Here is a 114460-nt window from a genome sequence, read left to right as displayed (position 1 = left end):
CAGCAGCGCGGTGCCGATCACCGGGATCAGTTGCGCGGCGCCGATCGGCCCGAAGATGAACATGGTCGCTGACGGTATCAACACCGCCGGTGTCCTACGGTGTTGTCATGCCCGCCGGCCGCTTCGCCCCCTCACCGTCCGGCGACCTGCATGTCGGCAATCTGCGCACCGCGCTGCTGGCCTGGCTCTTCGCCCGGTCGACCGGCCGGGACTTCCTGATCCGGATGGAAGACCTGGACGGCCGGACCCGGCCCGGCGCCGCGCAGCGGCAACTGGCCGACGTCGCCGCGCTCGGGCTGGACTGGTCCGAGCCGGTGGTGGCGCAGTCCGATCGGCTCGGCGTCTACCGGTCGGTGGTGGACGGGCTGGTGGCCGCCGGGGAGACCTTCGAGTGCTTCTGCACACGCCGCGAGATCCAGGACGCGCCGACAGCACCGCACGCCCCGCCCGGCGCCTACCCGGGCACGTGCCGGGATCTGACGCAGGTGCAGCGGGCGCAGCGGCGGCGTGAACGTCCCGCCGCGATCCGCCTCCGTGCGCACCTGCCGCGGTTCACCGTGCACGACACGCTCCACGGCGAGTTCACCGGCGACGTCGACGACTTCGTGCTGCTCCGCGGCGACGGCACCCCCGCGTACAACCTGGCGGTGGTCGTGGACGACGCCGCCTTCGGCATCGACCAGGTGGTGCGCGGCGGCGATCTGCTCTCGTCGGCGCCACGCCAGGCGTACCTCGCGCAACGGCTGGGCTATCCGGTTCCGGAGTACGCCCACGTCCCGATGGTGCTCAGCCCTTCGACAGGCTCAGGGGGCGAACCGGTGCGCCTCTCGAAACGGGATGGCGCGATCACCCTGGCCCAGCTCGCCGAACGCGGCTACGACGCCCCCCGGGTGCTCGGTCTGATGGCGGAGTCGCTGAATCTGGCCGGACCGGGCGAGCCGGTGACCGCCCAACAACTCCTGAAGCGCTTCGATCCGGCGTCGCTCCCCCGAGAGCCCTGGATCTTCACCGGGGTCTGACCCCGGCCGAAGGCTTGGCTTCGACACGCTCCTCGGCCGGTGCCTCGAAACTGCTCGGCCGGCCGCCGACGTGACCGGAGCACGTCGATCCGCCGCCCCGGCGGCGAGAGACCTGAGGTCAGCGGGGCCAGTCGAGGGCGCGCGGCAGCCACGGATCCCCGTAGTGGCCGGGCAGTCGGCCCCAGCACATCAGATCCTCCGCCATGGCGCAGGCGTAGCTCCCATAGCTGTCGACGGCGATGGCCGTCGCCCCGGTGACCCCTTTGACGTCGACCGGCAGCCCCGACCGCGACGTATCACCGGTGCCCAGTTGTCCTTCGCTGTTGTCGCCCGCGCACTTCACGGTGCCCTCGGCCGTGATCGCGCACAGCAACGGCGAACCGACGGTCTCGAAGGTGGTGGTGCCGGGAACCTGGTCACCCTGTACCGATTTCGTGGTGACCGCGAGGTCGGTGATCCGGCCGAACCCGGGGATCTTGGTCGGCCGCGGGTATGACCTGGTCAGGCTCAGCTTGTCGCCGACGAGACCGGCTATGTTCCCCCAGCAGTACGGCTCGGAGTCGCTGACAGCGCAGGTCACTCCGTTTCGGGTCTGGATTCTGGTCACGTTCCCGAGGCCGTCGACCTTGGTGGGCTGGATGCGCGAGTCGCCGCGGGCGTCGCCCGCCTGCCCCTGCTCGTTGCGGCCCCAGCACCAGACGGCGTGATCGGCCAGCGCGCAGCCGGTGTCCCAGCTCGCCGAGAGGTCTGAGACTCCGGACAGCCCCGGAATCTTGGTCGGCTTCGCCCTCTCCAGGCCGCTCAGCGCGGGGGACCAGTCACCGAGATCGCCCCAGCAGTACACCTCCCCGGCATTGATCGCACACGGCGATCCGCCGTTGCCTGCCACCACCGTCGCCTCGTTCATGCCCGGCACGGCCTGCGGCGTGTCGGTCATGGCCTCACTGGTGCTACCCGTCCCGAGCTGGCCTGCCGAGTTGCCACCCCAGCAATAGACCTGCCCGGCGGCCACCGCGCAGGGTGTCGCGGAGGTATCCAGCGAACTCACCGACTTCAGCGATTCCTTCACGACCGGACGGTCGTTGTCGTCGGTGCAGGCCAGCGGGCCGTCCTTGTGCGCAGCGCAGATCGTCGTCAGATCACCGGAGATCACCGCGCGCGACGGGGCCGCCGCGGTGCCAGCGGTGCCGCCGCCGGATCGAGTCAGCACGAAGGCGGTGATACCGACGACCACCAGCACGACGGCGATCAGTGCTCCGACGAGCAGCGGTACCTTGGACCGCCGCCGCGCCTCCGGTGCCGCGGGCGCACCCGGGTGCTGCGCCGGAGTGCCGGGCACCGCGGCAGACACGCCCTCGATCGCGGCCCGCAGCGCCGCCGTGAACGACCTGCTATCCGGAAAACGCTCCGCCGGATTCTTCGCCAACGCGCGGTAGAAGACCGGGTCCGCGGCCGGCGGCAGCTGCGGATTCCGGACGGCGGCCGAGGGGATCGGGTCTTGCCCGTGGGCCAGCACGATCGCCGTCGACGACGACCCCGCATACGGCGGCGTGCCGGTGAGCAGTGCGAACGCGGTGGCGGCCAGCGAATACTGATCCGAGCGCGGATCGAGCGGCCGGCCGCGCAGTTGTTCCGGGGAAGCGAAGACGACGGCGTCCAGCGACCCCTCCGCCGTGTCGGGCGGCGGCGAGACCAGCGCGGCACGACCGGCCGCGTCGACCGTGATGTTCTCCGGCCGCACCGACCGGTAGACCTCCCCGCGCGCCCCGGCGCCGTCGAGCGCCTGGGCGACCTCCCCGAGCATTCGCGCGATCTCGGGCGGCGGCAATGGCTGCGATCGGGCGAGGTCGGCGAGGGTGCGTGGGACGTCTCCGACGGACCCGTCGCCGGACTGAGGGCTGCTCACGCGGGGAATCGTACGCCGAGCGGCGGACGCTATTGCCTGCAAACGACGGGTTGTTCGGCACGGCTTGTTCGGCACAGCGCGCCGCCGTCCGCGCGCAGAGTGCCGAATCAGGCTTCACTGCGAGGCCCGATTCGGCAGTTTGCGGGGCTTCGACGGGGCTCAGCCGGCGGACGGGCTCAGCCGGCGGACGGGCTCGGCCTGGCGAAAGCGGACTCAGTCGTTCCGGCGCGTTCCCGCGTAGTACCGGCGCAAGAACTCGTCGCGGTACTCGAAGTAGGTGCCGTCCTCGATGGCCTGCCGGGCACGGTCGACCAGGGTCACCGTGAAGCTCAGGTTGTGCAGCGTCGCCAGCGTGGACGCCAGCCCCTCCTTCGCCCGGAACAGATGGTGCAGGTAGGCGCGGGTGTACTGAGTCGAGTAGTTGTCGAGTTCGGCGTCGAGCGGCGAGAAGTCGTTGCGGTACTTGGCGTTGGTGATGTTGTAGCGGCCGTCGAAGGAATAGATGGCGCCGTTGCGGGCCACCCGGGTCGGCGAGACGCAGTCGAAGGTGTCGGCGCCGTTCTCGATCGCGGTGAAGATGTCGTCGGGCTCGCTGATGCCGAGGAGGTGGCGCGGGGCGTCGTCGGGCAACTCGTCGGTGACCCAGCCGACGATGGTGCCGAGGTTCGCCTTCTCCAGCGCACCGCCGATGCCGTAGCCGCCGAAGCCCTTGCCGCCGTTGTCGCGGTCGATCCGGGACAGTTCGACGAGGTCGCGCGTCGCCTTGCGGCGCAGATCCTCGTACTGCGCCCCCTGCACGACTCCCCAGAGCGCCTGCTGCGGCCGATGCGAACGCTCGACGGACAGCCGGTTGTGCTCGGCCAGGCAGCGGATCGCCCACTGCCGGGTGCGTTCCAGCGACTCCTCCTGATACCCGCGGGTGTTCATCAGGGTGGTCAGTTCGTCGAACGCGAAGATGATGTCCGCGCCGAGCTGGTGCTGGATCCGCATGGACACCTCGGGGGTGAACCGATGCCGCGACCCGTCCAGGTGTGACTTGAACGTCACTCCGTCGTCGTCGACGTTGGCGAGTCGTTCCTTGCCGGGCGCGATGGCGGCGTCGTCCTGGCTCCCCTCGACGTCCATCGAGATGACCTTCTTGAAGCCGACGCCGAGGCTCATCACCTGGAAGCCGCCGCTGTCGGTGTAGGTGGGGCCCGGCCAGTTCATGAATCGGCCCAGGCCACCGGCCTGATCGATGATCTCCGGCCCCGGCTGCAGGTACAGGTGGTAGGCGTTCGCGAGCACGGCCTGCGCGCCCAGCGCGGCGACCGATTCGGGCGTCACGGTCTTGACGCTGGCCTTGGTGCCGACCGGGATGAACGCCGGCGTGTGGATCTCCCCGTGCGGGGTGACGATGGTGCCGGTCCGTCCCGCGGTCCCGTCGAGAGTGGCGCGCCGGACGAATTCACTGGTGGTCACCCGGGCGATTCTCCCATAGCGTGGAATCCATGACTTCGACCCTGCGACCGATGACGAAGCTGACCGCCGCCGCGATGTTCGCGTGCGCACTGGGCCTGGCGGTGACCGGCTGCGGCGACCAGAAGGAGGCCACCGCCACCTCCGGCACGGTGACCGCTCCGGCCGACAGCAGTATCCCGGTGGTCGGCGGTGTGAGCCCGCAGAGCCAGGCCCCCGCCTCGGAGGACACCTCCGCCGCCGCGGACGAGAAGAACTGCGGCATGACCGGCGGCCCCGACGGCGCCCTCCATGTCCGGCTCGCCGCCGGCGACGTGACCTGCAAGACCGCGATGTCGATCGCGAAGGACTACAGCCCGCTGATCGCCACCGGTAAGCCGCAGACGGTGTCCGGCTGGAACTGCGGTCCGTCGAGCGAGGAGAACGAGCTGGCCCGCTGCACCAAGGACGGGCAGGCGATCGCGTTCACGGTCAACTGACGACGAGAACGGTCCCCGGCCCCGCGGCAGCGGGACCGGGGATCGTCGTCACTTCATTCCGGACAGCGGGAGCGTCGGCCCCCAGCCCGAGCAGGGGGTGTTCCGGTCCATCACCGGAGTCCACTCCCCCGCTCTGCCCTTCGCGATGAGCTCATCCGTCGCGATCTCCTTCGGCAGGATCCCGACGTACAGCGCGTAACTTCCGTCCGCGGCGTTCCGCGTGGTGCACGCGGCGACGATGCGATAGTCGCCGGTGTAGTCGGTGAACTCCGTTCCCCGATCCGGCACCAGCGGCTTCGTCAGATTGAGCTGTTCGGTGGAGAACGCGATGTCGCCGAAATTCCGGACCCTGCCGTCGCCCACTTGAGTCCCTCGGTACTTGTCGGTGAACATCCGCTTGTTCGCCGTGTTCGCGGTGAGACCGACGAGTTCCCGCGGCGGCAGATCATCGAGCGACGTCAGGTAGACACTCCCGTCCGGCACATCCGGTGCAGGCCGCGGCTTGGTCGATGACGCCTGCCGGCCGTCGTCGCCGCCGCCACAGGCGACGAGAGTCGCCATCGAAACGAATGCGATCGTCGCCGCCAGGCCGCGTCGCGCGGGATGCTCTGGCAATGCACTCCCCGTCCTTCCTTGCCCCGCTGTTCAGGTGATCCACCTGACCGCACTGCCGGCCAGGTCCCTGGAACAGTAGGAAGAAGAACGTGCGTGCCGGGCGCCCAACCCGACGGGATCCGGCGTTTCCGCACGTAGATTCGTTGCGCGAGAATTCCGGTCCGGAAACCTCTCACCCGGCGACCTGCGGATACGCCGATCGCCGACGACCCACCCGCACGGGGCGACCGCCGTCAGCCGAGGGCTTGCGCGACCCGTTCGAGCGCGGCCACCCGGCTGCCCTTGACCAGGACGGCGTCGCCCTCGGTGAGGTCGCCCAGCGCGGCGACCGCCGCGTCGACGTCCGCGACGTGCGTCACGCCGTCGCCGTAGGCGGGCTCGTCGACGGCGATCACCGCGACGCCCAGGTCGTGCGCCAGTGCGGCCACCTCGCGATGGGCGGCGGGGCCGTCGTCGCCGAGTTCGGCCATGGTGCCCAGGACGGCGAAGCGCCGTCGTGCGTCGAGGCGCGCCAGCGACCCGAGCGCGGCGGCCATCGACGTCGGGTTGGCGTTGTACGCGTCGTTGATGACGACGACGCCCGCGCCGGTGGTGGCCAGTTCCATGCGCAGACCGGAGAGTCGTGCGCCGGCCAGCCCGGCGGCGATCGCGTCGACCGGTACGCCGAGTCCGCCGCCGGCCGCCGCCGCGGCGAGCGCGTTGGGGACCTGGTGTTCGCCGCGGGCACCGAGGGCGACCGCCGCGGCACCCCACGGGGTGATCAGGTCGAAGCGGGGACGCAGCTGGTCGTCGAGCACGACGTTCTCCGCGCGGACGTCGGCGCCCGGGGCCAGGCCGTAGGTCAGCACGCGCGCCTGGGTGCGTGCGTCCATGGCGGCGACGATCTCGTGGTCGGCGTTGAGGATCGCCAGGCCGTCGGCGGGCAGCGACTCGACCAGCTCGCCCTTCGCCCGGGCGACGTCGTCGAGCGAACCGAACATCTCCAGGTGGACGCCCTCGACGCGGGTGAGGACGCCGACGGTGGGCGACGCGATCTCGCACAGCAGCGCGATGTGCCCCACGCCGCGGGCCCCCATCTCGAGGACGACGGCCTCGGTGTCGTCGGGCGCGCCGAGCAGGGTCAGCGGCAGGCCGAGCTCGTTGTTGAAGCTCTTCTCGCTGGCCGCGGTGCGGTAGGTGGTCTCCAGAACGCCGGCCAGGAGGTCTTTGGTGGAGGTCTTGCCGACCGATCCGGTGACGCCCACCACGCGGTCGGGCAGGCGTCGTCGTGCCTCGCGGCCGAGCGCGGCGAGCGCCGTGAAGGTGTCGTCGACCTGGATCGCGGTGGCCGGCAGCGCGAGATCGGGTGCCCGATCGGTCAGATAGGCGCTCGCCCCGGCCGCGACGGCGGCGGGGATGAAATCGTGTCCGTCGCGCTCGGCGACGATCGGCACGAACAGCTGACCGGCACGCAGCGCCCGCGAGTCGATGCCCGCCGAGTCGACCTGGACGTCGGGACCGTGGAGGGTGCCGCCGGTCGCGGCGGCGATCTGACTGGCGAGAAGGTGCACGCGGCACACGGTACCCGCAGCCACGTATCCTCACACCCATGAGTTCTCCCCTCCTGCGGCTGGTGGTCCTCTACGGCGGCGTCTCCGCCGAGCACGACGTGTCGCGGGTGACCGCGGCGCACGTCCTGGCCGCCGCCGATCGTGGCCGCTACACGCTGGTGCCGGTCGGCATCGCGAAGGACGGCACCTGGCATCGCAACGACTTCGCGGCCGCCGCGCTCGCCGCGGGCGACGACATCGGCAACAGCCTCGACATCGAGGGACCGGTGGTCGATCCGGTCGAGGTCATCACCGGTGCGAGCGACGTGACCACCATCGTCTTCCCGCTGCTGCACGGACCGCACGGCGAGGACGGCACGGTCCAGGGCATGCTCGAACTGCTCAAGGTGCCCTATGTCGGCTGCGGCGTGCTGTCGTCGTCGCTGTGCATGGACAAGGGCATGGCCAAGGAGGTCGCCGCCCGCGCCGGAATCCCGCAGTGCCGGTGGGTGACGCTGCGCCACGGCGTCGACGACCCGCGGGCCGGGGCCGCCCGGGCGATCGACGAACTCGGCCTCCCGGTGTTCGTGAAGCCGGCCAACATGGGTTCATCGGTCGGCGTCTCGCGGGCCGGCACGGCCGACGAGCTGGACCGCGCGATCACCGAGGCGCTGCGATACGACGACGTCGTGGTGATCGAGGAGGCGGTGACCGCCCGGGAGATCGAGGTGGGGGTGCTCGGCAACGGCGTCCCGGAGACCACGCTCCCCGGTGAGATCCGGCCCGGCAGCGACTTCTACGACTACACGGACAAGTACGTGACCGGCGCCGCCCAGCTGATGATCCCCGCTGACCTGCCCGATGCGGCGATCGCGCAGGCCCGCGAGCTGGCCGGGCAGGTCTTCGTCGCGCTGCGCTGTGCGGGTATGGCGCGGGTCGACTTCTTCTACGAGGAGGACGGCCGGGGCTGGCTGCTCAACGAGGTGAACACCATTCCCGGATTCACCCCGGCGTCGATGTATCCGAAGATGTGGGAGGCCACCGGCCTCGCCTACCCGGACCTCATCGACCGCCTGGTCGCACTGGCCCTGGACGTGTACCGCCGACGCAGCAGCTTCTCGATCGAGCACGCCTGAGCCGGGCGGCACCCGCGCTCGACTCCGGCGCCGCGGTCTCGTCCGCCGGCGCATAGCCGGTCACGAAGGACACCGACGCGAGCACGTCGGTCACCCCCGAATGCTGACCCACGAGGGAAGATTCCCCCCGTGCCCTGATATTCGGGGATGGCCGACGCCGCCGCCCGGTAACAGCCGGGCGTTTTGTCGCGATTTTCGAGTTAGGCCGCTACCTCGCGGCCGCTCGACACGAGGAGTCCCGCCATGGCGACCTTCAACGCACTCTCCAACGCTCTCGCCCAGTACATGATGGGCGCCCCGGAACACGTCTGGATGGGCTGGCTGATCGAGGCCGGCCGCACGCTCGGTCTCCCCGTCTGATTGGTAGATGAGTTCCAGTATTGCGGCAACCTAGACCGGCGCCGCCTCCGGATTGAGCGCACACCCAATCCACCAGTAGGTCAGTCGGGAGAGCACCACGCTGACCACCGGAAAGAGGAGAATCTTGACTGACGACACAGACGCCGGATTCGTCAAGCCAATCTCCACCAGAGACGCCATCATCGCCATCGTCAAGAACGCTACCCCGATCCGCCAATACAGTGCGACGCCCTTACGGCAGAGAACCCACGCAGGGGCAAGGCTGCATACAACGCCCAGAGCAGCGAGCACAGGCCAGTAGAGACCGATCGCGATCCAAGCCGCTATCCCGGCTAGAGAAATATCGCTGACCAGCTTGATCGCCGACCAAGCTCGGCTTTGTGGCGGAGGAGTCCGCGCTCGCTCGACCAGCCTGGACCAGGCAGCTCGCGCGACCTCGAGCGCCTCTCCCGCCGAGCAGAAGATGGTAACCATCATCAGGAGCCCCGCGATCCAAGCCGGCCCGAATGCCAACTGGGTCAATGCGAAGCGACGGTCGAAAGGAAGGTCGGCACCCGCCCGCCATGCGACAGTCACCGCCGCAACCACCGGAGTGAGGTACGCAAGGATTCCCAGCCACATACGCGCCGGTTGCAGCCCTGGGACCGGCCGATATCGGCGTGATGCGTGCGGCCACCATCCGTACATGCAGCTAGCATAGGCGCGCGTATCACTCACAAGTCATTATTCATATGTAGACCAACGTGGGCATGTCGCCCAGCTACAGCCGAGGAACGCATTGGAAAAGGCCCCTGACCTGCGCCGCAGATCAGGGGCCTTGCGCGGTGGCGGAGGGATTTGAACCCCCGGTGCGGGGTTACCGCACACAGCATTTCGAGTGCTGCACCTTCGGCCGCTCGGACACGCCACCGCGAGAAACTGTACCCGAGCACCGGCCCCAGGGTGAAATCCCCTGGTCGGACCCTTCGATGGGACGGATCCCGAGCATGCGTGGCGGAGCGTGCGACGACACGCGGCCGAAGGGCAGAGGGCTTAGTTTCCGGAGATCTTGTCCTTCAGCTCCGCGGCCTTCTCGGTGGCGGTGTTGATGGCGCCCTGGACCTGCTCGTTCGCGAGCAGCTCGCTCAGCTTGTCCTGCGCGGTGCTGATGGCGCCCTGCACCTGCTCATTGGCGGCCAGCTCGCCGAGCTTGCTCTTGGCGGTCTCGACGACGGCGTTGATCTGCTCGGAGTCGGCCAGGCCGGCGACCTTCTCGCGCACCGAGTCGACGATCTCGTTGATCTTGTCCAGATTGTCGGACATCTGCTTCCCCTTGTCTTGGTGGCCACTGCGCGATCGCGCTGCGGACTCCAATCTATCCGGAGTCCCCGACAACCCGCCGACCTGCGAAGAAATCCGAGACCAACATCGCACACTCGTCGGCCAGCACTCCCCCGCGCACCTGCGGCCGGTGCAGCTGCCGCTGATCGCGCAGCAGGTCCCATTGGGAGCCGACGGCACCGGTCTTGGGTTCCCACGCCCCGAAGACGACGGCGGAGACGCGCGCCAGCCCGATCGCGCCGGCGCACATCGCGCACGGCTCGACGGTGACCGCGAGGGTGCACCCGGTGAGACGCCAGCCGTCGCCGTGGCGTCGGGCCGCCGCGCGCAGCGCCAGGATCTCGGCGTGCGCCGTGGGGTCGCCGTCGGCCTCCCGGCGGTTCGCGGCGCGGGCCAGTTCGGTGCCGTCCGGCCCGAAGACCACCGCGCCGATCGGCACGTCGCCCTCGGGTGTCGCGCGGGCGGCCTCGATCGCGACGCGGATCTGTGCTTGCGCGTCGTTCAGCGGCGCGTTCACCGGAGCGGCGGGATCAGTCGCCGAGATCGTCGAGCACCTCGGTCAGTTCATCGGCGAACCCGAGACGCGCCGCGATCATGCCGAGTTGTTCGTCCGCGTACAGGTCGGTGTCGCCGACGATGATGCTCATCACGCCGTCGGGCAGGCCCAGGTCGGCGAGCAGACCGAGGTCGCCCTCCTCCCACGGGTCCACCTCGTCGACGTCGTCGGGGTCCAGGTCGGGGACCTCCACGTGGAGCCGGTCGAGCACGTCGGCGGCGATGTCGTAGTCGACGGCGGCGGTCGCATCCGACAGCAGGAGCCGGGGGCCGGTCGGCGTCGGGCGCACGACCACGAAGAATTCGTCGTCGACGTCGAGGAGCCCGAAGACCGCGCCGGACGCCCGCAGCTCGCGCAACTGCAGCTCGGCGTCTTCCAGACTGTCGAGGGCGCTGGGCGCCAGGACACTGACCTTCCAGCCGGTGTCCTCACGCACCACCGCGACCGCATAACCGTCGTATTCGCTGTCCTGCGCCTGCGCGGTGCCCATGCTCGCCACGGTAGCCTGAATCCGTGGATCCCGACAACGCACGACCGGTCTGCATTCTGGGGCTCGGCCTGATCGGCGGCTCCCTGCTTCGGGTCCTCGCCGACGCCGGGCGAGCGGCCTACGGATACAACCGCTCCGCCGCGACCGTCGAACAGGCCACCGCGGCCGGATACGACGCCTCCGCCGACCTCGCCGCCGTCCTGCGCCGCGCCGCCGCGGACGACGCCGTGGTGGTGCTCGCGACCCCGGTTCCGGCGCTCGGCGCGATGGTCGCCGCGGTCGCCGAGCACGCACCCGGCTGCCTGCTCACCGACGTCGTCAGCGTCAAGGAAGAGGTGGCACGAATCGTCGCCGCCGGGCATCCGGGCGCCCGGTACGTCGGCGGCCACCCGATGGCCGGCACCGCCGAATCCGGTTGGGCCGCCACCGATCCCACACTGTTCACCGGCGCGATGTGGATGGTCACCACGCACGACGACACCGACCCGCACGACTGGCTCGCCGTCGCCGGGATCGCCCGTGCCGCGGGGGCCCTGGTGGTGCCCGCCGCCAACGACGCGCACGACCGCGCCGTCGCCGCCATCTCGCACAATCCGCACCTGACGGCCGCGGTGACCGCGACGGTCGGCGCCGGCGAGAGCGCACTGGCGCTGCGGCTGGCCGCGGGCAGTTTTCGCGACGGCACCCGCGTCGCGGGCACCGCGCCGGAGCTGCAGCGCGCCATGCTGGAGGGCAACGCCACGGCGCTGCTGAACACGCTGAGCGAGACCATCGACCGCCTGATCGCCGCCCGCGACGCGCTGCGCGATCACGGCAGCGTGGAGGTGATCGTCGACGACGGCCACCGCGCCCGCGCCCGCTACGAGCAGATCGCGCTGGCGCCGCCGCACCCCATCGAGGGCGTCGTGATCGGCGACGAGGGCTGGGCGCACGAACTACGGCGCCAGGCCCATCTGGCGCGCGTCTGGATGGACTGAGCCGCGCGCGCCGGGCGTCAGATCCGCTCGGCGATCCCGGTGAACGTGGTCACCAGCCCGGCCTCGTCGACCCGCAGATCCCAGGTGCCGCGCGCCGAGGTCAGCGTCGCCGCGCCGGCAGCGGTGCCGAGGCCGTCGAACGTGTACGACTTCTCGATCACATCGACGCTGCACCCGGGCAGGCTGAGCTCCACCACCGGAATGTCGACCACGCTCTGCCCACCGAGCAGGCCGAAGCGGCGGATCACCAGCGACTTGAGGAACGGCGAATGCCACAGGTCGACGGTGTCGGCGCCGCCGAAGTCGCTGTGCACCACGCTGTCCGGCGTCTGCACCATCCAGCGGCCGTCCATGTCCCGGCTGATGTCGAGCTGGGTCTCGCCGCTCGCGCGGAGCATGCGCACCGAGAGTCGCCGGGTGACGCCGCTGTCGTTCGTCACCAACTCGTACGACACCGAATACGCTTCGTGCTCGTCCGTGGCCGCGCTGATGATCCGGCCGTACGCGCGGATCCGCGCGTCGCTGATGTTCATCCGGACCTGCTCGATGCGCTCGGCGTCGGCGCCGCGCCAAGTAAGCATGGTCTTCACATCGTTCGACGGTTCGCGAGAAGTCACGCCTCTACGTTAGCCCCTGTCAGCCCTGACAGACGAGCAACCGCATACCACTGCCCCCGCCGCTGACCTGCTGGCTGGACACCAGCTTCCCGTCGACCGTGATCCGGCACGACGCCGCCTCGCCGTCACCGACGAGCACGGTGACCCGTGCGAGACCGGTCGTGACGGCCTGCACCGACCACGGACCGCCCGGTTTGGTGGTCACCTTGGTGATGTCGCCGTCGCGGTAGAGCACCGTCGACTGCGCCTGCGTGGTGACCTCGTAGAGGGTCGGCAGCGGCGGTCCGGAGGGCTGCGCCGGCGTGGTCCCGCCGGGCACCGGCGGCATCGGGAACGACGGGACGCCGCTCTGGTCGGGGTTCTGGTTGCCGTCGAGGTACGGGTCGTCGAGCGTCTGCGACTGCGGCGGGTCGGAGCGGACGGAGAGGTCGTCGCGGCCGCCGGACGACGCCAGTTTCAGCGCCCCCGCGACGATGAGGACCAGCACCAGCACGCTCGCCACCCCGGCGATGGTCCGCCACGCGGGATCTCGTTTGGGCGGAGGCGGCGGCCCCGGCCGCACCGGCGCCGGTTCCACCGGCACCTGTGCCGCCACCGTCGGCGGGGTGTACCCGTAGCGCGGAGTGCCGTCGTCGGCGAACCCGAGCGGCGGATAGGTCTGCCCGCGGGCGATCGGCTCCCGGTACGGCGGCGCTGAGCGCGGGGCGTGCGGAGACCGGGTCATGGCACCATTGTGCCGGAACCACCCCGCGCGCCATCGGCTGACGACGGCGGTGCCGCGGACGCGCGAGGCGGGTGAGTGAGGAGACGGCGGACATGGCGAGAGCTCGTTCCGGGTCCAAGGGCGTGCCGCGCGCGGAACGCGAGGCGCAGATCCTCGACGCGGCCGCCGCCGAGTTCGCCCGGCGCGGCTACGCCGCGACCACGCTGGCCGAGATCGCCGTTCACGCGGGCATCTCCAAACCGCTCATCCACTCCTACTTCACCTCGAAGCAGGGCCTCTACTGCGCATGCTGCGACCGGGCCGGGCGGGAGCTGACCGAGCGGATCGCCGACGCCCTGGCCCAGGATCATTCGGCGATGGGCCGCGGCGCGGCGGTGCTGAACGCGGTGTTCACCGCGCTGGAGCCACGGCCGCACGACTGGAACGTGCTCTTCGACCGAACGCTGCCCGCCGGGAGCGAGGCGCTCGAGGTGGCCAAGAAGTACCGTCTCCAGCTGCTTCTGCAGGCCGCCGAAGGCATCGCGGCCTCGTTCGCCGACCGCCTGACCGAGCCGGGCGACCTCGACGCGCTGACGCGCGTCTGGTCAGCGGTGGTGTCGGCACTGGTGGACTGGTGGCTGCACAATCCCGGCGAGTCGGCCGCGGACATGGTCGCTCGCGGCGAACGACTTCTCGACGCGCTTTCCATGTGAGCGTCATCACTAAATCCTCCGGCTGACGAGCGCCCCACTCGACCACGAACTCGCATTGACCACCTCGCGGATATGACTTTAGGGTCAATTCAATTCGATGGCGGGCGTCTACCGCGCATCACGGCAAGAGGAGGCAGGCGTGGCCGGAACGGCACAGAGCACGTCCCTGACCCGGTTCGGCGGGTGGGTCCAGCGGCACGCCCGGTGGGTGGTGATCTTCTGGGTCGCCGCTGCGGGCCTGCTCAACGTGGCGGTCCCGCAACTCGAACAGGTGGTCTCCGGCCATTCCGCGGACTTCCTGCCCCGCGATCTACCGGCCAACCAGAACCTGGAACGAATGGCGGACGAGTTCGGGGTGCCCCGGTCCAACGCCGTGAGCAGCGTGGTACTCGCGAATGAGAACGGTTTTAGCGCGGCCGACGAGAAGTACCTCGCGACGCTGACCGGCCGGCTGCTCGACGACCCCGAGAACGTCTCCTACCTGATCGACATGTACGGGAACCCGGTGACCCGCGACATCGCGATCAGCGAAGACGGCAAGGCGGTGACCCTGCTCATCGCCTCGGCGGGTTCGGTCGGCTCCACCAGAGCCCATCACGCGACCCAGGCGATCCGGGCGCAGATCGACGCGATCCCCCGGCCCGACGGGCTCGTGGTCCACTACAGCGGCCCCACCGCGATGCTGTCGGACCTCTTCGAGCAGATCGACGTCTCCCTGCTCATCATCACCGCGGTCTCGATCCTGTTGATCACCGTGCTGCTCTTCGCGGCCTACCGGGTCCTCGCCACCGCGATGATCCCGCTGATCACCATCGGCGTCACGCTGGCCGTGGTGCGGCCGGTGATCGCGCTCCTCGGCCAGTCCGGCACCCTGTCGATCTCCAACTTCACCATCGCGATCATGACCGCGCTGGTGCTCGGCGCCGGTACGGACTACGCCATATTCACCATCGCCGGCTACCACGAGGGGCGCAGGGCCGGACGGTCCGTCGCCGATTCCGTCGCCCGGAGTTCGGGCCGGACCGGGCCCATCCTGGTCGCGTCGGCACTGACCATCGCCGCCGCCTGCGGTTCCATGGTCTTCACCAAGATCGGCATGTTCACCACCGCGGGCCCGCCGACCGCGATCGCCGTACTGATCACCCTCTTCATCAGCCTCACCTTGCCGCTCGCACTGCTCTCCCTCGCCGGCGCGCGCGGCTGGGCCGAGCCCCGGGCCTCCACCGAGCGGCGCTGGCGCCGCCGCGGCGCGCAGGTCATCCGGCACGCCGGGATCTACACCGCCGCAGCCCTGGTGTTCCTGCTCGGCACCGCGGCCATCACCACGACGTTCCGGATGAATTGGGATGAGTCGGCCATGCCGCGCGGCGCCACCGACGCCACCCGCGGCTACGACGTCGTCACCGCTCACTTCGGCCGCAACGAGATCGCGCCCGAGTTCGTCGTGGTGCGTTCCGACCACGATCTGCGCAACACCGCCGACCTGGCCGCACTCGAGGTCGCCTCGATCGCCGTCGCCAACATGCCCGAGGTGGCCGCGGTGTACGGACTCACCCGGCCCGACGGCAGCCCGCTGGCCGAAGCCGCCACCGGCTACCAGACCGGCATCGTGGGCGACGAACTCGCCGGCGCGCATCGGCGGATGGTCGAGGCGACGCCAGAACTGCAGCGACTCGCTTCGGGCGTCGCGCAGTTGAGCGCGGGTGCCGACGAGGCGGTCCGCCGGATGCCCGAGATGGTGTCCGGCACCGAGCAGCTGGCCGCGATGGCCGGCGGCGTCCTCGATCGGCTCGACCGGCTCGATGCGGCCGCGCGTACCGCGACCGGCGGCCGCGGGCTCGCCGACGGCATCCCCGCGCTGCGCCGGACGCTCGGCGAACTCCTGGATTCCGCGGAGACCCTGTCCCAGCAGACCCGGGCACTGACGGCCGTGCAGCAGGCCGACCGGCTCTTCGCTCCGTGGCGCAGTGCCACGCCCAGCGCCGCGTGCCGCGCGGACGCGTCGTGCCTGGCCGCCCGCGAGGCCTGGTCGGCGCTGAACCGGGCGACCGGAGGCAGGGCCGGCGCGGTCTTCGACGACATCGGCGCCCTCACCGCGAACCTGGAGAACGGGCGGCGCGCGCTGGCCGCCGGGATTCCCGCCGTGCGCCAGGCACTACCGCTGCTCGATCTGCTCACGGACGGTTCCACCGACCGTCTGCGTGACGGTCTGACCCGGCTGAAGAGCGGTGTCGACGAGCTCTCCGGCGGGCTGAACGATCTGTCCGACGGCCTGCATCAGGCCCAGGCCGGCACCGACCAAACGGTGGCGATGACCGCCCAGCTCACCGCCGGCCTGCACCGGGCCGCCGATTACCTCCAGACGATGAGCGCGTCGACCAGGTCGGGTCCGGGGGCCGGTTTCTACCTGCCGCCGGAGGCCCTGAACGATCCCCGTTTCGTGGAGGGCGGCCGCCTGCTCATCACGCCGGACGGCAAGACCGCCCGGATGATGGTGATGTGGGGCGTGAACCCGTACAGCCAGGAGGCGATGCGGGCCAGCCGGGAGCTGCCCGGCGTGGTCGAACGCGCGCTGGCACCGACCACCCTGGCCGATGCGACGGCGTCGAACACCGGCCTGGCGTCGCTGTCCGCCGACATGCAGGATCAAGTGCGCCGCGACCTGCTGCTGTTCGGCACCGTGGCCGCGCTCGCCGTCCTGTTGATCCTCATGGTGCTGTTGCGCAGCCTCCTCGCGCCGATCCTGCTGGTCGCGACGGTGCTGCTCTCATTCGCCTCGGCGGTCGGCGTCAGCGTGCTCGTGTGGCAGCACATCATCGGGATCGACCTGGACTGGTCGGTGATCCCGGTGTCGTTCATGGCGGTGATCGCCGTCGGCGCCGACTACTCGATGCTGTTCGCCTCGCGCATCCGGGAAGAGGCGGAGCACAACGGCATGGTGCGCGGCATCCTGCGGGCCTTCGGCAGCACCGGCGGGGTCATCACCACCGCGGGCATCGTCTTCGCGCTGACGATGTTCGCGCTGATGAGCGGTACGGTGCTGAACCTGGTACAGATCGGTTTCACGATCGGTGTCGGCCTGCTGCTCGACATCGTGATCGTGCGGACCGTCCTGGTGCCCGCCATGATGGCGGTCCTCGGTGATCGGATGTGGTGGCCGGCGAAGCCGCGCCACTGATCACCGCGCGGCGCTTCGACAACGCTCGGCCCACCCACCGAGTCGGCCCGTGCACTTCTGTCACCGGGTGAGGATCTCGGCCCCGTCCTCGGTGATGGCGATAGTGTGCTCGCTGTGCGCGGTCCGGCACCCGGTCGCGCTGCGCAAGGTCCATCCGTCCTCGGGGTCGGTGATCAGGCGATCGGTATCCGCCATCACCCAGGGCTCCAACGCCAGCAGCAGCCCCGGGCGGAGCTGGTAACCCCGCCCGGGCCGACCCATGTTGGACACATGCGGATCCTGATGCATGGTCGACCCGATGCCGTGTCCACCGAAGTCGGTGTTGATCCGGTACCCCGCGGCCCGCAGCGTGGAGCCGATCGCAAAAGAGATGTCGCCGAGACGGCCACCCGGACGGGCGGCGGCGATACCCGCCGCCAGTGCCCGGTCGGTCGCGTCGATCATCGCCACGCTCTCGGCCGGGCGCGCGGCACCCACGAGGAAACTGACGGCGGCGTCCGCGGCGACTCCGTCCTTGACCACGGCGAGGTCCAGGGTGAGGAGGTCCCCGTCGGCGAGCGGGTAGTCACGCGGCATCCCGTGGAGTACCGCATCGTTGACCCCTGTACAGATGTAGTGCCCGAACGGCCCGCGGCCGAACGAGGGCGCATAGTCGATATAGCACGACTGCGCGCCGGCGTCGGCGATCATCTCGCCGGCCCACTGATCGATCTCCAGCAGGTTCGTGCCCACCACGCTGCGTGTCCTCAGCGTCTGCAGGATTCGGCCGACCACCGCCCCGGTCTCCCTGGCCCGGGTCAATTCGGATGGGTTCAGAATCTCGATCATCGGAGCGCACTCCATTCGCGTAGCCAATAATTATCCCGGTAATATTATCCCGTACCTAGGATGTCAGGCATGGTGAGATTGCCGAACACGTCCACGGACGTCGAGCGAGGTCGGCGTCTCGGCGCGCTCCTGCGCCGTGCCCGAGGAGAACGCTCGATCCTCGATGTCGCGCTCGACGCACAGGTCTCGCCCGAGACCTTGCGCAAGATCGAGACGGGCAGGGTGGCCACACCCGCATTTCCCACCGTCGCCGCCGTCGCCGCAGTGCTCGGGCTCTCCCTTGACGCCGTATGGGCCGAGATCACCACACCCGAGCACGACCTGGCCCCGACCGGCCCGGCGGAACCCAAGCGCCCACGGGCCGTCTCCTAGGGGCGGCCGGACGCGGCGGCCGGCGGTTCCGACCCGGAATCACGTATCACCGAAGCCGATGGCCGAGCAGAGGTGATACCCCGGCCCCAACCCAGACAGCAGAAACGCCAGGCGAAGCTATCGTTCACCTGGCGTTTCTCTGGTGCGCCCGTAGGGATTCGAACCCCAAACCTTCTGATCCGTAGTCAGATGCTCTATCCGTTGAGCTACGGGCGCTGGTACGCAGAACGACTGTACAGGAAGCACATGTTCCGACGCTATTCGGTTGTCCGGGCGGGCCCGGTCAGCGGAGACGAGAGGATTTGAACCTCCGGTCCCTTTTTCAAGAGACAACTCATTAGCAGTGAGTCCCATTCGGCCGCTCTGGCACGTCTCCCGGTCTCAAGTCCTTGCGAACTCGCCGGAAACAGAGACTACACAGGGCCCGCGCGCGGAGGCAAATCACGACGGCCCGCCGTGATCGGCACGGGCGAAGCGCCTACATTGGAATGTCGTGACACTCCGTATCCGCCCCGATCTCGACTCCCTGCCCGCCTACGTGCCGGGCAAGACTTTCCCGGGCGCGCTGAAGCTCGCGAGCAACGAAGTGACCGAGCCGCCGCTCCCCGCGGTGGCGGCCGCGATCGCCGACGCGGCGGCGGGCGTCAACCGCTATCCGGACAACGGCGCGGTGGCCCTCACCGACGACCTGGCGAAGACGCTCGGGGTGACGCCGGCCGAGGTCATCACCGGCTGCGGCTCGGTCACGCTGTGCCAGAACCTGATCACCATCACCAGCGGGCCGGGCGACGAGGTGCTGTTCGGCTGGCGCAGCTTCGAGACGTACCCGCTGGCCACACGAGTCGCGGGCGCCACGCCCGTCCAGGTGCCGCTGACCGGCGACGCCGTCTACGACCTGGCGGCGATGGCCGCGGCGATCACCGAGCGCACCCGGCTGATCTTCGTCTGCAACCCGAACAACCCGACCGGGACCGTCGTGCGCGCCGACGACCTGCGCACCTTCCTGGAAGCGGTGCCCACCGACCTCATCGTCGCCCTCGACGAGGCCTACATCGAATACACCCGGAACGACGACGCGCACGCCGTCGACGCCCTCGAACTGCGCAGGGAGTTCCCCAATCTGGTGGTGCTGCGCACCTTCTCCAAGGCCTACGGGCTGGCCGGGCTGCGGGTCGGGTACGCCGTCGCCGCGCCGGAGGTGATCACCGCGCTCGGCAAGGTGCACCTGCCGTTCTCGGTGAACAGCATCGCCCAGGCCGCCGCGCGGGCGGCCCTGCGCGCACAGGATCAGCTGCTGGCCCGCACCGATCAGGTGGCCGCCGAACGCGCCCGCGTCACCGCGGCCCTGCGCGACGCCGGCTACCGGGTGCCCGACTCGCAGACCAATTTCGTCTGGCTCGACCTCGGCGACGACGCGGCGCCGTTCGCGGAGGCGGCGACCCGGGCCGGCGTGATCGTGCGGCCGTTCGCCGGCGAGGGCGTCCGCGTCACCGTCACCGTCCCGGCCGAGAACGACGTCTTCCTCGACTTCGCACGCGGGTACCGCGCATGAACCCCGGCCTGGAGGTCCCCGACGCCACGAACAAGCGCCGCCGCGGCAACACCCGCCGGCGCCTGCTCGACGCCGCCTACGAGGTGTACGCCGAGATCGGCTTCGGCCATACGACGGTCGAGAAGGTCGTCGAACGCGCCGGGTTCACCCGCGGCGCCTTCTACTCCAACTTCGACTCGCTGGAAGAACTGTTCCTGGCGATGTGGTCGGAGCGTTCGACGGCGATGATCGCCGACATCCGGGCCGCCCTCGACCGGTTGCAGAACGACGGCGTGGTGGACCTCAGCGCGATCGTGCACGGGATCATCGACGCCCTGCCCCTCGACGCGCGCTGGTGGGGCATCACCGCCGAGGTCAACGCGCACGCCCTGCGCACCCCGGAACTGCGGCAGACCATCGCACTGCGCGAAGCCGCGATCGGCGACATGCTGCTCCCGATCGCCGTCGATCTGCTCGGCAGCATCGGCCGGACCATCCCGGACGCGCCGGCCTTCATCCAGGCGCTGATCGCGGTGTACGACGGCACCGCGATCCAGGTGCTGATCGAGCCCGAGAATCCGGTCGCGCTCGCCCGACGGCAGTTGCTCTTCGAGCAGGTCGTGCGGGCCTACACGGTGCCGGACGACGACGCGGCCCGCGGCGAGTAGTTCGCGGAGGAAGGGGCCGACGGCCACCTTCGGCTCGAGGGCTCCTTCGTCGCCCGCGACTCAGGGACCGATCGGGGGCGGAACCGGCCCGATCGGAAGTCGACCAGCACCGCGAGCGACCCGTTCAGACGTCGACCGGCTCAGCGGTCGACCGGCTCAGGGATCGACCGGCCCAGGGAGAGATCGCGTCGAAGAGGAGAGATCGCGTCGACGAGCGGCGGTCAGGCGATCGACGGGGCCAGCACGGCCCAGGCGTTCGGCAGGTCCTGCTTCCAGTACACCCAGTTGTGGGTGCCGATCAGCCGGAAGCCCGGGGTGAACTGAATCCCCGCCGAACTCAGCTGCGCGGCGAACTCCAGCGAGCAGCGGTAGGCCGCGGCCTCCAGCGCCGAACCGGCGGCGATCTGCGCGTCCTCCGGGCCGTCCTTGGGATCGCGCTTCTGGGTGAGGTCGGCCGGGCCGATGGCTCCCGAGCCGGCGCTGAGGTAGATGGCCTTGCCGCGCAACGCATCCAGGTGCAGCGACGGGTCGTGCGCACGCCACCGCGGGGAGCCGGGGGCGCCCCACATGTTGGAGGCGTCACCGCCGGACTTGGCGACGGTCGTGCGGACGTAGGCCTCGTTGGCCGGGCCGGACACCGGCGGGCAGCCGCTGAGCGAGGCGGCGCCGTTGTACAGCTCGGGGTGGCGGGCGGCGAGCGCGAACGCCGACTGGCCGCCCATCGACAGACCCATGACGGCGTTGCGGCCGTTGGACCCGAACTGCGCGGCGATCACCGGCGGCAGTTCCTCGGTCAGAAAGGTCTCCCACTGCGGCTTGCCGAGCTTGCTGTCCTTGCGGATCCAGTTGGTGTAGAACGACCCGCCGCCACCGGCAGGCAGCACCACGTTGACGTTCCGGCCGGCGAAGAACTGCGCCGCGCCGCCCTTGGTGATCCAGTCGCTGACCTTGGTGCCGGCGTCGGCGCCGTCGAGCATGTAGAGGGTGCCGCGCGGCGCGGAGCCACCGGGCGACAGGACGGTGACCGGCACGCTGGTGCCCATCGCCTTGCTCTTGATGTTCAGGTCGGTCCGATGAATGCTGCGCTGAACCTTCTTGACGACGGTGGCACCGGGCGCCGCACCTGCCGGTGCTTCGACCAACGCGGACGCGGACACGATCAGGAGACTGAGGGCGGCCAGGGTCGAGACGAATCGGCGCGAGGTCATGGTTGCAAACGGTACCGACCAAAAGTTGCGGTTCGGTAACTTCCGCCTGTGAGACCACTGAGGAAACAGTGAAGACCTGGGGTTACACTTCGGCCATGCCCGATGCGCAAAACTCCTACGCGTTCGTCGCGCACATCCCGGTGCGCTGGTCGGACATGGATGCCTTCGGCCACATCAACCACGCCCGGATGGTCACCCTCATGGAGGAGGCGCGCATCCAGTGGCTCCTGTCCGCGGGCGAGGAGTACGCGCCGCTGATCAAGAGCGCGATGATCGTGCACGTCGAGATCCGCTACCGGGCGCAGCTGCGGCACGACGACTCGCCGCTGTCGATCGCCATGTGGATCAAGGGTCACCGCAGCGTCGACTTCACCATCGGCTACGAGATCCGTGGCGCGACCGCCGCGTTCGACGAGAAGCCGGCCTGCGTCGCCAGCACCCAGATGGCCGTCGTCGACATCGAGGCCCACACTCTGCGCCGGCTGACCGACACCGAGAAGGGCTACCTCGCCGCCTGGGGGCGCAACGGGAGCTGACCCGCGAAGCTTAAGGAACGTTGAGACGGATCGGGTATTTCAGCAGGTCAGGGACCTTGTTCCCTGTGACAGTCAGGGCAGGCTTGGTTAACCTGGGGGTATGACTCCCCTGTCCGATGTCGCCGTCGGGGCGACCGCCACAGTCCGTGATTTCAGCGACGACTGCCCCGAACCCGTGCGCCGGCGGCTGGCCAGTCTCGGCTTCGCGGGTGAGACGCCGATCGCCAAGGTGCGCCGCGCACCGCTCGGCGATCCGAGCATCTACCGGGTGATGGGGTACCAGGTCTGCCTGCGCGATCGCGAAGCCCGGTACATCCAGTGCGAGGTGGCCGGCGAATGAGCGACTGCTGCAGCCCGGGCGGCGGCCTGTCCGGAGACGCCGACCCCGGACACGTGCACGACCCGTCGTGCGCCCATCACGGCACCGGTATCCCCGAACCCGGCGCGGACGACACCCGTGCCCGGATAGCGCTGATCGGCAGTCCCAACGCCGGCAAGACCTCGATCTTCAACGCGCTCACCGGCCTGCGCCTCAAGACCGGCAACTACCCGGGCGTCACCGTCACCCGCTCGGTCGGCCGGGTCCGGATTCGCGCCGCCGAGCCGGCCTCCGCCCTCGTCACCGCCGGACCAGCCGCCGCGCCGGTCAAGAAGAAGCACCAGCACGCCTACCTCGAAGACCTGCCCGGCACCTACAGCCTCACCCCGATCTCGCCCGACGAGCAGGTGGTCGCGGATCTGCTGACCGACGGGCTGAAGGGCGTACGACGGCCCGACGCGGCGCTGGTCGTGGTCGACGCCACCGTCCTGGAGCGTTCGCTCGCACTCGTCGCGGAGACACTCAACCTGGGCATTCCGGTGGCCGTGGCGCTGTCCATGTGCGACGAGATGGAGCGGCGCAACGGGCACGTCGACCCGGCCGCGCTGGAAGAGGCGCTCGGTGTCCCGGTCCGCGCCGTCATCGGGACGAAGCCGTCGACGCTCGAGCCGGTGCGCCGGCTGCTCGCCGACCCCGCCGCCTGGCCGCGGCCGGTGGTGCCACCGCCCGCCGAACCCGGACGTGAACGCGCCGACTGGATCGCTTCGGCGCTCGCCGAATCCGGGTACCGGACCCCGCGCGAGCACTCGATCACCACCGCCGTCGACCGCCTGCTGCTGCACCCGGCGTGGGGCACCCTGGTGTTCCTCGCCGTGATGTTCGCCTTCTTCCAGGTGATCTTCACCCTCGCCGCCCCGCTGCAGGACTACATCGAGACGTTCTTCGGCTGGCTCGGCACCCTGGTGACCGACCACGTCTCCCAGCCGTTGCTCGCCGACTTCCTGGGCACCGCGCTGATCGGCGGTGTCGGCGGTGTCCTGGTCTTCGTGCCGCAGATCATGCTGATGTTTCTGCTGATCTCACTGCTGGAGAACGTCGGCTACATGTCGCGGGCGGCGTTCCTCACCGACCGGGTGATGAGCCGAGCCGGGCTGGAGGGCCGCGCCTTCGTGGCGATGCTGAGTTCGTTCGCCTGCGCGGTGCCCGGCATCATGGCCACCCGGACCATTCCGTCATCGCGCGACCGGATCGCGACGACCATCACCGCCCCGCTGATGACCTGCTCGGCACGCATCCCGGTGTTCGTCCTGCTGATCGGCATGTTGATCTCCAAGGACGCGCGGTTCGGGCCGTTCAACGCCCAGGGCACCGCGATGTTCGGGCTGTATCTGCTCGGTGGACTCTCGGCGATGATCGCGGCCGCGATCTTCAAGCGGACCAAGTCGCTGCGCAGCGACCTGATGCCCTTCTACATGGAGATGCCGCCCTACCGTCTGCCCGGCATCCGCACCGTGCTGTTGACCATGTGGGACTCGTCCAAGCAGTTCCTGCAGAAGGTCGGCAAGATCATCCTGGCCACGTCGATCGTGCTGTGGATACTGATGTCGCTGCCCGCCCACACCGAGCAGGCCGATGCCGCCCGCGACACCGCAACGGCCGCGGCGCTGGCGCACGGCGCCACCCCGGACGCCGCGGCCGCGCAAGGCGAGGCGGCGGCCCGCTCGTTCGTCCTCGACCACAGCATCGCCGCGTCGATCGGCAAGGCGGTGGAACCGGTCTTCCGTCCGCTGGGCTTCGACTGGCGCATCGACATCGGCATCCTGGGATCGTTCGCCGCGCGCGAGGTGGTGGTCTCCACCCTCGGGCAGATCGCCGCCGCCGAGGACCCGGAGAATCCGGCGGACGCGCTCAAATCGATGCGGTACACGCACGGCCCGAACAAGGGCGAGATCGTGTTCTCCCCGCCGACCGTCGTCGCCATGCTGCTGTTCTTCGTCTACGCGCTGCAGTGCATGTCGACCCTCGGCGCGATCCGCCGCGAGACCAACTCGTGGAAGTGGCCGGCCATCTCCTGGACGTACATGTTCGTGCTCGCCTGGGTCGCGGCGTATCTGGGGCACACCATCACCGCCGCGGTCACCGGGTGAGCGCGCCCACCCCGGTCCACCTGCATCCGGAGGCCGCCGCCGACGGCGACCCGGCGGTGATCGGCTGGCGGATCGGACCCGGCCTGGTGCGGTTCACCGGCGACGTCCCCGCCGGCGAAGCACCGCCGCCGGTCCGGGCGCTGTTCGACGACGCCGTGCTCACCGCCGTGCACGTGTCGCCGGGCCGGATCGAGACCCGGCTCGCTCCGGACCGAACCGCCGCCGGTGACGGGGCGCGGATCCGCTCCGCCCTGTACACGGTGCTCGCCGCGGAGGGCGGCTGGCGCCGCGACGGCGCCGACGAGGAGGGTCCCGCTATCCGGGCCGCCGCCGACCGGGAGATCGCCGAGCGGGTCCGCGCCGTCCTGGACGGCGACTTCGGCGACTACACCGCGTCGCACGGCGGGAGCGTCGACCTCGTCGGGGTGACCGACGGCGTCGTGAACGTCGTGCTGAACGGCAGCTGTCACGGATGCGCGGCCGCCGACAACACGGTGCGCCAGAACCTCGAGGGCCGGCTTCGGGTGATCCCCGGATTCCGCGGGATCGCGGTCGTCGGTGACCGCGACTGCGCCGCACCGGACAACCGCCGGGTACCACTGAAACTGCGCCGTCGCCGGTAGCGCCGAACCGAAACAGCCGTCAGCGCTCGGGCTCGTAGCGCTCCGGCAGTTCCCGGTACTGCTGGTGCGGCAGGATCCGGGAGATGTTGCCCTGCAACACATCCCGATAGACCCGGAGCTGTTCCTCACCCGCGCGGACCTGTTCGGAAAGGCGGCGGGTGTTATCAGCGGAGAGTTCGCGGTCGCCGGAGCGGGCCAGCAGGTGGTCGATCCGGGCGTCGAGGGTGGAGGCGCGGTCGTATTCGTCGAGGATCCGGAGTTCGACGGCCGCCGACTCCACGGTCTGCGCGATCTCGACCAGGGCCTGCACACGCTCCAGGAGTTCGGTCCAGACCGGCCGGAGAGTGGACTCCCGCTGATCCAGGTGGTCGGCGAAGCCCTGGTCGAAGCCGCCGCTCGCGCGGGCCCGGTCGAGGTCGACACGCAGGCCGCGGAGCGTGACGATGTCGGCGGCGATCTCGGCGAGCTCGGCGTGCAGATTCACCTGGGTGCGCTGCATCTCGAAGAAGTCCGAGCGCCACGCCGGGCTGCGCTGGATGCGGTCGTAGAAATGGCCGGCGATGAACTGCAGCGTCTCGTAGCCGTCGCTGAAGCCGGACCCGCCGCGCCCGGACACCGTCGCGCTGCCCGGCGACGAGCCGAGGGCTTCGTCGATCCACTCCTGGACGCTGCTGGCCGCGCCGCGGCCGGCGAGACCGCCGACGAAGCCGGCGATCCGGTCGACCGCGGCGCTGCCCGCCCGACGCACACCTCCGCCGGACGGCAGATCGGCGGTCGGGGTGACGAGGAGACCGTTGAACAGGCGCTCACGCTCCTCGATCTCCAGGTACAGGTTCTCGCGGCGTTCCCGGCGGATGGCGCGGGTGCTGGTGGCGAACACGCCCTTGCCGATCACCACGACGCGGCGGGCGTCCTCCCGCTTGCGCAGCATCCCGGCGAGCCGGGTGCGCAGCACCGTCGCCACCACGTTCGGCATCACCCCGGTCGACAGCTGCTGCTCGATGTAGGTGATCGAGTGCTGGAGGCGACGCAGGTTGACGTACGGGTACGGCAGGCGCGGCAACGGAAGGCCTGCCGACATGCGGCGCACCATCAGCGCGCGCCCGGCCGGCGAGATGTGTCCGGCGGCGATCAGCAGCGCCGCGTCGTCGGACAGCGGCGGCGGATCGCCGGGGATGCGCGAATCCTGCGTCCACCGCCGCAGATCGGCCGTGGTCACCGGAACGCTCGCAGAGGTCATGAGGTCATTCTACCGGCGGGTCGCGGCGGCGTGGCCAGGAGAAACGGGCCACAGCCGGGCCCGCTGGCGCTGCGCGGGCGTTCCGGTGATCCAGTGCAACAGCCAGGCGACGGGGGTGGCGACGACGACGGTCACCGCGAACGCCGCCGCCGTCGAGCCGGTGAAGGTGCGGAAGCCGAGCCAGCCCATCACGAATTCCAGCACCATCACGTGCACCAGGAAGAACTCGTACGAAATCTCGCCGAACCAGACCACCGGCCTCCACCCGAGGGCGCGGCGCCACGGGTCGGGCGGCACCTCGTCGTCCGTGCCGAGGGGCGCCCGCGGGTCGTGCCCGGCGGCGAGCGGCCCGATCAGCGCGAGCGCGGCCACCAGGTAGAGGAGATGCTTGACGATGGTCTGCCCGGCGTCGTCGGGGATGATGGTCGGCCCGCCCGCGTACGACCCCGCCGACGCGAGGAAGGCGAGAAGTCCGATCGGCACGGAGACCTGCCACGGCCAGCGGGTGACCAGCTCGGTGACGACCGCCAGCGCCATGCCGCCGAGGAACCAGCTCGCGAACGCCGGCGGCCACAGGCGCATGGTCGGGTTGGCGTCGGGCAGGCCGTGGACGACGACGGTGAACACCGGTGAGATCAGCGCGAGGCCGCACAGCCAGACCAGCAGCAGATCCGGGCGCCACCGGCGGTGGCAGACCAGCGCGGCCAGCGGCCACGCGATCAGCGGCAGGACGACGTAGAACGCGACCTCCGCGCACATGCTCCACATCTGGGTGAGCCCGGTGTGCAGGTGCCCGTAGCCGTAGACCTGGGTGAACGTCATGTTCCGCAGGAAGCTCCCCCAGCCGTGCCCGGTGCCCCCGGGGTCGTCGCGCACCAGGTAGATCAGGTAGACCGCGATCACGACCACCCAGTACGGCGGCACCACCCGGCGAAACCGGTGCCACGCGTATCGCGTCACCCCGGTCGAGCGAGACCGTTCACCGGTCCGCAGTTCCCGCACCCACGGCCGGAACAGCAGGTATCCCGACAGCACGAAGAAGATCGCGACGCCGAACTCGAAGCGCGCGAAGAGCCGCCCGACGACGTCGTCGGTGTACCGCCCCGTCCAGAACGCCGCGTGGGTGAGGCAGACCGACAGCGCCGCCACCGCCCGGATGCCGGTCAACGACGCCGAGCGCGATGCAGTCACCCGTCCATCATGACGGGTGCTGTGGGCCGGCACGACCGGCCGCCCGCCGTCAAAGCTCCGATTCGGCGTACGTTCTCACCTGGTCGCGGTCCGGGAGCCGCGTCGGCGGCTCGTCGCCGTACCAGGTCTGCTCCACCAGATCGGCGAACCCGTCGAGCACCCAGAGGATCAATTCCCCGGCCACGTCCCCGGAATCATCGATCACCGGGATGATCACCGGCGCCGGACCGTCGGGAATCGAGGAGCGCGGTGATCCGTCGCGGAGGCGCAAGGTCGCCATCGTCGCCGTTCCGCCGACGGCCTCGAGTCCTGCGATCTGCCGCCGCAGCGGCTCGTCCGCTTGTCGTTCGGCCAGGAAGACCAGGGCGGCTCTCTGGGTAGAACTCAGCACGATGGTCACCTCGCTGCCTCCTGTTCGGCTGGAATCCGTCGCGGATCGTGTCGGTGTGCCATGGATGTCGCGGATTCTGCCGGATCCGTCGGCGAATCCGCGACAGATTTTCGCCGCGGCACGATCCGCGACAGCTCACTCCGGCGCGGTCGGCCCCCCGCGGGTCAGATCCAGCCGCGGTCTTCGGCGATGCGGGCGGCCTCGGCGCGGGTGGTGGCGCCGGTCTTGCCGATCGCCGACGACAGGTGATTGCGCACCGTGCCGCCCGAGAGGTGCACCTCGGCGGCGATCGCGGCGACGGTCGCCCCGGTGCGGGCTACCCGGAGGATGTCGATCTCGCGCGGGGTCAGCGGGTTCTCTCCGCTGGTCAGAGACTCGGTGGCGAGCGTCGGGTCGACGACACGCAGGCCCGCGTGGACCCGGCGGACGGCATCGGCGAGTTGCGCCGCGGGAGTGTCCTTCACGACGAAGCCCGACGCCCCGGCGGCCATCGCGCGCCGCAGGTAGCCGGGCCGGCCGAAGGTGGTCACGATCAGGCTGTGCACCCCGGGCAACTGGTCACGCAGCCGCTCGGCCACCTCGATGCCGTCGGCGCCGGGCATCTCGATGTCGAGCAGGCACACGTCGGCGCCACCGGCGCGGGCCGCGTCGACCACCTCGTCACCCCGGCCCACCTGAGCGACCACCCGCAGGTCCGGCTCCAGGTCGAGCAGCGCCGCCAGAGCGCCCCGGACCAGCGCCTGATCGTCGGCGATCAACAACCGGATCTCGTCCGTCACCGGGTCTCCTCCATGTCGGCGATCAGCGTCGTGCCGTCCGGGCCCGACTCGACGTCGAACCGCCCGCCCGCGTCGCTCACCCGCTCGGCCAGCCCGGACAGCCCGTTGCCGGAGCCACAGCTGAACCCGGATCCGTTGTCGCACACGGTGATCCGGAAGGCGGACAGCCCCACCACGCAGCGCGTGGCACCGCTGTGCCGGACGACGTTGGTCACCGCCTCGCGCACCACCCAGGCGAAGAGACCCGCGATCGCGGGATCGGCGACACCGGGATCGGGCAGCACCGCGTCGATACCGGCGGCGGTGAGGGCGCTCTCGGCGGCGGCCAGCACACTCGGCAACTGCGGCGACCGCAGATCACCGACCGTCGAACGGACCTCGGCGAGCGCCTCCCGCGCCAGGGCGTTCACCTCGGCGAGTTCGGTCTTGGCGCGTTCGGGATCGAGGTCGATCAGCCGGCCCGCCAGTTCGGTCTTCACGCTGATCACGGTGAGCGAGTGACCGAGGATGTCGTGCACGTCGCGCGCGACCCGTTCCCGCTCGGCGATCACCGCCAACTCCGACTGCAGCACCCGCTGCCGCTGTTCGGCGCGCTCCCGCTCGGCCTCACGGGCCCGCATCTCCTGCCCGGCCAGCATCGACAGCCCGATCGCGGCGATGATCGCGATCACCCCGAGATCGACGTGCCACCCCGCCACCTCCGGGATCACCACGGCGGCGGCCAGAATCGCGACCATCGCGACCAGCCGCCAGGGCGATGGGAGACTGAACGCGGCGGCCACGATCAGATACGGCGCCAGCCCGACCGCGTCGGGCCCGAGGATCGGGAGCAGCGCCGCGGTCAGCAGGACCAGGACGGCGGTGGCCGCCAGGGCGGGCCGCCATCCGGGCTCGGTCTGGAACATGGCGTTCCGGCAGAACCACACGTAGACGACGATGAACGCGACCAGCAGCGCCGCACCCGCCAGCCGCTCGGCGAGCGGCATGGGCTCGGTCACCAGGGTGGCGATCGGATAGCCGAGGAACAGCAGCCAGACGGCGCCGAACAGCCAGCGCAGGTCGCGCCGGCTGTTCGGGGTGGCGGTGGTCATCGGTTCCTTCGACTGGAGTCAGCGTCGGGCGGTGCTGCGAGTGTAGAAGAACACGGCTGCGGCGGCGAAGATCGCGGCCCACGCGGCGGTGTTGACCACCGGAATCCACAGGGCGATGTGCTCGCCGTACACGGTGACGCCGCGGTCGAGCGGGTAGCGGGCCAGCGTCGTCACGCCGAACATCGGGGTGAACTGCGCGATCGTCAGCATGGTGCCCTTCAGCGGCACGAAGACGTTGCCCGCGAAGGCCAGCAGTGCCAGCACGCCGCCGAGCACCTGCATGGCGCCCTCCGAGGCGAGGGCGCTGCCGACGGCCAGGCCGAAGGCCGCGAAGATCCCGGCGCCGGCCAGGGCGATCGCCAGGCACGCGATCCAGACCCAGACCGGGGCGTGGGCGCCGGTCGCGATCCCGGCGATCACCAGCACGCCGACCGGCAACGCGGCCATCGTCAGGGCGACGGCCACCTTGGTCGCGACGTACCCGGACGGACGCAGCGGGGTCATCGCCAGGGTGCGTGTCCACCCGGCGAGCTGTTCCAGGGAGATCGCGGCGGCATTCGTGGTCGCCGCGAGCACCGCGCCGTACAGGGCCATGCCGACCAGGACGTAGAACGCGACATTGCCGGAACCGACAGTGCCGGAACGCGATTGGGTCGCGCCGAACACGAGATACAGCAGGGCTGGCATGACGACGGTGAAGATCATGGCGCGCCGGTTCCGGAGGACCCGGCGGACGTCGTATCGGTAGTAGGTGGGTGCGATGGCGGCGATGGTGGTCATGGGGGTGATTCCTCTTCGATGGGGGTGGGCTTCGACACGGTTCGTCACGGAGTTCAACGCACCGGTTCAGCCGGCGGAACAGGGCTCGACCGTCGTGGGTGGGCTCAGCCGGAGTGGGATGACGAAGTCAGGGCGACGAAGGCATCTTCGAGGTTCGCGCCGGCGACCTCGACGTCGTGCGCGTCGGTGCGGGTCAGCAAGTACCGGACCAGCTCGTCGGAGTCGGCGGCGGCCAGGTACAGCCGGCCGCCGCGATGTTCGACGACGTCCACTCCGGGCAGTTCGGCACGCAGCGGCGTGAGCCACTGGTCGCCGACGACGGCGGACACGACGCGCCGCCCGGCCCGGGCGCGGATCTGCGCGGTGCTGCCGTCGGCCACCACCCGCCCACCGGCGATCATCACGATGCGGTCCGCGAACGCGTCGGCCTCCTCCAGGTAGTGGGTGGCGAAGACGACGGTGCGTCCGGCGCCGGCGTCGGCCCGCATGGTGGCCCAGAAGGCGCGCCGGGACTCGACGTCCATGCCGGCGGTCGGCTCGTCGAGCACGATCAGGTCCGGGTCGGGGAGCAGGGCGAGCGCGAACTTGAGGCGCTGCTGCTCGCCGCCGGAGCACCGCGACACCTTGCGGTCGGCGATCTCCACCAGCCCGGCGCGGGCCAGCACGGCGTCGACCTCGTCGTCGCGGCGGTGCAGGGAGGCGATGACGCGGACGGTCTCCAGCACGGTGAAGTCTTCGAGCAGGCCGCCGGTCTGTAGCACCGCGGCGATCCGGCCGGCGCGAGCGGCCCGGCGCGGCGGCAGGCCGAACACCTCCAGGCGACCCGAATCCGGCTGGGAGAGGCCCAGCACCATGTCGAGGGTGGTGGTCTTGCCTGCGCCGTTGGGACCGAGGAAGGCGACCACCTCGCCGGGGGCGACGCGCAGGTCCACGCGGTCGACCGCGGTGACGTCGCCGAAACGCTTGGTGATTCCGTCGAGGCTGAGTGCGAGTGCTGTCTGGTTCATGCCTCTACGATCCCGCCGCGGCGCGAGCCGATCCCAGAGCGGATGTCACCTTTCCGCCGTGACGTCTGTCATGGACTCGCGGGGCGCTGCGGGTCAGAGCCGGGCGTCGGATGCCAGCCCGTCCCACTTCCCGGCGACCATCAGCGCCGCGGCGAGCATCCGGGACTCGCGCGGCTTCGTCGGATCGAGCCCGGTGAGCTCGTGGATCCGCCGCAACCGATAGGTGTACGTGTTCGGGTGCACGTGCACCTGCGCGGCGGCCGACTTGCGGTCCGCACCGAATTGCAGGTGCGAGTGCAGCGCCTCCAGCAGATGCGGCTGGTCGAAGAGCGGTTCCACCCGCTCGGCGAGCCGGTCCCGCGCGGGGCTGGGCCGGGTCACCTGGAACTCCAGCAGCAACTGATCGATGCGGTACGCCCCCGGTCCCCGGTTCAGCCCCTTGGCCAGCCGGCCCAGCTCGGCGGCGTCGACCGCGGCCTTCGGGATCTCGCCGACCGGAACGTCTTCCAGGAACGCCAGGTAGACGCCGACCCCGAATTCTTCGGTGAGGCCGGCCGCCAGCTCCGCACAGCGCGGGCTCGCCGCGTCCGATTCGGCGACCGTTCCGGCGATCAGGGCGACCCCTTCCACCCCGTCGAAACGGGCCGGGGTGATGTCCGTGGTCAGCTCGTCGAGGGCGTTCTGCAACACCCGTTTACGCCGGTGCAGCACCATGTTCGGGGGCGCGACCTCCGGGTCGACGTCGAGCAGCACCGTCACCACCAGGTACCGGTCGGCGACGACGGTGTCGGCGCGCGCCGCCAGGCCCGCGGCGGGCCGGCCGTGGACCAGGGCATCGCACAACTCACGCCGCGCCTCGCGTTCGGAGTCGAGCGGGGAGTCTGCCAGGTAGGCGTCGACGACCACCAGATTGATCGAGGTCAGCACCTGCAGCAGACGCGAGCCGACCGCGACCAGCTCGGACGTCTCGTCCGGACGCGCGGTCGCCGCGGCGTGCGCCAGCAGTACCTGCGCCGAAGCGTGGATCGCGGTCATCAGCACCGGCAGCGGGAGCCGCTCCTCGGCGTGCTGGCGGGCGACCGGTCCGACGAACCCGCGGATCTCGTCGTGACTCGGCACCTGCCCGGCCGCCAGGGCGGTCAGCACGGCGTAGCCGGTACCCGCGATCGCCGGCCGCAACTCGTCGTAGTGGTCGTCCGAAACGCCCGCCGGGGCGTAGGCGCCGAGGCCCTCGGTGAGCAGTTCGCCCGACAGATCCGGCCAATCGGCGAGCAGACGCTGGACCAGATTCGCGTTTGTCTCCGGCGACGAAGGATCCGGCAATTGTTCTCTCCTCAGTAGAGCGACCTGGGCGAATGCCCCTGCCTACGGTGTTCATAGTCGGCCGAACCGGTCGTGTTACCAGTTAGTAACCTACGGCTACGTCGCCGTAGGTCAAGTCCAGGGGAGAAACAGCCTTGCGTCTAGCGCACAGAATCGGCGGCGTACTGCTGACCGCCGCGGCCTTGACCGCCACCGCCGCGAACGCGGACGCCCGGCCCGGCGCCCAGGCTCCGCGCGTCGACACACGGGTGTCGGGAACCACGTTGCCCCCGATCCCGAACACCGTGGGCGAGGGCCCGGCGTCGTCCGGATTCTGGTCCGGCTACGCCTACGGCCAGCTGAACCCGAACGCCGCCCCCAAGGGCGCCAACGACTTTCACTGCAAGCCGAAGGACGGCCGGAACCCGGTGGTCCTGGTGCACGGCACCTACGAGAACGCCTACGACAACTGGGCGGCGTTCTCGCCCGTCCTGAAGAAGGCCGGCTACTGCGTCTTCGCGCCGAACTACGGCCGCACCGACCTGCTCGACAAGGGCGGCGTCGCCATCGTCATGCCCGGCGTGCAGGGGGCGGCCTCCATCCGCCGGTCGTCCGAACAGCTCGGTGCGTACATCGACCGTGTCCGCAAGGCCACCGGCTCGGACAAGGTCGACATCATCGCCCATTCGCAGGGCGGCCTGGTCGCCCGCCACTGGATCAAGTTCGGCGGCGGCGCCGATCGCACCGACCCGGCGAAGAACAAGGTCGGCAAGCTGATCATGTTCGGCACACCCAACCACGGCACCACGCTCGACGGCCTCGCCGCCTTCGGCCGCGCCATCGACGACCTCGGCCTGCCGGTGATGGAGTTCTACTCCTGGCTGTACGGTGCGGGCCCGATCGACCAGGCCGTCGGCTCACCCGCGGTCAAGGCCGTCAACGCCGGGCGGATGACCTACCCCGGCATCGAGTACACGTCGGTCGCCACCGAGTACGACGAGGTGGTGACCCCGTTCGACAGCGCCTTCATCAGGGGCGGCGGCGTGCAGAACATCGTGCTGCAGCACGGCTGCGAGGCGGACACCTCCGACCACCTCTCGATGGTCTATTCCTCGCGCGCCATGTCGATCGCCCTGCGCGCCCTCGACCCGAAGACCTACCCGAAGCTCGTCTGCGCCCCGAACGTCTGGGCCTTCAGCTTCTGACCGGTCCGCTCACCGCCCGCCGCGCCGAGAGGCCCGGCGGGCGTTCGGCTTCCGATTCCCGGCGGCCTTGCGCGGTGGGATGGTGCCCGCGGCCTCCTTCGCCGCACGACGTGCCGCCGCCTTCTCCTTGGCCGACCGCTTGGGCGCCGGCTCGCTCTGTCCGCGCGACGATCCGGCACGGCGCCCCCGCACGACGCCGATGAACTCGTCCACCAGCTCGCTCGTCGGCTCCCGCCAGAGCAGCCCGACCGGCGAGGCGGGCCCGTCGGCCAGCGGACGGTACGTGAGATCGCGACGGTGATGCAGCCGCGCCAGCGACATCGGCACCACCAGCAGGCCCATCTCCTCGGCCACCAGCCCGACCGCATCGGCGGTGGACTCCGGCCGGAAATCCAGGGTCTCCCCCGGGCGATCGGCCCAGTCGAGGACGTCGTCCTCCGGTCGCAGCAACCACTCCCCGTCCAGATCCGCACAGGTCAGCTCGTCGGCCGCGGTCAGCAGATGCTCTTTCGGCACGACGACGACCGGCACCTCGTCATAGACCCGGATCACCGCCAGCCCGTCCTCCCCGGCGGCGGCCGGGCGGGCCAGGGCGGCGTCGACGGCGCCGGAACGCACGCGCAGCGCGGCTTCGCCCGCCGGGCAGGCCACCAGCTCCACGTCGACGCCCGGCCGGCGCTCGGCGAACGTCCGCACCCACTTGGCCGGCATCACGCCCGGGACGTAGGCGAGCCGGAAGGTGCTCACCGGGCTCGCCGCGGCGGCGCGAACTGGACCATGGTCTGCACGTGCAGCTCGGTGTCGCCGACGGCGGCCTCGATCTGCTCCGTGGCCACCGCCAGCGCGGCGGAGACCTCGTCGTACGTGCGATGCGCGGGCGCGGTCACGACGATCCGGATCAGTTTGGCGCCGCGGTCGTCGAGCGCCTTGACGGAGACGTCCTCGAACAGCGGATCGGCCTTGAGGTCGTCGGACACGGCGGACGCGATGAGTCCCGGCGGGATGGTCATGCGGCCGCCCTCCTCGCTGCCGTCCAGAACCAGGCGCTCCACGGCCTGCGGGCGGATCAGCGTCGCGAGCAGCCGGAACCCCCACAGCACGGCGAGCGCCACGATGCCGACCAGCACCCACGTCCACCAGTCCTGATGGGCGGCGCGGTCGATGGCATCGGAGTCGATGCGCTCGTCCCAGTCGGACAGCGGATGGATGGTGACCTGCGAGAACAGCAGCGCCAGCCCGACCACGACCAGCAACAGCCCCACCAGGCCGACGGAGAGTCGGTTCCACGCCGCGGGCAACCGGTTCATCGGGCACTCCTTCCGCCGCGCACGCGGACCTTCACCTTGGGCGCGTGCCCGGTGAGCGGCTCCACCACCTCGGTGACCGTCTGCGCGACGGCCCCGGTGTCGATCACGCCCTCGGCCGCGGTGATCACGACGACCACCTTCCGTCGTCCGTACACGGTGCTGACCGCGTCCACGCCCGCCAGTTCGCCGACCGCGGAGCTGCAGCGTCGTGCCACGTCGAGGGGCCGGGTCCAGGTGGTCGTGCGCGGACCCTGGTGACCGACCGCCACGTAGCGATGCTTGCGCGGCTTGACCGCGAGCCACAGGAGTCCCAGCCCGGCGACCAGCAGCGCCACCACCAGCGCCCACATCCACGCCTGCCACCCGGTCCGCGTGCCCCAATCGGTGGCCCCGCGCAGCCATTCGTCGCCGCTGATCCAGCCGGCCCGGACGATCAGATCCCGGATCGCGATGCCGGCCAGCACCAGCAGCACCAGCCCGAGACCGGCTCCGGCGAGCGCCGCGGCCGGCAGTGCCGCCGGCGTCCGCACCCGCGTGCTGTCGTCGCGGCTCACAGCACCGTCTCCCCCGGCTCGGCCGAGGTGCGCGCCACCAGCGCCGCCACCGCGACGTCCACGGCGGCGGGCGTCACCCCGGTGAGACGCGTCAGTTCCTCGGTCAGGTGGGTCCGCAGCCGCCGGCACACCTGCGTCACCGGCGACGGCCAGGCGAGCGCGACCTCGATCGACAGGCGCGGCGAGGCGACGCCCATGTCGATCTGCGCGCGCGGGTACGACCCGCCGACCATCGCACGCACGGCGGCGTTGCCCCCGGCCAGCGATCCGACGCCGGTGCTGTACGCGACGACGTCGTCGACGCCCAGCGCGGCCCGCTCGGCGATGACGCGGCCGACCCGGTCGGCGATGGTCAGCGCACCCGGCGGCTCGGGCGTCTCGGCCGGTTCCGCCTCCGCGGGTGGTGCGGCGTCCGTATCCGGCAGGTCAGCCACGGTTACGGCTCCGCACCACGGCGGTCAGGTCGATGCTGCCGTCCCGATGCAGCCCCAGGATCAGCCCGATGCCGCCGAGCACCACGCCGATCAGGAAACCCACCAGGCCACCGGTGGTCGCGCACAGCGCCAGAAGCAGGCCCGCGAGGAGCCCGATGGTCGCGAAGTTGTTCATGCTCGCTCACTTTCTCTACGCCCGGAATCCGGGTCCGGTGGGGTATCGAGGTCGGCGATCAGCACGTCGATCGGGAGACCGGTGATCGACGAGGCGGCCGCGCGGATCCGGTCGGCCAGCTCGGCCAGCGGATGGCCGAGCGACGCGATCACCGCGACCTCGCCCTCGTCGGCGCCCAGCCGCACGCCGACCACCCGACGGCCGGGCAGGTACGTGGCGATCGTTCCGTACGACCCGCCGGAGAGACCGGCGACGCCCGGCACCGCGCGGACCGCCTCGGCGATCCGCGCCGCGAGTTCACCGACGGGATCGGTCCCCCCGATCCCGTCGGCCGGCCCCGGCCCGCTCATCACTGCACGCGCGGCGGTTGCGCGGGGTCGTCGGCGGCGGAGCCGGAGTCCGGGAGGTGCACGTCGTGCACCGCCACGTTGACCTCGGTCACCTCCAGCCCCGTCATGCCCTCGATGGCGGCGACCACGTTGCGCCGGATCGCGTTCGCAAGCTGGTGGATGGCGACGCCGTACTCGGCGATGATCTGCACGTCGACCGCCGCCTGCTTCTCGCCGACCTCGACGTTGATGCCCTGCGTCACGCTGGACGACGTTCCCGGGATCACGTCGCGCACCTTGCCGACCATCCGTTCCCCGGCCCCGCCGAGGTCGTAGACGCCGCCGATCTCGCGGGTCGCGATGCCCGCGATCTTCGCGACCACGGTGTCGGCGATGACGGTGCGGCCGCGGTCGTCACCGCGATCCCGGCGCGCCACTTCCTTGTGCTGGTGCGCGCGGGTGGTGGTCGGCTCGGCCCCGGCCGGCTTCTCGGCCGGCTGCGCCGAGTCCGCGGCCGGGTCGCCGGCCGCCGCGTCGGAGATCGCTTCGGTGGCCTCGTCGGTGTGCTCGGACATCAATCCCTCTCCTTCTCGCACCCCGCGCCTACCGCCGGGTCCGTATCCCCGATTATTGCCGACGTCACAGTCCCCATGCAGAATCGAAGGCACGAACCGGGTTCCGAGTGGTCAGGAGGCGTCATGGCCGACGCTGCGATGACACACATTCGGCGTGCCTACGAACGGCTCCTCTCCGGTGCCGATCTGCCCGCCGAAGCGGTGCGCTCGGTGGTCCGCGACTCCTGGCTGCGGTCGGTGGCCCGCGGCATCGACCCGTCCGCGGCGGATCCGGCGCCCCCGGCCCGTGACCTGTCGGCCGACGACTTCGAGGCCTACCGGGCGGCCCACCCGCTGACCTCCATGCGTCCCCTCGTGCAGTCCCTGATGCTCGACGACATCGCCGACGCCGGGGTGGTGGTGGCCCTCACCGATCACGAGGGACGGCTGCTCTGGGTGGAGGGCGACTTCTCGGCCCGGGACAGCGCCGCCGCCATCAACTTCGTCGAGGGCGCGGTGTGGAGCGAGGACACCGTCGGCACCAACGCACCCGGGCTGGCGCTGGCCGTCGACCGCGGCGTGCAGATCCGCGGGCCCGAGCACTTCGCGAGCTCCGTGCAGGAGTGGAACTGCGCCGCGGCGCCCGTGCACGACCCGCTCACCGGCGATCTGCTCGGCGCCATCGACGTCACCGGCGGCTCGGCGGCCGCGGCACCGTTCGCGCTCGCCGCGGTCCGCTCGGTCGTCGCCGCGGTGGAACGCGAGCTGGGCTCGCGCGCGGTCGATCTCGCCGCGCCCGCCGTCCCCCGCACCCGCGGCGCGACGATCAGCCGGCTCACCGTGCTCGGCGCGCCACGCTGGACCGCCGCGGACGGCGTCACCGCGTCGCTCAGTCCCCGGCACGCGGAGATCCTGCTGCTCCTCAGCAGCCACCCCGAGGGTCTGAACACCGACCAGCTGGCGATGCTGCTGTCGGACGGCGACCTCGGTGCGGTGACCGTCCGCGCGGAGATCTCCCGGCTGCGCCGCGACCTCGGCGACCTGATCGCCGCCCGCCCGTACCGCCTCACCGTCGAGGTCGAATCCGATGTGGACGACGTCCGGCGGCTGCTGCGCGGCGGCTCCCTGGTGCAGGCGGTGGCCGCCCTCGGCCGCGGCGGCCTGCTCGCCGAGTCGAACGCGCCCGGCGTCGTCGAACTCTTCGAAGAGCTCCGGGAGGACCTGCGGTCGGGCATTCTGAGCGCCGCCGATCCGCGGGCCCTGAGCGCGTGGACGTCGTCGCCGCACGGCCGCGACGACACCGCCGCGTGGCAGCGGCTGGCCGCGGTGCTGCCGCCGGGACACCCCGATCGGGCGATCGCCGTCGGCCGGATCCGGCTCCTCGACCGGCGCTTCGGCATCGGCTGACCTGCCGCGGCAACGTTGCGCATTCCGATGCAACGTGACTGCAACCACAGCTGGCCTACCGTGTGTAACAGATCACCACGGGGTGACCTGAACGACAATCCCCCGCCGCACACGAGGAGTTCCGATGACGGTATTCGCCAAGCCCGGTTCCGAAGGCTCGCTGATGAGCTTCGAGACCCGATACGACAATTGGATCGGCGGCCAGTGGGTCCCGCCGGTCAAGGGTCAGTACTTCGAGAACCCGTCGCCCATCGACGGGAAGACCTTCTGCGAGGTGGCCCGCTCCACCGCCGAGGACATCGACCTCGCGCTCGACGCCGCCTGGGCCGCCGCACCGGCGTGGGGCAAGACCGCCGTCGCCGAGCGCTCGATGATGCTCCTCAAGATCGCCGACATCATGGAGGCGAACCTGGAGAAGATCGCGCTCGCCGAGAGCTGGGAGAACGGCAAGGCGATCCGCGAGACCCTCGCCGCCGACATCCCGCTCGCGATCGACCACTTCCGCTACTACGCGGGTGTGATCCGCGCCCAGGAAGGCGGCATCTCGGAGATCGACGAGAACACCGTCGCCTACCACTTCCACGAGCCGCTGGGCGTCGTCGGCCAGATTATCCCGTGGAACTTCCCGATCCTGATGGCCGTCTGGAAGCTGGCCCCGGCCCTCGCCGCCGGCAACTGCGTGGTCCTCAAGCCGGCCGAGCAGACCCCCGTCTCGATCCTGTACGTGATGAGCCTCATCAACGAGGTGATCCCGGCCGGTGTCGTCAACATCGTCAACGGCTTCGGCGTCGAGGCGGGCAAGCCGCTGGCGTCGAGCAACCGGATCCGCAAGATCGCCTTCACCGGTGAGACCACCACCGGCCGCCTGATCAGCCAGTACGCCTCGGAGAACCTGATCCCGGTCACCCTGGAGCTGGGCGGCAAGAGCCCGAACATCTTCTTCGACGACGTGCTCCTCGCGGACGACAGCTACGTCCAGCGCGCCCTCGAGGGCTTCGCGATGTTCGCGCTCAACCAGGGCGAGGTCTGCACCTGCCCGAGCCGCGCACTGGTCCAGCAGGGCATCTACGACGACTTCGTGGAGCGCGCCGTGGACCGGGTCAAGAAGATCAAGCAGGGCAACCCGCTCGACACCGAGACCATGATGGGCGCGCAGGCGTCGAGCGACCAGTGGGAGAAGATCAAGTCGTACCTGGCCATCGGCAAGGAGGAGGGCGCCACGGTGCTCACCGGCGGCGAGCCGATCGACCTCGGCGGCGACCTCTCCGGCGGCTACTACATCCAGCCGACCGTCTTCGCCGGCAACAACGACATGCGGATCTTCCAGGAGGAGATCTTCGGTCCGGTGCTCGCGGTGACCAGCTTCTCCGACTACGACGACGCCATCCGTATCGCCAACGACACCCTCTACGGCCTGGGCGCCGGTGTGTGGAGCCGCAACGGCACGGTGGCCTACCGCGCGGGCCGGGACATCCAGGCCGGTCGCGTGTGGACCAACACCTACCACGACTACCCGGCGCACGCGGCGTTCGGCGGCTACAAGAACTCCGGTATCGGCCGCGAGAACCACCTGATGATGCTGTCGCACTACCAGCAGACCAAGAACCTGCTGGTCGGCTACGCGCAGGACCCGAAGGGCTTCTTCTGAGCCCCGGCGATCCGCTGAACTGAACATCCATGGTGCGCCCCGAGAACCGCTTTCGGGGCGCACCATGGTCATTGCGGGGACCTATGCCGCGCGGCTGCGCGGAGATCAGGGAGTGAGTGATGAGCGAGAACACCGCACCGGAACGCGTGGTCGCGACCGACGACGCCGTCGCGCTGCTGACCAAGCTGACGGAGTTGCACGGCGGTCTGATGATCCACCAGTCCGGCGGCTGCTGCGACGGCTCGGCACCGATGTGCTATCCGGTCGGCGAGTACCGGATCGGCCAGCGCGACGTGCTGGTCGGCGAGGTGGCGCTGCCCGATCCGCTCCCGCTGGTGCGGGTCTGGATCAACGGCGACCAGTTCGAGCTGTGGAAGCACACGCAGCTGATCCTGGACGTGGTGCCCGGCCGCGGCGCCGGGTTCTCGCTGGAGGCCCCGGAGGGGGTGCGCTTCCTGTCCCGGTCCCGGACCTTCTCCGACGACGAGAACGCGCTGCTGGCGGCGTCGCCGCCGCCGACCGGCGCCGAACTGGGCGTCTGACACAGACCCGCATACCCGCGGCCGTGGGTCGTTTCGACTCGGCCGGGCCCCGGGGGCCCGTCCGGCTCAATGGGCTGTGCACGGTCCGTTGCCCTGATCGGGCCCGCATAGCCCGTTGAGTCGCTCCGAGCCCCCTCGTAGCCCGTTGAGCAGATCCGAGCCCGATAGGGCGAGGAGCGTGTCGAAACGCCCCCGGGATTGGCGGGTCGTTTCGACTCGGCCGGGCCCTGGGGGCCCGGCCGGCTCAACGGGCTGTGCACGATCCGGGCGGCGGCGGGGCGGGCTTGTGACAGCCCCAGAGCCGATTCCCCGTGTCTTGCGAGTGGTCTCGACTCCGCTCTCAGTAGTCGCTCGCCGGGTCGACGACGGAGATCAGCTCCTCGCCGGCCCGGAAGCGACGCACGTTCTCGGCCAGCCACGGCGCCATCTCCCGGGTGAGGCCGGGCGACGGGTTGGCGATGTGCGGGGTCACGATCAGGTTCGGCAGCGACCAGAGCGGGTCGTCGTCGGCGGGCGGTTCCGGATCGGTGACGTCGAGGGCGGCACCGGCGATGATGCCGGCGCGCAGCGCGCGGCCGAGTGCTTCCTGATCGATCAGCGGGCCGCGGGCCACGTTCACGATCCAGCTGTGCGGTTTCAGCAGGGCCAAGGTGTCGTCGTTGATGAGGTGCCGGGTCTGCGCCGTCGCCGGGGCCGCGAGCACCACGTGGTCGGCGTCGGTCAGCACCTGCCGCAGCTGCGTCACCGGCAGCGTGCGGTCGGCGCCCTCGACGGCGGTGCCCGACCGGTTGACCGCGACCACCCGGGCGCCGCACGCGGTCAGCCGCGGGGTGAGTTCCCGGCCGATCCCGCCGGCGCCGATGATCGCCACCGTCGCACCGCGCAGGGTCTGCACCTTGGGCGGGAGCGTCTGGTCCCAGTGTCCACTGAACACGGCGGCGGAGATCTGCCGGATACCGGCCAGCAGCAGTCCGAGGGCGTGCTCGGCGCACCCCGCCGCGTAGAAGCCGGAGGCGTTGGTCCAGCAGCGCCGGTCGTCGATCACGCCGGCCGCCCGGAAGCCTTCGATACCGGCCGTCTTGAGTGCCACCCAGTCGATCGCGTCGGGGAGCGGCGGGAAGTCGTTCGGCTCGCCGATCCAGACCAGCACGCGCGCCTCCTCGAGCGGGACGATCTCGCCTCCGGCGGAGGTCACGGCGTCGACCAGGTGCGGGTCGTGGGCGGGCTCGATCGCCACCGGCAGGGGCGTCTGGGCGGGCGCGGTCATGCCTTAAAGGTTTACGCGACGAGCAGCGCCCCGGCCAGACCGAGACCGGCGATCCACACCGAACCCAGGGCTCCGAGGACGAACGGCCGCGGCCCGACGGCACGCAGGGCGCTCACCCGCACGCCCGTCCCGAGCGCGAACATCGCCGCGGACAGCAGCGCCACCTGGACGGGATTGCCGAGGGCCAGCACGTGCGCCGGCACCAGCCCGGTGGACGCGATCGCGACGCAGACCGCGAAGCCGACGATGAAGCCCGGCACGACGGGCGGCCGCGTCCCGGGCGCGGCATGGCGTCGCCGGCCCAGCCCGATCAGCGCGACCACCGGCGCGAGAAGCAGCACGCGCCCCAGCTTCACCACGACGGCGACGGCCAGCGCGCCCGAGCCGATCAGCCCACCGGCCGCGACCGCCTGCGCCACCTCGTGGATCGACGCCCCCGCCCAGAGGCCGGCCTGCCGCTGCGACAAGTGCAGCGCCGCCGCGCTCAGGGGAATCAGGCCGAGCAGCGCCGTACCGAAGACCACCACGATGGCAACGGCCGTCGCGGTGTCCTCGTCGTCGGCGTCGATCACGCCGTCGACCGCGACCACCGCGGCGGCCCCGCAGAGCGACGTGCCGCCCGCGATCAACAGCCGCTGCGCGGGACTCAGCCCGAGGAGTCCGCCCAGCCAGAGGCAGGCGGCCATACTGAGCGTCACCACCGCGATGATCAGCCCGATCACGCCCACACCGAGACCGAGGATGTCGCCGACCACGAGTTGCAGACCGAGCAGAGCGACCCCGATGCGCAGGAGCCGCCGCGAGGCGACCGCCAGACCCGGCGCGTAGCGCGGACCGAGCGGGCGGAGGTTCGCCACCAGCACGCCGAGCACGATCGCGACCACCGGCGGACTCAGCAACGGCACCAGCGCGTGCACCGCGAAACCCACCGCCACGGCCACCGCCGAGACGGCCAGGCCGGGCCACGGTGAGGCCGCGGACAGAGGGGTGCGCATCGTCGTCGGTCGGTCGAGTCGGCTGGTCATGCTTCCAGGCTGGCCCCGGCCGGCGCCGCGCAGAAGCCACCTCTTCGCCATAGCGCCATATCAGAAGTGCATTGCCCGACATATCCGCGAGGAATAGCCTGGAGGCATGGCTCTCGGCACACTCGACCTTCAGGCGCTGGAGCTGCTGGTCGAGGTGGACGAGCGCGGCAGCCTCTCGGCCGCGGCCCGGGAGCTGCGCATGGCGCAGCCGAACGCCAGCCGCGCGATCGGCCGCCTGGAACGACGACTCGGCGTCACCCTGCTCACCCGCTCGACCAGCGGGTCCCGGCTCACCGCCCAGGGGACCGTGCTGGTGCACTGGGCCCGGGAGACCCTCGCCGGGGCACAGCAGTTCCTCGACGTCGCCGCCGGTCTGCGCGGTGAACGCGCCACGGAACTGACCGTCGCCGCCTCGCTCACCGTGGCCGAACATCTGATGCCGCGCTGGCTCGGACGATTCGCCGCCGAGTACCCGGAGACCGCGGTTCACCTGCAAGTACAGAACTCGGCGGGCGTCGTGGACCTGCTGACCGGCGGCGCCTGCGACGTCGGATTCGTCGAGTCACCGACGGTCCCGGCGGGCCTGCACTCCGCCGTCGTCGCCGCCGACGAACTGGTGCTGGTGGTCCCGCCGGACCATCCGTGGGCCCGGCGCCGCCGGCCGGTGACCGTCGACGAGCTCGCGGCCACTCCCCTGCTGGCCCGCGAACCCGGGTCGGGCACGCGGGAGACCCTCGACTCGGCGCTCGACGGCTTCGCGCGCGCCGCGCCGCTCCTCGAGTTGGGCAGCAGCGCCGCCATCACCACGGCCGTCGCCGACGGGATCGGCCCCGCGGTGCTGAGCACCCTCGCCACCGCGACCGCGGTCGCCACCGGGGCGGTCCGCACGCTCCCGGTCCGCGGTCTTCGGGTGCGTCGGCAGCTGCGCGCCGTCTGGCGCCCGCCCCGGGAACTGACCGGCCCGCCCGGCGATCTGGTGCGGCTGGCCGTCGGCTCGTAGTCGGGTCACCCGGGGAAGGCGGTAGCGGCGCGGGCCGCGAAAGCGAGGAGGCGCTCGGTGGTCGCCGATTCGGGATCAAACAACCGGAACTGCAGCACCTCGCGGCCGGCCGCCTGCAACACGCGGGCGGTCAGCTCCGGGTCGCGGACCAGCTCCGGCCCGAGCCCGGCCAGCGTCGCGGTGAGGTACTGCTGAACGACGGCCTGCGACGCGGCCAGCTGGGCGTGATACTCGGGTGGCGCACCCTCGGGCGGCACCAGGAACAGCCGCCACGTGCCGGGCGCGTCGTCGACGGCCCCGATCATCGCGGCGAGAACCGCGGAGAGCCGTGCCGCCCCGCGCCCCGCGGCGCCCGCCACGGCCGCGGCGAACTGCTGCGCCGCCCGGGATCGCTCCCTCTCGATCAGCGCGACGAACAGTCCGGGAACGTCGCCGAACTGCTGATACAGCAGGGAGCGATGGACGTCGGCGGCGGCGGCGATCCGCGTGGGTGTCGCCGCGGTGAAGCCCTCGTCGACGACGATCCGGTGAGCGACGTCGAGGATCTGCTCGCGCCGGTCCGCGGCGCTCATCCGGCGTCGTCCAGCGTGCGCAGCCATGGTTGACACCATAACTCACACCTTGTTATCTGTAACTCACACTGTGTTACTTAGCCGGTCGTTCAGTCGGGAGTCGCCATGTCCGTTCCGCATACCGCGCTCGCCGAGCGGGTGGCCGCCCAGCGCACCGATCTGCCCGAGGTCTACGGCGGCATCGACTTCGCCGCCGTGCCGTACCGCTTCACCGTCGACCCGGCGGCCCCGTCCGCGCTGCCCGCACGACGGGGTGACCGTGCCGCGTATCTCGCCGACACCGCGCTGGTCGACCTGCTGCGCACGGCCACCTTGCTGGGCGACGTGACCGCCGACCGGGTGGCGGCGCTGTCCTCGTCGTACCGGGTGTCCGAACTCGTCACGATGGTGGCGCAGGTGTGCCGCGACGGGCTCGACGCCCACCCGGACACCCCGGCACCGGTGGCCGCCCTGATCCGGGAGATGGAGCGGCCGCCCGACTGGATCGACCGGGATCTGGTGGAGCGCGGCGCGGCCGTCGCACGATTGAGCGCGGGACTGCTGGCCCCCTTCATCACGCGCGGCGCGTTCATCGCCACGTTCACCAATTCGTATGCGGCACTGCCGATGACGATCACCGGCGCCCTCTCCGGCACGCGCGCGGCGCACCGTGTCAACGAGACCACGGCCTTCTTCGCGGTCACCACGCTCCCCGGCGCGCTGGACCGGTACGGCCCGGGTTTCCAGGCCGCCGCGATGGTGCGCCTGATGCACTCGATGGTGCGCTACAACGCCCTGCACAGGAGCACCCGCTGGGATCCGGCGGTCTACGGGATCCCGGTGCCGCAGTCCGATCAGCTCCCGGCCGGGCTGATCGGGCCGTATCTGACCTCGCTGCGGGCGTTGCGCTCCGGGCGCACCGAATTCACGTCCGGCGAACGCGCGATGGTCGAGTTCTCGCGCTACCGCTGCTTCCTCCTGGGCCTGCCCGAGGAACTGGTGCCGTCCACCCCGCAAGGCATCGTCGACATGTTCCACGGCCGCGCCGCCACCCTCCGGCACGGGTTCGACGACGACTGCCTGCGCCTGGTGCGCTCGACGATGGACGCCTACCTGCGGCCGGGCGACGGCCCGTTCGACCGCGCCGCCGATGCGGTGGAGCGCAGCTACAGCAAGGTCGCGTTCACGCAGGCGTTCTGCGACGGCGACCGCGCCATCGCCCGCCGGATGGGCGTCGACCTGACGTTCGCCGACTACGCACGGGTGGCGGTCACCGCCCCGTTCCTGGCCGGCCGGGTGCTGGTGGTCGGACTCGCCGCCCGCCGCCGGCGGCTGCGCCCCCTCGTGGATCGCTACCTGGTCCGGCAGGTGCGTCATCGTCTCGACGTCTACGGCATCCCGAAGTACACCAGCGACGTCGCCGAATACGCCCACTGAACCGAGCGGCTCCTGAACCGAGCGGCGCCGGCCGCGACCTTGGCGGGAGCGCCCAATTTCGCGCGCCAGATTCTCTTCTCCGTGCAGAGACGACACGCACCTGCCGACTTACGTTGGAAGCCATGAGCCTTGCGGTCGCCCTGCCCGACGACGATCCCTTCCACCTGCCGCGCAACGGCCTCGATCGGCACGCACCGGGCACCCTGCTCGGAGCGCGCGAGGTCCAGCTGGCCGTGTTCGGCACCATCCGGGTGGTGACCCGGGCGTGGCAGCTCCGTTTCCGCACGACGGACCTGCGCGGGCGGCCCGAGGTCGGCATCACCACCGTCCTCCGCCCGGCGGCCTCCCGCGGGATCCTGTCGTACCAGTGCGCGATCGACGCGGTCTCGCCGCGCTGCTTCCCGTCGTATGCGCTGCGGCAGGGCTCGCGGGCCCACGGGGCGCTCGCGCGTCTCGAACTGCCGCTGATCCTCGCCGCGGCGCGGCAGGGCTGGACGGTCTCGGTGCCCGACCACGAGGGGTTGCGCGGGCACTTCGGCGCCGCCCGGGAGCCGGGGTATCGCGTGCTCGACGGCCTGCGCGCCACCCGCGAGTTTCTGAACGAACCGTCACCCACACCAGCGGCGCTATGGGGCTACTCCGGGGGCGGACTCGCGACCCTGTGGGCGGCCGAGGCCGTCGACGCCTACGCACCCGGCCTCGGCGTCGTCGGTGCCGTCGCGGGGGCACCGGTCGGCGACCCGGGCGCGACGTTCCTCCGCCTCAACGGCGGCCGCTTCGCGGGATTCCCGTTCGTGTTCATCGCGGCGCTGTGCCGGGCCTATCCCGAACTCGACGGCGTCCTCACGCACCACGTGTCCCCCGAGTTCCGTGCGCGGATCGCCGCGAGCGCGGACCGGACCACCGTGGCGGTGCTCGGCCGGTTCGCGTTCCGCGACCTCGGCAAACACCTCCACTTCGGGCTCGACGCCCTGCTCGCCGACCCGGTACTGGCGCGCGTCCTGACCGACATCCGGCCCGGAGACGTCGCCCCCGCCGTGCCTCTCCTGGTGCAGCAGAGCCGCCGGGACGAGGTGATCGCCGCCGCCGACATCACCGCGCTGGTGGATCGCTACGCCGACGCGGGCGCCTCGGTGATCCACCGTGAGCGAGCGCGCGGCCGGCACCTGCCCACGCAGTTCCGCGTGGCCCCGGAGGCCCTCCGCTGGCTCGCCGGCCGGCGCGAACACGCCGGAGCCGGAGAACCCGTCAGCTCGGGAAGGTGAGGAGCTGCGGCGTCGACTGCTCGTTGCCGGAGCTGCCGGTGCCGAGGGTGTTGTTGCCGCCGTAGCCCCAGCACCACACCTTCTGATCGGTGCTCTGCGCGCACGTCGTGCTCGACTGCGTCATCACCGTACGGATGTTCTCGCCCGCCAGCCCGGCGACCATGGTCGGCGTCCCGTTCCAGGCGGTCTTGCCGTCGCCGAGCTGACCGAACCGATCGGTACCCCAGCACCACACCTTGCCGTCGGCCACCACGCAGGCGGTCTCGACGTCGGTGGCCACCGCGGTCGCGTTCGCCGGGGCGCCGGCGACCTCCTTCGGTGCGTACTCGCGCGAGCCGTTCTGGGCCTCCATGTCGTGCCCCCAGCACCACACCTTCCCTGCGGCGATCGCGCAGGTGGTGAAGTCGTACTTGCCGTCGGTGATGCTCTTGCCGATCGACACCGCCGTGACATCGCTCAGCACCGTCACCCGGTTCGGCGAGAGCCGATTGGTGGAGGTGCCGTCACCGAGCTGGCCACTGCCGTTGAGCCCCCAGCAGTAGAGTTCCTTCTTCGCGACGGCGCAGGTGCTGCCACTGTTCATCACCACCCTGGTCACCCCGTCGAGCCCGTTCACCTTGGTGACCGCGGTGACCTTCTCGGCGGTCGAACCGGTCCCCAGCTGACCCTCGTCGTTGTTGCCGAAGCAGTACAGCTCGGCGTCTCCGGCGATCGCGCACGTGCCGCCGGAGCCGATCGCGACCGCCTGCACATCCTTCAGGCCGTCGACCTTCTTCGGGCTCCAGCGCGACTCGGTCGCGCCGTCGCCGAGCTGGCCGTACCGGCCCGAGCCCCAGCAGTAGAGTTCCTTCTTCGCCACCGCGCAGGTGCTCGTCACACCCTCCGACGCACCGCTCGGAATGTAGCCGCCGACGGCCACCGCGGTCACGTCGTCGAGCCCGGCGACCAGCTTGGGCGTGGTGCTCGCCGTCGACGTGCCGTCACCCAGCTGGCCGGTGTTGTTCGGACCCCAGCAGTACAGCTTCTTCTGGACGATCGCGCAGGTGGTGCTGTAGTACGACGCGACCTGCTGCTCGGGATGGGCCATCGGCGGCGGGCCGTCGTTCGACGACGGCCACCACAGCGGTGCGGTGGCGGCGACCGCGATGATCGCCACGGCGACCGCGGCCAGCGCGATCCACAGTCCGCGCTTGCTCTTGGCCGGCGCACCGGCCGGATACTGCCCGGCCGGCGCGCCGTACATCGGCGCGGTCCCGGGATAGGCGGGCGGACCCGCGGTCGCGTATCCGGCCACCGGCGGCGACATCGGTCCGGGATACCCCGGCTGACCGGGATTCGACGGGTACATCGGCTGCGACGGGCTCGACGGATTCGACGGGTAGGACGGCTGCGAGGGGCTCGACGGCTGCGATCCGACGGGCACGACCGGCGGGACGGGCGCGATCGTCGTCGCGGTACCGGCCGGGGTCTGCCGCAGCGCGCCGGCGAGTTCGGCGGCGAAGGTCCGGCAGTCCGGGTAGCGCTGCGCGGGGTCCTTGGCCATGGCTCGTTGCAGGACCGGATCGAGGGCCGCGAGGTCGGGCCGCACCGCGGCGAGCCGCGGCACCGGCTGGGAGAGGTGCGCGTTCATGATCGACGCCGAGCTCTCCCCCGCGTACGGCGCACGACCACTGAGCACCTGGTAGACGGTGCAGGCGAGCGCGTACTGATCGGCGCGGGGACCCGCGGCCTGCCCGGCGATCACCTCCGGCGCGGTGTAGTTGAGGGTGCCGACGATCGCGTTCATCGACGTGAGCTGCGGGGAGTCGGCGAGCTTCGCGATACCGAAGTCGAGCAGCGAGGCCCGCGCCACCGAACCGTCGTGATTCTGGGTGACGATGATGTTGCCGGGTTTGATGTCGCGGTGCACCACGCCGCGGCCGTGCGCGTAATCGAGCGCGTCGGCCACCTGCCCGATCGCCTCGACCAGCGCGGCCGGGGTCAGCGTGGCCTTCGTCAGATCCACACCTTGCAGGTGGTTCATGGTGAACCAGGGCCGGCCGTCGTCGACGCCGTAGGCGTAGATCGTGACGATGCTCGGGTGATCGAGGGAGGCCGAGAGTCGTGCCTCGTTGGCGAACCGCTCACCGAACTCCGGATTGCCGGCGCCCGCCGCCGAAATGAGTTTCAGTGCTTCGCGGCGGTTGAGCTGCGGATTCTCGACGAGGTAGACCTCGCCCATCCCACCCCGCCCGAGCTGCGCGACCACGCGGTATCCGGCAATGGTCGATCCCGGTTCGAGCGCCATCTTCTCTCCTCGTCTCCGCGCCCGCGACCGCGGTGCGCTCCCCTGACCTCGCAGATAACGTACCGTCGCAGCCGCGGCGCCGTCACCATGACCTCGCAGGTCATGCCCGCCGCACGCCGCCCGGGGCTACGGTGGAGCACCATGACGACCGCCGGTTCCCTGATCCGCACGTGGCGGCAGCGGCGCCACCTGTCCCAACTCGACCTCGCCCACCGCGCCCGGGTGTCGACCCGCCATCTGAGCTGTATCGAGAACGACCGCACCCGCCCGACCAGCGCGATGCTGCTGCGCCTGTGCGCCGATCTCGGCGTGCCGCCGCGCGAACAGAACCGGGTGCTGCTCGCCGGCGGCTACGCGCCCGCGCACCCCGAACACGGGCTCACGACCCCGCCGATGGCCGAGGTCAACGCGGCGATCGAGATGATTCTCGCCGGTCACCTCCCGTATCCGGCGCTGGTCGTCGACCGGCATTGGGATCTGGTCGCCGCCAACGACGCGGTCTGGGCGCTTCTCGACGGCGTGGCACCCGATCTGCTGGAGCCCCCGGTGAACGTCCTGCGCCTCTCCGTCGACCCGCGAGGGCTGGCCCCCTCGATCGAGAACCTCGACGAATGGCGCGGAGCGCTGCTGGTCCGCCTGCGACACGAGTACGACGCGGCCCCGGACGACGAGCTCGCCGAGCTGATCGACGCGATCGCGGCCGGCGGCCCCGCGGCACCGCCGGCGGCCACGTCGATCGTCGTACCGCTGCGGCTGCGCCGGGGAGGGCAGGTGCTGTCGTTCCTGTCCACCACCACCGTGTTCGGCACCGCGCGCGAGGTCACGCTCGCCGAACTCGCGATCGAGGCCTTCTACCCCGCGGACCAAGCGACACGAGACGCGCTGACGCGTGGGCAGCCCGCGCCGGGAAAGTGACCGCTCTCGGCGGCGGACCTCGCTGCCCCGGGCGATCGGTCGCGGGTCCTGTCGACGCCGAAATCTGTCGCGGGGCACAAGGCGGATCCGGCAAGATCCGCGACGTCTGTCGGCCGCCGGCAGAATCCGCTACGGATCCGGGTCAGCGAAAGAGGCGGCTCGTCGCCTGGCCGGTCGCGACGAGGGTGCCGTCCGTCCCGCGGACCGCGACGTCGGACTGGGTGAGCGAGCGCGTCCGATGCACCACGGTCGCCACGACGTCGACCGTGCCCGTCGCCGGCCGCAGGTAGGCGATGTTGAGGTGACTGGTGGCGCCACCGGTCACACCGTCGTCGTCCCGGATCCCGGTCGCCAGGGCGGCCGCCGCGGCGATGTCGATGACGGTGGCGATCACGCCGCCGTGCAGGACGCCCGGGACGGTGACCAGCCGGTCGGCGAAGGGCAGCCGGAGGTGGATGCGGTCGTACTCGGCGTCGACGAGCTCCACGCCCGAGGTCTCCGCGACCGGTGATCCGAGAAGTATCTCTTCGATCCAGTGCTTCGCGGTGGCGCCGATCTCTCGGCTCCGCGGACGGTCGTCGGTCGTCGTGCTCGTCATGATCGGCCTCCGGGGGGTTGACGGTCTGACCGGTCCCACTGTTCCCGTCCGGCCTCCCGCGGTCCATGACCTCCGAGGTCATCGGTGGACCCCGCGTGACAGATCATTTCCCTGCGCTTTCGCTTCACCTGCGCCGGTGCGGCGCCTCAGTCGTCGGACCCCACGCCCAGGAGCACCAGGTGCATCGAGGTCAGTTGTTCGACGCGCTCGGCCACGTCCTCGTCGGGACCAAGCAGCGTTGCGAAGTGCTGGATGGTCCCGACGACGGCCTCGGCGACCACTTCGGGTTCGGCGACAGGCCGGGCGATTCCGTCAGCGGTGAGCTGTTTGATGTAGTTCACCATCCTGCGGCGTGGCCGTTCGTGTATCTCGAGCCAAAGTTCCCGGATCTGCGGATCAGCGAGGGCCTGGTGCTCGATCACCGTCAGATTGCCACTGTTGTCGCGGTATGCGGCGAGGAAGGCCCGGGTCGACTCCCGCCAGAGTTGGTGAGGACCGACCGCATCGCCGGTGGTCTCGTGTGCCCGGAGGAACTCGTCGCGCACCTGCTCGGCCAGTGCCCGGAAGACGTCGGCCTTGGTCGAGAAGTACAGATACACCGTCGGCCTGGACACTCCCGCGGCCTCGGCGATCGCCGCCATCGAGGTCCGGGCATATCCGTATTCGGCGAAGACGTGGGAGGCCGCGTCGATCACCGCGGTGCGGGTCTGATGGTCGCGGCCTTCACGAGCGGTCCGCGCTCGCGCCCACGTCCCATTCGACATCAGTTCTCCCGGTTCACCTCCGCCGCAATCGCGCGGCGCAGTTTGTACTTCTCGATCTTATTGGTCGGGGTACGTGGCAGGTCGTCGAGGATCCGGACGTGACGCGGTCTCATGAACTTCGGCATCGTCTCCGCGGCGAACCGATGAATGTCGTCCTCGGTCAGTTCGCTCCCCTCGGAGACGACGCACGCGACGATGTCGTCCTCGTCGCCCTCGCCGCTGCGTACCGCGAACGCGGCACACATGGTGACGGCCGGGTGCTGCGTCAGCAAATCCTCCACCTGGTACGACGAGAGGTTTTCGCCGCGCACCCGTATCCGGTCACCCATCCGGTCGATGAAGTGGAAGACGCCGTCGGCATCTCGCACCACCGAGTCACCGGTATGCAGCCAGAGGTTTCGCCAGCACTCGATGGTCTTGTCCGGCTTACCGAGGTACTCGGTCATCAGGAGGCCGGGCAAGTTCGGCCGCAGCGCCAGCTGCCCGGGTTCCTCCACTCCGCACGGGCGGTCGTCGTCGTCGAGCACCGCGACGGTGAGGAAGGGTGTCGGCGCACCCATCAGCCCTTTACGCGTCACCTGGCCGGCGCCGAGCACCGTCATCCGGTGCGCGGCCGCCACCGCGCGCATCTGCTCGCGACTGTATCCGCGGTAGAACTCCGGGGGTGTGGCCGCGCCGATCTCCGTCTCGTCGATCAGCACAGCCAGCGACGCACCGGATTCGGTCTGTCCGAACCCCGCGTTGACGAAGTCGAAGCCGAATCGCGCCGCCACCTGCGCGTGGTGACCCGGGAGTGGTTGCATGTAGACCTTGTTGAGGGTGTTGTGCGCATCGGTCGCCGACGGCTCGGCGTTCAACAGCCACGGAATCATCACATCAAGAAGGATGGCGGTGGTGGCGCCGCGGCGGTCGATGCGGGACCAGAATTCGCTCGGGCTGAACCGGTCCCACAGTGCGACTTCGCAGCCGCGCCAGATCGCCCGCGCGACGTTCGCGATCGCGCCACCGACGTGATACATCGGCAGGTCGTTGTAGACCACGTCGTCGGGGGTGAGACTGCATCGCAAACCGAAGGTGTACTGGGCCATCCAGCGCACGGGCTGCAGCACGCCCTTGGCGGGTCCGGTGGTACCGGAGGTGTAGATGAGATTTGCCGGATCGTCGAACTCGATCTGCACCTTCGGGGCCGCGTGGTCGGCGACCAGCTCATCCCAGGATCCGGAGACGACCGTCGCGCGATGCGCCGTCCCCAGCAGGTACACCGGCGGTACCGTCGAAAGCTCGTCGGCCACGTCGTCGATCCGCCCGATCAACTCGGCATCGGTGATGATCAGAGCCGGCGCGGTGTCGTCGAGCTGGTAGGCGAGCAGTCGACCGGCGAAGCTGAAGTTCACCGGACTGTAGACGGCACCGGCCTTCCAGATCCCGAACATCGCCAGCGCCGCGAGACGTGAATTGGTGGTGAGGACACTCACCCTGTCGCCCTTGGTGACGCCGCGCGCGGCGAGGTTACCGGCGATGGAATCGGTGAGCCGCGCCAGTTCGGCGAATGTCGTCTCCGAGTCGTCCTCCCCGTAGTACATCGCGATGCGGTCGGGAGTGGTGGCCGCCCAGTGTGCGAGTCGTTCGAGCGGTGACTGGCCGTCACGGGTCAGCAGTTGCTCGAGATCGGCCGAAACCGGGCCACCGGCGGAGTCGTCGTACGAGGTCATGGGTCTCCTCTGTTCAAGTGGGGGTGAAGGGATGCGGGGGTCAGGGGCGGGTGCCGAAGCGCGGACGGCCGAGATGCTCGGGGAGGAGCCGGTAGGCGTCGTGCACCCAATCGCACAGCAGAGCGCGGCTCTCGCGAGGGTCGATGATGTCCTGCACACCGAATCGTTCCGCAGTTCGGAACGGCGAGCCGATCGCCTGGATCTGGCGGCGGAGCCGCGCCGCCTCGGCGGCCGGGTCCGCCACGGTGGCGAGGTGAGCCGCGAATGCGGCCTCGACCCCGCCCTGCACCGGCAGCGATCCCCAGTCGCCCGACGGCCAGGCCCAGCTGCGCGTGCATCGGTGCCGGTTGACGATCCCGGCTCCGCCGACCCCGTAGACCCGCCGCAGGATGAGCTCGGCCTGCGGGACCCTGGCCTGATAGACAGCGCTCAAGGCCCGGGCGCCGTGCCGGATCGTTGCACGGCTCTCGGCGACCGAGCCGATCGACATGCCTGCCTGATCGGTGAGGCTGACGATCGGAAGATGAAAGGTCTCGCACAGGTCCACCAAGCGGGTAATCGCCAACGCGCCTTCGACGGTCATCGTCGCCCCTTGGAAGGGATCGGAAGCGAGGACTCCGACCGGATGCCCGTCCAGACGTGCCAGCGCGGTGACGGTGCCTGCACCGTACTCGGCATATCGGAACACCGATCCGGTATCGAATACCGCCTCCAGGATCGGGGCGATGTCGTACGGGCGGCGCTGATTCCGGGGAATCGCCGAGAGCAGTAGCTCATCCCTGCGCGCCGGATCGTCCGTGGACTCGATGATCGGCGGGACGTCGAAGACGCTGGCGGGGAGGTAGCTCAGGAAGTCGCGGATCACCGCGGCCGCCTCGGCTTCGGTGGTGACGATCCGCTCGATGGTGCCGTTGCCTGAGTGCACCGCCACGCCGCCCAGCTCCTCTTTGCTGAGGTCCTCGCCGGTGGCACTGCGCACCAGCGGTGGGCCTGCGGTGAACAGCTGTCCGACGCCGGCCACCATGATCGCCAGATGCGACATGACCAGCCGTGCGGCACCGAGGCCCACGGTGGGCCCCAGCCCCGCGGCCACCACGGGGATCACCGACAAGCTGTCGACGACAGCGTCCCACCCGGGATTGACCGGGACATAGGTGTATCCGGCGTCCACCGCCATCTTGACGCTGCCGCCACCACTTTGCCCGTCGAGCAACCGCACCATCGGAATCCGCATCTCGTTGGCGTACTGCTCCAACCAGATCTGCTTCTGGTGGATCGATGCGTCGCCGGCGCCGCCCCGCACCGTGAAGTCATCGGCCCCCACCACGGTCTTGCGCCCGTTCACCCGCATCGTCGCGGCGATGAAGTTCGTCGGCATCACCTCAACGGTGGCCAGTTCGTCGTCTCGCCGTGCGAATCCACTGAGCGCACCGATCTCGGCGAGCGAGTCGTCGTCGGCAAGCAGCGCGAGACGCTCGCGGGCGGTCAGCCGTCCGGTGGCGTGCTGGCGCGCGATCTTCTCGGGACCGCCCAGCTGTTCGGCGAAGCACCGGCGCCGCGCGATCTCCGCCACCTCCGCGGACCAGTCCTCGGCCCGCTCCACCGACCGGACGGTCCGGTCCTCCGCGGGCGATTCCGCCGGAACCAAGACGGCGACCACGTCTCCGACATTCACCAGATCGCCCGGTTCGACGGCGAGGGTGAGGACGACGCCGCCGTGCACCGCGCGGACGGCGTGCTCCATCTTCATCGCCTCCAGGACCAGCAGGGTCGCCCCGGCGGCCACCTCGTGCCCGGACTCGACCACGATCTCGGACACGGAGCCGGAGATGGCTGCGCGGACGGCCACCGCCCCGTCCGGGATCTCAGTCTCCTCGCGGGCGCCCGCCGACTCGGCGACGGTGCGCGGGCCGGCATCGGCGAGTTCGTGCGCCAGCAGGCGATCGATTCGGCGTGCCACGAAACCGGTGTCCCATTCCCCGGACAGAAAGTCCGGGTCGGTCACGATCGCATGACCGAGGGCGCGGTTCGTGACTATTCCACCGATGCCGAATTCGGCAAGTGCGGCCGCCGCCCGCCCCGCGGCGGCCACGAAGTCCGGCGCGGTGGCGACGACCTTGGCAAGCAGCGAGTCGTAGCGGGGCGACACCTCCATCCCGGCGTAGACGCCGGCGTCGACCCGCACTCCGGGGCCGGACGGGGCCGCGAAGCCGGTCACCTCTCCGGTCCCGGGAATCGGGCGTCCCTGCGTGTCCAGAGTCTCGGCATTCACTCTCACCTGCACTGAAGAGCCGCGCACCCGGGGCGGCTCCGTCAAGCCCAGTTCGGCCAGGGTCGCCCCCTCGGCGAGCGCCAGTTGTGTCCGTACCAAGTCCACTCCGGTGATCTCCTCGGTGACGGTGTGTTCGACCTGGATCCGCGGATTGGCCTCCATGAAGTAGAAGTCCGTGCCACTGACCAGGAACTCCACGGTGCCGACTCCCCGATAGCGCAGCGCACCGGCCAGGTGCGTCGCCGCACCCAGCAGCGCGGCCCGCAGCCCGGGCTCAAGCACCGGAGCGGGTGCGACTTCGACCAGCTTCTGATGCCGCCGCTGAACGCTGCAGTCACGTTCCCAGAGGTGTGTGACCGCTCCTGTGCCGTCCCCGATGATCTGAACCTCGATGTGCCGGGGCGCATCGATGAGTTTCTCCACATACAGGTCTCCATTGCCGAATGCCGCGACGGCCTCTCGGGCACAGCGTTCGTAGGCCTCGGTGACGTCGTCTTCGGTGACGCACGCCGCCATACCTCTGCCGCCCCCACCGGCCAGGGCTTTGACCATGGTCGGACCGTTGTCGGCGAGGAACGTGCGGGCCTCGTCGAGCCCGACGGGCCGGTCGATGCCCGGTAGCACCGGTACCCCTTGGGTCGCCGCGAACCGGCGAGCGCTGGCCTTGTCGCCGAGTAACCGCAAGGTATCCGGACCCGGGCCCACCAGGGTGATTCCGGCCGCTGCGCAGGTCTCCGCGAAGGCCGGATCCTCACTGAGGAAGCCGTAGCCGGGATGCACGAATCCGGCTCCGGCCGACCGTGCCGCGCGGACCACCGCGCGGGCGTCAAGATATGCGGCCGGACCCGTTCCGGGCAGGAGGACCGACTCGTCGGCGCGTGCGACGTGTAGTCCGGCGGCGTCGTCGGCCGGATAGACCGCGGTCGACCGCCATCCCGACTCCCGCGCGGCGTGTAGCACCCGCACGGCGATCTCGCCTCGATTGGCAACCAGTACTCGATTCATCATCCACTCCTTGACGCTGACGTCAGTGTCAGACACTGACTGTACCGCGCCGGAAGGTCGAGTAGGTGATCCCCCGCGCGGGGATCGTGCGATCGACCTTCTCCTCGCATTTCGACGACCTCGGGCACCTACTGCGCGCAGGCGCAATCACCGAGATGACCACGACAGCCAGGCTCTGGCCCGACCACGGCGGCGAGATCACCCGGAACGAACTAGGTTCGGCGCTGGCGGAAGTCGTGGAGACCTACCGCGGAAGCGAAAATCTGTTCGCCGCAATGGCGGCGACCTCGACCACCGCTCCGCCAGAGCCGATTCGGCAAACAACTGAGGCCGGGCCGGGAGATACTCCCGGACCCGGCCTCATCTGCGGAGACGGAGGGATTTGAACCCCCGGTGGTTTTACCCACGCTCGCTTTCAAGACGTAGGCGGTCATAAACGCGAGTTCCTGGCACCAATTTCGCAGGTACTGCAACGATGTCGGCGAACGAACGCGGATTGGCAGCACAGCATCGAAGCATCGTGTGTCATGTGTGTGTCATGTCGGCCGCGCTCGGCGTGCGGCTGCGAAAGGCCCGTCGGGGCGCCCCAGAAGCGTTCCGCCCGATGCGACCGGCGGCGCGATCGTGGGGCGAGCACGCTGCGAAGCCGAGAACGCCCCACCGGAGCATCCGGTGGGGCGTTTCGCTGTTCCGGGACCACGGGAGCAAGTCGGTAGGTGTCGACGTGCTGGGGAGGGTGGCATGGGTGGGCGTTGAGAACGGCCTGTTTACACCACCCTCGCTCCACGACTGTCGCCAGAAACTGGCTAGCAACGGTGGGAGCGGTCGGGTGCCGTAACAATCTCGGCCCCCTGTAACAAAATTGTTTGTTACAGGGAGCAACCGTGTTTACCCAGTTCAGCGACTTTGTTAGGGCACCCTTGTAACAATCTCTGATTGAAGGATTGTTACAGGTTTTGAAGGTAAGTTCCCTGGTCAAGGAGCTTTCGTCGTCGTTTGTAACGATCTCAGGGGTGTTCGAACGCGCTAGATGAGTTGCGATTCGGTTTCTCGTCGGGGTCCGTAGAGGGATCAGATCCTTCTCTATACGCAGCTGAGTTCGTTCAGAATTGTTACATCGCCACAATGGGCCCCAGCGACGCTGTGACCTGGGCATTTGCTGCCGATTCCTGTAACAATCTGGCCTCGCCAAGATTGTTACATGCCGGAATTGCACCTTTCTTGCAGACAGGTTGTGCACTGATTCAAGGCTTTCACGGCGAGCTGGCCGTGGCTGCGCCACTCGGCCTGCGATGATTGCAACGATTGCTCGCCGTTGGTAGAATAGCGGGTGAAGGCAAAACCCTGCCAGTCATTGCGATTGGTCAGGTCGCGAGATGTTCGACCCAGCGCTGCTGATGCCCTACACAAGCGTCGCGAAGCAACTGAAGGCGGACCAGCGTACGAACTACCGTCCCGGTGTGCGGGTTCGGTCACCGGGGTGCCGGTGGTTGGGCAGACTGCACAGCAAACGCGAGCCTTCCATCCGGGGAATCAGCAGGCGAATGGTCGACCAACCGCGGGCCTGAATCACAGTCGATGATTCAGGAGACCCATCGTGTCGACGATGTACGCGGGACTGCTGCACGTTTAGGTGACAGGTTGTAGTCACGCTGCGAGAGCGACGCTGTTGGTCATGATGGTCTCGAATTCGATGGGCGTCAAACGGCCGAGGCGGGCTTGCCGGCGGCGGCGGTGGTAGGTCCGCTCGATCCAGGTGACGATCGCGGTGCGCAGCTGTTCTCGGGTGGTCCAGGAGCGGCGGTCGAGGACGTTCTTCTGCAGCAGCGCGAAGAAGCTTTCCATAGCGGCGTTGTCTCCGCTGGAGCCGACTCTTCCCATGCTTCCGACCATGCGATGACGGGTCAAAGCGCGCCGGAATTTGCGGCTTCGGAATTGAGACCCCCTGTCCGAATGCACCACACAGCCGGCGACATCGCCGCGCATCGCGACGGCGTTCTCGAGCGCTCGGACGGCCAATCGGGACCTCATCCGAGAGTCGATCGAGTACCCGACGATCCGGCCACTGAACGCGTCCTTGATCGCGCAGAGGTACAGCTTGCCCTCCGCGGTCGGGTGCTCGGTGATGTCGGTCAGCCACAGCTGGTTCGGTGCGTCCGCGGCGAACACGTGCCGTGTCCGGCCGTGCTCGTCGACGACGGCGCAGAGGTCGTCGTGCACGGGCGGGCCGGGCTTGCGAGCCTTGCTGCGCTTGGGTTTGCCGAACGCGCTGAACCAGCCGTTCGTCGAGGCGATACGCCACGCAGTCCGGTCCGCCATCGCCTCGCCGTTGCCGCGGGCCTCGTCGGCCAGGAGCCGGTGCCCGAACTCAGGGTCGTCCCGGTGGGCGTCGAACAGAGCGTTCGCGCGATAGGCCTGCACCACCTCGCTCGGGGTGATGGGGTTGGCCAGCCACCGGTAGTAGGGCTGGCGGGAGAGCTTCAATACCCGACACGTCACCGTCACAGGAACCCCTGCGGCGGCGAGCTCGGTCACGAGCGGGTAGAGCCTTTTCCCGGCAGATTCGCCTGCGACAGATACGCCGCCGCACGGCGCAGCACCTCGTTCTCCTGCTCGAGGAGCCGGTTCCGTCGGCGCAGCTCACGGATCTCCGCGGACTCGGTCCGAGACTGACCCGGCCTGGCGCCCTCATCGATCTCGGCTCGACGCAACCACTTCTGCAACGTCATCGGATGGACCCCGAAGTCTTTCGCGATCTGCTCGATCGTCACTCCAGGTTCACGGTTCTGAGCGACGCGAACCACGTCGTCACGAAACTCGGACGGGTAGGGCTTGGGCACGATGGCCATCCTTCCAGGCCCACCCTCCCAGGCAAGCCAGATCAGATGTCACCTATCCGTGCAGCAGTCCCGGCTCTATGCTGCGTCCATGGCATGGATCAGGGGTGGACATGCGGTCATCGCGGCGGTCGGTGCTGTCGGGTGGTGGATGTACCTGGTGGGGGCGGTGGTCTCCTGCGGTGTGTGGCGCATCGGCGAGACATTCGCGTCGGGGGTGACGGATGACGGGTGGGCTGCCTACATCCCGGGTCCTGCGAGGTACACCTCCGATCCGCAGACGATCGCCGACTACCAGATGGCCTTCACCCGCGACAACGACGTGAATGCCATCCGGGTCGTGGCGCTCGTCGGCCTGATCGCCGTTGTGGGCGCAGCGGTCGCGCTCATCGTGCGCCGGCGCTCATCCCAGGCCGTCGTCGCGTTGGCAACGCTGGTGGTGTCGTTCCTCCTCGTCGAACTCGCTGCCAACGGGTTCGACGAGGTCGATCTGCGCCCGGCGCTGACGTTTGTCGTCCTTCTCGTCGCCGTGGCATTGCGGGAGTTCACGTGGCGGCGGGCAACGGCCCCCGTTGCGCAGCCTCAGGTCGGATAAGCGCAGCAGCAGTCCGGAGAGCGGGGTCAGTCACCGGTGAGAACGGCGAGCCGCGCAGTCCGCGCGGCGAGACTTCCTGACGAGTCGGCTCGGCGGGCGTAGGGTCGCGCGCATGACCGGATCCAGTGGAACCCCAGTCAGCGGGGCTCAGGCGACCGAGGTGCTCTCCGATCCGTGGCGGGTGCTCACCAGAACCATCCACGCGGTCTATCTGACCGGGAACATGGTCACCGGCGGTGAGTTCGTCGCGAAGATCATCGAGGCGTCTGAAGTGGCGGGGCATCACCCCGATATCGACCTGCGGTACGGATCGGTGCATCTCGCGCTGACGACGCACAGTGCCCACCGGCTCACCGAAGCCGATGTGGCCCTTGCCAATCGGATCGCGGAGATCGCGCGGGAGATGGACCTGCAACCTACCGTCGACTCGCCGGCCACGTTTGAACTGGCCATTGATGCGCGCGACATCGCATCGGTGAAACCGTTCTGGCGAGCCGTGCTGGGCTACACCGACAAACCCGAGGCCACACTGGACGATCTCGTCGACCCCCACGGGATCCTGCCCGCGGTGTGGTTTCAGCAGATGGATGAACCCCGCCCACAGCGCAGCCGGATGCATGTCGACCTATGGCCTGACTCGTGCCACTTTCGGGTGAGTTGGATCGGCGGGCTCTCGCTACCTGGGGTTTCGTTCTGATTTAGTGTCATTTTGGGTCACTAAATCAGGTGTCTACGATCGTCGGTGTGGGCCTGTTCGTCCGGAAGGTACGTACCGCGTCGGGTGCGACTGCGGTGCAGATCGTGTCGAAGGAACGCGGCGTGCGCCGGATCGTCGAGCACATCGGCTCGGCGCACACCGACGACGAGCTCGCTGCCCTACTCGAGGTCGCCGATACGAAGATCCACGCAGGTCAGCTCGCATTCGATCTGAACTCGCTGTCGCCGGCTAAGGTTTCTTCCATTCCGGAGGTCGCCGGTTCGCAGTCGCGTGTCCTGTGGGAAGTCCTCGACAACGCCTACCGTGATCTCGGGTTCGACCAGGTCGGTACCGAGACGTTCAAGCAGTTGGTGTTGGCGCGGATCGTCGAGCCGACCAGCAAAGCCGACACGATCCGCGTCCTGGCCGATCTCGGCGTTCGGTCGCCGTCGCTGCGGACGATCTGGCGCACGCTCAATCGCAGCATCGCCGAGGACTGGCGCAGCCAGCTCGCCGCGGCAGCGTTCGCGCACGTCACCGCCGACGGCGCGCTGTCGATCGTGATGTACGACGTGACCACCTTGTACTTCGAGGCCGAGAACGAAGACCGGCTCCGCAAGGTCGGGATGAGCAAGGAACGGCGAGTCGATCCGCAGATCCTCATCGGGTTGTTGGTCGACCCGACCGGGTTCCCGCTGGAAGTACACGCCTTCGCCGGCAACCGCGGTGAGACGACGACCCTGCTTCCTGTGTTGAACGGGTTCCGCGAACGGCACGGACGAGCCGACGTGGTCGTTGTCGCTGACGCCGGTATGCTCTCGGCAGCGAACCTCAACGCGCTCGAGGAAGCCGGGTTCGACTTCATCGTCGGATCCCGAACCGGTTCAGCCCCAAGGGATCTGGCCGACCACTACGACCGGGTCGGGAACTTCTTCGCCGATGGCGCCACCGTCGAGACCACCCGGGAGATGGGAACCGGCCAGGCGAAGCGGACTCGGCGCGTCGTGTGGCACTACTCGCGGGCCCGCGAACGCCGCGACAACATCACCCTCAACAAGCAGATCGAGCGCGCGCAAGACATCGCCGAAGGACGACGGCCGCCGAAGAAGGACCGGTTCGTCTCCCTCGGCACCCGACCCGGCGTGAACTGGGATGCCGTGGAGAAGGCCCGCGAGTACCTCGGGCTGAAGGGCTACGTCACCAGCATCTCCACTGAGAAACTCGCTGGTGACAAGGTCATGGCCGCCTATCATGATCTGTTCAAGGTCGAGGCGTCGTTTCGGATGGCCAAGACCGACCTGAAAGCGCGGCCGATGTTCCATCACGAGCGTGACTCGATCGAGGCACACCTGACGATCGTGTTCGCCGCACTCGCAGTCACCCGACACCTGACCGAGACTTCCGGCTACTCGATCAAACGCATCATCACCGCGCTACGCCCAGTCCGGGATGTCATGATCCGGATCCGCGGCCAGCACGTCATGGCCGAAACACCGCTCGAGGGCGACGCCGCCGACATCGTCGCCAAGCTCCGAGAGTCAGCAGGGCACTAACCTCGGCCTTTCACGGGTGAATTCGACGCGCCCTTGCTGAAGTAGGAAGAAAGGTGCTCTCACCTGCGATAATTGGAGTTGCGACACTACCGATTACGCAAAGAGCGAGGAGCACCTTTCTGGTGAGCGACTCTACCGTGTTCTACCCACAGGTCCAGGCCACCGGCGACGGCGCGGGGCTGGTGTCCCATGCCGGCGCGATCCTGCTGACCCGGACCGCCGAAGTCAGCGCCCTGACGGCGGCTCTGTCGCGGGGGCTGGGGCGGTGGCGTAAGCCCCTGGCCACTCATGATCCGGGCAAGATCGTCGCCGATCTGGCGGTCTCGCTGGTCGCCGGCGGTGACTGCCTCGCCGACCTCGCGACCCTGCGCGGCCGGAACGAAGTATTCGGGCCGGTCGCCTCTGATCCGACCGTGTCCCGCCTGATCGCCGACCTGGCGAAGTCTCCGGCGGCAGCAATAGCGGCGATCGCCGGTGCACGCGCCACCGCACGATCGCGCGTGTGGACGCTGCTCGGTGGGCACGCACCGAACGCCGGTATCGACGCTGCCACACCGTTGATCATCGACCTGGACGCGACCCTGGTGACCGCGCACTCGGACAAGGAGTCCGCAGCGGGAAACTACAAGGGCGGCTACGGATTCCACCCGCTGACCGCGCACATCGACCACGGCCCCGGCGGCACCGGCGAAGTCGCGACGATGCTCCTGCGCCCGGGGAACGCCGGAGCGAACACTGCCGCCGACCACATCACCACCCTCGGCCACGCCCTGGCCCAGATACCCGGACTCCCCACACGGCCCGGCCGCAAGATCCTGATCCGTGCTGATAGTGCCGGCGGCACCCACGACTTCCTCGACCACCTGACCAAGCTACGGGTCTCCTACTCGATCGGATTCGGCCTGGACCAGCGCCTCGGCGATCTGGCCGACGCCCTCCCGGCAGCGGCGTGGACCCCGGCCTACGACGCCGAACGCACACCACGGGAGAACGCTGACGTCGCCGAACTGACCGGCCTGATGGACCTGTCCGGCTGGCCGGACGGTATGCGGGTGATCGTGCGCCGCGAGAAACCCCACCCCGGCGCCCAACTGCGCATCACCGACCGCAACGGCTGGCGGCTGACCGCGTTCGCCACCAACACCCGCCGCGGACAGCTGGCCGACCTGGAACTACGCCACCGCCGACGCGCCCGCTGCGAGGACCGGATCCGCCAGGCCAAAGACTGCGGCCTACAGAACCTACCGTTCAAGACCTTCGCCCAGAATCAGATCTGGCTCGCCGTCGTCGCTCTCGCCCTCGATCTGAACGCGTGGATGCAGATGCTCGCCCTGACCAGCACCGACGCCCGTACCTGGGAACTGAAGAGTCTCCGATTGCGGTTGTTCGCCACCGCAGCCCGTCTGGCCCGACACGCCCGCACCCGTCGCCTGCGATTCGACAACCAGTCCCGACACACCAGCCTGCTCATCACCGGCCTCACCAGACTCGAGGGATACCGAAACACCGGCTGAACAGCACAAAAAGAACCGGCCCAACGACCCAAAGACCACCCTTCGGACCCGTGAAACCCGACCGCACACCGACGGCCTCGGCGATCCAGTCGTACCTCACAGCCATAATCAACCCTGCCGCAACCAATCCGAACACCTCAGGCCGGGATCAGCGCCTCACGAAAGATCGAGGCTAAAGTGGCACGAGTCAGGTATGGGTGCCCCATGACGTCATCCATGAACGGCTGCAGGCAGCCATCGGTGCTGGCGGGCAGTTGCTCACCGACGAGCATGCACCGCAGTTCTGGGTGCTCGCCGACGCCGAAGGCAACGAGATCTGCCTGTGTACCTGGCAGGATCGCGACTAGTTGGGGGATCGAGCGATCCTGTCACCGCCTGCTACCGCCGAGGCATCAAGAGCCGCTCGGCGTCCGTGTCGTCGAAGGCGATCAGCGATCGGATTTGTCGCGGGACGCCAGTGACCGTCGCAGTTTGTACTTCTCGATCTTGTTGGTGGGGGTGCGCGGAATTTCGTCGACGTGGACAAAGGACCGGGGTCGCATGAACTTCGGCATCACCGCCGCGCAGTGGTTTCGCAACTCGTCCTCGTCGAACCGAGAACCCTCGGCGATCTCGACAAAGGCGATGACATCGTCTTCCTCGCCCTCGGTACTCGGCACCGCCACGACGGCCGCAAGAGACACCGCGGAATGCTTCATGAGCATCTCCTCGATGTGATAGCCGGAGATGTTCTCACCGCGGACTCGGATACGATCCCCGATCCGGTCGACGTAGCAGAAGCCGCCGTCGTCGGTTGCCAGGGCCGCGTCGCCGGTATGGAACCACAGATTTCGATTGGCCTGCGCGGTGGCCGCCGGCTTCTCCAGGTATCCGTCGAAGAGGACAAAGGGCAGGCGGGGCCGCAGCGCCAACTCGCCGACGACACCCGGCGCGCATGTTTGGTCGAACTCGTCGACCACGCGGGCTTCGGTGAAGAGTCCGGGCTTGCCCATGAAGCCCTTCGGGGTGTCTTGGCTTCCCGACATCGTGGGCAAACCGAGTGAGGTAAAGGATTCGGTCAGCTCGGCGTGGCTCATCCCGCGGTAGAGATCCGGGGGAGTGCCGAATCCTTCGGGAACCTCCTCGATGAGGCCGGCCAATGCATTGCCACTTTCGGATTGGGCAAAGCCGCAGGTGACGAAGTCGATTCCGAAACGGGTGGCGAATTCATTGTGATTTGCCGGCAGTGGCTGGAGGTGCACCTTGTTCAGTGAGTTGTATCGATCGCGTTCGCTGGGCTCGGCGTTGAGCAGCCACGGCAGCATGACATCGAGGAGCACTGCAGAGGTGGCGCCGGATTGCTCGATGCGATCCCAAAAGGCGTGCGGGCTGAACCTATTCCATAGCGATACGGTGGCGCCCACCCAGAGTGCCCGTGTGACATTGAAATGAGCTCCGCCGATGTGGTACATCGGGAGGTCGTTGTACACGACGTCATCCGGGCCGATGATTCGACGACCGACCCAGATGTAGGCGGCAATCCAACGGTGGGACTGAACAACTCCTTTGGAAGGCCCGGTGGTCCCCGAGGTGTAGATGATGTTGGCGGTATCGGCGAAGACGGGCGAATGGTCGATTTTGTCGGCCGGGGTGAGCAGCGATGACCACGCTACGGTTTCGAGAGTGCGATCATCGCCGTCGTCCGCTGTCACGAATATCGGCCGGAACTCGAGCAGGTCGATGATGTCGGTTACTGCCGAATGGAATTGGGAATCAAGCACAACCACCGACGGGGCACTGTCGCGAAGCACATATGCCAACAGATCACCGCGATACTGGTGATTGAGGGGTGCATACACCGCACCGAGCTTCCAGCATGCGTACATAACCAGGGTGGCGGTCAGTGGATTGGTGCTGAGCACTCCCACTCGGGCCCCTTTGACCAGCCCGAGCTGCACCAGATTTGCGGCGATATTGTCTGTCTTCTCATCGAATTCGCGATAGGTCAGCTGCTCCCCGGTCTCGCCGTAATGGATGGCGACCTTCTGGCCCCGGCTGGAAACATGGTGGGCGAGCGCATGGATCGCGGTCGGGTGGTCGAACTCGAGTGCCGAGAGCAGTTCGGCCTCGAGTTCAGGGTTGGCGAGTTGGGGGCGGATGGTGGAGATGGTCGTCATGATTCCTACTCGAGATCTGGCGGGAGGTGGTGGACGGGTCGGCAGATGGCCTGCTCAGAAGGACGCCTCAGGGGCTTGCATGACGTCCAGATCGATGTCGCTGACGATCTCCGCGAGTGCAGAGAGCTCCGGAAGTATGTTGTGCGCAAAGAACTTCCCGACCATGACCTTGCCTCGGTAGAAGTCGGAATCAGCGGCGTCGGTCGAGGCGTCCAGTACACGCTGGGCAGTGGCCGCCTGGTCGAGCAGGAGCCACCCGATCAGAAGGTCGCCGAAGGCCAGTAGCGCCCGGACCGAGCCGAGTCCTGCCCGATAGATCGCGGGGCCGGGCGTGGTGGCGGCGGTGGTGAGCGTGTCGACGATGGATTTGACGTCCTGCGTGGCGGCAGCCAGGAGCGCTCGTTCGGTGGGGAACGGGCTGTCATCGTCTGCGGCGAAGTCGTCGATTTTCTGCATCAGATACCCGAAAGCGGCTCCGTTGTCACGCAATATCTTGCGGAACAAGAAGTCTTGGGCCTGGATCGCTGTGGTGCCCTCATACAGTGAATCGATCTTCGCATCGCGGATGTACTGCTCGATCGGGTGGTCTTGCAGATACCCGGAGCCGCCGAAGGTCTGCAAGGACTCGGTGAGGTACTGGTAGGCCCGCTCGGAACCGACTCCCTTGACGATGGGAAGCATGAGATGGTTGATCCGCTTGACAAGGTCACCCGTTGCGCCGGAGACGTGTTCGGCGACGCTGGAGTCCTGATGCGCGGCGGTGAACAGGTAGATCGCGCGCAGCCCCTCGGCATAGGCCTTTTGCAGGGCAAGGGAGCGGCGCACATCGGGATGGTTGATGATGGTGACACGCGGGGCGCCGGCATCGGTCGCGTGTTGTAGATCGGGACCCTGGACGCGCTCCTTGGCGTATTGGAGTGCATTGAGGTATCCGGTCGACAAGGTGGCGATCGCCTTGGTTCCGACGACCATGCGAGCATTCTCGATCACGTCGAACATCTGGGCGATTCCGTTGTGGGTCTCGCCCACGAGCCACCCGGTGGCAGGGATGCCGTGTCCGCCGAATACGACCTCGCAGGTGGCTGAGGACTTCAATCCCATCTTGTGCTCGAGGCCGGTGACAAAGACGCCATTGCGATCACCGAGTTCTTCGCTCTCCCAGTCGAAGTGGAACTTGGGAACGTAGAAGAGCGAGAGTCCCTTGGTTCCCGGTCCGGCGCCCTCCGGGCGAGCGAGGACGAGGTGAAAGGTGTTCTCGTAGAGATCATCGGAGTCGGCGGAGGTGATGAATCGCTTGGTACCTTCGATATGCCAGCTGCCGTCGGGTTGGGCGATGGCCTTGGTGCGACCGGCTCCGACGTCGGAGCCGGCCTCCGGCTCGGTGAGGGCCATCGTCGAACCCCAGCCGCGGTCAACGGCGATGCGGGCCCAGCGCTGTTGTTCGGGGGTGCCGTTGCGGTACAGGACCGATGCTGAGGCGGGACCGGAGTCGAGCATGAAGGCCGCGGGGTTGGCGCCCAGCAAGAGCTCATTGACCGACCAGCGAACCATCGAGGGCATGGGCAGCCCGTCCAGCTCGGCCGGCAATGCGAGTCGCCACCATTCTGCCTTCCGTGCGGTGGCGACCGCATGCTTGAAGTCGGCGGGTAGGTGAACGGTGTGGGTACCGGGATCAAAGGTGGGCGGAGTGCGGTCTGAACTGGCGAAACACTCGGCGAGTGGCCCCTCGGCGAGTCTGCGCACCTCGGTCAGGATGTCGTGCACGGTGGGCTCGTCGATCTCGCCCCATTCCCCGGTGGCCAGTACGGGCCCGAGGCCGAAGTGCTCGAAGAGGGCGAACTCCATGTCGCGGATATTGCTGATGTAGTGGCTCACGGCCGCCCCTTTGTCCGATTTCAGATTGTGCTGCTGCGGGCACAACTGTATCCGCGTATTGACATTGATGTCAACTTCAATACAGGTGTTCGGAAGGGGCCTCCGGTGGCGGTGGGAGTGCGCGTGATGGCATCGGCCGATGCCTTTTCGGTCCACGCTGTCTGCCGGAGAAGTACCGGAGACGTGCGTCGGGGAGGTACGTCGCGGAGGTGGGTCGTCGGGTAGATGTTCGACGTGGAGCAAACGCGCAGTGAGAGACTCGTCGGACCCCTTGGTGTCCGTTGTCGCAGATAGGAAGCGTCCTTGTGGAGCCGTCCAGGGGAATCGAACCCCTGACCTATTCATTACGAGTGAATTGCTCTACCGACTGAGCTAGGGCGGCATGCTGCTCTGAAGCAGCGGTCACGAGTGTAGCGAGTGGGCTGCGGGGAGCCAAAACCGGCCGGGAACCGCCGCCACCGGTGACCGCTGACATAGCCATTGCAGCTCGCGCGGCCACCGGTTGATCAGGTCAGACGGCGGGCCCGCCGGTCGCGTAGATGATCTGGCCGGTCACATAGGCCGAGTCCGGCCCGGCCAGGAACGAAGCGACTCCGGCGATGTCCTCGGGCTGCCCGACCCGGCCGAGTGGAATCTGCTTGGACGCCGTGGCCACGAGGTCGTCGAACTCCATCCCTATGCGTGCAGCAGTCGCCCGGGTCATCGCGGTATCGACAAAGCCGGGCGCGATGGCGTTGGCGGTGATCCCGAACCGGCCCAGTTCGACGGCCAGAGTTCGGGTGAATCCCTGAATGCCGGCCTTGGCTGCACTGTAGTTACTCTGCCCGCGGTTGCCGAGCGCGGCGATGGAGGAAATGTTGACGATGCGGCCGGTACCGGCGGCGGTCATGAATGGCTGGACCGCCTGTGTCGTGATGAAGGCCGCCCGCAGGTGCACGCTCATCACCTCGTCCCAATCCTTCAGGGTCATCTTGTGAAAGAGATTGTCGCGGATGTATCCCGCATCGTTGACCAGGACGGTGGGATCACCCAGCTGCCGCTGAGTCGATTCAACCGCCGCGGCAACGGCATCGGGTTCGCGGACGTCGGTGACCACGTGGTGCACCCGGCCGTGGTCCGACAATCTCTTGGCGGTCAACTCGAGCTCGGCGGCATCGTTGTCGAGAAGTGCCACCGACATTCCGTCGGCAAGGAGTCGGGCTGCCACCGCCGCGCCGATACCGCGCGCCGCGCCGGTGACCACAGCCACCTGAGAAGTGGTTTCGGACATAGGATCTCCTGATTGTTGGTAGTGGACGGAGAGGTCGATGACGGTCAGCGACCGTGGAACTCGGGGCGTCGCTTCTCCAGGAAGGCGCGACCTGCCTCGGTGGCGTCGGCGCTGAGGCCGGTGGCCACATGCCGCGTGCACTCCCTGCGCAGGCATTCGGTGAAGGACAGCTGTGTCGCGTCATTGAGATTGGCCTTGATCGCGCCGAGCGCGAGCGGTGGGCCACCGGCGAGAGTCGCGGCAACGGTGCCGAGATGGGCCTCGAAGGCGTCGTCGGCGACGCAACCTGACGCCAAACCGATCTCGACGGCTCTTGCGGCAGTGATCTTCTCGTTGAGCAACAAGATCTCGTGCGCCCGAGCAGATCCGATGAGCCGGGTCAGCGACCACGACAAGCCGAAGTCGCCGCTCATCGCTGCGGTGACAAAGGCCGCACGAAAGACCGCCGACTCTGCGATCACTCGTAAATCGCATGCCGCGGCAAGCGAGAAACCCGCTCCGGCAGCGGCGCCGTCGACAGCGGCGATGCTCACCGCATGGCCTTCGCGCAAGATTTCTGCGGCCCGTACATGCGCTCGCAGTCGGCTCTCGGCAACCGCGGGAGTCAGCCCGGTGTGGTCGACGGTGAGATCTCCACCCACGCAGAAGGCGCGCCCCGCTCCGCGTAAGACGATCACCCGTACCGAATCGTCGCCATCCAATGACTCAAGGGTTTCCACAAGCTGATCGAGCAGTGCGTCGTTCATGGCATTCATCGCTTCGGGGCGGTTGAGGGTCACCGTGGCGATGGCCTCGCTCCTGGCGAGAGTTACTTCGTTCATCACAGTCTCCTGGGGAGTTGGGCGCCGGCCGTGGCGCCGGATCGAATAGGGGGTGGTCCGGGCGGGTATTCACATATCCGGCCAGCTCGTCAGACCGGTCGGCTCTGTGGTGTCTTGTGCGGCAGCGATTTCCGCTGCCGTCATCCCGAGAGCCGAGAGCACCGAGGCGGTGTGGTCGGAACGGTCGGTGCTGCCGGCGCGGGCCGGAGTGCGTGAGAACAAGGGCATGGCAGGGGCCGCCGTGTCATTGATATCGCCATGCCGATCGCGGATGTGGCGATCGGTGCCGACCTCGTCGGGGTCGAGCACCGGAGAGACACAGGCATCGACCCCGGCGAAGATCTCAGTCCATTCCGCGCGGGTGCGACTGGCAAATGCGGCGGTGAGTTCGTCCTCGATCCGCGGCCATTCGGTGCGCGGATACTGCGGTGGTACCGCTTCGAGGCCCAGTGTGGACCACAGCGCGGCAAAGAACTGGGGTTCGAGCGCGCCGACCGCCATATACCGGCCATCAGCGGTCTCATAACACCGGTAGAACGGTGCGGCTCCGGCCAATACACTCAGGCCGCGGGCAGGTGCGGCCGACGTGCCCCACATCTGCTGATGCATGGCCATCATCGACCTCGCCCCGTCGATCATTGCCACGTCGAGGTACTGTCCCTCGCCAGAACGAGTGCGCTCGAATAGCGCGGCGACAATGGCCATTGCCGCCACCAGGGAGCCACCGGCGAAGTCGGCCACCAGGTTCAACGGGATGGTCGGCGGTCCGTTGGTCGGACCCAGCATCGCCAACATGCCGGTCATCGCAAGATAGTTGATATCGTGACCGGCTGCTTGACGCATCGGGCCGCCCTGGCCGTAGCCGGTCACCGAGCAGTAGATCAGATCGGGCCGGATGCGGCGCAGATCGTCGTATCCCGCACCGAGTTTGTCTGCCACACCCGGCCGGAAGCTCTCGACGAAGACATCGGCCTGCGCGACCAGTCGGTGCAAGGCCTGCTGCCCGGCATCTGATTTCAGATCCAGCGAGACGAACCGCTTGCCGCGGGATACCGTTTCCAACGGCAAGCCTGCGCGGCCGCCACCGACGGCGGTCACCTCGGCGCCGAGATCGGCGAGCAGCATCGTCGCATACGGCCCGGGCGCCAGGCGTGACATGTCGAGGACTGTAACCCCTGACAGTGGTCCTGATGTGGTGATAGCTGTTTCCTCCGAATCCACTGCAGCAGTTGTATTCTCGGCGTTGATCTGTGTCATGTGTCAGTGTCCGGTGAACCTGGGGGCGCGTTTGGCGACGAAGGCATTGATGCCCTCGGCGACGTCGGCCGTGTGGTTGATGATCTCGACCGCATACTCGGACTCGCGCAACGATTGATCGAGGGTCTGGTGACCGGCGTTGCGCACCAACCGTTTGACGATGCGCGTGGTCAGGGGGGCAGTCGCAGCGAATCTGCGGGCCAGGGCCAGTGTCGCCTCGGTGGCATCGTCGACGACCTCGGTGAGCAGACCAAGCTCGAGTGCCTGCTGGGCAGGGTAGATCTCGGTACCCAGCAACATCTTCAATGCCCGATCGGCGCCCATGGCGTGGGTGAACAGCCATGCGCCGCCCTCGTCGGGGAGCAGTCCGACTCGACCCGATGTGTCGCCGAGCCGCGCGGTGGTGTCGGCTATGCGAATATCGCACGCCAATGCCAGGGCGAGGCCGCCGGCCACGGCGGGGCCACTGATCATGGCGATGACTGGCTTTTCGCACACCCCCAGTGCTCGGATCACCGAATGCATGCCTTCACGGATCACCACACCGTGTCCGAACTCGACGGCGGCGGCGTGCTCGGTCTCATAGGAGCTACTCAGATCGCCACCGGCGCAGAAGGCTCCGCCCGCACCGGTGATCACGAGCACCCGTGCGGAGTCGTCGTTGATGAAATCGGTGATCGCCGCGGTCATCTCGAATGCTGTCTGCGAACGGTAAGCATTTCGCACCGGGGTGCGGTTGATGGTGATGCGGCGGATACCCGGCTCCCAGTCGTCGACGATGATGTCGACCGGCGGGTCGGGGACGATGGGGTGGGTCATTGGGTTCCTCCGGAGATATCGGCCGGTGTGCTGTCGTGGGCCTGTCTGATCAGTGAGCGGCGGTCGGTCTTGCCGGTGGGAGACAGTGGCAACGAATCGAGAAAGTGGATCCGTCGTGGATGTGCGTAGGCGGGCCCCTCGGTGAAGAAGAACTCGCGCAGGCTAGACTCATCGAGATCCGAGCCTGCCTCGCGCACGACGAAGGCGACCGGCACCTGCCCCTTGGTGTCATGCGGAAGGGCGACAACGGCGACATCACGGACCTGTGGGTGGCGGGTCAGGATCGCCTCCACCTCGGCCGGGTACACGTTCTCGCCGCCGACATTCATGCGGTCATCGGCCCGGCCGCGGAAGTAGAGCCAGCCGTCGTCATCGCACATGGCCAGATCGCCGGTGGCGAACCAGCCGTCGGGTTTGCGTTTGCGGGCGTCCTCGTCGGGTCGGCCGAGGTAACCCAGGGTGGTGCACAGCGGGCTGCGCAACCACAGCTCGCCGGTATTGCCTGCGGTGACCTCATTGCCGTCGTAGTCGACGATCCTGGCCTCGAATCCTGGCAGCGGCCTACCGATGCTGCCATTACGGCGCGGGCCGATGAGGGGATTCATGGTGGCGGCCGGACCGCATTCGGTGAGTCCATACCCCTCCACAAAACGTGCATTGGGAAAGATCTCGGTGAGCCGATTGATCAGGCTGGGCGGCATCGGGGCCGAGCCGCAACAAATCAGGCGAAGCGTGCTGAAGTCCCGGGATAGCTCTGAATCATCCTGGGCCAGCATCAGCTTGAACATCGCGGGCACACCGAGCGAGTAGGTGGCGCGTTGCTCGGAGAAGGTGCGCAGTACCGTGGCAGCCTCAAAGGAGGGCAGGACGTACACGGAGCCACCCACCAAGAGCATGGGGAGGATTCCGCAGGCCGCGGCATTCATATGAAACAGCGGTGCGGCCAGTACTACGCGATCCGATGAATTGAGATAGCAGTTCTGGCTGAGCAATTGAGCATCACGCAACAGCATCTGATGGGCTAGCTTGACCCCCTTGGGCGTGCCGGTGGTTCCCGATGTGTAGGGCAACCAAGCCAGATCCCCGGGATCGGCGCTCATCTCGGGCCGCCGGGCCGGTGCGGACGACAGCCAGGCCTCGTGTTCGACGACATTCGCGTGCGTTGAGTCGGCGGCCACTGCCAGCACAACCTGGTCATCGTCGGCGAAATGTGCGGCATGGTCGGCTGCGGTGGCGCCGCACAGGACGGCAATGGCGCCGCTGTCGTTCAGATGCATCCGGTGTGTTGCCTCGGTCAGATTCGGGTTCACCGGCACTGCGACAGCACCTGCGCGAATGGTTCCCAGAGTGGCCTCGACGAAGCGGATATCGTTCTCCCACAATATGAGAACGCGATCACCGCTGCCGACCCCGGCATCGAGCAGTCCGCAGGCGACCCGGTTGATCCGGTCGTCGAGTTCGCGGTAGGTCAAGGTGCGGCCCTGTTGGAGCAGGGCGGGCTCGTCGGGGTGAAAGTGGAGTCCGAAGTCGGTGATCGCGCCGAGGTTGTCGGTGAACGAGAATCCGGGCATGGGGAGGGTCCTTTCGGTGGTGTCGCCGAATTCTTCAGTCGCGGCTGATGACCAGCGAGGCGTTCTGGCCCGCGAAGCCGAAGGCATTGACCTGGAAGGCATCGAGATCGACCGACTCGGGGGAACCGAGCGGGACGCGAAAGCGGATGTCGGGTTCGAGGTCGGTGGTCGAGGCGGTAGGAGGGAGGGCGCGGGTGGCCAGGGTGTGGAGACCGGTGATGACCCCCATGACGCCGGCTGCCCCGGCCGTGTGTCCCACATGTCCCTTGATGGATGTGGCGCACACGGATTCGCCGAAGATGGTGTTGATTGCCAGAATCTCGGCGGCGTCACCGACGGGTGTTCCGGTGCCATGTGCCACTACTGCGCCGATGTCGGCGGGGCTGAGGTCGGCGTCGGCCTGGGCCGCCTGCATGGCGGCGATCTCCCAGCGAGCTGATGGGTCGGGAGAGGACGGATGGTAGCCGTCGGAGAGTGATCCGTACCCCCGGACGATGCCATCGATGCGGGCGCCGCGGGCACGTGCGTGGTCAGCGCGCTCCAGGATCACCACGGCCGCACCGTCGCCTCCCATGACGCCCTTGCGATTTCGATCAAACGGACGGCAGATCTCATGCGGGTTGTCGACATTGATGGGTGACATGCCGTACCGGGCTGCGCCAAGGCTGCTGATCTTGACCCCGCCGTTGTCGGTTCCGCCGGCGATGGCCACATCTGCCTGGCCGCTGGCAATCATGCGGGCAGCGATTCCGATCGCATCGAGTGAGGATGCGCACGCCGTTGAGATCGTCAGGAGCGGACCATGCAGCTGCCAGCGCAGCGCGACATGACCGGCGGCCATATTGGGCCAGGCCATCATCTGCAGTTTCTTGGGTACGGAGTCGAATCCGCCGACGTCGTAGGCCTCTTGGGCTCCAGCGAGTGTCGCCGCGCCGGCCATCGAGGTGCCCATCACCACTGCGGTGCGCAGTGGATCGAGATCGCCGATCCCGGAATCGGCCACGGCTTCGGCCGCGGCGGCCACCGCGTACTGGGCGAATCGGTCGCTGCCGCGTTCGGTGCGTTCGTCAAGCCATCGGGTGGGGTCGAACCCGGTGACCGGGGAATAGTAGAGATTACCTCCGGTCTCTGCTGACCATGGTGTCGCTTCGACCGCCACGGTGGCTTTGTCCAGGCCGGTGCAGAAGTCGGGGATGGTCAGCCCGAGGCTGGAGATCACGCCTTGCCCGGTGATCGCGACGGTCATGTCGGAGTCCTCTCGCCTAACCACCGTCGTGTGACGGTGAGCACGTGGAATGTAGCGAGAAATTGATATCGATGTCAATATCACGTCGGGCGCCGCAAAGATCGACCGGGCGGTCGGATCAATGAAAGGGCGGGATCACGATGGGGTGGATCGTGATCGGTCGGGTGGGCGGCGGCGTGGACTCAGCGCTGGGTGGCGTCGACTGCCGGGGCGTCCTCGCCGAGGCCGATTCCCTGGCACCAGATGTCGGTGATGGTGCGGACCGCGGTGTCGATGTCGATGCCGTCGGGATTGTCGCGGAAGATGCGAATGGAGAACTGCATGACCATGGCGTTGAGGGCGCGTGCCGCGTAGTGGGGATCGATATCGGCAGAGATGTCACCGCGCTGCCGGAGCCGGAGTAGTGACCGTTCGGTCCGCTCGATGTTGAAGTGGATCATATCTTCGAGGAGTCCGCCGATCTCGGCGTCGACTGCGGCCGCCACCGACCAGGCTTCCATGAGGCGCCAATGTTTGCCGTACCCCTCGAGGTAGGCGCGGTTGGATGCCTCGACGACGCCGCGGGCGTCGAGACGTTCGGCTTCGGCCGCGTGGTGGCGTGCGGCTTCCTTGATCGCTTCCTGCTGAGTCACGATCACCGCGAGGAACGCCGCCTCTTTGGAGGGGAAATACGTGTAGAAGGTGCCGTAGGCGGCGCCTGCCTCTTTGACGATGTCGGCGACCCGCGAGTCGATGAATCCATCACGCTCGAAGACGGCGCGTGCGGCGTCGATCAGCCGATCACGCGTGCGGCGTCCCTTCTCGCTGAGTTGATCGACAGGCTTGACTGGTCGATCATCGGGGCTACTCATCTGGCTGGACATGGTCGGCCCACGATATCGGATTGCCCTCGTCTATCCGATGTGCACGCGCAGTGTGCGGGCGAGATCGGTTGACTACGGCAATGGTTTAGGCCAGGCCCTCGGCGCGCGCGGCCTCGGCGACTGCCGCCGATACCGCGGGCGCAACCCGGGAATCCAGTGCGCTCGGCACAATCTTGTCGACGCTGAGATCGTCGGCAACCACCGACAGGATTGCTTCTGCGGCAGCCAGTTTCATGCGTTCGGTGATGCGTTTGGCGCCTGCGTCCAGCGCCCCGGCGAAGACGCCGGGGAAGGCGAGCACGTTGTTGATCTGATTCGGGAAGTCGCTGCGTCCGGTCGCCACGACCGCCGCATACTTCGCAGCGATCTCCGGTGCGATCTCCGGATCGGGGTTGGACAGCGCGAAGATGATCGGGTCGGCGGCCATCGATGCGATGAGGTCCTCGGCGATCTTGCCCGCCGAGACCCCCAGGAACACATCCGCGCCGGCCAGCGCCTCGGCGGCGGTCCCCGACAGTGCGCGGGGATTGGTGAACTCGGCCAGTTCCTGCTTGATCTCGTTGAGGTCGTCGCGGTGGAAGCTGACGATGCCCTTCGAATCGAGCACCACGATGTCCTCGACGCCCGCGGCATGCAGGATCTTGATGCAGGCGACACCGGCGGCACCGGCGCCGGAGATGACGACACGCAGCTTGGTCAGGTCGCGCCCCAGGACTGTCGTCGCGCCTCGCAGGGCGGCCAGGACGACAATGGCCGTGCCGTGTTGATCGTCGTGCATCACGGGGCAATCGAGCGCCTCGATAACGCGCTGCTCGATCTCGAAGCAACGCGGTGCGGAGATGTCCTCGAGGTTCACCGCACCGAAGCTCGGACGCAGCCGGATCAGGGTTTCGACGATCTCGTCGGGGTCGGTGGTGTCGAGCACGATCGGGATCGAGTTGAGTCCGGCGAAGGACCGGAACAAGGCCGACTTGCCTTCCATGACCGGCAGCGCGGCACGCGGGCCGATGTCGCCGAGGCCCAGCACCGCGGTGCCGTCGGAGACGACGGCGACAAGACGGTCGGTCCAGGTGTATTTGTTGACCAGCTCGGTGTCCTGGTCGATCGCGCGGGATACCTGCGCCACACCGGGGGTGTAGGCGATGGACAGGTCGCGCTGGGTGTCGATCGGCGAACGCAGTTCCACCGAGAGCTTGCCGCCGACGTGCGCGAGGAAGATCTCGTCGTCGGTGATGGGGAGATCGGTGATGGTGGGCTGCTCGATGTGGCTGTCGACCGAATTCTTGCCTGCCGTGCTCGTCACGGTGATTCCTCCTGCAGCGCCCTGGGCAGGGCGCACTCGGGCGAAGGCGCGGGTCGGCCGGGACGTCGAACCACGCCGGTGAAGTGTCGGATTCACACTCGCGAGCGGGGTGGGCTCGAGCGGGCGGTGGCCCCGACGCCGCGCCGAAGGGCGGGTGACGCCCGGCACGGAACCCGACAAGTGTCCCACCGGCTGCTTCGGGCGAGCAAGGAGGGTGGCTGCGCCTCGACGGTCGGGCCTAAGATACAACTTGTGTCTATGTTGAATGCATCGTCGTCGACGGGATCCGCCGCCGAACGCGTCTACGGTGAGGTCAAGGAGTTGATCCTCACCAACCGCATCGCCGGGGGTGAGCTCATCAGCGAAGGTGAGGTCGCCCAGCGCTGCGAGGTGAGCCGTACGCCGGTCCGGGAGGCCTTCCTGCGCCTGGAGACCGAGGGCTGGATGCGCCTGTATCCCAAACGTGGCGCTCTGATCATCCCCATTTCCGACCGCGAGGCGAGCGATGTCGTCGAGGCCCGCATCCTGCTGGAAGGGCACGCCGTCGACGCCATCGCGGCCGACGACAACCGCATCCGACGGCTCGCCGCCCAACTACGCGACAACCTCGCCACCCACCGGGATACCGATCTCGAGGACATCGACACCTTCTCGCATCATGACGCCCAGTTCCATCAACTCATCGCCGCCGCGGGCGGCAACGATCTGCTCGCCGGGTTCTATGTGAGCCTGGGCGAGCGGCATCGCCGGATGACCATCGCCAGCGTGCATCGTGATGTGGGTGTGGCGTCGAGAATCCTGGCCGACCATGCCGCGCTGCTCGACGCGATCGAACAGGGCGACGCCGAGCGTTTCCGGGCCGAACTGGCCCACCACCTCGCCGGCGTCCACGACCTGGAATACCCGAATCAGCCCGCAGCCCGCACCGGAGAAACACGATGAGCCACACCGCAACGACCGAATCACAGCCCACCGGGTCGTCGGTCGCGCACCGAAACCGACCGGCGGCCAGCGCGTGGGCGCCGTTGTCGTTCATCGGCTTGCTGATCATGGTCTGGATGCGGTGCTGGGCGGGTATCGGCACCTGGTTCGTGCTGATCCTGGTGACCGCCAATTCGGTTGTGGCGCCTACCCAGGACTCACCAGCGCGCTTGCGTGCGGTGCGCTGGCGCTCCCGGGTGCCTCGCAGGATGGCGAGCGTGGACGCGGGCAGCGGCAGCGTTCGCGCTGACGTGGCGGTCTTGCCGTGCTTCTGGTCGATCGTGCGGCCGGTGACGCGGACACGAGTCCGCGCCGCGGCGGTGATCGTCCCGGCGTCCAGATCGACAGCCGACCAGCGCAGGCCGGCCAGCTCGCCTCGGCGCAGGCCGATGAGGGCCAGATGAACCAGGGGCGCATGGATGACCGCCTGATGCTCGGCCGACCGCACTCCGCCGATGACGGCGAACCGGGTGGCGCTGTGCTTGGCGAGCAGTTGCTTGACCTCGGCGTCGCTGAGCCGGTCGCTGAGGTCGAGGGCTCCCTCGTGCGCGTCGGCGTCATCCTTCTTGCGCAACGGTTTGACGTGCGCGATCAGGTCTCGCTCGATCTCGCCGCGCCGCTCCAGGTCGGCCCAGACGGCCTTGGTGCGGGCGAGCATGGGGTTGATGCTGGTGCGCTTCCACGTGCGTCCCCCGGGTCCCTTCCCGGCTTGCAGGTCCTTGATGAGGTGTTGGATCTCCTCGTCGGTGACCGTGCGGACGACGCGGTCGCCGAAGCGCTCGACGACCGGGGCGAGCGCCGCGGTGTACGCCTGCTCGGTGGTCGGGTTGATGCGCTGCGCGGCGAGCCATCGGGTCACGGCCTCGTCGACGGTCGTCTGCGGGCCGTCCGCGGATGCGGCGGCCTGCTCCTTCCGAAGTTGCTCCTGGAAGGAGTCGAGGTACTCGCCGGCTTCCTTCGAGGTCGTGAACCGACGGCGCACCTGATTGCGCTTGCCGTCTGGGCCGGTGGTGCGGTGGCGCACCTCGTACCTGACGGCACCGCTGGGGAGGGTGACTTTCTCTACACCATTACGCAACGCCATGACACCGCATGGTAGTCACGTGTGTCATGCCTGTGTCATGTGGCCGCTGGTGGATGCTTCCCACGGTCAGGGGCAGTTAATCAAAAACTGCCCCTGACCTGCTGCGGAAACGGCGGGATTCGAACCCGCGGAGGTGTTACCCTCTCTCGCTTTCAAGGCGAGTGCATTCGGCCGCTCTGCCACGTCTCCCTGGCGAACAAGGCTAGCAGCGGTGTCACAAACCCGGCGCCCGCGGTGTCTACGAGTCCGGAACACTGGACACCACGAGGAGGCATCACCATGAGCACCACCAGAATCGTCATCGTCGGCGGGGGCTACGCCGGCTGCATGGCCGCGAATCGGCTCGCCCGCAGGACCGATCCGGAGACGGCAGCGATCACGCTGATCAACGCACGACCGGATTTCATCGAACGGGTCCGGCTGCACCAGCGGGTGGCCGGCACCGGCGAGGCCGGCACGCCCCTCACCGAGATGCTGAACGACCGGGTGTCGCTGCGGATCGGCGCCGCCGTGTCCATCGGCGACGGCGTCGTGACGCTCGACGACGGCACCGAGATCGCCTTCGACCGGCTGGTCTACGCGGCCGGCGGCGCGCCTCGCGGGCCGGAGGGCACGCTCGCGGTCGGCGATCCCGAGCAGGCGACGACCGCCCGCGCACGACTCGCCGCACTCGGCGACGGCGCGCACGTCACCGTCGTCGGCGGCGGCCTGACCGGGATCGAGACGGCCACCGAGATCGCCGAAGCCCGGCCCGAGCTGGCCGTGACGCTGGTCAGCGCGGGCGAGGTCGGGGCCTCACTGCACCCGTCCGCGCGGCGCCGGATCCACGACGAGCTCGCCGCACTCGGCGTCGCCGAGCGGCGTGGCATCTACGACCCCGCGCAGCGGTCCGACCTGACCCTCTGGGCGATCGCCACCGACGTCTCCGGCCTCGCGCAGCGGAGCGGACTCCGCGTCGACGCAGACGGCCGGCTGACGGTGGACCGCTACCTGCGGAGCGTCACCGACCCGCGGATCTTCGGCGCCGGCGACGCGGCCGCCGTGCCGGGCCAGCGTCTCAGCTGCCAGACCGCGATGCCGCAGGGCGCGCACGCCGCCGACAATCTGTTGCGCGAGCTGAAGCATGCACCGCTGCGGCCCTACTCGATGGCGTACGCGGGCCAGAACGTGTCGATCGGCCGGCGCCGGGCCGTGATCCAGGCCGCCCGCCGCGACGACACCCCCATCCGGCTCTGGTTCGGCGGTCGCGCGGGCGCACTGTTCAAGGAACAGGTCTGCGCGATGGCGAAGGCCGCCGCCGGCAGCGGCCACTACACGTGGCTCCCGGCGCCCCGATCGGCCCGGACACCCGCCACCGAGACACCCTCGCCCGAGACGACCTCGGGCCGGACACCGACCGGCCGATGACCGCTCCCGAGGAGACCTTCGCCGAATACCGGCCACTGCTGTTCTCCATCGCCTACGAGATCCTCGGCTCGGTGACCGACGCCGAGGATGTGCTCCAGGAGAGCTATCTGCGCTGGCAGTCGGCGTCCGGCGACGTCGAGCATCCGCGGGCCTACCTGGCGCGGATCGTCACCCGGCAATCGCTCAACGCGCTGCGCGCGGCGTCCCGGCGACGCGAGGAGTACGTCGGCACCTGGCTGCCCGAACCCCTGCTGACCACCGGCGACGAGCCCGGCGAGCACGTCCTGACCGGCGAGGCGGTCAGCACGGCCATGCTGCTGGTCCTGGAGACGCTGCCACCCACCGAACGCGCGGTCTTCGTGCTGCGCGAGGTGTTCGACTTCGCCTACCCGGAGATCGCCGAGGCCGTCGGCAAGTCCCCGGCGGCGGTGCGGCAGATCGCCCACCGCGCCCGCGATCACGTCCACGCGCGGCGCCGCGTCGCGCTCGCCGGACCCGCCGAAGCGCAGGCCGCCGCCGAAACCTTCCTGCAGGCCGCGGTCACCGGCGACGTGCAGGCGCTGATGGACGTGCTGGCCCCCGACGCGGTGTTCCTCGGCGACGGCGGCGGCCGGGTGGCCTCGGCACGACGCCCCGTTCACGGCGCGAACGCGGTGGGCCGCCTGATCCTCGGCCTGGTGCGGCTGAGCGAGAAGCTCGGCGAGATGCGGGTCGGCTTCGCGCCCTACAACGGCATGCCCGCACTGGTGGTGGCGTTCGACGGTGTCGTCGACAGCGTGATGTGCCTCGAGGTGGCGGACGGCGCGATCACCGCGGTCTACGCGATCCGCAACCCGGAGAAGCTGTGCGGCATCCCCGCGCCGTGAAACATCGCTTCCACCGCCGCGCGGCGCCGATCGCTCGACGCTGCCGCGTCGCGCTGGAAGACTCGATGATATGTACGCCATCACCGGTAGCGACCTGGACTGGACGCGAGTCCCCGACCCCGAACCGGCACCCGACGAGGTGATCATCGAGGTGGTTGCCGCCGGCGTCAACCGCGCCGACGTCCTGCAGCGGGCCGGGAACTATCCGCCGCCGCCGGGCGCGTCGGACATCCTGGGTCTCGAGGTGTCCGGGCACATCGCGCAGGTAGGAGCGCAGATCGCGGGCTGGGCGGTAGGCGATCCGGTCTGCGCCCTTCTCAGCGGCGGCGGCTACGCCGAGCGGGTCGCCGTCCCGGCCACGCAGCTCCTCCCCGTTCCGGAGGGGGTCAGCGTGCACGACGCCGCCGCCCTGCCGGAGGTCGCCTGCACGGTGATGTCGAACCTCTTCGGCACGGCCCGGCTGGCACCCGGTGAGCAACTGCTGATCCACGGCGGCAGCAGCGGTATCGGCACGCACGCCATCCAGGTCGCGCGGGCCTTCGGCGCGCACGTCGCGGTCACGGCACGCAATCCGGAGAAGCTCGCACGGTGCGCGGAACTGGGCGCCGAGGTGCTGATCGACTACAGCTACGAGGACTTCGTCGAGGCCCTGCGGCCGCACGGCGGCGCGGACGTGGTGCTCGACGTGGTCGGCGCAAAGTACCTGGCGCGGAACCTCGACGTGCTGACCATCGGCGGACGGCTGGTGATCATCGGCATGCTCGGCGGCCGCAAGGCCGAGATCGACCTGGGCAAGCTGCTCGCCAAGCGGCTCACCGTCGCCGGCACCACCCTGCGCTCCCGGCCGGCCACCGGCCCCGGTTCCAAGGCCGAGGCCGTGGTGGCGACGCTGGAGGGCACGTGGCCGCTGATCGCGGCCGGTGCCGTGCGCCCGGTGATCGACTCGGTGTTCCCGATCGCCGAGGCCGCCGCGGCGCTCGACCGGCTGACCGACGGCTCCGCGGTCGGGAAGGTCCTGCTGACGGTCAGCTGACTCCGGAGTGCACCGCGGCGTGTTCGCCGACCCGGCGGATCAGTCCGACCAACTGCGCGTACTCCTCGTCGGACAGCACGTCCAGCACCAGATCGCGGACCGCCTGGTCGCGGGCGGCCAGCACCGGGGCGAGCGCCTCGCGGCCCCGGTCGGTGATGGCGACCCACTTCTGCCGGGCATCACCGGCCTCGGCGTTCACCGTGGCCACGTAGCCGTCCCGAATCAGCCGGCTGACCTGGCGAGACACCGTGCTCATCCCGATGTGGGTGCGTTCGGACAGGTCCGAGATGCGTAGCTGCGGCTTGGCCGTCAGGCATTCCAGCAAACGCCATTCCGCATACGTCAGCTCCGACACCGACGCGGTGCGGCGACGGAGACCGTGGAACAGTTCCCACCCGGATTCCACGAACTCCTGCCATTGACTTCTCTGCTCCGGTGACACGACGACGGCACCGCAGAGTTCCCCCTCTGCCAACTTCTTCCTCCCCTTGGCCAGACCCCGCGCCACCGCCCACAGGGGTGGCACAGGCCCCCAACCATAGCGAAAGTGCCTGGACAAGACACATCCGGCCGCCGGTTCATGCCCTCAGCCGAATGAACCGAGCACCCGCGCGAGCTGATCGATCTCATAGGGAAGCGCGTACGGCCCCAGGCCGATGGTGACCGCACCGCCCGCCTCGGAAGCCCCGATCCGTGCCAGCGCACGGCTCGGGACATCGCATTGCGCGCTGATCCCGTTGTCCGCGAGACGACGGCACACGGCGGCCGCGGTCACTCCCTCGACGACGATGCTGACCACCGGGATACGGTGCGCATCGTCGCCGATCACCCGGACCCGCCCGAGGTGGATCAGCGAGTTGATCAGGTACTGCGTCAGGCGCTGCCCGTACTCGTAGGCGGCCTCCAGGGACGTGGTCAGCCGTTGTCTGCGTTTGCCGGCCGCCGCGCCGTCGAGCCCGGCGAGATGCTCCACCGACGCGACCAGTCCGGCGAGCAGCGGACCGGCCATCGGCTCGGCTTCCAGCCGCGCCGGGCCGGTGGAACCGGGATCCATGGAGACACGGCCCAGTCGCTCGATCCGGTCCGGCTCGGCGAAGGCCATCGCTGCCATCCGCGGGCCGCCCCAGCGCTCCGGGCTCACCAGCAGCACGTCGGCGCCCAGTTCGCCGATCGACATCCGCGCGTACGGCGCCACCGCGCTGGCATCGACCACCAGCAGCGCACCGGACGAATGCGCGTAGTTCGCGATCTGCGCGACGTCGACGATCGCACCGGTCACCGACGACGCCAGCGTGACCGCGACGATCTTGGTGCGGCCGGTCACCAGATCGCCGTACTGCCACGCCGGGAGCGTGCCGTCGGACACGTCGATCTCGGCCCAGCGGACGCTCGCGCCGTGCGCCCGCGCACCCCGCAGCCACGGCACGATGGTGGCCTCGTCGTCGAGCCGCGAGCAGATCACCTCGCCGGTCCAGTCGCTCGCGGGCAGCGCATCGGACAGTGCGGTCACGAGTGCGCTGCGCGACGGCCCGAGGACCACCCCGGCGGGATCGGCGCCCGTCAGGTCGGCGACGGCGCGTCGTGCCGTGCGTTCGGCGTCGGCCGCCGCCTCGGCCTGCGGACCGACACCCGACGGGTCGACGGGCAGCGCCCGGACACCGGTGCTCATGGCGCTGGCGACGGCGTCCGGGATCTGCAAGCCGGCGCCGGCGTCGAAGTGGATCCAGCCGTCCCCGAGGGTCGGGAAGAGGCCCCGAACCGAGGCGACGTCGAAGGCCATGGGACTCACGATAGTCCGCGGCGTATCCTGAGTCGTTGTGTCAGTGGCAAACCCCGACGGCGGCATCCCCCCGGCTCCGCCCGTCTCCGATTCGCGGACCTTCGCGCGCGGCCTCAAGGACCTGATCGACGGTTTCCGCGACTCCGAACTCTGGCTCCACCTGGGCTGGACCGACATCCGGCAGCGATACAAGCGCTCGGTGCTCGGACCGCTGTGGATCACCGTCGCCACCGCCGTCACCGCGGTCGCGATGGGCCTGCTGTACGGCGAACTGTTCGGCCAGAACATCCACTACTTCCTCCCCTACGTGGCGCTGGGCCTGATGTTCTGGAACTTCATCGCCGACTCGATCAAAGAGGGCTCGGTGGTGTTCTCCACCAACGAGGGCCTGATCAAACAGCTCCCGGCGCCGATCAGCGTGCACGTCTACCGGGTGGTGTGGCGGCAGCTGATCATCTTCGCGCACAACATCGTCATCTACGTGGTGATCCTGATCGTCTTCCCGCAGCCGCTGAACTGGTCGGCGCTGCTGTTCTTCCCGGCGATGGCGCTGTTCGTGCTGAACGCGATCTGGGTGACCATCGTGTTCGGCGTGATGGCGACCCGATTCCGGGACATCGGCCAGCTGCTCACCACCGCGGTGCAGCTGGTGTTCTTCCTGACGCCGATCATCTGGTCCACCAAGACCTTCAACGGCAACGGCCAGATGTCCGAGCGGATGCGGCTGGTGGAACTCAACCCGATGTACCACTACCTCGACATCTCCCGCGGGCCGCTGCTCGGGCAGCCGGTGGCGGCCTACCACTGGTACGTGGTGCTGGCGTGCACGGCCGTCGGCTGCACCGCCGCCATGCTCGTGATGCGCAACTACCGCGCCCGCGTGGCGTACTGGGTATAGGAGTCCCGCTGTGGCCAAAGGCAATCCGACGTCCAGACCGATCCGGGTCGACACCTGGGACGCCTGCGTCGACTTCCCGATCTTCGACGCCAAGACGCGCTCGCTGAAGAAGGCGGTGATCGGCGCGGCCGGCGGGGTGATCGGCTCCAACAACTCGCGCACCGTCGTCGTCGAGGCCCTCCGCGACATCAACCTGCACCTGGAGCACGGCGACCGCGTCGGGCTGGTCGGGCACAACGGCGCGGGCAAGTCGACACTGCTGCGCCTGCTGTCCGGGATCTACGAGCCCACCCGCGGCAGCTGCCGCGTCCAGGGCCGGGTGGCGCCGGTCTTCGATCTCGGCGTCGGCATGGACCCGGAGATCTCCGGCTACGAGAACATCCTGATCCGCGGCATGTTCCTGGGCATGTCGCGCAAGGAGATGCTGGCCAAGACCGACGAGATCGCCGAATTCTCCGAGCTGGGCGACTACCTCGAGATGCCGCTGCGCACCTACTCCACCGGCATGCGGGTACGACTCGCCCTCGGCGTGGTGACCAGTATCGATCCCGAGATCCTGATTCTCGACGAGGGTATCGGCGCGGTCGACGCCGAGTTCATGAAGAAGGCCCGCACGCGGTTGCAGGCGCTCGTCGAGCGATCCGGCATCCTGGTCTTCGCCAGCCATTCCAACGAGTTCCTGGCGCAGCTGTGCGACCGCGCGCTCTGGATCGACCACGGTCAGATCCGGATGGACGGCGGCATCGAAGAAGTGGTGCAGCAGTATCAGGGCGACGACGCCGCGGCACAGGTCCGCAAGGTGCTCGCCGAGCAGGCGGGACCGGGGGACGGCGCGTGAGTGCGCCCGCCACCGGCCGTGTGATCGGCGTCGTCGTCACCCACCGGCGACGGGAACTGCTCGCCGAATCGCTGGCGGTGCTGTCCGCGCAGGACCGGCCGCTCGACCACCTGATCGTCGTCGACAACGCCGCCGAGCCCGAGGTCGGCGAGCTCGTCGCCGCGCAGTCGATCCCGGCCACGTACCTGCCGTCGCAGCACAATCTGGGCGGGGCCGGCGGGTTCGCCCTCGGCATGCTGCACGCCCTGGCGCTGGGCGCCGACTGGATCTGGTGCGCCGACGACGACGGCCGCCCGGAGGGTCCGCAGGTGCTCTCGACGCTCCTGGACTGCGCCGTCCGGCACGGACTCGGGGAGGTCTCGCCGGTCGTCGTGAACATCGACGAACCGGATGCGCTGGCGTTCCCGCTGCGGCGGGGACTGGTGTGGCGCCGCCGCCGTTCGGAGCTGTTCACCGAGACGGAGGACTCGTCGGAGGATCTGCTGCCGTCGATCGCGTCGCTGATGAACGGGGCGCTGTTCGCGGCGTCCACGCTCGACCGGATCGGCGTCCCGGATCTGCGGCTGTTCGTGCGCGGCGACGAGGTGGAGATGCATCGTCGTCTGGCCCGGTCGGGCGTGGCCTTCGGCACCTGCCTGACCACCGCGTACCTGCATCCGGACGGCAGCGACGAGTTCCGGCCGATCCTCGGCGGCCGGATGCACACGCAGTACCCGGACAACGAGACCAAGCGGTTCTTCACCTACCGCAACCGCGGATACCTGATGAGCCAGCCCGGCATGCGTAAACTCCTTCCCCAGGAGTACGCGCGGTTCGCTTGGTATTTCCTGGTACAGCAGCGGGATCTCGCGGGTTTCCGCGAGTGGATGCGACTGCGCAGGCTGGGCCGCCAGGAACGCTTCTCCCCGCCCGGGCACTGACGCGTTAGGGACACGATGGACCAGATGATCGCCGGCTACCGAGTGCTGCGGCCGCTCGGGCAGGGCGGCATGGGCAGCGTGTACCTGGTGCAGAATCCGCGCCTGCCGCGGCAGGAGGCGCTCAAGCTGGTCGCCGCCGATCTGAGCGTCGACGACGTCTTCCGGGCGCGCTTCGAGCGGGAAGCCGACGTGCTGTCGAAGCTGAACCACCCGAACATCGTGCACGCGTACGCGAGCGGTCGTTCCGAGGGCCGGCTGTGGCTGACGATGGAGTTCATCGACGGGCCCGACGCCGCGACCCTGCTCGACCGCTACCGGCGCCTGCCGCTCGCGCAGGTCGATGACATCGTCACCGGGGTCGCCGCGGCGCTCGACTACGCCTGGGCCACCCAGCGCCTCACGCACCGCGACGTGAAGCCCGCGAACATCCTGGTGCAGAACGGCATGACCGGGCCGGCCGCGGTGAAGCTCGCCGACTTCGGCGTCGCGACCGGGCCCGACCGGACGCGGCTGACGCAGAGCGGGCACGCCGTCGGGACGCTCTGGTACCTGGCCCCGGAGGGACTGTCCGCGCCGCGCGTCGACGACCGCGCCGACCAGTATTCGCTGGCGTGCACGGCCTATCACCTGATCACCGGCTACCCGCCGTTCGGCGATCGGCCGGCCGCCGACATGATGCGCGCCCACATGACCGAGACCGTCGCGCCGCCGTCGATGCTGGTCCCCGGCCTGCCGCCGTACGTCGATGCGGCGATCACCCGGGCGATGGCGAAGGACCCGGCACAGCGTTTCGAGTCGAGCACCGCGTTCGCCGCGGCGCTGCGGGGGGTCGTACCGGAGGCGGTGACCGCCGACATCGCGGGGCCCCTCGTACGCCCGCCGACCCGGGCGATGGCCCCGGGCGACTACGCCGCCGAGTACGCGGCCGCGGCCGCCGCGGCGTCGTTCTCGCCGCCGTCCGGTCCCGGTCAGGGCGGGCCGCCGCCCGGCGGTGACGGTGGCCCGCCCGATCGCAAGATCGGCCTCATCATCGGCGTGGTCGCCGCGGTGCTGCTGGTGATTCTGCTGGTCGGCGGGCTGATCCTGTACGTCACCCATCGCGGCGGCGATTCTCCCGCTCCGGTCGCCGTCTCGTCGGCGACCTCCAGCGCCACCTCGTCGGCGCCGTCATCGAGCACGACGACGTCGAGCGTGACCTCGTCGGCCACCACCTCGGCGGCCGGCGCCTCGCTCGCCGCGCTCGACGGCGCCTGGACCGGCACGTACACCTGCAACCAGGGCGAGAGCGCCCTGAAGCTGACGTTCCGCGACGGCGGCGACCGCACCATCCGCGCCACCTTCGAATTCGGCCCGACCGGGAGCAATCCGACGGTGGCGCGTGGGTCGTACGAGATGTACGGCGTGCGGATCGGCGACACACTGACCCTCACCGGGACCCGCTGGATCGATCAGCCGAGCGGGTACCAGATGGTGCCGCTGCTGGTCGACGGCCCCTTCACCACCGGCATGTCCCGCCTGACCGGAACCGTGCCTTACACCGGCTGCACGTCGTTCTCCGTCACCCGTTGAGACGGCCCCCTCTCGCAGAACACCGGCCTCCTCAGCGCCGCCGAGGGCATATCGCCGCCCGCACCGCGGAGACGGCCGATGTTCTGCGGAAGTCCATCCCCCTTTCGGTATCCTTCCCACCTAACTAGAACGTGTTCTAGTCTGAAGGCATGCGTTTTACGTTCGCCGAGGCGATGACCGACCCCGCCTACTACGCACCGCTCGCCCAGGCCGCGGAGGCGGCGGGCTTCTCGGGGATGACGATCCCCGATTCGCTCGCCTATCCCGAGGTCTCCGACGCGAAGTACCCCTACACGCCCGACGGGAACCGCGAATTCTTGGAGGGCAAGGACTTCATCGAGACCTTCATCCAGGCCGCGGCACTCGGCGCGGTGACCACGACCCTGCGGTTCCTGCCGTTCGTGCTGAAACTGCCGGTCCGGCCACCTGCGCTGGTCGCCAAGCAGGCGTCGTCCGTCGCGTGTCTGACCGGGAATCGTCTCGGCCTCGGCGTCGGCACCAGTCCGTGGCCGGAGGACTACGACATCATGGGCGTCGATTTCGCTCGCCGCGGCAAGCGGATGGACGAATGCATGGACATCATCCGGGGCCTGACCAGCGGCGACTACTTCGAGTTCCACGGCGAGTTCTACGACATCCCCAAGGTGAAGATGTCACCCGCCCCCACCGAGCCCATCCCGCTGCTGGTCGGCGGCCACGCCGACGCCGCCCTGCGACGCGCCGTGATCCGCGGCGACGGCTGGATGCACGGCGGCGGCCCGGCCGAGGAACTCGACGACCTGCTCGCCCGGATCAGCGCGATCCGCACGGCGGAGGGCAAGGCCGACGACCCGTTCGAGATCCACGTCATCTCCATGGACGCCTACACCGTCGACGGCGTGAAGCGCCTGGAAGACAAGGGCATCACCGACGTCATCGTCGGCTTCCGCCTCCCCTACATCATGGGTCCGGACACCGAGCCGCTGGCGAAGAAGATCGAGCACCTGAACTGGTACGGCGAGAACATCATCGCGAAGTCCGCCTGACAACGCCGCCCCGACACCCCCGACACCCGCGACACTCCCCGCCGGGAAGCGACACTCAGCGGGGAAGCGGCAACCGCGGTCGTCGCTTCCTCTCCCGATGTCGCGGCGACGATCCGAATGTCGCGGATGCACCGTCCCGGCTCAGATCTCCGGCCACTCCCGATCGAAGATCTTCAGCCAGGGATCGAACGGGCTCCCGATGATGCCCAGCTGATCGACCACCGGCGACGGATCCGCTTCCAGCGCCAGCAATCGTTGGGGGTCCGCCCCATACAACGCCGCGGCAGCGGCGGCGGCCTCGGTGCCGGTGATGGACCGCGCCGCCGTCGACGGCTCCGGATCCAATTCCGGATCCTGCACGTAAGCGCGATATACGCACTCGCTGCCGGCCGGATCGAGCTTCCACACCTGGAAGACGACGCCGTACTCGTCACCGTCCTCACAGATCACCGCCCGCCCCACCGGCGCGTCGGTGAAGAACGACGCCTCCTTATGATCGGCGACCACGCCCTGCCCATTCATCGACAGGCGGGCACCCTCGTCGGTCTCCTCGACCTCATAGACGACACCCTCGCCGTACCCCGGCCGATCGGCAAGGAACCGGGCGATGTGCTCCCCCAGCCGTTCCCCGGCCTCGACATCGGGGACGTCGGCCACAATCACCAATCCGTACGTACTCATTGATCCACCTGCACCTACCCCCGGGACTGGCCATGGCAACAACACTGGATGTTGTTGTGGAACAACGCAATCAGTCCTTCACCAACCCCGGCAACGCCCTGACCGCCCAGCCTCACCGGCGCAACCAAGGAACCCCAGTGAAACGCCCGGAACCAAGACCGGGAAATCACCCCTGCCCACAAACCGGCTCTTCGAGCTTGAGCGGGCAGTCCTGGTCGGGACTGTGCCGTGTCGTTGACGTGAAAGGCCCCTGACCTTCGTGATTCTGGATGTTGCGAAGCATTCAAGAAGCGAAGGAGCAGGGGCCGTGTCCGAGCTTACGTCGTTGTTGCTGGGTCTGGAAGGTGTGCAGGTCGTCGGGGTGGACATCCTCGCCGATCGCACTCGTGTCGTGGATGTCGTGACCGCCGATCCGCGGGCAGCGTGCTGCCCGGACTGCGGCCACAAGTCACGGTCGGTGAAAGACCGAGCGGTCACCACACCCCGCGATATCGGGTACGGCACCGATCCGATCGTGTTGCGGTGGAACAAGATCCGCTGGCGGTGCCGCAACCCCGAGTGCAAGCGCGCGTCGTTCACCGAGGCCATCGAACAGATCCCGGCCCGCCGGCGCACCACCAGCAGGCTGCGCCGTCAGATCGGGTTGTCGGTCGGCGAGCACGCCCGGTCGGTGGCCGAGGTCGCCGCCGAACACAAGGTGTCGTGGCCGACCGCGCACACCGCGTTCTGCGAGGTCGCCGACGAGGTCCTCGACGCGCCTGAGCCGGTGCGGATGCTGGGGATCGATGAGACCCGCCGAGGCCGGCCCCGCTGGAAACGCAGTTCAGATGGTCGCTGGTACCGGGTCGACCCGTGGGACACCGGCTTCGTCGACCTCGACGGCGTCCAGGGCCTGTTAGGACAGACCACCGGCCGCACCTCGGCCGCGGTCGCCGACTGGCTCAACGCCCAACCCGCGGCGTTCCGGGCTTCGATCACCCATGTGGCGATCGACCCGTGTGCCGCCTACGCCGCCGCGGTTGCCCAGGCATTGCCCGATGCGCAGGTGGTCGTCGATCACTTCCACCTGATCAAACTCGCCAATGACATGGTGACCGCGGTCCGTCGTCGAGTCACCTGGGAACGGCGCGGCCGCCGGGGCCGGGCAGTCGACCCGGAGTGGGCCAACCGTCGGCGCCTGCTCACCGCCCGCGAACGCCTCTCCGAGAAGAACTACAAGAAGATGTGGGATGCGTTGCGCGCCAACGATCCTGGGAACGAGGTCCTGGCCGCCTACATCGTGAAAGAGGAACTGCGTGTGCTGCTGGCGCTCGCCCGCTGCCAGCCCGACCGTCATCGGTTGCGCCATAAGCTGTACCGGTTCTACGACCTATGTGCCGAGGTGAACATGCCCGAGGTCACCAAGCTCGCCTCCACGATCGAGACCTGGTGGGCCGGAATCGCCGCGTTCCTCGACACCGGGATCACCAACGCGCGCACCGAAGGCTACAACCGGCTCGTCAAACAGGTGAAACGCGCCGCGTGCGGGTTCCGGAACCTCGAAAACTCACGACGCCGGATACGCTTCCACTGCACCCGCAAACAGCGGGCCAGCATCCAGACTCACTGCTGAGATTGCCCGGATAAGCTCGAAGAGCCCACAAACCGAATCTCCCCGAGAAAACAGAAACTCATATACGAGAAACCAACGTCGGTGGATCACGGTTCAGGACTTGTCCTGGGCGTCCCAGTAGTCGAGCATCTGCTGCCCACCCATCGCACTGACCACGAACCAGACGTCGTATCCGCCATCGAAGGGTGCGGGATGGTCGGAGATGTACTTCCGCAGTCGAGCTTCCTGGTCTCTGCGGTTCAGTGCCCAAGGAATGAATCCCTCTCCTTGAGTCACCGCACCACCAAGCGCTATGCCCTCACTCGCTATATAGCCGACCACATCACCGAGAAACGTGACTGCGTCAAAATTTCGAGTTCCAAGGCAGACTTGGGTCGCCGAGTATAGCGACTGAATCGGAACCCAATCGTCACAGCCGTCGGAGAGGCCGTACCAGAGTATCTCTTCTTGAATTTTAGATAATTGCTTCGACATGGCAACCTACTTCTTCGGGAGATGAATTTTCTGTTCGAATCCATCTGGGCAATTGATGTCAATTGCACGCCCACCGCTCGAAGAGTCTTCCCGCATCTGCACGAGAGTTCCATCTGGCATTCTGACCTGCCTTCCCGGGTAATTTCCCACTCTCACAGTCTCGCCACCCTCAGAAATCTCGTCGAACAGCCGTTGCATAGCTTCGTCGGTCGGAACCTCCCGGTTACCCTTCTTAGGATTCTTTGCGCTACCCTTCGGAAGTTTATCAACTATCCCCCTAATTCGGTCCACATCTGGTGTATTACGATTTTCAGAAAGGTACCTCGAGACAATTTCGGCGATCTTATTCGATATCAGTGCAGCGCCTCGTACGCTGTCTAATATCATCGCATTCACATCTGTCAGATGCGTCATCACCCAGAGCATGCCGAATGCCGCGATCAAGTAGGTCAGGAATTCGATTACCGCGGCTTCGATTATTGGTTCTACGGCGACTAATATGGCTCTTCAACTCTGAGAGTGCGTAGGTGGGATCTGGGCTGACCGGGCGTGGGCACAAGATGTAGGCGGGTCCTGGGTGTGAAGATGGAAGTTCCTACACACCCATTTTCACGCCACAGGACCCATGAGCGAGCTTACTGCCGATGTTGCTGACACGATCTGCCGAACCGTCGAGCTGGGGGTGACGATCACCGGCGCCGCTGTCGATGCCCGCGGCCGCACGCACTTGTGGTGCCGGGTGCTGCAGGCCGATCGGCATTGTCCGGGCTGTCAGATCGCCGGCGACCTGCGTGATCACGCCGACCGCGTGCTCACTGATGTGCCGATCAGCGGCCATCCTGTTGTTCTGCATGTCGCGGTGCCCCGGTTCGTGTGCCGTACCAGCGACTGCCCACGAACGATCTTCCGCGGCGGGATCGATCATGTCGCCGCGCCCCGGGCCGTGGTCACCGCCCGGACCACACGCTGGATCCTGCAACGCATCGCGATCGACAAGATGAGCGTGAAAGCGGTGGCCACAGCGCTGGGCCTGGCGTGGAAGACAGTCAACGCGATCGCCGTGAGTGCGGCCCGGGCCCTGGTCTACGACGGCGGCCACCTCGACGGTGTACGGCACCTGGGCGTCGATGAGCACAAGTGGAAACACGTTCGCGGACAAGGAGACCCGAGCTTCGTGACCGTTCTGATCGACTTGACGCCCGTGGTCGAGGGCACCGGCCCGGCTCGGCTGCTGGACATGATCGGCGGCCGGTCAGCGCAGGTCCTCAAAGACTGGATGAACACTCGTGACCAGCGATTCCGCGACCGGATCACAGTCGTGGCCATGGACGGATTCACCGGCTACAAGACCGCCACCAGCCAGGAACTCCCCGCCGCCCGGGTCGTGATGGACCCGTTCCACGTCGTCGCGCTGGCCGGAAACAAGCTCGATCTGTGCCGCCAACGCGTTCAGCAGCAGACATGCGGGCACCGCGGACGCGCCGGTGACCCGTTGTACACGATCCGCCGGATCCTGCACACCCGTACCGGGTTGCTCACCGCCAAGCAGAAGATCCGGTTGTACGAGTCGCTGACCAGCCATGACGCGCACGTCGCGGTCGAGATCACCTACCAGGTGTATCAGCAGCTGATCGCCGCCTACCAGCACCCGCAGCGCCGCGAGGGCAAGAAACTGATGTGGAAGGTCCTCAAACGCATCCAGACCGGACTCCCCGCCGGGCTAGCCGAACTCGCCCAACTCGGGCGAAGTCTCTGGAAACGCCGCGCCGACATCCTGGCCTACTTCGATACCGGAGTCTCCAACGGACCCGTCGAAGCCATCAACGGCCGCCTCGAACACCTCCGCGGAATCGCCCAGGGCTTCCGCAACCTCGACCACTACATCTTGCGATCCCTCCTGCACTCCGGTCAGCTCGCCGAACACATCAACGCACTCTGAAAGGCGAAGAGCCACTAATATCCACCACAACTGCCGCTGATACTCGGGCGGGGCATCACGCCCGAGACGGTACATCAGGTCCGAAATGCCGAACTCACTCAAATCGCCTCGCGGGTCAAACAACCGACCACTGAAGTATTCGTCGGGGTCCACCGACGGCTGCGCAGGCGCCCTGGGCGGCGCAGGACTTGGCTGAGTCGGTTCCATAGGCGGAGGTGGCTGCACCGGCTCAGGGGGCGGCTGTGCGGGCTCTACCTGCTGCGGCGGGGGAGGGGGCTGCACGGATTCCGGAGGTGGATCGTCTGTGTGTTGATTCCAATTGCCGCCTGGGTTGTTGGGGTCATCGTCGCCCGCGCTGCCTGGGTTGTCTCGATGAATCTCGAGCGCAGCGCTCAGAGCGAGGCGCGCGGGCGCACGACTGGCGTGAACGCCGTCGCGACTTCCGGCATCGACGAATCGAAATCTCCAGGAGGGCCTTTCGACTCGGGCTCGGCTAGCGCCTCGCCCTGCTCAAGGGGCGGTCGACGGGTCTCCCGTCATCCTGGGAACTGGTACCGCCGACGTTGAGAGGTCTCGACTCCGCTCGACCATCGTGGACTACTCCGCTCGACCAGCACGCTCAACCCCGCACGACCGGCACGACCGGCTCGGCCGCGCGAACCCGCGCTACTTGATCTTGAAGATCACCGCGCGCTGGACGACGAAGTTGATCACCGTCGCGACACCCTGGGCGATCACGTAAGCCAGGATCGAGAAGACGACCGTGGTCGGCCACAGGGCCGACAGCCACGTGTACAGGCCGACGTTGACGCCGAAAGTCACCAGATACAGCACGACCACCGCGGCGAAGCGGGCCGCGGACGGCTCGGCGCGGAAGGTCCAGCGGCGATTGATCAGGTACGCGACCGTGGTGCCGAGGATGAAGCCGGCCGCCTTGGCCAGCGGCTCGGACGCGCCCACACCGTATTGCAGGAGCAGCGTCAGGCCCAGATCGAGGATGCCGGAGCCGACACCGGTCAGAATGAAGCGAACGATCTGTGTCTTGAGATCGACGTCGGTCGAGGCTTCCTCATCGTCGAACGGAAGCTCGATCGGCATCGGGGCGTGCCGCGTCGTGAAGTCCTCGTGGTGCAGGTGCGCCTCGGGGTCGCCGGGCTGCGGGAGTTCGGTGTCGGACACCCCAGTCAGAGTAATCGACGGTCGATCCGGGACGTCTCTGCATCGATTCGGGACCTAAATGGCCCCCATCGGGGGGACACCGCGCGTTCACGGCCTATTCTCCTGAACCATGAGACGTCAGCCCCTTCGCATCGCCATTGTGGCACTCGCCACCGCCGCCGCAGCCGTCTTCGCGATCGCTCCGGCGCAGGCCGCGCCGACGACGACGCCGGTGTGGTCCGGGCTCGACGCCCGCGACTACTCCGGCCCGATCGGCGCACCGGGCACCCTGCTCGCCAAGACCCGGCTCGACCCGTCGGTGTCGCTGAGCGCGGCCGGATCGTCGTACCGGATCCTGTACGCCACCAAGAACGTGCACGGGCAGCCCGCCACCAGCACCGGAGCGGTCTTCGTGCCACGCACACCGGCACCCAAGAGCGGCTATCCGGTGATCGCCTGGGCGCACGGGACCACCGGGCTCGGCGACGACTGCACGCCGTCGGCCCTCCCGCGCTCCGACCGGGACACCCAGTACCTCAACCACTGGCTGAAGCAGGGCTACGTGGTGGTCGCCTCCGACTACGCCGGGCTGGGGACGCCCGGGCTGATGAGCTATCTCAACGGCGACGTCGCGGCGCACTCGGTGGTCGATTCGGTGAAGGCCGCGCACCAGATGGGTCTGCCGCTGTCCCGTAAGTGGGCCATCGTCGGGCAGTCGCAGGGCGCCGGGGCGGCGCTGAACGCGGCGCGCCGGGCCACCGAACTGTCCCGCGGCAGCGGGCTGGACTACCGGGGCGTCGTCGCCACCGGTACCCCGGCGAACATCGAGCACATCGTCTGGCAGGCCGGACCGGGCTTCCCGCCGGTCGCGCTGCCCGGCGGCCTCACCGTCTACGCGTCGTACATCCTGGCCGGATTCAGCGACGCCCGCCCCGACCTGCACGTCGGCTCGGTGCTCACCCCGCACGGCCGCGCGATCGTGGAGAAGGCCGAGGTCACCTGCTACGACGGCATGCACGACGTGGTCCAGGGCGAGCGCATCAATTCGTGGTTCAGCCGCCCGCTGGCCTCGATCCCGGGCGTGCAGGGCGCGCTGGTGAAGTACATGAGCACCCCGTACTCCGGCTACGACCGGCCGATCTTCCTCGGCCAGGGCCTGCTCGACACCGACGTCCCGGCCGTGTCCGCGGGCTCGCTCTACGCGCAGATGCTGGCCGCGGGCCAGCCGGTCGAGTTCCACGTGTACCCGGGCGAGGATCATTCCGGCACGGTGCTCGCCTCGATTCCCGATTCGACGCAGTTCATGAAGCGGATCATGCGCTGACCGGCCCCGCGTGACTGATATCTTCGACGATCCGGGGGCGCCTCGGGCTATATGTCCGAGGCACCCCGGATTCGCGAAGATCTCAACCCGGGCGGTGATCTCGACTCCGCTCGATCAGCATGGACTCTCGATCAGCATGGACTCTCGAGCAGCATGGGCTCTTGAGCAGCATGGACTCTGGGTCGGCGTAGGCCGCTACGGCTCGATCTCGTCGCCGGCCTTCGGGCGCGGCTCGGGGACGTCGTCGACGGACAGCGGGATGGTGGGGCGCTCGGATTCCCCAGACGGCTTCACCACCAGCACCAGCTTCCGGCACGACACCAGGAGATACTGCGAGGTGCTGCCGAGCAGGAGTTTCCCGACCTGGGTACGCCGCCGCATGCCGATGACCAGCATCTCCGCGTCGGGATGGTCCATCGCGGCGAGCAGTTCTTCGGCCGGGGTGGCGCCGATCGGCTGCTGAATCCGGTACCGCAGCCCGGACGCGATCAGCCGGTCGGTGACCGCGGCGATCTCGTCGGCGTCGGCGATCCGCTGGCCGCGGACCTCGGACACCGCGCTGATCACCAGCAGTTCGGTGTCGCGCAGGCGCGCTTCGACGATGCCCTGCTCCAGACAGACCCGGCCGAAGGCTCCGGCCGCATAGCCCACGACGATCATCGATACCTCCTCGGCGCGGATCCGGACGACTTGATGAAAACGACAGTATCGGACGCCGCAGACATTCACCGGGTACGGACTCCTCCCGCGTATCCGCTCCACCTGCGGCCAAGCCCAGGTGATCCACAGGTACCGGCGGGTACTCTCTACCTCGATGACGAACACAGATGTACTCCCGATCGAGACCCGCAAGCTGATGGGGTGGGGTCGCACCATGCCCGTCGAGGGGCATGTGCTGTCGACCCCGTATCCCGAGGTCATCGCCCAGGCGGTGGCCCGCGTGGCCGACGAGGACGCGGACAAGCCGTCGTACCTGAAGCGCGGCGTGATCGCCCGCGGCCTCGGCCGCTCGTACGGCGAGAACGCGCAGAACGCGGGCGGTCTGACGATCGACATGACCAAGCTCACGCGCATCTACTCGATCGATGACGCCACCGCGATCGTCGACGTCGACGCCGGCGTGGACCTGGACACCCTGATGCGCGTCGCCCTGCCGCACGGCCTGTGGGTGCCGGTCCTGCCGGGCACCCGCCAGGTGACCGTCGGCGGCGCCATCGGCTGCGACATCCACGGCAAGAACCACCACAGCTCGGGCAGCTTCGGCAACCACGTCGCCGAGATGCAGCTGCTGGTGGCCTCGGGCGACATCCTCACCCTGCGCCCCGAGGGTTCGCCCGACGACCCCGACGCCTCCATCTTCTGGGCGACGGTCGGCGGCATCGGCCTGACCGGCATCATCCTGCGCGCCAAGATCAAGATGACGCGCACCGAGACCGCGTACTTCATCGCCGACGGCACCGTCACCAAGACCCTCGACGAGACCATCGCGCTGCACATGGACGGCTCGGAGGACAACTACACCTACAGCTCGGGCTGGTTCGACGCGATCAGCAAGCCGCCGAAGCTCGGCCGGGGCACTTTCTCGCGGGGCTCGCTCGCCACGCTCGACCAGCTGCCGGACAAGCTCGCCAAGGATCCGCTGAAGTTCGACGCCCCCACGCTGGTCAACTTCCCCGACGTCTTCCCGAACGGGCTGGCCAACAAGTTCAACTTCTCGCTGGTCGGCGAGGCGTACTACCGGATGGGCGGCAACTACACCGGGAAGATCCAGAATCTGACGCAGTTCTATCACCCGCTCGATCTGTTCGGGAACTGGAACCGCGCCTACGGGAACAAGGGTTTTCTGCAATACCAGTTCATCGTGCCGCCGGAGGCCGTCGAGGAGTTCAAGGGCATCATCTACGACATCCAAGCGTCCGGACACGTCAGCTTCCTCAACGTGTTCAAGCTGTTCGGCAAGGGCAACGAGGCGCCGCTGAGCTTCCCGATGCCGGGCTGGAACATCTGCGTCGACTTCCCGATCAAGAAGGGGCTGCACGAGTTCGTCTCCGAGCTCGACCGGCGCGTGCTGTCGATCGGCGGGCGCCTGTACACGGCGAAGGATTCGCGCACCACGGCCGAGACCTTCCACGCGATGTACCCGCGGATTGACGAGTGGATCGAGGTACGACGCCGGGTGGACCCGGACGGCGTATTCGTGTCCGACATGGGCCGCCGGCTCGAACTCGTCTAGGCCTTCCGAATCAGCTCGGGGAACGACTGCGTTCCCACCCCACCCTTCGACAAGCTCAGGGAGCGAATCAATGTTCAACGCCGTCGGCGTCCCGAAGTCCATCCTCGTCCTGGGCGGCAGCTCCGAGATCGGCCTGGCCATCACCGCCGAGTTCCTCTCCCGCGGCCCGATGCGCGTCGTGCTCGCGACCGTCCCGAACGACCCCGCCGCGGCGGCCGCCGTCGAGCAGATGACGGCCGCGGGAGCGTCGAGCGTCGAGCAGATCGACTTCGACGCCCTCGACACCGCATCGCACCCGGCCGTGATCGACGCGGCCTTCGCCGGTGGCGACATCGATGTCGCGATCGTCGCCTTCGGCATCCAGGGCGACGACGAGGAGGCCTGGCAGAACCAGAAGCTGGCCGTCCTGGAGGCCGACATCAACTACACCGCCGCCGTCTCGGTCGGCGTGCTGCTCGGCGAGCGGATGCGCGCGCAGGGTCACGGGCAGATCGTGGCGATGAGCTCGGTCGCGGGTGAGCGGGTGCGCCGTTCGAACTTCGTCTACGGCTCCACCAAGGCCGGGCTCGACGGCTTCTACCTCGGCCTGGGCGACGCCCTGCGCCCCGAGGGCATCCGCGTCCTGGTGGTGCGGCCGGGCCAGGTCCGCACCCGGCTGTCCGCGCATGTCGCCGAGGCGCCGCTGACGGTCAACAAGGAGGACGTCGCGCAGCGCGTCGTCGCCGCCGTGGGCAAGGGCAAAGAGGTCATCTGGGTGCCCGGACCGTTCCGCTACATCATGATGGTGCTGCGGCACGTCCCGCGCCCGATCTTCCGCAAGCTTCCCGTCTAGACGTGACGATCGCAGCGGAGCGCCCGGCTGCGTCGTCGCCGCTGCGACGACGCAGCCGTGACCTGATCGAGCTCGCCGGCGCGGTGATCCTGGGCACGGCCGTCGCGATGGCCGGGCTGCGGGTGATCTCCGCGGTCGGCTGGCCCGCGTTCAACACCTCGAACGTGACCCGGGCGCTCACGACGCTCGGCCAGGCCGTCTGCGTGCTGATCGCGGTGGTGGCCGTCGTCGTCTACCGGTACCGGTCGGCGTCGGGCGGCTGGCGGCTGGCGACGTCGTGGCTCGGCTCGATCGCCGCCGCGGGCATGGTGACGGTGAGCCTCGGTATGCCGCTGGGCGCCACCAAGCTGTATCTCTCCGGTCTCACCTCCGACCAGCAGTTCCGCACCGAATACCTCACGCGCCTCACCAGCAGCCCCCGGCTGCACGACATGACCTACCTCGACCTGCCGCCGTACTACCCGGCCACCTGGTTCTGGTTCGGCGGCCGCTACGCCCACGTGATGGGGTTGCCCGGCTGGGAGGCGTACAAGCCGTGGGCGATCATCTCGATCGCCGCCGCCGCGGCCCTCGGTACGGTGCTGTGGAACCGGATGGTCGGCGTCGGCGTGGGCACCGCGATCGGGCTCGCCGTCACCGTGGTGACCCTGCACTACGCGTCGCAGGAGCCGTACGCGGCGGTCCTGATCCTGGTCGGGGTGCCGATGCTGGTCGTGACGGCGGTCGCGCTGCGCGGCGGCGCCGGGAGCGGGCCGCGTGACTCCGGGGGTCGTCTCGCGGACGGTCCGGTGGCGCTGCGTAAGACCGGCTGGCTCTCGGTGGTCGCGGCCGGACTGTTCCTGGGCGTCTCGGCGACCGTCTACACGCTCTACACCGCGCTCTTCGCCGGGGCCGCGGTCCTGATGGCTTTGGTCTATCTGATCCAGGTCTGGCTGCAGAGCCGGAACACCGCCGTCGACGACGCCGTGCGGTCGGCACGACGACGTGCCCGCATGCTGGGCGTGCTGGGCCGCCTCGCCGCGATGGGCCTGATCGCGATCGTCGTCGCCCTACTGTTCTGGTTCCCGTATCTGAAGGCCCGGGCCGGCAGCACGGTGTCGTCGTCCGGTGCGGCCGAGCACTACCTTCCGGAGAACGGGTCGTACCTGCCGCTGCCCATGTTCCAGGTGAGCCTGATCGGGCTCCTGACCCTGGCCGGACTGGTCTGGGTGCTGATCCGCATGCGGCAGCGCACCATCGCGTTCGCGATGGCGACCACGCTGGTGGGGGTCGTGATCCTGACGCTGGCCTCGCTGGCGCGGACCGCGGTCGGGAGCACCCTGCTGTCGTTCCGGCTGGAGGCGGTGACCGCGGGGATCCTCGCCGCGGCCGGTGTCTTCGCCGTCGTCGAACTCTCCCGCGCGGCCGTCGGGCGCTTCGGCGACATCCGCACCGCGATCGGGGTGCTGGCCGCGGTCGCCGCCGTCGCGGTGGCCCAGCAGTTGCCGTCGTCGATGTCGGGCGACATCACCATCGCCTACACCGACACCGACGGGGCCGGCGTCCGCGCCGACCACCGGCCAGCGGGCGCGGAGAGCTACTACCCGCAACTGCACCGGCTGATCCGCGAGCAGACCGGGCGGCCGGCCACCGAGAACGTCGTGCTGACCGCGGACTACAGCTTCCTTTCGGTGTACCCGTACTGGGGTTTCCAGGGCTTGACCTCGCACTATGCCAATCCGCTCGCCGATTTCGAGGCCCGCGCGGCGACCATCGAGCGCTGGTCGCAGTCGACGACGCCGGAGGAGTTCGCCGAGAAACTCCGCCACAGCCCGTGGCCGCCGCCGAACGTCTTCCTGTTCCGCTACAGCGCGGACGGCTACACGCTGCGGCTGGCCAAGGACGTCTATCCGAACGACCCGAACATCAAGCGGTACACCGTCACCTTCGATCCCGCCGTGTTCGCCGACCCGGCGTATACGGTGACCGAGGTGGGGCCGTTCGTGCTCGTCGTCCGTCACACGCCGCCGAAGTAGGGGAGAAACCGGCATGGACATGCAGATCGACACGTTGACGAGCCGGGCCAGCACCACGCATTTCGTCTCCACCGGGACCGTGAACTGGGTGATCCTGCAGTCCGACGCCGGTGTGACGCTGATCGACGGCGGCTACCCGGGGCACGCGGGCGCCGTGCTGGAGTCGTTGCGCCGGGTCGGCAGCGCCGGTGAGGAGATCCGCGCCGCACTGCTGACCCACGCGCACGTCGACCACCTCGGCGGCCTGGTGAAGCTGCGGCAGAAGTACACGTTCGACGTCTACGCGCACGCCGACGAGGTGGCGCACGCCCGGCGCGAGTATCTGGAGCAGGCCGACGCCGCGAGCCTGGCCCCGATCGCCTGGCAGCCGCGGGTCCTGCGCTGGCTCAGCCAGATCATTCCGCTCGGGGCGCTGAGCAAGTCCGGCGTCGACGACGCCGCGCCGTTCAGCGGACTTCGCGCACTGCCCGGCAACCCGGTCGCGATCCCGACCCCCGGCCACACCCGCGGGCACAGCGCCTACCTGGTGGCCGAGGGCGAGGCCGTGGTCTCCGGCGACGCGCTGATCAGCGGCCACCCGATCACCTCGCACAGCGGGCCGCAGTGTCTGGGCCCGATCTTCACCCACGACCCGGACCAGGGCGCCGAGTCGCTGGAGGCCATCGCCGTCACCGACGCCACCCTCCTCCTCCCCGGCCACGGCCACCTGTGGGAGGGCTCCATGCGGACGGCCGTGAACGAGGCCCTGAGTCGTCGCTGACCCGGCCGGACCGGCAGCGAACGAGACGGCCGAACACATCCGGGTCGGTCGCGGATGACGCGGCTGTTGACGGCTGTCACGAATCCGGTGCCGACGCGCAGTCGGGCAAGCGGAGCTGCGCCGGAGATCCGCCCGTCGGCCGCGGGCTGACCCTACTGTGACGTAGGAACTCGGGCCCACCGGTCGACCTGGACAAATCCGCCCCCGATCTGTAGATCGGTGGCGGATACGCCACGGTAGGGTCACGCCGAGCGCGCACACTCCGAGACCGAGAACCGACGGCCCGGCCGATGCCGAGCGCGCCGCCGGAGGTCAGCGGGAGGTGGGGGCACCCGCGGGGCGGCGGGCGGAACGGCGACGGCGCTGGGCCGGAGCCGCGCCCTCGTTCCGCGAGGACGACGCCGAAGACGACGACGTGTACATCACCCGGGACGACTCGCCGCTCTCGCTGCGACGCGCACCGCCGCTGCGGCCGCGGCCACCCGACGCACCCGAGCCGGAGCCCGAACCCGAACGCGCACCGGCGCCCGAGCCGCGGCCACCGCGGCCCTGGCCGCCGCCGCGGCCCGACCGGGCCTGGCCGCCACCGGAGCCGGAGCCCGAGCGCTTGCGCGGCTGCTGCTGTTGCGGGGCCGGAGCCGGGGCGGGCTCACGGTAGGGAGCGCGCTCGCCGACCAGTTCGTCGACGGCCGCGGACGACGCCGTGACCTGCTGCGGAGTCACCTTGATGGCCGCCTTCTGCAGCATCTTCCGCAGGTCGGCACGCTGCTCGGGCAGACAGATGGTCGCGACGTCGCCGTCGCTGCCGGCCCGCGCGGTACGACCCGAACGATGCAGGAAGGCCTTGTGCTCGGCCGGCGGGTCCACGTGCACCACCAGCTCCACGCCGTCGACGTGCACGCCGCGGGCGGCGACGTCGGTGGCGACCAGGACGCGGGCGCCGTCATCGGCCGAGAACGACGCCAGGTTCCGGTCGCGCTGATTCTGCGACAGGTTGCCGTGCAGGTCGACGGCCGGGATGCCGGCGGCGGTCAGCTTCTTGGCGAGCTTCTTGGCCTGGTGCTTGGTGCGCATGAACAGGATGCGGCGGCCGGTGCCGGACGCGAGCGTCTGCACCAGATCGTTCTTCTCGGCGGCCGAGCGGACCTCGAACACGTGATGCGTCATCTTCTCGACGGGGCTGGTGGCCTCCTCGAGCGAGTGCGTCACCGGGTTCGACAGGAACCGCTTCACCAGCTTGTCGACGCCGTTGTCGAGCGTCGCGGAGAACAGCATGCGCTGCCCACCGGCCGGGGTGGCCTTGAGGATCCGCGTCACACCGGGGAGGAAGCCCAGGTCGGCCATGTGGTCGGCCTCGTCGAGCACGACGATCTTCACGTCGTCGAGGCTGACGATGCGCTGGCTCATCAGGTCTTCCAGGCGGCCCGGGCAGGCGACGACGATGTCGACGCCGCCGCGCAGGGCGCGCTCCTGGCCGGCCTGCTTGACGCCGCCGAAGACGGTGGTCACCTTCAAACCCATGGCCTGGGCCATCGGGGTCATCGCGGTGGCGATCTGGGTAGCCAGTTCGCGGGTCGGCGCCAGCACCAGACCGGTCGGACGGCCGGGCTTGCGAGCGACTCCGAGCGCGGCCAAGCGCGTCACCATCGGAATGGCGAAGGCCAGCGTCTTGCCGGAGCCGGTCTTGCCGCGGCCGAGCACGTCACGCCCGGTCAGGCTGTCGGGGAGGGTGCGCTCCTGAATCGGGAACGCGGCGGTCTTGCCGTCGGCGGCCAGGGCCGCGACGATCGGGGCGGGCACGCCCAGGTCAGCGAAAGTAGTCATTTTGTTCAGCCTTCACGGCTAGGGACCCCCGGGCACAGCCGCGACGCCACCGCGGCGCACAGGGCGCGCGGAAACGCAGGCTCACAGAGGGAGTCGGGTGGCGAACACGCAGGTGTGCGTATCCGTTCGCCGCAGGAAAGTCGTCGATCGGCGCGCCGGAATGGATTCCTCGGCCGCGATCTGGAGCGTTCTACGACGCCCGGCGCCACGAATCAACGGGCGCCGATGACTCCACCCTACGCGGCGGGCGCACCGAACCCGGCATCAGGAGACGAGCGTCACCACCTGCCGGACCGCGTACTCGTATCCGGCGATGCCGCAACCGGCGATCACCGCCGCGGCGATCGGCGACACATAGGAGTGGTGCCGGAACGGCTCACGCCGGTGCACATTGCTCAGATGCACCTCGACGATCGGCACCTCCGGGATCACCAGCGCGTCGGCCAGCGCGACCGAGGTGTGGGTCCACGCCGCGGGGTTGATGACGATGCCGGAGACCTGCCCGCGGGCGGCGTGAATCGCGTCGATCATCTCGCCCTCGTGATTGGTCTGCAGCGCCCGCACGCCGAAGCCGAATTCGGCGGCGGTGGCCTCGGCGAGCGCGACGACGTCGTCGAGCGTGGCCGTACCGTAGACCTCCGGCTGCCGGATGCCGAGCGTGTTCAGGTTGGGCCCGTTGAGCAGCAGGATCGGCAGCGGCGCGGCGGATCCGGCGGGATTGTTCGGCATGGGCTCACCCTACAACAGTGATTTCGCGACAACACGGCCCAATCGTGCCCGTCGCCGCAGGTGCGCGTGCTAGTCACGACGTATGACAGAGAACTACAGCACTCCCGCACACGCCGCGGAAAGCAAGCCCGACAACCCCTGGGCCGGTGGCATCACGTGGGCGGCCGCCGCCCTGCTCCTGGTGGTCGGCGTCCTCGGCTTCTTCCAGGGCATCGCCGCGGTGGCGAACGACGACATCGCGATCGTGCGGGTCGGCGACTACATCTACGGCTTCAACCTGACCACCTGGGGCTGGATCCACATCGTCCTGGGCATCATCGCGGTGATCGTGGCGGTCGGCATGTTCATGGCCACCACCTGGGCCCGGGTCTGCGCGATCATCATCGCCTGCCTGTCGATCATCGCGAACTTCCTGTGGCTGCCGTACACCCCGTGGTGGTCGGTCATCCTGATCGCCCTCGACATCATCGTGATCTGGGCCGTCGCCAACTGGTCCGGCAAGGACATCTGACGCCGCACACCGTCACCCGGCACAGGGGCATCGCCGGTGTCGCGTGTGGAAAATTGTTGAATGGTTGCCGGGAGTCAGATGGGCGGCTGGCAAGGCGGAGGAGGGAGGGATACCGGCAGGTATCCTGACCGACGACAACGCCGCCAGGCGTTCATCTGGCCGCGGCATACCGTCAATGAATTTTCCACACGCGACACTAGGATTCCCCTGTGCCATCCTTTTCGGTCCGGCGGGCCCAGGTCACCGCCATCGTCGCAGGCCTGGCCGGGCTGATTCTGGCACTGCTGACCCCCCTTCTTCCGGTCAGCCAGACCACCGCGGAGATCTCCTGGCCGCAGCGCGACGTGATCGGCTCGGTCTCCGCGCCGCTGATCTCGTACGCCCCGATCGACCTGAGCGCGTCGATCCCCTGCACCGCCGTCGACGATCTGCCCGCCGGCCGGCACGTCCTGCTGTCCACCACCTCCCCGTCCGCCCCCAAGGCCGGGTCACGCGGCCTCTTCGTCCGGGTGACCGGCGGGAACGACGACCCGTCCGCGCCGCGCACCGTCGAGGTGGTCAACCGCAACGTCCCGCTGCTCTCGGCGCCGCTGGACCAGGTCCAGTCCTCCGCGTGCACGACGATCCACGTCACCGCCGACTCCGACGCGGTGACCGCCACCTTCGACGGCCTGCGCGACGCCGACGGCAAGCCCCTGACGGCGTCGACCGCCGACCGCGGACTCGGCGATCAGCGTCCGCAGGTGACCGGCATCTTCACCCAGCTCACCGGCGCGTCGTCGGCGCTCCCCGGGCTTACGGCGCACGTCCTGATCGACTCGCGGTACAGCACCGCGCCGACGCTGCTCAAGTGGATCGCGATCATCGTCGGCGTCGCGATGACGCTGCTCTCCCTGGTCGCGCTGGCCCGGCTCGACGGCACCGACGGCCGCGGCCACCGCCGGGTGTTCCCGGCGCGCTGGTGGCGGCTCAACTCGCGCGATGTCGTGGTGATCGGGCTGCTGCTGGTCTGGCATCTCATCGGCCCCAACACCTCCGACGACGGCTACCTGATGACGATGTCGCGGGTGGCCCAGGAGAGCGACTACACGGCCAACTACTTCCGCTGGTACGGCGCACCCGAGTCGCCGTTCGGGTGGTACTACAACGTCTTCGGGCTGCTCAGCCACGTGACGGTGGCCAGCCCGTGGATGCGGATCCCGGCGCTGCTGTGCGGCATCGCGAGCTGGCTGATCATCAGCCACGAGGTGCTGCCCCGGCTGGGCCGGGCCACTCGTGCCGGCCTGGCGCTGGGAACGAAGCGCGCGGGCCGCATGCATTCGGCGCCGGCCTGGACCGCCGCCGCGGTGTTCCTGGTGGCCTGGTTCCCGTTCAACAACGGGCTGCGCCCGGAACCGATCATCTGCCTGGGCGCCCTGCTGACCTGGTGCTCGGTGGAACGCTCCATCGCCACCGGCCGCCTGCTGCCGGCCGCCGTCGCCTGCCTGGTCGGCGCCTTCTCCATCGCGGCGGGCCCGACCGGGGTGCTGGCGGTGGCCGCGCTGGTCGCCGGGGCACGCCCGATGCTGCTGTCCCTGGTGAAACGGGCCCACGAGGTGGCCCGGCAGACCGGGCGGTCGCTGGCCCTGGCCTACGTCTCGCTGATCGCGCCGATCCTCGCGGCCGGCACCTTCGTGCTGTTCGTCGTCTTCACCAACCTCACGCTGACCCTGTTCACGCAGAGCTCGGCGATGAAGTCCGACGTCGGGCCGTCGCTGCACTGGTACAACGAGATCGACCGGTACTCGTCGCTCTTCGCCTTCTCCGCCGACGGCTCCATCATGCGGCGCTTCGCGGTGCTCGCGATGGTGCTCTCGATGGTGGTCGCGGGCGCGGTGCTGCTGCGGAAGGGCCGGATCCCGGGCACCGCGGCCGGTCCGGCGCAGCGCATCGTCGGCATCACCTTCGCCTCGCTGCTGTTCCTGATGTTCACGCCCACCAAGTGGACCCATCACTTCGGCGTCTTCGCCGGGCTGGCCGCGGCGCTGGCCGCGCTCGCCACCGTCGCGGCCAGCGCCGACGCCACCCATTCGCGCCGCAACCGCACCCTGTTCGGCGCGCTGGTCGTGTTCATCTCCGGGCTGGCGCTGACCGCGCCCAACTCGTACTACTACTCCTCGGCGTGGGGGATGCCGTGGGGCGTGAGCCAGGTGAAGATCGGCGACGCGATGGTCGGCCAGATCCTGCTCTACCTGACGCTGGTGCTGCTCGCCGTCGCCCTGTGGTTCCACTTCCGGGAACCCTTCGCCGGGACCGACCCCGCGCACGAGGACCCCGACAACCCGCGGCTGCGCCGCCTCCGCCGCGTCCTGGACCGGGAGGCACGGGCCCCCCTCGGCATCGCCGCCTCCGCCTTCGTCGTCTTCGCCGTCGTCACCGCGATCTACGCCGGACTCAACCAGCACGGGTCGTATTCGGTGCCGCGGTCCAACCTCGCGGCGCTCGCCGGGCGTCCGTGCGGCATGGCCGACAAGGTGTGGGTGGAGAACGACCCGACCGGCTCGCTGCTGACCCCGGTCGACCCCTCGCTGCGCGACCCGCTCGCCGGGTCGTCGACCCAGCCGGCCGGCAGCGACCGCAACCCGACCACCGGCTTCACCGCGAACGGCGTGCCCGACGACCTGACCACCAAGGCGTCCTCGGGCAGCCTCGGCGTCCTCGCGGGGGCCGCGAACTACGACCCCGACCTGCTGATCGCCAACAGCGGCGGCACCGGCGGCGGCACGCTCGACGCGCCCGGCGTCAACGGCAGCCGGGCCGCCCTCCCGTTCGGCCTGGACCCGGCCCGCACCGCCGTGCTGGGCAGCTACACCGAGGACTCGCAGACCCCGGCCGAGCTGACCTCCGGCTGGTACCGCCTCCCCGCCGACTACAAGAAGCGCCCGCTGATCACCTTCTCGGTGGCCGGCAACTTCTACCCCGGCGAGCTGAGCCTGGAGTACACCGACGACGCGATCGGCGCCTCGGCCCGCGACGGGTCGCTCACTCCGACCGGCAGCATCGAGATGATCGACCCCGGACCGCGGCCGTCGTGGCGCAATGTGCGCATCGACACCGCCGGGCTGCCCGACCATCTCACCGCGGTCCGGATCGTCGCCGACGACCACAACCTGGCGTCGGACCGCTACATCGTGGTGACGCCGCCGCGGCTGCCGCAGATGACGACGCTGGAGCAGACCGTCGGCGACACCGACCCGGTCCACGTGGACTGGACGTCGGGCCTGGTGATGCCCTGCCAGCGGCCGTTCAACTTCCACGCCGGGGTGGCCGAGATCCCGAAGTGGCGGATCAAGCCGGGCGCGGATCTGGCGGCGGCGGTCGGCACCTGGCAGGCCGCGCCGGGCGGCGGCCCGCTCGGCTGGCTGGAGCTCTCGCAGCGTCCGGAGACCGTCGCGACCTACCTGAACGGCGACATCGGCCGGGACTGGGGTGCGCTGGAACGCTACACGCCGTATGACGCCGCACCGCCCGCCGAAATCACCTACAGCACGCGAACCCGAAGCGGACTCTGGAGTCCGGCGCCGATCCGGCACTGAAGCGGCGAGCAGACCCGGCGTCCGCCCCGCCGGGCTGGTTTGGGTACCACTCAGGATGTTCGACTAACCTCGACAAACGTGCCGGTAGCGACAACAGAAACCGAAGAGCCCGAGCGTTCGCCGCAAAAGGCGCTGTTGTCGGCCCCGCAAGCGCGGATGCTCGCCGCCGTCGCCGGCCTGGTGGCCGTCGTCGCGGCGCTGGCCGTCCCGTTCCTTCCGGTGAAGACCACCGAGGCGACGATCACGTGGCCGCAGGGTCAGCGGCTGAACCACGACGACCCGTCGGTCCTCGCCCCGCTGATCGCGCAGACCCCGCAGGCGCTGAACGTCGTGATCCCCTGCCGTGCGCTGGCGGCGGCCGCGACGTCCGACGGCCCGCTGCTGGCCACGATGCCGCTCAAGGCGTCGCGGCTCGCCAACAACGGGCTGGTGGTCAACAATCGCGGCGAGCGGGTGAACGTCCTCTTCCGTTCGACGGCGGCGGCCAGCGCCACCCACGCCGAACTGACCTCCGACCGGTGTAAGAACCTGCGGATCTTCTCCTCCCCGGCCGGGGCGGGCGCCCAGTTCGTCGGGCTCGGCCCGGCCACCACCCTGCCGCCGGACAAGCGGCCGCAGGTCGACGGCTTCTTCACCTCGCTGGACACCGCGCAGGTGCACGCGCTGCAGACCGCGGGTATGCGGTCGACGCTGACCGTCGACAACCGCTACGAGTCGAGCGCCACCGCGCTGAAGATCGCCGTCATGGTGATCGCGGTGATCGCGGCCCTCGTCGCCCTGTTCGCGCTGTACTGCCTCGACAAGCTGCGCGGCTACCGCGGTCCGCCCGCCGACGGCGCCGCGCCGAATTCGATGTCCGCGGTCGGTGCGCGATGGCTGCGCTCGTTCCGGCCGCGCGTCACCGACATGGTGGTCACGGTCGTCCTGCTGATCTGGCTGTTCCTCGGCGCCGGTGCTCCCGACGACGGCTACATCTTCAACATGGGCCGCGCCGCCGAGTCCTCCGGCTACCTCTCGAACTACTACCGCTACTACGGCGTCGCCGAGGCACCGTTCGACTGGTACTACAGCTTCCTCGCGGTGTGGGGCCACGTCAGCACGTCGATCGTGTGGATGCACCTCCCGGCGCTGGTCGCCGGCCTGGCGTCGTGGTTCCTGCTCAGCCGCGTGATGCTGCCCCGGCTGGGCACCGCGGTCCGCGCCACCGGCTGGACCGGCTGGGCCGCCGCCTCGGTCTTCCTGGCCTTCTGGCTGCCGTTCTGCTCGGGCCTGCGGACCGAGGGCATCATCGTGCTCGGTTCGCTGCTCACCTGGTGGGCGGCGGAGAAGTCCATCGCCTCGCGCCAGCTGCTGCCCGCCGCGCTCGCCGCGACGGCCGCCGCGTTCACCCTGACGCTGGCCCCGCAGGGTGTGATCGGCCTCGCCATCCTGCTGGTCTGCGCTCGCGCACTGCTGGCGATCCTCGCGCAGCGCCGCCGGGAAGACCCGCTGCTGTCGCTGCTCGCGCCGATCGGCGCCGCCGCCCTCATCGTGCTGGTGGTGGTGTTCCGCGATCAGACGCTGATGACGGTGCTCGAAGCCCTCAAGATCAAGTACCAGACCGGGCCGGTGATCCCCTGGAGCCAGGAGTTCCTGCGCTACTACTTCCTCTCGGTCACCACCCCCGACGGCAGCATCGCGCGCCGCATCCCGGTGATGCTGCTGTTCGCCGGCGCCATCGTGACCGCGGCGGTCCTGCTGCGCCGCGGGCGGATCGACGGCGTCAACGCCCGCCCCGCGTGGCGGCTGGTCGGCGCCTTCGCGGTGACCCTGCTCCTGTTCTTCTTCCTGCCGATCAAGTGGACCATCCAGTTCGGTGTCTTCGCCGGGCTCGGCGCGGCGCTGGCCGCCACCGGCACCCTGGCGGTGGCGCAGGCCGCGGCGCGGTCGTCGCGCAATCTGACGGTCTTCGTCGCCGGTCTGCTCTTCGGCCTGGCCGCGGTCGCCGCCGGGTACAACGCCTGGCCGTACGTCTACCGGTACGGCATCTCGTGGTTCGACCAGGCCCCGACGATCAAGGGCTTCCAGCTGTCGTCGATCCTGCTGGTGTTCGCGGTGATCGCGGTCGCCATCGCGCTGTGGCAGACGCTCCGCCTGGACTACGTGCCCAACCGCGGCATGGCGCATCACGCCGCGGGCGAAGCGGATTCGGCCGCCGACCGACGACGGCTCGCAGTGGCCTCGTCGCCGATCACGGTGATCGCCGCCCTGATGGTGCTGGCCACGCTCGCCTTCTTCGCCAAGGCGGTGGTGACCCGGGAGCCCGCGGTCACCGGTTTCAGCAACAACGTCGACTCGCTGCGCAGCTCGTCGTGCGGGCTGGCCGACAAGGTCCTCGCCGAGCCCGACCCGAACGCGAACCTGCTGGTCCCGGCCGGCGGCGAGTCGCAGACCGCGGCACTGAACGGTTCGGTCAACGTCGGTTTCACGCCGGACGGCGTCGCGAGCGACCTGACGACCGATCCGATCACCTCGCGCCCCGGTCAGATGCATGTCGCCGGCTCCACCTCGAAGCCGTTCTCCACGCTCGGCACGCTCGGCGCGGGCACCACCGGCGGCACCGGGCCGAAGACGGTCAACGGGTCCACCGTCGCGCTGCCGTTCGGCCTGAACCCGGCCACCACCCCGATCCTCGGCAGCTACGGCTACCAGGGCAACGCCCACCTGGAGACCGGCTGGTACCGGCTGCCCGACCGCTCGGCATCGCCGCTGCTGGTCTTCGCCACCGCCGGCGCCGTCGACTCCTTCGACGCCAACGGCAATCACGTGCCCGGGCAGTCGCTGGTGGTGCAGTTCGGCCGTCCCGGCCCGAACGGCGAATTCGTGCAGGTCGGACACAACACGCTGCCTATCGATCCGGGGCCGCGCGTGGCCAACCGCCCGTGGCGCAATCTGCGCGTGCCGATGTCGGCGGTCCCGCCGCGCGCCACCGTGATGCGGCTCAAGCTCGATGACACCAACCTCGGCGCCATGCAGTTCATCGGCATCACGCCGCCACGCGCTCCCAAGCTGCAGACCCTGCAGCAGCTCGTCGGCTCGCAGGACCCGGTGCTCATCGACTTCGCGGTCGGCGCCTTCTTCCCCTGCCAGCGCCCGCTGTCGGTGACGCACGGCGTCGCACAGGTGCCGCAGTGGCGGATCATGCCCGACTACGTGACCCTCAACATGCAGTCCAAGACGTGGATGGCGACGAGCGGCGGTGGCCTGCTGTCGATCTACGAGTCCACCACCAAGCCCACCGTGGTCCCCACCTACCTCAAGGACGACTGGCACCAGGACTGGGGCACGGTCGAGCGGCTCGCTCCGCTCGCCCCGAACGCCGCCGTCGCCGTCGTCCGTACCCGGCAAGTGACACAGTCGGGCCTGGCCCGCGCCGGATCGATCCGTGTGGAGCCGTCGAAATGAGCCCGGAGAACGCCCCCGTGACTGATCCCGCCGATACCTCCGCCACGCCGACCGGGAACGACTCGCGCTGGCGCGTGTTCACCGCGAACGACTACCGGGTCACCAAACTGGTGGCCACGGTGACCGGTCTGCTCGGCCTGATCCTGGCGATCGCCACCCCGCTGCTCCCGGTTCAGCAGCGCAGCACCACCCTGGACTGGCCGCAGCACCAGGTGGTCAGCAACGTCACCGCACCGCTGGTGGCCTTCGTCCCGACCTCGATGACCGCGAGTGTGCCGTGTTCGCTCGCCAAGGACCTGCCGGCGTCCGGCGGCGTGCTGATGTCGACCGTCCCGGCGGCCGGCAAGCAGGCCACCGCCCGCGGCCTGTTCGTCCGCGCGACCGACTCCCAGATCAACATGACGGTGCGTGATGTTCTGCTGCTGTCGGTGGATCGTCAAGCGGCGCAGGCGAATCCGAACTGCTCCTTCGAGCTGAAGGGCGGCGCCGACGGCGTCGTCGCGCAGGTCAAGGGCATGTCGGGCGACGGCACGCACTACCAGACCGCCGACACCGACATGCGGCCGCAGATCGTCGGCGTCTTCTCCGATCTGGTGTCCCCGGATGCCGCACGCACGACGGCCGCACCGGCCGGTCTCGCTCTGCACGCCGACGTCGACACCCGATTCGTCAACAGCCCCACTCCGCTCAAGCGGGCCGCGATCATTCTCGGCATCCTGATGACCCTGCTGTCGCTGATCGCCCTCGCGGTGCTCGACCTGCGCGACGGCCGCGGTCACAAGCGGTTCCTGCCCCGCGGCTGGTTCACCATCCGCGCACCGGACGTCGTGGTGACCGTCGTGCTGGCCCTGTGGTGGCTGATCGGCGGCAACACCTCCGACGACGGTTACAACATCACCGTCGCCCGCATCACCAAGGAAGCGGGCTACGCCGACAACTACTTCCGCTACTTCGGCGTGCCGCAGGACCCGTTCGGCTGGCCCTACCAGGTGCTGTCGTGGATGACGCAGGTCAGCGTCGCCACCCCGTGGCTGCGGCTGCCCGCCCTGCTGATGGGCCTGCTCGGCTGGTGGCTGCTGAGCCGCGAGGTGATCCCCCGGCTGGGCCGCGCGGTACGCACCAACCAGGCCGCGATCTGGTCGTCGGCCCTGGTGTTCCTGGCCATCTGGATGCCCTACAACAACGGCATCCGATTCGAGGGCATCGAAGCCATCGGCGCCCTGCTCACCTGGTGCGCCGTCGAACGCTC

Annotated in this window: 103 protein-coding genes, 5 tRNA genes and 1 pseudogene (2 of these 109 only partly in view); 48 read left to right on the top strand and 61 right to left on the bottom strand. The window is 69.0% G+C overall.

Going from position 1 to position 114460, the window contains the following annotated elements; genetic code table 11:
- On the bottom strand, nt 1-63 hold the start of the coding sequence (locus MYK68_RS01330) for an ATP-binding cassette domain-containing protein (RefSeq protein ID WP_247865858.1). Its footprint begins 1719 nt before the window's first position; only the first 63 of its 1782 coding nucleotides appear in the window; its start codon is at nt 61-63; its stop codon lies beyond the left edge, outside the window.
- 44 nt (nt 64-107) lie between these two features.
- Between MYK68_RS01330 and gluQRS the strand changes: the two genes are divergently transcribed.
- Nucleotides 108-1019 carry a tRNA glutamyl-Q(34) synthetase GluQRS gene (gene gluQRS, locus MYK68_RS01325; protein WP_247865856.1) on the top strand — a complete coding sequence of 304 codons (912 nt, stop codon included), beginning with the start codon at nt 108-110 and terminating at the stop codon, nt 1017-1019.
- Between the two features lie 118 nt (nt 1020-1137).
- Here gluQRS and MYK68_RS01320 read toward each other — a convergent pair whose 3' ends face one another.
- Together MYK68_RS01320 and tgt are read right to left on the bottom strand one after the other, a co-directional pair.
- Nucleotides 1138-2925, bottom strand: a complete 1788-nt coding sequence (locus MYK68_RS01320; RefSeq protein WP_247865854.1) for a protein kinase family protein — start codon at nt 2923-2925, stop codon at nt 1138-1140.
- A 213-nt stretch (nt 2926-3138) separates the two neighbouring features.
- Nucleotides 3139-4386 carry a tRNA guanosine(34) transglycosylase Tgt gene (gene tgt, locus MYK68_RS01315; protein WP_247865853.1) on the bottom strand — a complete coding sequence of 416 codons (1248 nt, stop codon included), beginning with the start codon at nt 4384-4386 and terminating at the stop codon, nt 3139-3141.
- Between the two features lie 50 nt (nt 4387-4436).
- Here tgt and MYK68_RS01310 point away from each other — a divergent pair, with 50 nt between their 5' ends.
- Nucleotides 4437-4862, top strand: coding sequence for a hypothetical protein (locus MYK68_RS01310; protein ID WP_247865851.1), 426 nt, complete (start codon nt 4437-4439; stop codon nt 4860-4862).
- A 48-nt stretch (nt 4863-4910) separates the two neighbouring features.
- Here MYK68_RS01310 and MYK68_RS01305 read toward each other — a convergent pair whose 3' ends face one another.
- Nucleotides 4911-5423 carry a hypothetical protein gene (locus MYK68_RS01305; RefSeq protein WP_247865849.1) on the bottom strand — a complete coding sequence of 171 codons (513 nt, stop codon included), beginning with the start codon at nt 5421-5423 and terminating at the stop codon, nt 4911-4913.
- Between the two features lie 287 nt (nt 5424-5710).
- Nucleotides 5711-7027 carry a UDP-N-acetylmuramoyl-tripeptide--D-alanyl-D-alanine ligase gene (locus tag MYK68_RS01300; protein ID WP_247865847.1) on the bottom strand — a complete coding sequence of 439 codons (1317 nt, stop codon included), beginning with the start codon at nt 7025-7027 and terminating at the stop codon, nt 5711-5713.
- A 38-nt stretch (nt 7028-7065) separates the two neighbouring features.
- On the opposite strand from MYK68_RS01300, the gene MYK68_RS01295 reads away from it, so the two are divergent.
- On the top strand, nt 7066-8142 hold the full coding sequence (locus tag MYK68_RS01295) for a D-alanine--D-alanine ligase family protein (protein ID WP_247865845.1): 1077 nt from the start codon (nt 7066-7068) through the stop codon (nt 8140-8142).
- Nucleotides 8143-8532: 390 nt separating this feature from the next.
- Here the strand turns inward: MYK68_RS01295 and MYK68_RS01290 are convergent, their stop codons facing one another.
- The 5 genes from MYK68_RS01290 to MYK68_RS01270 all read right to left on the bottom strand — a co-directional run bounded on the left by MYK68_RS01290 (nt 8533) and on the right by MYK68_RS01270 (nt 10868).
- On the bottom strand, nt 8533-9189 hold the full coding sequence (locus tag MYK68_RS01290; protein WP_247865844.1) for a hypothetical protein: 657 nt from the start codon (nt 9187-9189) through the stop codon (nt 8533-8535).
- 135 nt (nt 9190-9324) lie between these two features.
- Nucleotides 9325-9412: transfer RNA gene (locus tag MYK68_RS01285), tRNA-Ser, on the bottom strand.
- A gap of 122 nt (nt 9413-9534) precedes the next feature.
- Nucleotides 9535-9804: a hypothetical protein gene (locus MYK68_RS01280; protein WP_247865843.1), complete on the bottom strand. Its 270-nt coding sequence runs from the start codon at nt 9802-9804 to the stop codon at nt 9535-9537.
- Between the two features lie 52 nt (nt 9805-9856).
- Nucleotides 9857-10327 (bottom strand): nucleoside deaminase, encoded by a 471-nt coding sequence (locus MYK68_RS01275; protein WP_502798343.1) that lies wholly within the window; start codon nt 10325-10327, stop codon nt 9857-9859.
- Between the two features lie 25 nt (nt 10328-10352).
- A complete protein-coding gene (locus tag MYK68_RS01270) occupies nt 10353-10868 on the bottom strand; it encodes a tRNA adenosine deaminase-associated protein (RefSeq protein WP_247865841.1) in 516 nt (171 codons plus the stop codon).
- Between the two features lie 23 nt (nt 10869-10891).
- On the opposite strand from MYK68_RS01270, the gene MYK68_RS01265 reads away from it, so the two are divergent.
- Complete coding sequence (locus MYK68_RS01265; RefSeq protein ID WP_247865840.1) at nt 10892-11845, top strand: prephenate dehydrogenase; 954 nt, start codon at nt 10892-10894, stop codon at nt 11843-11845.
- Nucleotides 11846-11862: 17 nt separating this feature from the next.
- Here the strand turns inward: MYK68_RS01265 and MYK68_RS01260 are convergent, their stop codons facing one another.
- A complete protein-coding gene (locus tag MYK68_RS01260; RefSeq protein ID WP_247865839.1) occupies nt 11863-12462 on the bottom strand; it encodes a putative glycolipid-binding domain-containing protein in 600 nt (199 codons plus the stop codon).
- Between the two features lie 19 nt (nt 12463-12481).
- On the bottom strand, nt 12482-13186 hold the full coding sequence (locus tag MYK68_RS01255; RefSeq protein WP_247865838.1) for an MmpS family transport accessory protein: 705 nt from the start codon (nt 13184-13186) through the stop codon (nt 12482-12484).
- 92 nt (nt 13187-13278) lie between these two features.
- Here MYK68_RS01255 and MYK68_RS01250 point away from each other — a divergent pair, with 92 nt between their 5' ends.
- Together MYK68_RS01250 and MYK68_RS01245 are read left to right on the top strand one after the other, a co-directional pair.
- The gene (locus MYK68_RS01250; RefSeq protein ID WP_247865836.1) at nt 13279-13878 is read left to right on the top strand and encodes a TetR/AcrR family transcriptional regulator; all 600 of its coding nucleotides are present in this window, start codon (nt 13279-13281) and stop codon (nt 13876-13878) included.
- Nucleotides 13879-14017: 139 nt separating this feature from the next.
- Complete coding sequence (locus MYK68_RS01245; RefSeq protein ID WP_247865834.1) at nt 14018-17056, top strand: MMPL family transporter; 3039 nt, start codon at nt 14018-14020, stop codon at nt 17054-17056.
- A gap of 60 nt (nt 17057-17116) precedes the next feature.
- Here the strand turns inward: MYK68_RS01245 and map are convergent, their stop codons facing one another.
- Nucleotides 17117-17884 carry a type I methionyl aminopeptidase gene (gene map, locus MYK68_RS01240; RefSeq protein WP_247865832.1) on the bottom strand — a complete coding sequence of 256 codons (768 nt, stop codon included), beginning with the start codon at nt 17882-17884 and terminating at the stop codon, nt 17117-17119.
- A 69-nt stretch (nt 17885-17953) separates the two neighbouring features.
- Here map and MYK68_RS01235 point away from each other — a divergent pair, with 69 nt between their 5' ends.
- Nucleotides 17954-18256, top strand: a complete 303-nt coding sequence (locus tag MYK68_RS01235; RefSeq protein ID WP_247865831.1) for a helix-turn-helix transcriptional regulator — start codon at nt 17954-17956, stop codon at nt 18254-18256.
- Between the two features lie 140 nt (nt 18257-18396).
- Here the strand turns inward: MYK68_RS01235 and MYK68_RS01230 are convergent.
- Nucleotides 18397-18472: transfer RNA gene (locus MYK68_RS01230), tRNA-Arg, on the bottom strand.
- 71 nt (nt 18473-18543) lie between these two features.
- Nucleotides 18544-18632, bottom strand: a tRNA-Ser gene (locus MYK68_RS01225).
- A gap of 117 nt (nt 18633-18749) precedes the next feature.
- Here MYK68_RS01225 and hisC point away from each other — a divergent pair.
- Together hisC and MYK68_RS01215 are read left to right on the top strand one after the other, a co-directional pair.
- Nucleotides 18750-19808 (top strand): histidinol-phosphate transaminase, encoded by a 1059-nt coding sequence (gene hisC / locus MYK68_RS01220; RefSeq protein WP_247865829.1) that lies wholly within the window; start codon nt 18750-18752, stop codon nt 19806-19808.
- Nucleotides 19805-20455, top strand: coding sequence for a TetR/AcrR family transcriptional regulator (locus tag MYK68_RS01215; RefSeq protein WP_247865827.1), 651 nt, complete (start codon nt 19805-19807; stop codon nt 20453-20455). Before hisC ends, MYK68_RS01215 begins: the two co-directional genes overlap by 4 nt.
- A 221-nt stretch (nt 20456-20676) precedes the next feature.
- On the opposite strand, the gene MYK68_RS01210 is transcribed toward MYK68_RS01215, so the two are convergent.
- On the bottom strand, nt 20677-21663 hold the full coding sequence (locus tag MYK68_RS01210; RefSeq protein ID WP_247865826.1) for an alpha/beta hydrolase: 987 nt from the start codon (nt 21661-21663) through the stop codon (nt 20677-20679).
- 95 nt (nt 21664-21758) lie between these two features.
- Here MYK68_RS01210 and MYK68_RS01205 point away from each other — a divergent pair, with 95 nt between their 5' ends.
- The 4 genes from MYK68_RS01205 to MYK68_RS01190 all read left to right on the top strand — a co-directional run bounded on the left by MYK68_RS01205 (nt 21759) and on the right by MYK68_RS01190 (nt 25288).
- A complete protein-coding gene (locus tag MYK68_RS01205; protein WP_247865824.1) occupies nt 21759-22199 on the top strand; it encodes an acyl-CoA thioesterase in 441 nt (146 codons plus the stop codon).
- 100 nt (nt 22200-22299) lie between these two features.
- Nucleotides 22300-22539: a FeoA family protein gene (locus tag MYK68_RS01200; protein ID WP_247865822.1), complete on the top strand. Its 240-nt coding sequence runs from the start codon at nt 22300-22302 to the stop codon at nt 22537-22539.
- Nucleotides 22536-24665: a ferrous iron transporter B gene (gene feoB / locus MYK68_RS01195; protein WP_247865820.1), complete on the top strand. Its 2130-nt coding sequence runs from the start codon at nt 22536-22538 to the stop codon at nt 24663-24665. The genes MYK68_RS01200 and feoB overlap by 4 nt, the downstream gene beginning before the upstream one ends.
- Nucleotides 24662-25288, top strand: a complete 627-nt coding sequence (locus tag MYK68_RS01190) for a NifU family protein (protein WP_247865819.1) — start codon at nt 24662-24664, stop codon at nt 25286-25288. The genes feoB and MYK68_RS01190 overlap by 4 nt, the downstream gene beginning before the upstream one ends.
- A 19-nt stretch (nt 25289-25307) precedes the next feature.
- Here MYK68_RS01190 and MYK68_RS01185 read toward each other — a convergent pair whose 3' ends face one another.
- The 8 genes from MYK68_RS01185 to MYK68_RS01150 form a co-directional block, all read right to left on the bottom strand.
- Nucleotides 25308-26528: a hypothetical protein gene (locus MYK68_RS01185; RefSeq protein WP_247865817.1), complete on the bottom strand. Its 1221-nt coding sequence runs from the start codon at nt 26526-26528 to the stop codon at nt 25308-25310.
- Nucleotides 26529-26537: 9 nt separating this feature from the next.
- Nucleotides 26538-27719 carry an acyltransferase family protein gene (locus MYK68_RS01180; RefSeq protein WP_247865816.1) on the bottom strand — a complete coding sequence of 394 codons (1182 nt, stop codon included), beginning with the start codon at nt 27717-27719 and terminating at the stop codon, nt 26538-26540.
- 49 nt (nt 27720-27768) lie between these two features.
- A complete protein-coding gene (locus tag MYK68_RS01175; protein ID WP_247865815.1) occupies nt 27769-28110 on the bottom strand; it encodes a hypothetical protein in 342 nt (113 codons plus the stop codon).
- A 164-nt stretch (nt 28111-28274) separates the two neighbouring features.
- Nucleotides 28275-28889: a response regulator transcription factor gene (locus MYK68_RS01170; protein ID WP_247865814.1), complete on the bottom strand. Its 615-nt coding sequence runs from the start codon at nt 28887-28889 to the stop codon at nt 28275-28277.
- Complete coding sequence (locus tag MYK68_RS01165; protein WP_247865813.1) at nt 28886-29980, bottom strand: sensor histidine kinase; 1095 nt, start codon at nt 29978-29980, stop codon at nt 28886-28888. Before MYK68_RS01165 ends, MYK68_RS01170 begins: the two co-directional genes overlap by 4 nt.
- Nucleotides 29981-29998: 18 nt before the next feature.
- On the bottom strand, nt 29999-30760 hold the full coding sequence (locus tag MYK68_RS01160) for an ABC transporter permease (protein WP_247865812.1): 762 nt from the start codon (nt 30758-30760) through the stop codon (nt 29999-30001).
- Nucleotides 30761-30864: 104 nt separating this feature from the next.
- A complete protein-coding gene (locus tag MYK68_RS01155; RefSeq protein WP_247865810.1) occupies nt 30865-31767 on the bottom strand; it encodes an ABC transporter ATP-binding protein in 903 nt (300 codons plus the stop codon).
- A gap of 93 nt (nt 31768-31860) precedes the next feature.
- Nucleotides 31861-33090 (bottom strand): PucR family transcriptional regulator, encoded by a 1230-nt coding sequence (locus tag MYK68_RS01150; RefSeq protein ID WP_247865809.1) that lies wholly within the window; start codon nt 33088-33090, stop codon nt 31861-31863.
- 182 nt (nt 33091-33272) lie between these two features.
- On the opposite strand from MYK68_RS01150, the gene MYK68_RS01145 reads away from it, so the two are divergent.
- Complete coding sequence (locus tag MYK68_RS01145) at nt 33273-34274, top strand: esterase/lipase family protein (RefSeq protein ID WP_247865807.1); 1002 nt, start codon at nt 33273-33275, stop codon at nt 34272-34274.
- A 9-nt stretch (nt 34275-34283) separates the two neighbouring features.
- Here MYK68_RS01145 and MYK68_RS01140 read toward each other — a convergent pair whose 3' ends face one another.
- Genes MYK68_RS01140 through MYK68_RS01110 form a run of 7 tightly spaced genes read right to left on the bottom strand, consistent with a single transcriptional unit; the run spans nt 34284 to nt 37648 of the window.
- Nucleotides 34284-34985: a LysR substrate-binding domain-containing protein gene (locus tag MYK68_RS01140; RefSeq protein WP_247868145.1), complete on the bottom strand. Its 702-nt coding sequence runs from the start codon at nt 34983-34985 to the stop codon at nt 34284-34286.
- 32 nt (nt 34986-35017) lie between these two features.
- Nucleotides 35018-35581: a hypothetical protein gene (locus tag MYK68_RS01135; RefSeq protein ID WP_247865806.1), complete on the bottom strand. Its 564-nt coding sequence runs from the start codon at nt 35579-35581 to the stop codon at nt 35018-35020.
- Complete coding sequence (locus MYK68_RS01130) at nt 35578-36135, bottom strand: Asp23/Gls24 family envelope stress response protein (RefSeq protein WP_247865804.1); 558 nt, start codon at nt 36133-36135, stop codon at nt 35578-35580. The genes MYK68_RS01135 and MYK68_RS01130 overlap by 4 nt, the downstream gene beginning before the upstream one ends.
- Complete coding sequence (locus tag MYK68_RS01125) at nt 36132-36569, bottom strand: Asp23/Gls24 family envelope stress response protein (RefSeq protein ID WP_247865803.1); 438 nt, start codon at nt 36567-36569, stop codon at nt 36132-36134. The genes MYK68_RS01130 and MYK68_RS01125 overlap by 4 nt, the downstream gene beginning before the upstream one ends.
- On the bottom strand, nt 36562-36744 hold the full coding sequence (locus tag MYK68_RS01120) for a DUF2273 domain-containing protein (protein ID WP_247865802.1): 183 nt from the start codon (nt 36742-36744) through the stop codon (nt 36562-36564). Before MYK68_RS01120 ends, MYK68_RS01125 begins: the two co-directional genes overlap by 8 nt.
- Entirely contained in the window at nt 36741-37094 is a 354-nt protein-coding gene (locus MYK68_RS01115; protein ID WP_247865801.1) for an Asp23/Gls24 family envelope stress response protein, read from the bottom strand. Before MYK68_RS01115 ends, MYK68_RS01120 begins: the two co-directional genes overlap by 4 nt.
- Nucleotides 37094-37648 (bottom strand): Asp23/Gls24 family envelope stress response protein, encoded by a 555-nt coding sequence (locus MYK68_RS01110; RefSeq protein ID WP_247865800.1) that lies wholly within the window; start codon nt 37646-37648, stop codon nt 37094-37096. Before MYK68_RS01110 ends, MYK68_RS01115 begins: the two co-directional genes overlap by 1 nt.
- A 123-nt stretch (nt 37649-37771) precedes the next feature.
- Between MYK68_RS01110 and MYK68_RS01105 the strand changes: the two genes are divergently transcribed.
- The 3 genes from MYK68_RS01105 to MYK68_RS01095 all read left to right on the top strand — a co-directional run bounded on the left by MYK68_RS01105 (nt 37772) and on the right by MYK68_RS01095 (nt 41224).
- The gene (locus tag MYK68_RS01105) at nt 37772-39034 is read left to right on the top strand and encodes a helix-turn-helix domain-containing protein (RefSeq protein WP_247865799.1); all 1263 of its coding nucleotides are present in this window, start codon (nt 37772-37774) and stop codon (nt 39032-39034) included.
- A 124-nt stretch (nt 39035-39158) separates the two neighbouring features.
- Nucleotides 39159-40682 (top strand): acetaldehyde dehydrogenase ExaC, encoded by a 1524-nt coding sequence (gene exaC, locus MYK68_RS01100; RefSeq protein WP_247865798.1) that lies wholly within the window; start codon nt 39159-39161, stop codon nt 40680-40682.
- Nucleotides 40683-40801: 119 nt separating this feature from the next.
- The gene (locus MYK68_RS01095; RefSeq protein ID WP_247865797.1) at nt 40802-41224 is read left to right on the top strand and encodes a DUF779 domain-containing protein; all 423 of its coding nucleotides are present in this window, start codon (nt 40802-40804) and stop codon (nt 41222-41224) included.
- 340 nt (nt 41225-41564) lie between these two features.
- Here the strand turns inward: MYK68_RS01095 and MYK68_RS01090 are convergent, their stop codons facing one another.
- The gene (locus MYK68_RS01090; protein ID WP_247865796.1) at nt 41565-42491 is read right to left on the bottom strand and encodes a D-isomer specific 2-hydroxyacid dehydrogenase family protein; all 927 of its coding nucleotides are present in this window, start codon (nt 42489-42491) and stop codon (nt 41565-41567) included.
- A gap of 11 nt (nt 42492-42502) precedes the next feature.
- A complete protein-coding gene (locus MYK68_RS01085; protein ID WP_247865794.1) occupies nt 42503-43516 on the bottom strand; it encodes a YeiH family protein in 1014 nt (337 codons plus the stop codon).
- A gap of 106 nt (nt 43517-43622) precedes the next feature.
- On the opposite strand from MYK68_RS01085, the gene MYK68_RS01080 reads away from it, so the two are divergent.
- Complete coding sequence (locus MYK68_RS01080; protein WP_247865792.1) at nt 43623-44516, top strand: LysR family transcriptional regulator; 894 nt, start codon at nt 43623-43625, stop codon at nt 44514-44516.
- 5 nt (nt 44517-44521) lie between these two features.
- On the opposite strand, the gene MYK68_RS01075 is transcribed toward MYK68_RS01080, so the two are convergent.
- Complete coding sequence (locus tag MYK68_RS01075; protein WP_247865791.1) at nt 44522-45115, bottom strand: TetR/AcrR family transcriptional regulator; 594 nt, start codon at nt 45113-45115, stop codon at nt 44522-44524.
- A 78-nt stretch (nt 45116-45193) separates the two neighbouring features.
- On the opposite strand from MYK68_RS01075, the gene MYK68_RS01070 reads away from it, so the two are divergent.
- Complete coding sequence (locus MYK68_RS01070; protein ID WP_247865789.1) at nt 45194-46504, top strand: oxygenase MpaB family protein; 1311 nt, start codon at nt 45194-45196, stop codon at nt 46502-46504.
- A gap of 122 nt (nt 46505-46626) precedes the next feature.
- Nucleotides 46627-47769 (top strand): lipase family protein, encoded by a 1143-nt coding sequence (locus tag MYK68_RS01065; RefSeq protein ID WP_247865787.1) that lies wholly within the window; start codon nt 46627-46629, stop codon nt 47767-47769.
- On the opposite strand, the gene MYK68_RS01060 is transcribed toward MYK68_RS01065, so the two are convergent.
- On the bottom strand, nt 47753-50056 hold the full coding sequence (locus MYK68_RS01060; protein ID WP_247865786.1) for a protein kinase domain-containing protein: 2304 nt from the start codon (nt 50054-50056) through the stop codon (nt 47753-47755). The two genes, MYK68_RS01065 and MYK68_RS01060, sit on opposite strands and share 17 nt — an antisense overlap.
- Nucleotides 50057-50197: 141 nt before the next feature.
- Here MYK68_RS01060 and MYK68_RS01055 point away from each other — a divergent pair, with 141 nt between their 5' ends.
- On the top strand, nt 50198-50971 hold the full coding sequence (locus tag MYK68_RS01055) for a helix-turn-helix domain-containing protein (RefSeq protein WP_247865784.1): 774 nt from the start codon (nt 50198-50200) through the stop codon (nt 50969-50971).
- 142 nt (nt 50972-51113) lie between these two features.
- On the opposite strand, the gene MYK68_RS01050 is transcribed toward MYK68_RS01055, so the two are convergent.
- The 4 genes from MYK68_RS01050 to MYK68_RS01035 form a co-directional block, all read right to left on the bottom strand.
- Nucleotides 51114-51569, bottom strand: a complete 456-nt coding sequence (locus tag MYK68_RS01050; protein ID WP_247865782.1) for a PaaI family thioesterase — start codon at nt 51567-51569, stop codon at nt 51114-51116.
- Between the two features lie 146 nt (nt 51570-51715).
- On the bottom strand, nt 51716-52333 hold the full coding sequence (locus MYK68_RS01045) for a TetR/AcrR family transcriptional regulator (RefSeq protein WP_247865780.1): 618 nt from the start codon (nt 52331-52333) through the stop codon (nt 51716-51718).
- On the bottom strand, nt 52333-54045 hold the full coding sequence (locus MYK68_RS01040; protein WP_247865778.1) for an AMP-binding protein: 1713 nt from the start codon (nt 54043-54045) through the stop codon (nt 52333-52335). Before MYK68_RS01040 ends, MYK68_RS01045 begins: the two co-directional genes overlap by 1 nt.
- Nucleotides 54046-54085: 40 nt before the next feature.
- The gene (locus MYK68_RS01035; protein ID WP_247865776.1) at nt 54086-57325 is read right to left on the bottom strand and encodes an acetyl-CoA carboxylase family protein; all 3240 of its coding nucleotides are present in this window, start codon (nt 57323-57325) and stop codon (nt 54086-54088) included.
- A gap of 62 nt (nt 57326-57387) precedes the next feature.
- Here MYK68_RS01035 and MYK68_RS01030 point away from each other — a divergent pair, with 62 nt between their 5' ends.
- Complete coding sequence (locus tag MYK68_RS01030; protein ID WP_247865775.1) at nt 57388-57708, top strand: hypothetical protein; 321 nt, start codon at nt 57388-57390, stop codon at nt 57706-57708.
- A gap of 1261 nt (nt 57709-58969) precedes the next feature.
- On the opposite strand, the gene MYK68_RS01025 is transcribed toward MYK68_RS01030, so the two are convergent.
- A protein-coding gene (locus MYK68_RS01025; protein ID WP_247865341.1) for an IS3 family transposase occupies nt 58970-60162 on the bottom strand; the annotation gives its coding sequence in 2 pieces (ribosomal slippage) (nt 58970-59875 and nt 59878-60162; 1191 coding nt in all).
- Between the two features lie 88 nt (nt 60163-60250).
- On the opposite strand from MYK68_RS01025, the gene MYK68_RS01020 reads away from it, so the two are divergent.
- The 5 genes and pseudogenes from MYK68_RS01020 to MYK68_RS01000 form a co-directional block, all read left to right on the top strand.
- On the top strand, nt 60251-60754 hold the full coding sequence (locus tag MYK68_RS01020) for a hypothetical protein (RefSeq protein ID WP_247865773.1): 504 nt from the start codon (nt 60251-60253) through the stop codon (nt 60752-60754).
- A gap of 112 nt (nt 60755-60866) precedes the next feature.
- The gene (locus tag MYK68_RS01015; RefSeq protein WP_247865771.1) at nt 60867-61451 is read left to right on the top strand and encodes a 4a-hydroxytetrahydrobiopterin dehydratase; all 585 of its coding nucleotides are present in this window, start codon (nt 60867-60869) and stop codon (nt 61449-61451) included.
- A 47-nt stretch (nt 61452-61498) separates the two neighbouring features.
- The gene (locus MYK68_RS01010) at nt 61499-63004 is read left to right on the top strand and encodes an IS1634 family transposase (protein ID WP_502798338.1); all 1506 of its coding nucleotides are present in this window, start codon (nt 61499-61501) and stop codon (nt 63002-63004) included.
- Nucleotides 63005-63126: 122 nt separating this feature from the next.
- Complete coding sequence (locus MYK68_RS01005; RefSeq protein ID WP_247865770.1) at nt 63127-64518, top strand: IS1380 family transposase; 1392 nt, start codon at nt 63127-63129, stop codon at nt 64516-64518.
- Nucleotides 64519-64709: 191 nt separating this feature from the next.
- Nucleotides 64710-64865: pseudogene (locus MYK68_RS01000) on the top strand (VOC family protein); the annotation flags it as partial.
- Between the two features lie 81 nt (nt 64866-64946).
- Here the strand turns inward: MYK68_RS01000 and MYK68_RS00995 are convergent.
- From MYK68_RS00995 to MYK68_RS00945, 11 genes are all read right to left on the bottom strand, one after another.
- Complete coding sequence (locus MYK68_RS00995; protein ID WP_247865769.1) at nt 64947-66674, bottom strand: class I adenylate-forming enzyme family protein; 1728 nt, start codon at nt 66672-66674, stop codon at nt 64947-64949.
- A gap of 54 nt (nt 66675-66728) precedes the next feature.
- The gene (locus tag MYK68_RS00990) at nt 66729-68549 is read right to left on the bottom strand and encodes an acyl-CoA dehydrogenase (protein WP_247865768.1); all 1821 of its coding nucleotides are present in this window, start codon (nt 68547-68549) and stop codon (nt 66729-66731) included.
- 306 nt (nt 68550-68855) lie between these two features.
- Nucleotides 68856-68931: transfer RNA gene (locus MYK68_RS00985), tRNA-Thr, on the bottom strand.
- 129 nt (nt 68932-69060) lie between these two features.
- Nucleotides 69061-69819, bottom strand: a complete 759-nt coding sequence (fabG, locus tag MYK68_RS00980) for a 3-oxoacyl-ACP reductase FabG (protein ID WP_247865767.1) — start codon at nt 69817-69819, stop codon at nt 69061-69063.
- A gap of 44 nt (nt 69820-69863) precedes the next feature.
- A complete protein-coding gene (locus MYK68_RS00975; protein ID WP_247865766.1) occupies nt 69864-70640 on the bottom strand; it encodes an enoyl-CoA hydratase-related protein in 777 nt (258 codons plus the stop codon).
- Between the two features lie 69 nt (nt 70641-70709).
- Nucleotides 70710-71840 (bottom strand): CaiB/BaiF CoA transferase family protein, encoded by a 1131-nt coding sequence (locus tag MYK68_RS00970; protein ID WP_247868144.1) that lies wholly within the window; start codon nt 71838-71840, stop codon nt 70710-70712.
- Nucleotides 71841-71900: 60 nt separating this feature from the next.
- A complete protein-coding gene (locus MYK68_RS00965) occupies nt 71901-72716 on the bottom strand; it encodes an enoyl-CoA hydratase/isomerase family protein (RefSeq protein ID WP_247865765.1) in 816 nt (271 codons plus the stop codon).
- Complete coding sequence (locus tag MYK68_RS00960) at nt 72713-74287, bottom strand: class I adenylate-forming enzyme family protein (protein ID WP_247865764.1); 1575 nt, start codon at nt 74285-74287, stop codon at nt 72713-72715. The genes MYK68_RS00965 and MYK68_RS00960 overlap by 4 nt, the downstream gene beginning before the upstream one ends.
- Nucleotides 74288-74321: 34 nt before the next feature.
- Nucleotides 74322-75533, bottom strand: coding sequence for a beta-ketoacyl-[acyl-carrier-protein] synthase family protein (locus tag MYK68_RS00955; RefSeq protein ID WP_247865763.1), 1212 nt, complete (start codon nt 75531-75533; stop codon nt 74322-74324).
- A gap of 182 nt (nt 75534-75715) precedes the next feature.
- Nucleotides 75716-76396 carry a TetR/AcrR family transcriptional regulator gene (locus MYK68_RS00950; RefSeq protein ID WP_247865762.1) on the bottom strand — a complete coding sequence of 227 codons (681 nt, stop codon included), beginning with the start codon at nt 76394-76396 and terminating at the stop codon, nt 75716-75718.
- A gap of 85 nt (nt 76397-76481) precedes the next feature.
- Complete coding sequence (locus MYK68_RS00945) at nt 76482-77699, bottom strand: NAD(P)-dependent malic enzyme (RefSeq protein ID WP_247865761.1); 1218 nt, start codon at nt 77697-77699, stop codon at nt 76482-76484.
- Nucleotides 77700-77957: 258 nt separating this feature from the next.
- Between MYK68_RS00945 and MYK68_RS00940 the strand changes: the two genes are divergently transcribed.
- Together MYK68_RS00940 and MYK68_RS00935 are read left to right on the top strand one after the other, a co-directional pair.
- A complete protein-coding gene (locus MYK68_RS00940) occupies nt 77958-78641 on the top strand; it encodes a GntR family transcriptional regulator (RefSeq protein WP_247868143.1) in 684 nt (227 codons plus the stop codon).
- Nucleotides 78642-78945: 304 nt separating this feature from the next.
- The gene (locus MYK68_RS00935) at nt 78946-79779 is read left to right on the top strand and encodes a hypothetical protein (protein WP_247865760.1); all 834 of its coding nucleotides are present in this window, start codon (nt 78946-78948) and stop codon (nt 79777-79779) included.
- An 89-nt stretch (nt 79780-79868) separates the two neighbouring features.
- On the opposite strand, the gene MYK68_RS00930 is transcribed toward MYK68_RS00935, so the two are convergent.
- Nucleotides 79869-79953 (bottom strand) — tRNA-Ser (locus tag MYK68_RS00930).
- Nucleotides 79954-80043: 90 nt separating this feature from the next.
- Between MYK68_RS00930 and MYK68_RS00925 the strand changes: the two genes are divergently transcribed.
- The 3 genes from MYK68_RS00925 (at nt 80044) to MYK68_RS00915 (ending at nt 83070) form a co-directional block, all read left to right on the top strand.
- Nucleotides 80044-81171 (top strand): NAD(P)/FAD-dependent oxidoreductase, encoded by a 1128-nt coding sequence (locus tag MYK68_RS00925; RefSeq protein ID WP_247865759.1) that lies wholly within the window; start codon nt 80044-80046, stop codon nt 81169-81171.
- Nucleotides 81168-82037 carry an RNA polymerase sigma-70 factor gene (locus MYK68_RS00920; protein ID WP_247865758.1) on the top strand — a complete coding sequence of 290 codons (870 nt, stop codon included), beginning with the start codon at nt 81168-81170 and terminating at the stop codon, nt 82035-82037. Before MYK68_RS00925 ends, MYK68_RS00920 begins: the two co-directional genes overlap by 4 nt.
- 70 nt (nt 82038-82107) lie before the next feature.
- Nucleotides 82108-83070: an NAD(P)H-quinone oxidoreductase gene (locus tag MYK68_RS00915; protein WP_247865757.1), complete on the top strand. Its 963-nt coding sequence runs from the start codon at nt 82108-82110 to the stop codon at nt 83068-83070.
- Here the strand turns inward: MYK68_RS00915 and MYK68_RS00910 are convergent.
- Nucleotides 83063-83596 (bottom strand): MarR family winged helix-turn-helix transcriptional regulator, encoded by a 534-nt coding sequence (locus tag MYK68_RS00910; protein ID WP_247865756.1) that lies wholly within the window; start codon nt 83594-83596, stop codon nt 83063-83065. The two genes, MYK68_RS00915 and MYK68_RS00910, sit on opposite strands and share 8 nt — an antisense overlap.
- A 60-nt stretch (nt 83597-83656) precedes the next feature.
- Complete coding sequence (locus MYK68_RS00905) at nt 83657-84850, bottom strand: aminotransferase class V-fold PLP-dependent enzyme (RefSeq protein WP_247865755.1); 1194 nt, start codon at nt 84848-84850, stop codon at nt 83657-83659.
- Nucleotides 84851-84887: 37 nt separating this feature from the next.
- On the opposite strand from MYK68_RS00905, the gene wzm reads away from it, so the two are divergent.
- The 5 genes from wzm to MYK68_RS00880 all read left to right on the top strand — a co-directional run bounded on the left by wzm (nt 84888) and on the right by MYK68_RS00880 (nt 90100).
- Nucleotides 84888-85748 (top strand): galactan export ABC transporter permease subunit Wzm/RfbD, encoded by an 861-nt coding sequence (gene wzm, locus MYK68_RS00900; RefSeq protein ID WP_371308299.1) that lies wholly within the window; start codon nt 84888-84890, stop codon nt 85746-85748.
- 10 nt (nt 85749-85758) lie between these two features.
- The gene (wzt, locus tag MYK68_RS00895; protein ID WP_247865754.1) at nt 85759-86586 is read left to right on the top strand and encodes a galactan export ABC transporter ATP-binding subunit Wzt/RfbE; all 828 of its coding nucleotides are present in this window, start codon (nt 85759-85761) and stop codon (nt 86584-86586) included.
- Complete coding sequence (gene glfT1 / locus MYK68_RS00890; protein WP_247865753.1) at nt 86583-87506, top strand: galactofuranosyltransferase GlfT1; 924 nt, start codon at nt 86583-86585, stop codon at nt 87504-87506. Before wzt ends, glfT1 begins: the two co-directional genes overlap by 4 nt.
- A gap of 15 nt (nt 87507-87521) precedes the next feature.
- Nucleotides 87522-89075: a serine/threonine-protein kinase gene (locus MYK68_RS00885; protein ID WP_247865752.1), complete on the top strand. Its 1554-nt coding sequence runs from the start codon at nt 87522-87524 to the stop codon at nt 89073-89075.
- 149 nt (nt 89076-89224) lie between these two features.
- A complete protein-coding gene (locus MYK68_RS00880; protein WP_247865751.1) occupies nt 89225-90100 on the top strand; it encodes a TIGR03619 family F420-dependent LLM class oxidoreductase in 876 nt (291 codons plus the stop codon).
- Between the two features lie 141 nt (nt 90101-90241).
- On the opposite strand, the gene MYK68_RS00875 is transcribed toward MYK68_RS00880, so the two are convergent.
- Nucleotides 90242-90781 carry a hypothetical protein gene (locus MYK68_RS00875; RefSeq protein ID WP_247865750.1) on the bottom strand — a complete coding sequence of 180 codons (540 nt, stop codon included), beginning with the start codon at nt 90779-90781 and terminating at the stop codon, nt 90242-90244.
- 307 nt (nt 90782-91088) lie between these two features.
- Here MYK68_RS00875 and MYK68_RS00870 point away from each other — a divergent pair, with 307 nt between their 5' ends.
- Nucleotides 91089-92393, top strand: a complete 1305-nt coding sequence (locus MYK68_RS00870; protein ID WP_247865749.1) for an ISL3 family transposase — start codon at nt 91089-91091, stop codon at nt 92391-92393.
- 93 nt (nt 92394-92486) lie between these two features.
- On the opposite strand, the gene MYK68_RS00865 is transcribed toward MYK68_RS00870, so the two are convergent.
- Nucleotides 92487-92867: a hypothetical protein gene (locus MYK68_RS00865; protein WP_247865748.1), complete on the bottom strand. Its 381-nt coding sequence runs from the start codon at nt 92865-92867 to the stop codon at nt 92487-92489.
- Between the two features lie 6 nt (nt 92868-92873).
- Entirely contained in the window at nt 92874-93281 is a 408-nt protein-coding gene (locus MYK68_RS00860) for a hypothetical protein (protein ID WP_247865747.1), read from the bottom strand.
- A gap of 211 nt (nt 93282-93492) precedes the next feature.
- Here MYK68_RS00860 and MYK68_RS00855 point away from each other — a divergent pair, with 211 nt between their 5' ends.
- On the top strand, nt 93493-94806 hold the full coding sequence (locus tag MYK68_RS00855; protein WP_247864711.1) for an ISL3 family transposase: 1314 nt from the start codon (nt 93493-93495) through the stop codon (nt 94804-94806).
- Nucleotides 94807-95472: 666 nt separating this feature from the next.
- Here MYK68_RS00855 and MYK68_RS00850 read toward each other — a convergent pair.
- Entirely contained in the window at nt 95473-95904 is a 432-nt protein-coding gene (locus MYK68_RS00850) for a GtrA family protein (RefSeq protein WP_247868141.1), read from the bottom strand.
- Between the two features lie 190 nt (nt 95905-96094).
- Here MYK68_RS00850 and MYK68_RS00845 point away from each other — a divergent pair, with 190 nt between their 5' ends.
- The gene (locus MYK68_RS00845) at nt 96095-97288 is read left to right on the top strand and encodes an alpha/beta hydrolase family protein (protein ID WP_247865746.1); all 1194 of its coding nucleotides are present in this window, start codon (nt 96095-96097) and stop codon (nt 97286-97288) included.
- A gap of 195 nt (nt 97289-97483) precedes the next feature.
- Here MYK68_RS00845 and MYK68_RS00840 read toward each other — a convergent pair whose 3' ends face one another.
- On the bottom strand, nt 97484-97948 hold the full coding sequence (locus MYK68_RS00840; RefSeq protein ID WP_247865745.1) for a universal stress protein: 465 nt from the start codon (nt 97946-97948) through the stop codon (nt 97484-97486).
- Between the two features lie 154 nt (nt 97949-98102).
- On the opposite strand from MYK68_RS00840, the gene dprE1 reads away from it, so the two are divergent.
- The 4 genes from dprE1 (at nt 98103) to MYK68_RS00820 (ending at nt 103128) form a co-directional block, all read left to right on the top strand.
- On the top strand, nt 98103-99521 hold the full coding sequence (gene dprE1, locus MYK68_RS00835; protein WP_247865744.1) for a decaprenylphosphoryl-beta-D-ribose oxidase: 1419 nt from the start codon (nt 98103-98105) through the stop codon (nt 99519-99521).
- 70 nt (nt 99522-99591) lie between these two features.
- Nucleotides 99592-100353, top strand: coding sequence for a decaprenylphospho-beta-D-erythro-pentofuranosid-2-ulose 2-reductase (dprE2, locus tag MYK68_RS00830; RefSeq protein ID WP_247865743.1), 762 nt, complete (start codon nt 99592-99594; stop codon nt 100351-100353).
- A 107-nt stretch (nt 100354-100460) separates the two neighbouring features.
- Nucleotides 100461-102368 carry an arabinofuranosyltransferase gene (locus MYK68_RS00825; RefSeq protein WP_247868140.1) on the top strand — a complete coding sequence of 636 codons (1908 nt, stop codon included), beginning with the start codon at nt 100461-100463 and terminating at the stop codon, nt 102366-102368.
- A 13-nt stretch (nt 102369-102381) separates the two neighbouring features.
- Nucleotides 102382-103128 (top strand): MBL fold metallo-hydrolase, encoded by a 747-nt coding sequence (locus MYK68_RS00820; protein WP_247865742.1) that lies wholly within the window; start codon nt 102382-102384, stop codon nt 103126-103128.
- Between the two features lie 312 nt (nt 103129-103440).
- On the opposite strand, the gene MYK68_RS00815 is transcribed toward MYK68_RS00820, so the two are convergent.
- Nucleotides 103441-104952, bottom strand: coding sequence for a DEAD/DEAH box helicase (locus MYK68_RS00815; protein WP_247865741.1), 1512 nt, complete (start codon nt 104950-104952; stop codon nt 103441-103443).
- 264 nt (nt 104953-105216) lie between these two features.
- Nucleotides 105217-105681, bottom strand: a complete 465-nt coding sequence (gene aroQ, locus MYK68_RS00810) for a type II 3-dehydroquinate dehydratase (protein ID WP_247865740.1) — start codon at nt 105679-105681, stop codon at nt 105217-105219.
- Between the two features lie 82 nt (nt 105682-105763).
- Between aroQ and MYK68_RS00805 the strand changes: the two genes are divergently transcribed.
- The 4 genes from MYK68_RS00805 to MYK68_RS00790 form a co-directional block, all read left to right on the top strand.
- Complete coding sequence (locus tag MYK68_RS00805) at nt 105764-106192, top strand: DUF7144 family membrane protein (RefSeq protein WP_247865739.1); 429 nt, start codon at nt 105764-105766, stop codon at nt 106190-106192.
- 209 nt (nt 106193-106401) lie between these two features.
- Nucleotides 106402-109767: an arabinosyltransferase domain-containing protein gene (locus MYK68_RS00800; protein WP_247865738.1), complete on the top strand. Its 3366-nt coding sequence runs from the start codon at nt 106402-106404 to the stop codon at nt 109765-109767.
- Nucleotides 109768-109923: 156 nt separating this feature from the next.
- Nucleotides 109924-113211, top strand: a complete 3288-nt coding sequence (locus tag MYK68_RS00795) for an arabinosyltransferase domain-containing protein (protein ID WP_247868139.1) — start codon at nt 109924-109926, stop codon at nt 113209-113211.
- Nucleotides 113208-114460, top strand: the 5' end (the start) of a protein-coding gene (locus tag MYK68_RS00790; protein ID WP_247865737.1) for an arabinosyltransferase domain-containing protein. It continues 2119 nt past the right edge of the window; 1253 of the gene's 3372 nt are visible here — the first part of the coding sequence; the start codon lies at nt 113208-113210; the stop codon falls past the right edge of the window. The genes MYK68_RS00795 and MYK68_RS00790 overlap by 4 nt, the downstream gene beginning before the upstream one ends.

The sequence above is a fragment of the Gordonia sp. PP30 genome (genome assembly GCF_023100845.1).
In the GTDB taxonomy this organism is placed as follows: Bacteria; Actinomycetota; Actinomycetes; order Mycobacteriales; family Mycobacteriaceae; genus Gordonia.
The sequence above is the reverse complement of the archived record's forward strand: the minus strand, read 5'-3'. Positions and strand labels throughout refer to the sequence as shown.

Excerpts from the sequence above, each read along its gene's own strand:
- MYK68_RS01310 (WP_247865851.1), top strand. The coding sequence starts at position 4,437 with ATGACGAAGCTGACCGCCGCCGCGATGTTCGCGTGCGCACTGGGCCTG.
- MYK68_RS01215 (WP_247865827.1), top strand. The coding sequence starts at position 19,805 with ATGAACCCCGGCCTGGAGGTCCCCGACGCCACGAACAAGCGCCGCCGC.
- MYK68_RS00825 (WP_247868140.1), top strand. The coding sequence starts at position 100,461 with ATGGCCGGGCTGCGGGTGATCTCCGCGGTCGGCTGGCCCGCGTTCAAC.
- MYK68_RS00850 (WP_247868141.1), bottom strand. The coding sequence starts at position 95,904 with ATGCCGATCGAGCTTCCGTTCGACGATGAGGAAGCCTCGACCGACGTC.
- MYK68_RS00815 (WP_247865741.1), bottom strand. The coding sequence starts at position 104,952 with ATGACTACTTTCGCTGACCTGGGCGTGCCCGCCCCGATCGTCGCGGCC.
- dprE1 (WP_247865744.1), top strand. The coding sequence starts at position 98,103 with ATGACGAACACAGATGTACTCCCGATCGAGACCCGCAAGCTGATGGGG.
- MYK68_RS01035 (WP_247865776.1), bottom strand. The coding sequence starts at position 57,325 with ATGATGAATCGAGTACTGGTTGCCAATCGAGGCGAGATCGCCGTGCGG.
- MYK68_RS01020 (WP_247865773.1), top strand. The coding sequence starts at position 60,251 with ATGGCATGGATCAGGGGTGGACATGCGGTCATCGCGGCGGTCGGTGCT.
- MYK68_RS00795 (WP_247868139.1), top strand. The coding sequence starts at position 109,924 with ATGCTCGCCGCCGTCGCCGGCCTGGTGGCCGTCGTCGCGGCGCTGGCC.
- MYK68_RS00965 (WP_247865765.1), bottom strand. The coding sequence starts at position 72,716 with ATGACCCACCCCATCGTCCCCGACCCGCCGGTCGACATCATCGTCGAC.
- MYK68_RS01250 (WP_247865836.1), top strand. The coding sequence starts at position 13,279 with ATGGCGAGAGCTCGTTCCGGGTCCAAGGGCGTGCCGCGCGCGGAACGC.
- MYK68_RS00975 (WP_247865766.1), bottom strand. The coding sequence starts at position 70,640 with ATGAACGAAGTAACTCTCGCCAGGAGCGAGGCCATCGCCACGGTGACC.
- MYK68_RS01200 (WP_247865822.1), top strand. The coding sequence starts at position 22,300 with ATGACTCCCCTGTCCGATGTCGCCGTCGGGGCGACCGCCACAGTCCGT.
- map (WP_247865832.1), bottom strand. The coding sequence starts at position 17,884 with ATGATCGAGATTCTGAACCCATCCGAATTGACCCGGGCCAGGGAGACC.
- MYK68_RS00940 (WP_247868143.1), top strand. The coding sequence starts at position 77,958 with ATGTTGAATGCATCGTCGTCGACGGGATCCGCCGCCGAACGCGTCTAC.
- MYK68_RS00880 (WP_247865751.1), top strand. The coding sequence starts at position 89,225 with ATGCGTTTTACGTTCGCCGAGGCGATGACCGACCCCGCCTACTACGCA.
- MYK68_RS00920 (WP_247865758.1), top strand. The coding sequence starts at position 81,168 with ATGACCGCTCCCGAGGAGACCTTCGCCGAATACCGGCCACTGCTGTTC.
- MYK68_RS01065 (WP_247865787.1), top strand. The coding sequence starts at position 46,627 with ATGAGCCTTGCGGTCGCCCTGCCCGACGACGATCCCTTCCACCTGCCG.
- MYK68_RS00950 (WP_247865762.1), bottom strand. The coding sequence starts at position 76,396 with ATGTCCAGCCAGATGAGTAGCCCCGATGATCGACCAGTCAAGCCTGTC.
- MYK68_RS01120 (WP_247865802.1), bottom strand. The coding sequence starts at position 36,744 with ATGAACAACTTCGCGACCATCGGGCTCCTCGCGGGCCTGCTTCTGGCG.
- aroQ (WP_247865740.1), bottom strand. The coding sequence starts at position 105,681 with ATGCCGAACAATCCCGCCGGATCCGCCGCGCCGCTGCCGATCCTGCTG.
- MYK68_RS01015 (WP_247865771.1), top strand. The coding sequence starts at position 60,867 with ATGACCGGATCCAGTGGAACCCCAGTCAGCGGGGCTCAGGCGACCGAG.
- MYK68_RS01165 (WP_247865813.1), bottom strand. The coding sequence starts at position 29,980 with ATGACCACCGCCACCCCGAACAGCCGGCGCGACCTGCGCTGGCTGTTC.
- MYK68_RS01090 (WP_247865796.1), bottom strand. The coding sequence starts at position 42,491 with ATGACCGCGCCCGCCCAGACGCCCCTGCCGGTGGCGATCGAGCCCGCC.
- MYK68_RS01075 (WP_247865791.1), bottom strand. The coding sequence starts at position 45,115 with ATGGCTGCGCACGCTGGACGACGCCGGATGAGCGCCGCGGACCGGCGC.
- MYK68_RS00875 (WP_247865750.1), bottom strand. The coding sequence starts at position 90,781 with ATGAGTACGTACGGATTGGTGATTGTGGCCGACGTCCCCGATGTCGAG.
- feoB (WP_247865820.1), top strand. The coding sequence starts at position 22,536 with ATGAGCGACTGCTGCAGCCCGGGCGGCGGCCTGTCCGGAGACGCCGAC.
- MYK68_RS01080 (WP_247865792.1), top strand. The coding sequence starts at position 43,623 with ATGGCTCTCGGCACACTCGACCTTCAGGCGCTGGAGCTGCTGGTCGAG.
- MYK68_RS01140 (WP_247868145.1), bottom strand. The coding sequence starts at position 34,985 with ATGCCGGCCAAGTGGGTGCGGACGTTCGCCGAGCGCCGGCCGGGCGTC.
- MYK68_RS00925 (WP_247865759.1), top strand. The coding sequence starts at position 80,044 with ATGAGCACCACCAGAATCGTCATCGTCGGCGGGGGCTACGCCGGCTGC.
- MYK68_RS00845 (WP_247865746.1), top strand. The coding sequence starts at position 96,095 with ATGAGACGTCAGCCCCTTCGCATCGCCATTGTGGCACTCGCCACCGCC.
- MYK68_RS00995 (WP_247865769.1), bottom strand. The coding sequence starts at position 66,674 with ATGACGACCATCTCCACCATCCGCCCCCAACTCGCCAACCCTGAACTC.
- exaC (WP_247865798.1), top strand. The coding sequence starts at position 39,159 with ATGACGGTATTCGCCAAGCCCGGTTCCGAAGGCTCGCTGATGAGCTTC.
- MYK68_RS00905 (WP_247865755.1), bottom strand. The coding sequence starts at position 84,850 with ATGGCCTTCGACGTCGCCTCGGTTCGGGGCCTCTTCCCGACCCTCGGG.
- MYK68_RS00865 (WP_247865748.1), bottom strand. The coding sequence starts at position 92,867 with ATGTCGAAGCAATTATCTAAAATTCAAGAAGAGATACTCTGGTACGGC.
- MYK68_RS01115 (WP_247865801.1), bottom strand. The coding sequence starts at position 37,094 with ATGAGCGGGCCGGGGCCGGCCGACGGGATCGGGGGGACCGATCCCGTC.
- MYK68_RS01160 (WP_247865812.1), bottom strand. The coding sequence starts at position 30,760 with ATGACCACCATCGCCGCCATCGCACCCACCTACTACCGATACGACGTC.
- MYK68_RS01045 (WP_247865780.1), bottom strand. The coding sequence starts at position 52,333 with ATGTCGAATGGGACGTGGGCGCGAGCGCGGACCGCTCGTGAAGGCCGC.
- MYK68_RS01110 (WP_247865800.1), bottom strand. The coding sequence starts at position 37,648 with ATGTCCGAGCACACCGACGAGGCCACCGAAGCGATCTCCGACGCGGCG.
- MYK68_RS00955 (WP_247865763.1), bottom strand. The coding sequence starts at position 75,533 with ATGACCGTCGCGATCACCGGGCAAGGCGTGATCTCCAGCCTCGGGCTG.
- MYK68_RS01270 (WP_247865841.1), bottom strand. The coding sequence starts at position 10,868 with ATGGGCACCGCGCAGGCGCAGGACAGCGAATACGACGGTTATGCGGTC.
- MYK68_RS01085 (WP_247865794.1), bottom strand. The coding sequence starts at position 43,516 with ATGACCAGCCGACTCGACCGACCGACGACGATGCGCACCCCTCTGTCC.
- MYK68_RS00915 (WP_247865757.1), top strand. The coding sequence starts at position 82,108 with ATGTACGCCATCACCGGTAGCGACCTGGACTGGACGCGAGTCCCCGAC.
- MYK68_RS00840 (WP_247865745.1), bottom strand. The coding sequence starts at position 97,948 with ATGATCGTCGTGGGCTATGCGGCCGGAGCCTTCGGCCGGGTCTGTCTG.
- MYK68_RS00860 (WP_247865747.1), bottom strand. The coding sequence starts at position 93,281 with ATGACGCATCTGACAGATGTGAATGCGATGATATTAGACAGCGTACGA.
- MYK68_RS01040 (WP_247865778.1), bottom strand. The coding sequence starts at position 54,045 with ATGACCTCGTACGACGACTCCGCCGGTGGCCCGGTTTCGGCCGATCTC.
- MYK68_RS01290 (WP_247865844.1), bottom strand. The coding sequence starts at position 9,189 with ATGTACGGATGGTGGCCGCACGCATCACGCCGATATCGGCCGGTCCCA.
- MYK68_RS00885 (WP_247865752.1), top strand. The coding sequence starts at position 87,522 with ATGGACCAGATGATCGCCGGCTACCGAGTGCTGCGGCCGCTCGGGCAG.
- gluQRS (WP_247865856.1), top strand. The coding sequence starts at position 108 with ATGCCCGCCGGCCGCTTCGCCCCCTCACCGTCCGGCGACCTGCATGTC.
- MYK68_RS01095 (WP_247865797.1), top strand. The coding sequence starts at position 40,802 with ATGAGCGAGAACACCGCACCGGAACGCGTGGTCGCGACCGACGACGCC.
- MYK68_RS01105 (WP_247865799.1), top strand. The coding sequence starts at position 37,772 with ATGGCCGACGCTGCGATGACACACATTCGGCGTGCCTACGAACGGCTC.
- dprE2 (WP_247865743.1), top strand. The coding sequence starts at position 99,592 with ATGTTCAACGCCGTCGGCGTCCCGAAGTCCATCCTCGTCCTGGGCGGC.
- MYK68_RS01185 (WP_247865817.1), bottom strand. The coding sequence starts at position 26,528 with ATGACCTCTGCGAGCGTTCCGGTGACCACGGCCGATCTGCGGCGGTGG.
- MYK68_RS01210 (WP_247865826.1), bottom strand. The coding sequence starts at position 21,663 with ATGACCTCGCGCCGATTCGTCTCGACCCTGGCCGCCCTCAGTCTCCTG.
- MYK68_RS01060 (WP_247865786.1), bottom strand. The coding sequence starts at position 50,056 with ATGGCGCTCGAACCGGGATCGACCATTGCCGGATACCGCGTGGTCGCG.
- fabG (WP_247865767.1), bottom strand. The coding sequence starts at position 69,819 with ATGTCCGAAACCACTTCTCAGGTGGCTGTGGTCACCGGCGCGGCGCGC.
- MYK68_RS01305 (WP_247865849.1), bottom strand. The coding sequence starts at position 5,423 with ATGGCGACTCTCGTCGCCTGTGGCGGCGGCGACGACGGCCGGCAGGCG.
- MYK68_RS00960 (WP_247865764.1), bottom strand. The coding sequence starts at position 74,287 with ATGCCCGGATTCTCGTTCACCGACAACCTCGGCGCGATCACCGACTTC.
- MYK68_RS01050 (WP_247865782.1), bottom strand. The coding sequence starts at position 51,569 with ATGACGAGCACGACGACCGACGACCGTCCGCGGAGCCGAGAGATCGGC.
- MYK68_RS01255 (WP_247865838.1), bottom strand. The coding sequence starts at position 13,186 with ATGACCCGGTCTCCGCACGCCCCGCGCTCAGCGCCGCCGTACCGGGAG.
- MYK68_RS00855 (WP_247864711.1), top strand. The coding sequence starts at position 93,493 with ATGAGCGAGCTTACTGCCGATGTTGCTGACACGATCTGCCGAACCGTC.
- MYK68_RS01135 (WP_247865806.1), bottom strand. The coding sequence starts at position 35,581 with ATGAACCGGTTGCCCGCGGCGTGGAACCGACTCTCCGTCGGCCTGGTG.
- MYK68_RS01235 (WP_247865831.1), top strand. The coding sequence starts at position 17,954 with ATGGTGAGATTGCCGAACACGTCCACGGACGTCGAGCGAGGTCGGCGT.
- MYK68_RS01055 (WP_247865784.1), top strand. The coding sequence starts at position 50,198 with ATGACGACCGCCGGTTCCCTGATCCGCACGTGGCGGCAGCGGCGCCAC.
- MYK68_RS01205 (WP_247865824.1), top strand. The coding sequence starts at position 21,759 with ATGCCCGATGCGCAAAACTCCTACGCGTTCGTCGCGCACATCCCGGTG.
- MYK68_RS00805 (WP_247865739.1), top strand. The coding sequence starts at position 105,764 with ATGACAGAGAACTACAGCACTCCCGCACACGCCGCGGAAAGCAAGCCC.
- MYK68_RS01295 (WP_247865845.1), top strand. The coding sequence starts at position 7,066 with ATGAGTTCTCCCCTCCTGCGGCTGGTGGTCCTCTACGGCGGCGTCTCC.
- MYK68_RS01280 (WP_247865843.1), bottom strand. The coding sequence starts at position 9,804 with ATGTCCGACAATCTGGACAAGATCAACGAGATCGTCGACTCGGTGCGC.
- MYK68_RS00820 (WP_247865742.1), top strand. The coding sequence starts at position 102,382 with ATGGACATGCAGATCGACACGTTGACGAGCCGGGCCAGCACCACGCAT.
- MYK68_RS01155 (WP_247865810.1), bottom strand. The coding sequence starts at position 31,767 with ATGAACCAGACAGCACTCGCACTCAGCCTCGACGGAATCACCAAGCGT.
- MYK68_RS01070 (WP_247865789.1), top strand. The coding sequence starts at position 45,194 with ATGTCCGTTCCGCATACCGCGCTCGCCGAGCGGGTGGCCGCCCAGCGC.